This window comes from Enterobacter sp. HK169 (genome assembly GCF_001719105.1).
Classification (GTDB): domain Bacteria; phylum Pseudomonadota; class Gammaproteobacteria; order Enterobacterales; family Enterobacteriaceae; genus Enterobacter; species Enterobacter asburiae_B.
The window spans coordinates 1,482,261-1,597,603 of sequence record NZ_CP017087.1 but is presented as its reverse complement, the minus strand read 5'-3'; the positions used below and the strand labels follow the sequence as shown (position 1 = coordinate 1,597,603).

Below are 115,343 nucleotides of genomic sequence, written 5' to 3'. Positions count from 1 at the left end.
AGCTGCTGACCGGCACCCTGACCTGGGGAATGGGGCTGGTGGGGCCGGCACGCTCCGGCAAGGTGATGTCCTGGAACGGTATGGCCATCTATGGCGCGCTGGCCGCAGGCGCACCGATTGGGCTGCTGATCAATAGCCAGTTTGGATTTGCGGCGCTGGCTGCCACCACCATGGTTTTACCCCTGCTGGCGTGGGCGTTTAACGGCTCGGTGCGTAAGGTGCCCGCGCACAAAGGCGAGCGTCCTTCCCTGTGGAGCGTGGTCGGCCAAATCTGGCAGCCGGGTCTTGGCCTGGCGCTGCAGGGCGTGGGTTTTGCGGTGATTGGTACCTTCGTCTCGCTCTATTTTATGAGCCGCGGCTGGGCGATGGCCGGTTTTACGCTCACCGCGTTTGGCGGCGCGTTTGTGCTGATGCGCGTGCTTTTCGGCTGGATGCCGGATCGCTTTGGCGGCGTGAAGGTGGCGGTGGCGTCGCTGGTGATTGAAACCATCGGTCTGCTGCTGCTGTGGAATGCACCCGTTGCATCCGTTGCGCTGCTTGGCGCGGCGTTGACCGGCTGCGGCTGTTCACTGATCTTCCCGGCGCTGGGCGTTGAAGTGGTGAAGCGCGTGGCCCCGCAGGTGCGCGGTACGGCGCTGGGCGGCTATGCGGCCTTTCAGGATATCTCATACGGGGTAACCGGGCCGCTGGCCGGGGTGTTAGCCACCTCGTTCGGTTATCCGTCCGTCTTTCTGGCCGGTGCGGTTTCCGCAGTGGTGGGGATCGTGGTGACGCTGGTGGCGTTTCGCAGATCGTAGTTTTTGCCCGGTGGCGCTTCGCTTACCGGGCCTACAACCGCACTAGCCGTAGGCCGGGTAAGGCGAAGCCGCCACCCGGCAGTGTTAAGCAACCAGCCAGAAAATCGCCAGCGCAATCAGTAGCGCAATAAACATCAACCCCGGACGCGCAGAGAGCGTTCTGAACGTCTCGACGACTGGCGCAAACAGCGGGCTGTAGATCGGCTGAATGTTTCTCACCTCCGGCACGCCGCCCTCGCGCTCGGCGCGGCGAACGAAGATTTGATTGAGCAGATCCTGCACCTGCGCGGTGGTCAGAACCGTTTGCGGCGTGGCCTGCCAGTTTTGCTGGGCGTAATCCCGAATGACTTCAAACTCGTGCGGCTCAAGCGGCTGCTTCAGTGCCGCCTGGACGGTATGCAGGGTAGGGGCATTCTGTGTGCTGAGCGTCTGGCGCGCCTGGAGCCAGGTCACCAGATGCGTAAACTGTTTGGCCGGGATCAGCTCACCCGCTTTCACGCCGGACAGCTCCAGCATGGATTGCCAGATAAGCTTCGTCGGTTCGCCGGTGGCCGCAGCCAGCTTCGTCACCATCTGCTTGAGCGTGTTGTGCTCGGCAGGCAGCAGCGGACGCTCGGTCGCCGGGCGCACCTGAGGCTGCGGAATAGACAGCTCGTTGTTCTGCAGCAGGGTCAGCACGGTTTTGAGCTGGTCGGGCGTCAGCTGGCCCAGCGCGGTCTGACCATACTGCTGGCGAATAAAATCGCTCACCGCCTGGCGGTTATTGCCCTGACCCAGCAGCTCGGTCAGCTGAGCAACAATCTGGCGCGTGGTGTGGTTCTGCTGCGCGGTATTAATACGCTGGTTCAGGTTTTGCTCGGCCGCAGGGAAATGGCGCGACTGCAGCGGTGCGTCGTTCCTCACGCCTAAATCATGCTTTACCCCGGCCCAGACTTCCGCGTTTTGCTGTGAAGTCAGCGCAATCAGGCGCGTGATCAGTCGCTCCAGCACGGTGCGCTGTTGCGTGGATAGCGGTTGTTCACCGGCAACGTTTGGCGTGACGGGGCCTTCACCCGGAGGGCGTGGCGGCGTACCTGAAATGGGCTGCATCGTCAAAAATCCTTAAAGTCAAAACTCAGCGTAAACCCGGCATACATATATGCCTGGCGGCCAGATTATGGCACACTTGGCAGGTTTTCTTCCTCTCAAACAGGTACTCAGACGTGAAAATCCTCGTTGATGAAAATATGCCTTACGCCCGTGAGCTGTTTAGCCGCCTGGGTAACGTTAAGGCTGTCCCTGGTCGCCCGATCCCGGTCAACGAACTGGATGACGCAGACGCGCTGATGGTGCGCTCGGTGACCAAAGTAAATGAGGCGTTGCTCGCTGGTAAAGCGATTAAGTTTGTCGGAACCGCAACGGCAGGGACCGATCATGTGGATGATAAATGGCTGAAGCAGGCCGGAATCGGTTTTTCCGCCGCGCCGGGCTGTAACGCCATTGCCGTTGTGGAATACGTTTTCTCCTCCCTGCTGATGCTGGCCGAGCGCGACGGGTTTGCGCTGAATGACCGCACCGTGGGGATTGTCGGCGTGGGTAACGTCGGCGGGCGCCTGCAAAAGCGCCTTGAAGCGTTAGGGATCCGCACGCTGCTGTGCGATCCGCCGCGTAAAGATAACGGCGATGACGGGGATTTCCGCTCGCTGGATGAGCTGGTTGAACAGTGTGACGTGCTGACGTTCCACACGCCGCTGTTTAAAGAGGGGCCGTATAAGTCGCTGCATCTTGCTGACGAGGCGCTGATCCGTCGTCTGAAGGCTGGCACTATTCTGATAAATGCCTGCCGTGGTCCGGTGGTAGATAACGCCGCGCTGCTGACATGCCTGAACGAAGGACAAGACCTCAGCGTGGTGCTGGACGTCTGGGAGCCGGAGCCGGATCTCAACGTTGAGCTGCTTAACAAGGTGGACGTGGGCACGGCGCATATCGCCGGTTATACCCTCGAGGGGAAAGCGCGCGGCACGACGCAGGTCTTCGAAGCCTACAGCGCTTTTATCGGCCATCCGCAGCAGGTGGCGCTGGATACCTTACTCTCCGCGCCTGAATTTGGCCGCATTACCCTGCACGGTCCGCTCGATCAGGCAACGCTGAAAAGGCTGGTGCATTTGGTGTATGATGTGCGCCGCGATGATGCGCTGCTGCGTAAAGTGGCGGGGATCCCGGGTGAATTTGATAAGCTGCGCAAGAACTACGTTGAGCGCCGCGAGTGGTCTTCCCTGTATGTAATATGCGACGACGCCCCGGCGGCGACGCTGCTGCATAAGCTGGGGTTTAACGCCGTTCATCACCCGGCGCATTAATGTCTTCTTAATGCTCCCTGTCGGATACTCCGGCAGGGACGCTTTTTTATTTCTGGAGTAAACCACCATGTCTGAAGGCTGGAACATTGCCATTTTAGGTGCCACGGGTGCCGTGGGCGAAGCCCTGCTCGAAACCCTTGCTGAGCGTCAGTTCCCGGTGGGCGATATCTATGCGCTGGCCCGTACCGACAGCGCAGGTGAGCATCTGCGTTTTAACGGTAAATCCGTCATGGTTCAGGACGCGACCGCGTTCGACTGGACGCAGGCGCAGCTGGCGTTTTTCGCAGCGGGCGCTGAAGCGACGGCTGCTTACGTTGAAGAGGCGACCAACGCTGGTTGCCTGGTGATTGACCTGAGCGGTCTGTTCTCAATGGAGCCGGATGTGCCGCTGGTGGTGCCGGACGTGAACCCGTTTGTGCTGGCTGACTACCGCAACCGTAACGTCATTGCGGTCCCGAACAGCCTCACCAGCCAGCTGCTGACCGCCCTGAAACCGCTGATCGATGACGGTGGCCTGTCGCGCATTACCGTCACCAGCCTACTGTCCGCGTCCGCGAACGGCAAAAAGGCCGTTGACGCCCTGGCCGGGCAGAGCGCGAAGCTGCTGAACGGTATCCCGATTGACGAAGATGATTTCTTTGGCCGCCAGCTGGCGTTCAACATGCTGCCGCTGCTGCCGGACCGCGAGGGCTCCGTGCGCGAAGAGCGCCGTATCGTCGATGAAGTGCGTAAAATTCTGCAGGACGATGGCCTGATGATTTCCGCGAACGTCGTGCAGTCTCCGGTCTTCTACGGCCACGCGCAGATGGTCGGCTTTGAAGCCCTCCGTCCGCTGGCGGCAGAAGAGGCGCGCGACGCGTTTGGCCGCGGTGAAGACATCGTGCTCTCTGAAGAGAGCGAGTTTCCGACGCAGGTTGGCGATGCCACCGGCAGCGCGCATCTTTCCGTTGGCTGCGTGCGTAACGATTACGGCATGCCGGAGCAGGTTCAGTTCTGGTCCGTTGCCGATAACGTTCGCTTCGGCGGCGCGCTGATGGCGGTCAAAATCGCTGAAAAGCTGGTGCAGGAGTACCTGTACTGATGTCAGGCGAGGAACAAAAGCCGGTCCATAGAATTGCTCTCGGAATTGAGTACGATGGCAGTAAATATTATGGCTGGCAACGTCAGAATGAGGTGCGCAGCGTCCAGGAGAAGCTGGAGAAAGCGCTCTCTCAGGTGGCAAACGAGCCGATTAACGTCCTGTGCGCGGGACGTACGGACGCGGGAGTTCACGGCACGGGCCAGGTGGTGCACTTTGAAACCACCGCCGTGCGTAAGGATGCCGCCTGGACGCTGGGTGTAAATGCGAATTTGCCTGGTGACATTGCGGTGCGTTGGGTAAAAGCTGTGCCGGATGATTTTCACGCGCGCTTCAGCGCAACGGCGCGTCGCTACCGTTATGTCATCTACAACCAGCGCCTGCGTCCGGCGGTGTTAAGCCAGGGCGTCACGCATTTTTATGAACCGCTTGATGCAGAACGTATGCATCGCGCGGCGCAGTGTCTGATTGGTGAAAATGACTTTACGTCGTTTCGTGCGGTGCAGTGTCAGTCCCGCACGCCGTGGCGCAACGTCATGCACATAAACGTCAGCCGTTTTGGCGCGTATGTGGTGGTGGATATCAAAGCCAATGCCTTTGTACATCATATGGTTCGGAATATTGTAGGCAGCCTGATGGAAGTGGGTGCCGGACACCAGCCGGAGAGCTGGATTGCAGACCTGCTGGCAGCGAAGGACAGAACGCTTGCGGCAGCCACGGCGAAAGCGGAAGGATTGTATCTGGTCTCAGTAGACTATCCGGATCGATTTGACCTGCCGAAACCGCCAATGGGCCCGCTGTTTTTAGCGGACTAAACAAAGGTGCAATTAGGGCTTAGACAATATGGACGTAATACGTTTTCTGATTGATTTCATTCTGCATATTGATGTTCACCTGGCAGAGCTGGTCGCGCAGTATGGCGTCTGGGTTTACGCCATTCTGTTCCTCATTCTGTTTTGTGAAACCGGTCTGGTCGTTACCCCATTCCTGCCAGGGGATTCACTGCTGTTCGTTGCCGGGGCGCTATCGGCGTTACCCACTAACGATCTGAATGTGCATCTTATGGTTGTGCTGATGGTGATTGCCGCCATTGTCGGTGATGCGGTCAACTATACGATTGGACGGGTGTTCGGTGAGCGGCTTTTCAGCAATCCTGATTCGAAAATTTTCCGTCGCAGCTATTTAGACAAAACCCATGCGTTTTATGAACGCCATGGCGGGAAAACCATTATCCTTGCGCGTTTTGTGCCTATTGTGCGCACATTTGCACCGTTTGTGGCGGGAATGGGGCATATGTCCTATCGTCATTTTGCGGCATACAACGTGGTTGGCGCGCTGCTGTGGGTACTGCTGTTTACCTACGCAGGCTATCTGTTTGGCGATCTTCCGGTGGTGCAGGAAAACCTTAAGTTACTGATTGTAGCGATTATTGTGCTTTCCGTACTGCCTGGCGTTATCGAAATCATTCGTCACAAACGTGCGGCGGCAAAACAAGCGAAGTAAATGCACGCTGGCGGTTCGACCACTTTTTTATCCAAAGTTTCGGGCTGTTATGTTTTAATGTGCAACATTCATGGTCTGTTGGAGGCAAAAATGGCATTATTCGCCTCTTATAGCAAAACTGGCATACGACCAGGTTCAGGCAGAAAGGTTATCAATGAGCTGGATTGAACGAATTAAAAGCAACATTACCCCAACGCGCAAAGCGAGCATTCCTGAAGGGGTATGGACGAAGTGTGATAGCTGCGGTCAGGTTCTGTATCGCGCAGAGCTGGAGCGCAACCTTGAGGTGTGTCCGAAGTGTGACCACCATATGCGTATGTCGGCGCGCAACCGCCTGCATAGCCTGCTGGACGAAGGCTCTCTGGTAGAGCTGGGTAGCGAACTTGAGCCAAAAGACGTGCTGAAGTTCCGCGATTCCAAAAAATATAAAGATCGTCTGGCCTCTGCACAGAAAGAGACCGGCGAGAAAGACGCGCTGATCGTCATGAAAGGCACCCTGCATGAGATGCCGGTTGTCGCCGCTGCCTTTGAGTTCTCCTTTATGGGCGGCTCAATGGGCTCCGTGGTCGGTGCGCGCTTCGTGCGTGCCGTTGAGCAGGCGCTGGAAGACAACTGTCCGCTGATCTGCTTCTCTGCCTCCGGCGGCGCGCGTATGCAGGAAGCGCTGATGTCGCTGATGCAGATGGCGAAAACCTCTGCTGCGCTGGCGAAAATGCAGGAGCGCGGTCTTCCGTACATCTCCGTGCTGACCGACCCAACCATGGGCGGCGTCTCCGCGAGCTTCGCGATGCTGGGCGACCTGAACATCGCTGAGCCAAAAGCGCTGATCGGCTTTGCGGGTCCTCGCGTTATCGAGCAGACCGTTCGTGAAAAGCTGCCGCCTGGCTTCCAGCGCAGTGAGTTCCTCATTGAGAAAGGCGCTATCGATATGATCGTCCGCCGTCCGGAAATGCGCCTGAAGCTGGCGAGCATTCTGGCGAAGCTGATGAATCTGCCAGCGCCGAACCCGGATGAGCCGCGCGAAGGCGTGGTGGTACCGGATCAGGAACCCGAGGCCTGATAACTGAAAAGGGCAGGGCCGGTTGGCGCTGCCCTTTTGCTTTCTAATCTGTTAATGACAACCGGGCATTATGGAAAATAAAAGCATTCCCCAAGCCACGTCGCCCCTGGCCGCGTGGCTTTCTTATCTGGAAAACCTGCACAGTAAAACCATCGATATGGGGCTTGAGCGCGTAAGCCAGGTCGCCGCGCGTCTTGATGTGCTCAAACCGGCACCTTTTGTGTTCACCGTCGCGGGCACCAACGGTAAAGGCACAACCTGCCGCACGCTGGAATCTGTCCTGATGGCTGCGGGTTACAGGGTAGGCGTTTACAGCTCTCCACACCTGGTCCGCTACACCGAGCGGGTTCGCGTGCAGAACAGCGAGCTGCCGGAATCGGCGCATACGGCGTCGTTCGCGGAAATTGAAGCCGCACGCGGTGAGATCTCATTAACCTATTTTGAATACGGCACCCTGTCGGCGCTGTGGCTGTTCAAACAGGCGCAGCTGGATGTCGTGATCCTTGAGGTTGGCCTCGGCGGACGTCTTGATGCGACCAATATGGTGGATGCGGACGTGGCGGTGGTCACCAGCATCGCGCTGGACCATATCGACTGGCTGGGACCGGATCGTGAAAGCATTGGCCGCGAGAAGGCCGGTATTTTCCGGGCGAGTAAACCCGCCGTGGTCGGCGAGCCGGACATGCCGCACACCATTGCTGACGTGGCAAACGAGAAGGGCGCGCGTCTGCTGCGCCGCGGCGTTGACTGGCAGTATGAGGTTCAGGATAACGGCTGGCGCTTCAGCGATGCCCATGGAGCGCTGGACAACCTGCCGCTGCCGCAGGTGCCGCAGCCGAACGCGGCCACCGCGCTGGCGGCACTGCGCGCCAGCGGATTAGCGGTCAGCGAGCAGGCAATTCGCGACGGCATTCAGAGCGCAATTCTGCCCGGGCGCTTCCAGATTGTCAGCGAGTCACCGCGCCTGATTCTGGACGTGGCGCATAACCCGCATGCGGCGGCGTATCTCGCGGGACGTCTCAAATCGTTACCAAAAACCGGGCGCGTGCTGGCGGTTATCGGTATGCTTCATGATAAAGATATCGGCGGGACGCTGGCCTGCATGGAGACTGTGGTCGATAGCTGGTATTGTGCTCCTCTGGAGGGGCCGCGCGGCGCGACGGCTGAGCAGTTGATGGAACATCTCGGCAAAGGCGCAATCTATAGTAGCGTGGCGCAGGCCTGGCATGCCGCGATGGCGGATGCTAAACCAGAAGATACCGTGCTGGTGTGTGGTTCATTCCACACGGTGGCACATGTCATGGAAGTGATGGACGCGGGGAGAACCGGTGGCGAGTAAGTTTCAGAACCGTTTAACAGGAACCATTGTGCTGGTCGCGCTCGGGGTGATTATTCTCCCGGGTCTGCTCGACGGGCAGAAAAAGCATTATCAGGACGAGTTTGCCGCTATTCCGCTGGTGCCGAAACCGGGTGACCGTGATGAGCCGGATATGCTGCCAGCGGCGACGCAGGCGCTGCCTGCTCAGCCGCCGGAAGGCGCGGCGGAAGAGGTGCGCGCAGGCGATGCCGCCGCCCCGTCGCTCGATCCGTCTCGTCTGGCGGCAGCGAGCAGCAGCGATATCGATCCGGTGCCGGTTGAGCAGCCTAAACCCGTTGAAAAAACGAAGCCGGTTGAGAAGCCGCAGCCGAAACCGCAGCGGGATAAAGCCGCAGAGCAGCTGGCTGCCGCATCAGAAACCCCACCGCCGGCAAAACAAGACGCGGCACCGACCGGAAAAGCGTATGTTGTGCAGCTCGGCGCGCTGAAAAACGCCGACAAAGTTAACGAGGTCGTGAGCAAACTGCGCAGTGCGGGATATCGTGTTTACACTTCACCTTCCACGCCGGTGCAGGGTAAAATTACCCGCATCCTCGTGGGGCCAGAAGCGTCCAAAGATAAGCTTAAGGGTTCGCTGGGCGAGCTGAAGCAGATCTCCGGCCTGAGCGGTGTGGTGATGGGCTACAGCGCGAACTGATAAGATCTTACCCAACCTCGGAGTGGTTTGCTCCCTCTCCCTTGAGGGAGAGGGCCGGGGTGAGGGGGAGCAGACGTCCACAGAGACGTCAAATGGACCGTGGCGTTGAACATTTTTTCAGCGCCTTTTTTATTTACGCGCGGGAAGGAAATCCCTACGCAAACGTTTTCTTTTTCTGTTAGAATTCGCCCCGAACTGGATGACAGGGCGTTAAATCGTGGGACACATATGGTCTGGATTGATTACGCCATCATTGCGGTGATTGGTTTTTCCTGTCTGGTTAGCCTGATCCGTGGCTTTGTTCGTGAAGCGTTATCGCTGGTAACCTGGGGTTGTGCTTTCTTTGTTGCCAGTCATTACTACACTTACCTGTCTGTCTGGTTCACGGGCTTTGAAGATGAACTGGTCCGAAACGGAATTGCCATCGCGGTGCTGTTTATCGCAACGCTGATTGTCGGCGCTATCGTGAATTACGTGATAGGTCAGCTGGTCGAGAAAACCGGTCTGTCAGGAACGGACAGGGTGCTCGGGATCTGTTTCGGGGCGTTACGAGGCGTGCTGATTGTGGCCGCGATCCTGTTCTTCCTGGATACCTTCACCGGGTTCTCCAAAAGCGAAGACTGGCAGAAATCGCAGCTCATTCCAGAGTTCAGCTTCATCATCAGATGGTTCTTTGACTATCTGCAAAGCTCGTCGAGTTTTTTGCCCAGGGCATAAACCCTGAGATGTGGCTTAACGAGGAAAAGACGAATGTGCGGTATTGTCGGTATCGCCGGTTTCATGCCGGTAAACCAGTCGATTTATGACGCGTTAACGGTGCTTCAGCACCGTGGGCAGGATGCTGCGGGTATCATCACCATTGATGCAAACAACTGCTTCCGTTTACGCAAGGCGAATGGCCTGGTAAACGATGTGTTTGAAGCCCGCCATATGCAGCGTCTGCAAGGTAATATGGGGATCGGTCACGTTCGTTATCCTACTGCTGGCAGTTCCAGCGCCTCCGAGGCACAGCCTTTCTACGTCAACTCACCGTATGGCATCACCCTTGCTCATAACGGCAACCTGACCAACGCGCATGAGCTGCGTAAAAAGCTGTTCGAAGAGAAACGTCGCCACATTAACACCACCTCTGATTCTGAAATCCTGCTCAATGTGTTCGCCAGCGAGCTGGATAACTTCCGTCACTACCCGCTGGAAGCAGACAACATCTTTGCTGCCATTGCCGCGACAAACCGCCAGATCCGCGGCGCGTACGCCTGCGTGGCGATGATCATTGGTCACGGCATGGTTGCCTTCCGCGATCCAAACGGCATTCGTCCCCTGGTGCTCGGCAAGCGCGACCTTGGCGATGGCCGTACCGAATATATGGTTGCCTCTGAGAGCGTGGCGCTGGATACCCTGGGCTTTGAGTTCCTGCGTGACGTTGCGCCGGGCGAAGCGGTCTATATCACCGAGAAGGGCCAGCTGTTTACCCGCCAGTGTGCCGATAACCCAGTCAGCAACCCGTGCCTGTTTGAATACGTTTACTTTGCCCGCCCGGATTCCTTCATCGACAAGATTTCCGTCTACAGCGCGCGCGTCAACATGGGCACCAAGCTGGGCGAGAAGATTGCCCGCGAGTGGGACGATCTCGACATCGACGTGGTTATTCCTATCCCGGAAACCTCCTGCGATATCGCGCTGGAGATCGCCCGCATCCTGGACAAGCCATACCGTCAGGGCTTCGTGAAGAACCGCTACGTTGGCCGCACCTTTATCATGCCGGGCCAGCACCTGCGCCGTAAGTCCGTGCGCCGCAAGCTGAACGCCAACCGCGCGGAATTCCGCGACAAGAACGTTCTGCTGGTGGATGACTCCATCGTTCGCGGCACCACCTCTGAGCAGATTATCGAGATGGCGCGCGAAGCGGGTGCGAAGAAAGTTTACCTGGCCTCTGCAGCGCCGGAGATTCGCTTCCCGAACGTGTACGGCATCGATATGCCAACCGCCAACGAGCTGATCGCTCACGGCCGTGAAGTGGATGAAATTCGCCAGATCATCGGTGCCGACGGCCTGATTTTCCAGGATCTAAACGATCTCATCGACGCGGTGCGCGCCGAGAACCCGGAAATTCAGCAGTTTGAATGCTCCGTGTTCAACGGTATTTACGTGACCAAAGACGTTGACCAGCAGTACCTCGACTATCTTGATTCTCTGCGCAACGACGATGCGAAAGCCGTGCAGATGCAGAACGATCTTGAAAGCTTAGAGATGCACAACGAAGGTTGATGGTCCGGCAGGTGAGGGCGAACGCCCTCACTTGCAACTCCCCGCAAAATCCTGCACAGTCTGCCCTGAAATCAGTAAGGGCGAAAATCATGAAACGACTCATTGTTGGGCTTAGCGGCGCCAGCGGCGCTATTTACGGCGTACGTCTGTTACAGGTTCTGCGTAACGTGGCGGAAGTCGAGACCCATCTGGTGATGAGCCAGGCGGCGCGGCAAACCCTCTCTCTGGAAACCGATCTCTCCCTGCGCGATGTTCAGGCACTGGCGGACGTGGTTCACGATGCCCGTGATATCGCCGCCAGCATCTCCTCAGGCTCGTTTAAAACGGCCGGCATGGTTATCCTGCCCTGTTCAATTAAAACGCTCTCCGGCATTGTGAACAGCTATACCGACACCCTGGTGACGCGCGCGGCGGATGTGGTGCTGAAGGAGCGTCGTCCTCTGGTGCTCTGCGTGCGGGAAACGCCGCTGCATCTCGGCCATCTGCGTTTAATGACCCAGGCCGCCGAGCTTGGGGCCATCATCATGCCGCCGGTTCCGGCGTTTTATCATCGCCCGACCTCGCTGGACGACGTGATTAATCAGACCGTTAACCGCGTGCTGGATCAGTTTGACATCGACCTGCCTGAAGATCTCTTCACCCGCTGGCAAGGGGCCTGATTCTGTGCACAAACAGAGTGCATGAAAAGAGACGTTGCCCTGTTTCAGGGCAATTATGCAACGGCGATCATATCCTCGACATTTAATTCGTTTTTTCCCTTTTTCTCTTTCCGGTTCGTTCGGCAGACCTGCTATCTTTCACCATTAAGGCAATATCGCAACGTTTTATTAACATATTTAACGTCGAAGTTTTGACCAGACGGCAATGTGGCATAAGACCTGCAAGATGAAGCCTGCAACACAACACACAACACAATACATAATAAAATCACGGTACTTGAGGGTAAATGTATGAAGAAGACGGTTCTGGCTCTGTCTTTGCTCGTGGGGTTAAGTGCGGCAGCAGGTAGCTACGCAGCGCTTCCACAGACGGTTCGTATCGGTACAGACGCAACCTATGCGCCATTCTCTTCCAAGGATGCGAAAGGCGATTTCGTGGGGTTTGATATCGATCTGGGAAATGAAATGTGCAAACGCATTGCGGTGAAATGCACATGGGTGGGCAGCGACTTTGACGCGTTAATCCCGTCGCTGAAAGCCAAGAAAATCGACGCCATTATCTCTTCTCTTTCCATCACCGAAAAACGCCAGCAGGAGATTGCCTTCTCTGACAAGCTCTACGCCGCGGATTCCCGCCTGATTGCGCCAAAAGGCTCCCCGATTAAGCCCACCATCGACTCGCTGAAAGGCAAGCATGTTGGCGTGCTTCAGGGTTCGACGCAGGAAGGTTATGCCAATGCGACCTGGCGTGAGAAGGGCGTAGACGTGGTGGCTTACCAGAACCAGGATCTGATTTACTCTGACCTGGCCGCAGGCCGTCTGGATGCGGCATTCCAGGATGAAGTCGCCGCGAGCGAAGGCTTCCTGAAACAGCCTGCGGGTAAAGACTATGCGTTTGCGGGCCCGTCGGTCAAAGACAAAAAATACTTTGGTGACGGCACCGGTATTGGCCTGCGTAAGGATGATACCGAGCTGAAAGCCGCCTTCGACAAAGCCTTTGCAGAGCTGCGTAAAGACGGTACTTACGACAAACTGGCGAAGAAATACTTCGACTTCAACGTATACGGTGAATAATGCCTGACGCTAACGCACCGCAAAGGTGCGTTGCGGGAGCGGTTGACCCAATGCGGTGCATTTGTTGCACCGTATTGGATCGCTTTGTGCATACTTACGCATTTATAATGCAAAAGTTCCCGCCTGAAGGGCATTAGTCTTTGCCTGACAGAGGGGATTAATGGCACATTAGCACCACCCCGTCGTCGTAAAAATCCCGTATGAAGACAGTTTGTTGAGGACAAATATGAAAAAACTCGTGTTGTCACTATCTCTGGTGCTGGCCTTTTCCAGCGCCACCGCGGCATTCGCAGCCATTCCGCAGAAAATTCGGATTGGTACCGATCCAACCTATGCGCCGTTCGAATCGAAGAATTCAAAGGGTGAACTGGTCGGTTTTGACATCGATCTGGCCAATGAGCTGTGCAAACGCATCAAAGCACAGTGTACCTACGTTGAGAACCCGCTGGATGCGCTGATCCCGTCCCTGAAAGCGAAAAAAATCGACGTGATTATGTCCTCGCTCTCCATCACCGAAAAACGCCAGCAGGAGATTGCCTTCACCGACAAACTCTACGCGGCCGATTCTCGTCTGGTGGTGGCTAAAGCTTCTGACATTCAGCCAACGCTGGAGTCCCTGAAAGGCAAACGCGTCGGCGTGCTGCAGGGCACCACGCAGGAAACCTACGGCAACGAACACTGGGCGCCGAAGGGGATTGAAATCGTCTCCTATCAGGGCCAGGAAAATATCTACGCTGACCTGACGGCAGGCCGAATTGATGCGGCATTCCAGGATGAAGTCGCGGCAAGCGAAGGCTTCCTGAAAACGCCGGTGGGTAAAGATTACAAGTTTGGCGGCCCGTCCATTAAGGACGTGAAGTTGTTTGGTGTGGGCACCGGCATGGGCCTGCGCAAAGAAGACAATGAGCTGCGTGAGGCGCTGAACAAAGCGTTTGCTGAAATGCGCGCTGACGGCACCTACGACAAGCTGGCGAAAAAGTACTTTGATTTTAATGTTTACGGCGGCTAATCGCCCCGTCAAATAACGTGCGGCCCCTCCCTCGCTGGGAGGGGAAAAGACACGGTTCCACCACTCACGATACGACAGGGCTCGCGGTATGCTGTACGGATTTTCTGGCGTTATTTTACAGGGCGCGCTTGTCACCCTTGAGCTGGCTATCAGCTCCGTGGTGCTGGCGGTGCTGATAGGTCTGGCGGGCGCAGGGGCGAAGCTTTCGGCTAACAAACCGCTGGCGCTTATTTTTGAAGGCTACACCACGCTTATTCGCGGCGTTCCCGATCTGGTGCTGATGCTGCTGATCTTTTACGGTCTGCAGATTGCGTTGAACAGCGTGACGGACGCGATGGGCATGGGACAAATTGATATCGACCCGATGGTGGCCGGTATTATTACCCTCGGTTTTATCTACGGTGCCTACTTCACCGAAACCTTCCGCGGTGCTTACATGGCTGTGCCGAAAGGCCACATTGAGGCGGCAACCGCATTTGGTTTTACCTCTTCACAAACGTTTCGTCGGATTATGTTCCCGGCCATGATGCGCTATGCGCTGCCGGGTATCGGCAACAACTGGCAGGTTATCCTCAAAGCGACAGCGCTGGTCTCGCTGCTCGGTCTGGAAGACGTCGTGAAAGCGACTCAGCTGGCGGGCAAGAGCACCTGGGAGCCGTTCTACTTTGCGGTGGTCTGCGGCGTGATTTATCTGGTCTTTACGACCGCCTCCAATGGTGTGCTGCTTCTGCTCGAGCGTCGCTACTCCGTGGGTGTGAAGAGGGCTGACCTGTGATTGAGATTATTCAGGAATACTGGAAATCGCTGCTGTGGACGGATGGCTACCGCTTTACCGGCGTGGCGATTACGCTCTGGCTGCTGATCTCCTCCGTGGTGATGGGCGGCATTCTGGCGGTGTTTCTTGCCATTGGCCGCGTGTCGAACAATAAATTTATCCAGTTCCCGATCTGGCTGTTTACCTACGTGTTTCGCGGTACGCCGCTGTACGTGCAGCTGCTGGTGTTCTATTCGGGGATGTATACGCTTGAGATCGTAAAAGGCACTGAGATGCTGAATGCGTTCTTCCGCAGCGGTCTGAACTGTACGGTGCTGGCGTTGACGCTCAACACCTGCGCCTACACCACCGAGATTTTCGCCGGGGCAATTCGCTCTGTCCCTTACGGTGAGATTGAAGCGGCGCGCGCGTACGGCTTTTCCTCAGTGAAACTTTATCGCTGCATTATTCTGCCGTCGGCACTGCGTATCGCGTTACCGGCGTACAGTAACGAAGTGATTTTGATGCTGCACTCCACCGCGCTCGCCTTTACCGCGACGGTGCCGGATCTGCTCAAAATCGCGCGCGATATTAACTCCGCGACCTATCAGCCGTTTACCGCGTTTGGCATTGCGGCGGTGCTCTATTTAATTATCTCTTATGTTCTGATTAGCCTGTTCCGTAGGGCTGAAAAACGCTGGTTGCAGCATATAAAACCTTCTTCGACGCACTGAGAAAGATGATGGCTGAGAACAAATTAAACGTTATTGATTTGCACAAACGCTACGGCGAACATGAAGTGCTGAAAGGGGTGTCGCTGCAGGCGAATGCGGGCGACGTGATCAGTATTATCGGCTCATCCGGCTCGGGTAAAAGTACCTTCCTGCGCTGCATTAACTTCCTCGAAAAACCGAGCGAAGGCTCGATTGTGGTGAGCGGGCAGAATATTAACCTGGTCCGTGATAAAGACGGCCAGCTGAAGGTCGCGGATAAGCACCAGCTGCGCCTGCTGCGTACGCGCCTGACGATGGTGTTCCAGCACTTCAACCTCTGGAGCCACATGACGGTGCTGGAGAACGTGATGGAAGCACCGATTCAGGTGCTGGGCCTGAGCAAGCAGGAAGCCCGCGAGCGCGCGGTGAAATACCTGGCGAAAGTGGGTATCGACGAGCGCCAGCAGATGAAATACCCGGTGCATCTCTCCGGCGGTCAGCAGCAGCGCGTCTCCATCGCGCGCGCGCTGGCGATGGAACCGGAGGTGCTGCTGTTCGACGAACCGACCTCCGCGCTGGACCCGGAACTCGTTGGCGAAGTGCTGCGCATCATGCAGAAGCTGGCCGAAGAGGGCAAAACGATGGTGGTGGTGACGCACGAGATGGGCTTCGCCCGTAACGTCTCGAACCACGTTATCTTCCTGCATCAGGGGAAAATTGAAGAGCAGGGCCACCCGGACGAGGTGCTGGCGAACCCGCAAAGCCCGCGCCTGCAGCAGTTCCTGAAAGGGTCGTTGAAGTAGGTTTTGCCTTTCCCCCTCTCCCTGTGGGAGAGGGGCGGGGTGAGGGCATCAGACCGCAGTGCAGCCCAATCGCCCGGTGGCGCTTCGCTTACCGGGCCTACGGACTGGGTGTTCTCCCTCTCCCTGTGGGAGAGGGTTGGGGTGAGGGCATCAGCCCGCAGTGCAGCCAATCGCCCGGTGGCGCTTCGCTTACCGGGCCTACTAATTCCGATGCCGGCCGGCATACTCCAGCCGATACACCCAGTCGTCATAGCGCACGCCGTCAATTTCATACGCCTTTTCCAGCACCTGCGTACGCACAAACCCTGCTTTCTCCAGCACGCGCACCGAACCGCCGTTGTCCGCCAGCACATATGCGTTAATCGCTTTCACGCTGGTCTGGTTAAACGCGTAATCACACACCGCGCGCAGCGCCTCGCTGGCAATCCCTTTTCCCTGCGCGGCAGGCACAACCGTGTAGCCGATATCGGCCTCTTCACGATTCTCAGGGCTGATTTGCAGGCCGATATCGCCAAGCGGCGTATCATCATCCCGCAAGCGAATAACAAACACATGGGCAGCAGTGAGCCGAGCGGCAAACGTGCGTCGGGTCTCTTTTTCCGGCGCGATGGCGGCCATGTAGCGCATGATGCTGCGATCTTCACGCAGCGAACGGAAGAAGGCCCAGTCAGTGGGTTCGAAAGGAGTGAGGTGAAGCCGGGGAGTGGTGATCGTTGCCATTGTTACGCCATATCTTCGGAACATGGCCTGTCACTGTAACATATTCACCGCACCACATCCCCCAGCGCCTCTTCTAATTCATACCAGCGGAACGCAAACCCGGCCGCTTCCAGCCGTTTTGGCAGCGCCCGCTGCCCGCCTAATACCAGCACAGACGCTTCACCCATCATCAGGCGAATGACCGTGGCAGGCACGCGCAATATCGCCGGGCGGTGCAGGGCATGCCCCAGCGCGTGGGCAAACTGTTCGTTACGCACCGGATACGGCGCAACCATGTTAAACGGCCCGCGCAGATCGTTATCCAGCAGCCAGAGAATACCGTTGACCATATCGTCGATATGGATCCACGCAAGGTACTGACGACCATTGCCGATGGGGCCGCCGAGCCCGAGCCGGAAAGGGGGTAGCATCTTCGCCAGAATGCCGCCTTTCGGCGCAAGCACGACGCCGGTCCGCAGCAGGCAGACGCGGGTACGATCGCTCTGCGCCGCACAGGCGATACGCTCCCACTGGGCGCAGAGCTTATGGGTAAACTCGTTATGCGGCGGCTCTTCCTCGGTCACCACCACCTCGCCGAGATCGCCGTAATAGCCCACGGCTGAACCCGAAATCAGCACCGAAGGCGGCGTGTGGCTATTGCGGATCAGCTCGACCAGCTTTTCGGTAATGTTCCACCGGCTGCTGCATAACAGCTGTTTTTGCTCTTCCGTCCAGCGCTTATCGGCGATGGGTTCACCCGCGAGATTAATGACGGCGTCGAAGCCGTCCAGATTTTGCTGCTCGGCCAGATTTTTCCAGATATCGATACCCGCCCCGAGCACCTGGCGCGCTTTCTCCGGGCTGCGCGTGACCACGGTGATGTCGTGATGCAAGGCCTGCAGACGCGCAATGAGGTGACGACCAATAAGGCCCGTGCCGCCGGTCAGCAAAATCTTCATACAACCTCCAGGGTTACGCCTGGCGTCGCCAGCTTAGCGTCATGGAGACGGAATCGGCGTAGCGCAGGGCGTGAAGTTTATCGATCTCAACTTCAGCATAAGTGACCCAGTGATGTTCGCGTGCGATATCGAGCACATCCTGAGTTAATTTTTCCAGCAGAGAGAAGCGGTTATTCTCCACGTACTGAATGATGTTTTTGGTTATTGTGCGGTAGTTCAGCGCGTCGTTGATGTCTTCGCTGGCCCGCGCTTTGTCTGCGGGATAGTGAATTACCACGTTAATGACAATATCCTGACGGTTGGCGATCTCTTCCTCTTTGATACCGATGAAGGTACGCAAGCGTAAATTTTTTATACGAATAATAGCGTCTGGCTGTGACATTGCAGGTCTTCTCCGTGTCAGTATTTCACGCTCATCATACATGAGAGGCTCGCGGGCACCCAGCCTCATAGCGGGTTAAATCTGCTGGATTTTTTGCATCGCCCGCTCGGTGGCCGGGCGGGTCCGAATGCGCTCAAACCAGTTATTCACCGCCGGGTAAGCGGCCAGGTCAATTCGGTGTTTTTCATGCGTATTCACCCAAGGCCAGCAGGCGATATCGGCAATACTGTAATGATCGCCCCCGAGCCACGGCGTTTTCTTCAGCCGACGGTTCAGTACGTCATACAGCCGTTGAGTCTCAACCTGATAGCGTTCGATCGCGTAGGGAATGGGCTGCGGGGCGTAAGCGGTAAAATGATGATTTTGCCCCAGCATGGGCCCCAGCCCGCTCGCCTGCCAGAAGAGCCATTGCAGGGTATGGTGACGCTCGCGCAGTTCGCCGCTCAGCAGTTTGCCGGTTTTCTCCGCCAGGTAGAGCAAAATTTCACCGGATTCAAACAGGCTCAGCGGCCTGCCCCCGTCCGCCGGCTGGTTATCAATAATGGCCGGGATTTTATTATTCGGCGAGATAGCCAGAAAGAGAGGGCTGAACTGTTCGCCTTTGCTGATATCCACGCGAATGATCCTGTAATCCAGCTCGGCTTCTTCAAGAAAGAGGGTGATCTTATGGCCGTTTGGGGTAGGGGCGTAATAAAGGTCGATCATTCTCAACTCCTGTCCATGCGAATAGTGGTGCCATGACAAATGAGTATAGGTGGTTGTTGTAAATCGTGAGTTTTCATCAAGTGACAGCGAGGCAAAGAGATTATATGTTGAGTAAAAACCCGATCAGCCGATGAGGATGTTATGAACCAGCCCGTAATCACGTTGTGGTCCGATGCGAATTTCTTTTCTCCCTATGTTATGAGCGTATACGTTGCGCTGGCCGAAAAAGGACTCACTTTTACGCTGAAGACCGTTGATCTCGACGGCGGTGAGCATCTCAAGCCACAGTGGCAGGGTTACGACCTGACCCGACGCGTGCCGGTGCTGGAGATCGACGGTTTTGCCCTGAGCGAATCGTCGGCGATTGATGAATATCTGGAAGATCGGTTCGCGCCGCCTGAGTGGGAGCGCATTTATCCTCACGACCTGCAAAAACGCGCGCGGGCGCGGCAGATCCAGGCGTGGCTGCGTAGCGATCTGGTGCCAATTCGCGTGGAACGCTCAACGGACGTCGTGTTTGCCGGGGTCAAAAAGCCAGCGCTCAGCGCAGAAGGCCGTGAAAGCGCGCAAAAACTGATTGAAACCGCCACCTCGCTCCTCGCACACGGCAACCCGAACCTGTTCGGCGAGTGGTGCATCGCCGACGCCGATCTGGCGTTGATGCTAAACCGCCTGATCCTCAACGGCGATGAGGTGCCGCAGCTGCTGGTGGATTATGCCGCGTTTCAGTGGCAACGCGCCTCCGTGCAGCGCTATGTGGCACTATCTGCCAGGCGCGCGGGCTGATAAGCCCTGACGCTTCAGGTATGATGGGGGCAGTCTGTTTTCCCGAGGAGTGACTGATGAAACTGATGTTTGCGTCGGATATCCATGGATCGCTGCCCGCTACCGAGCGTGTTCTTTCCCTGTTTGCACAAAGCGGCGCGCAGTGGCTGATTATTCTGGGGGATGTCCTCAACCACGGCCCGCGCAACGCGCTGCCGGAGGGCTACGCCCCGGCGCAGGTCGCGGAAAAGCTCAACCCGTACGCCTCGCGCATCATTGCCGTTCGCGGCAACTGCGACAGCGAGGTGGACCAGATGCTGCTGCATTTTCCCCTTACCGCGCCATGGCAACAGGTGCTGCTGGAACAAAGCCGCCTGTTCCTGACGCACGGGCATCTTTTTAGCCCGGATAATCTCCCGGCGCTCGCGGCTGGCGATGTCCTGGTTTACGGTCATACTCATATTCCGGTTGCTGAAAAACGCGGTGAGATTTATCACTTCAATCCGGGTTCGGTCAGCATACCGAAAGGCGGTTATCCTGCGAGCTATGGCATGCTGGATGGAAATACCCTGAGCGTTATCGCACTTAATGATCAGCAAGTTATTGCGCAGGTAGCGATTAATCCGTAAGTTACACCTCAACTGCAAACGCGCCGAAAGAGCGCTTAGAAGAGAAGGTTTCCCGATGGTGGAGCAGAGTCATTTGGCAAGTACAGAGTGGGTTGACATTGTCAGCGAAGAGAATGAAGTGATCGCGCAGGCCAGCCGCGAACAAATGCGTGCGGAGCGTCTGCGCCACCGCGCAACATACATCGTTGTGCACGACGGTATGGGCAAAATTCTGGTCCAGCGCCGCACGGACACCAAAGATTTTCTCCCGGGTATGCTGGATGCCACCGCTGGCGGTGTTGTTCAGGCAGATGAAGTGCTGCTGGATTCCGCACGTCGCGAAGCAGAAGAAGAGTTAGGCATCGCCGGTGTGCCGTTTGCCGAGCACGGTCAGTTCTATTTCGAAGACGAAAACTGCCGCGTCTGGGGCGGGCTGTTTAGCTGCGTCTCCCACGGCCCGTTCGCACTGCAGGAAGAAGAGGTGAGTGAAGTCAGCTGGATGACGCCGGAAGAGGTCACCGCGCGCTGCGACGAGTTCACGCCGGATTCGTTAAAAGCGCTGGCGCTGTGGATGACCCGCAACGCCAAAAACGAATCGACCAAATCAGAGAAAGAGGAAGAAGCTGAGTAAGCGTCAGCAACTCTCTCTCAGACACAGACTGGACGCGATGGGCTTTTGATCGCGCCAGTCCCCGTCATTCAGACGCTCCAGTAGCGCTTTCCCGGCTTCAATTCCAATCTTACGATGCGGCACCGCCATCGTCGTCAGCGGCGGCTGACAGACGCGGCTCACGTCGCTATCGCCAAAGCCTACCACCGCCAGATCGTCCGGCACCTTGATTCGCCTGCGCTGGCACTCGTACAGCGCGCCGCAGGCCAGCTCGTCAGAGACGCATACCAGCGCATCCAGCTCCGGCCACGCCAGCAGGAATTCTGGCAGCTGTGCCGCGCCGGTCGAGAAGCTCGGCGGCATCGCCGCGTTAATAACCCGGTTCGGCGACATATGGTGGCGAAGCATGGCTTTGTACCAGCCCTGCAAATGCTGCTGGAAAATCCACTGCTCCTGGTTGGCGCACAGCAGGCCAATATTTTGATAGCCGCGCTTAATCACCATTTCCGTGAGTTCATACATGGCCGCTACGTTATCAATCCCGATATTCATATCAATCGGGTCGGCGCGCATGGCCCCCATCTCCATCACCGGAATGGAGGCGTTTTTCAGCCAGTGGCGAACGGTGTCGGTATGTTCAACGCTGAGCAGGATTGCGGCGGCAATATTCGATGCCAGCAGCGTCTCCAGCAATTTCTCCTCCTGCTCCAGGCGATGCTGGGATTCAGCCAGCATGATCTGATACCCGGCAGGCTGTAGCACCTGCTGTAGTCCGGCGAACATCTCCGAGCATCCGGCTTCGGAGAGGTTAGGCACCACCATGGCTATCGTCCATGACGACGCCGAGGCCAGCGCGCTGGCGGCAAGATTAGGCATATAACCCAGCTCCTGCACGGCAGCTTCAATTTTTTCACGTAGTTTATCGGAAACCTGTTCGGGCGTGCGGAGTGCACGGGACACGGTCATCGTGCCCACACCGGCAAGCTGTGCGACATCGGCGAGTGTCACTTTACCGGTACTGCGCCGTTTTCGGGTTAGAGACATACACCTTCCTGCTGACCAGACGCGTTCTTCATTTCCTTCGCTTCACGTGACAGGCAGTATACGCCTTAAATCCCTTTTTTTGCTGTGATTTAGCACCGTGATCGCAATTTGATAGCGCTATCACATTTCTGCATGTTAACGGTTGGTAGCGCTATCTTTGTGATCGCGATCGCAGTCATCCAGCGATGTGTTGAATAAAGTTTGCTCATCTTTAGCGTGTAGTGGGAGTGAAAAGTGCTCAAAAAATGGATATATGATACAACCATCACGCTGCAGGACAGCGTGGAAAACTGGCCGCAGGCGCTGGAGCTGTGCGCGAAGCCGCTTCTGGATTTGCAGGTGATTGAGCCTGAATACGTCACGGCCATCATCCAGCAGCACCACACGTTAGGACCCTATTATGTGCTGGCACCAGGGCTGGCGATGCCGCACGCGCGGCCGGAGGAAGGCGCCAAAGGACTGGGGTTGTCTTTATTAAAACTAAAACAGGGCGTCTCGTTTGGTGCCGGTGAGTTTGACCCTGTCGATGTGATTATTATGCTCGCGGCACCGGATAAACATAGCCATATCGAAATGATATCCGCACTCGCAGAATTATTTTCCAGCGACGAGGATATGGAGAAACTGCATCAGGCGAATACCCTGGAGGAAATTAAAACGATTATTGACCGCTTCTGATTTAATTTTTTAATCCGATTATTCACAACATTACGCGACAGCGTGATGGGGCGTGCTCTACTCAAAATAAGGGGACAACAATGAAAATCATGGCTATTTGCGGCTCCGGCCTGGGCAGCAGTTTTATGGTCGAAATGAATATTAAAAAGGTGCTTAAAAAGCTGGAGGTTGAGGCTGAGGTTGAACATTCCGATCTCTCCTCGGCCACGCCGGGCGCGGCCGATCTGTTCGTGATGGCAAAAGACATTGCGGCCAGCGCCAGCGTGCCGGAAAGCCAGCTGGTGGTGATTAACAACATCATCGACATCAACGAACTTGAAGCGCAGCTGCGCGCCTGGTTCGAAAGACAATAACCCTGATAAGGCGAGGTGGATATGTTTATCCTTGAAACGCTGAATTTCGTTGTTGATATTTTAAAAGTCCCTTCGGTGCTGGTCGGTTTAATTGCGCTAATTGGTCTGGTTGCGCAGAAAAAAGCGTTTTCGGACGTGGTGAAAGGGACGATTAAAACCATTCTCGGCTTTATTGTGCTGGGCGGCGGCGCCACGGTGCTGGTGGGGTCATTAAATCCTTTGGGCGGTATGTTTGAGCACGCCTTTACGATTCAGGGCATTATTCCAAACAATGAAGCGATTGTGTCAATTGCGCTGGAAAAATACGGTGCAGCGACCGCGCTTATTATGGCCTTCGGCATGGTGGCGAATATTATCGTCGCGCGCTTTACCCGCCTGAAGTACATCTTCCTGACCGGGCACCACACGTTTTATATGGCGTGCATGATTGGCGTGATCCTGACGGTAGCGGGCTTTGAGGGCGTGGGGCTGGTCTTTACCGGCTCGCTGATCCTCGGCCTGATCATGGCCTTCTTCCCGGCGATTGCCCAGCGCTACATGAAGCGCATTACCGGCAACGATGAGATTGCATTCGGCCACTTTGGCACGCTGGGCTACGTGCTGTCCGGCTGGATTGGCAGCAAGGTCGGCAAAGGCTCTCGCTCAACCGAAGAGATGAACCTGCCGAAGAACCTGAGCTTCCTGCGCGACAGCTCGATCTCCATCTCTCTGACCATGATGATTATCTACCTGATCATGGCGGTGAGCGCCGGACGTGAGTATGTCGAGGCCACCTTCAGCGGCGGTCAGAACTATCTGGTCTACGCCATCATCATGGCGATCACCTTCGCGGCGGGCGTGTTCATCATCCTGCAGGGCGTGCGCCTGATTCTGGCGGAAATCGTTCCGGCCTTTACCGGCTTCTCGGAGAAACTGGTGCCGAACGCGCGTCCTGCGCTGGACTGCCCGGTGGTGTATCCCTATGCGCCGAACGCGGTGCTGATTGGCTTCCTGTTCAGCTTCCTCGGCGGGATTGTAGGGTTGTTCATCTGCGGTCAGTTTAGCTGGGTGCTGATCCTCCCGGGCGTCGTGCCGCACTTCTTCACCGGCGCAACGGCGGGCGTGTTCGGTAACGCCACCGGCGGACGCCGCGGGGCAATGATTGGCGCCTTTGCTAACGGCCTGCTGATCACCTTCCTGCCGGTCCTGCTGCTGCCGGTGCTGGGCGCTATTGGCTTTGCCAACACCACCTTCTCGGATGCCGACTTCGGCGCGGTCGGAATTGTCCTCGGCAACCTGGCGCGCTTCCTGTCGCCGCTTGCCATCACCGGACTGGTTGTGGCGTTGTTCGCGCTGCTGGTGGCGTACAACGTCTTCGCGAAAAACAAACCTGCGGGCGGTAACGCGCAGGAAAACACCGGAGCCAAATCATGAATGAGAAAGAGATAACCGAACTCGCGAGTCAGATCCGTCTTGAGACGCTGAAATCCCTGACGCAGCTGGGCTTTGGACACTATGGCGGCAGTATGTCGGTGGTTGAAACCCTGGCCGTGCTGTACGGTGCGGTGATGAAAATCGACCCGGCGGATCCGGACTGGCCGGAGCGAGACTATTTTGTCCTGTCGAAAGGCCATGCGGGCCCGGCGCTCTACAGCACGCTGGCGATCAAGGGCTACTTCCCGGTGGAAGAGCTGAGCACCCTGAACCAGAACGGCACGCGCCTGCCAAGCCACCCGGACCGTCTGAAAACGCGCGGCGTGGACGCCACCACCGGTTCGCTGGGGCAGGGGATCTCCATCGCTGGCGGTATGGCGCTCTCACACAGGCTGGCGGGGCGCCCGAATCGGGTCTTCTGCATTGTCGGTGACGGCGAGCTGAACGAGGGGCAGTGCTGGGAAGCCTTCCAGTTTATCGCTCATCATCGCCTTAACAACCTGACGGTGTTCGTGGACTGGAACAAACAGCAGCTCGACGGCGAGCTGGACGAAATCATCAGCGCGTTTGACCTGGAGGGGAAATTCCGCGCCTTTGGCTTTGACGTGGCGACGGTGAAGGGTGACGACATCCCGGGACTGCTGGCGGTGACGTCGCGGGTCCCGGCTGCCGACGCGCGTCCGATAGTCGTCATCCTCGACAGCATCAAAGGGCAGGGGGTGCCGTACCTGGAACAGCTCAGCAACTCGCACCACCTGCGGTTGACCGCGGAGAGCAAAGCGGCCCTCAACGAGACGATTCGCCAACTGGAGGCTTCACATGATTAAGGTTGCACCGGCAGGAGAGAAAGACGCCGTTGAGATGCGTAAGGTCTACGCGGGCTTTGTGGCAAAGCAGATTGAGGCGGGAAGCGAGATTATCGCCCTGGAAGCGGATCTGATGAGCTCGATGGCGATGGACGGCGTGGCGCGTGATTATCCGCAGCACGTGATTAACTGCGGCATTATGGAGGCCAACGTCATCAGCACCGCGGCGGGGCTGTCGCTTACCGGGCGTATACCGTTCGTTCATACCTTCACCGCGTTTGCCAGCCGTCGCTGCTTCGACCAGCTGTTTATGTCCCTGGACTATCAGCGCAACAACGTGAAGGTGATTGCCTCGGATGCGGGCGTGACGGCCTGCCACAACGGCGGAACGCATATGTCGTTTGAGGATATGGGCATCGTACGCGGTCTGGCGCATTCGGTGGTGCTGGAGGTGACCGACGCGGTGATGTTTGAGGACGTGCTGCGCCAGCTTATCGACCTCGAAGGCTTCTACTGGGTACGCACCATCCGTAAGCAGGCGCCGAGCGTGTATGCGCCGGGGTCAACCTTCACCATTGGTAAAGGCAACGTGCTGCGCGAAGGAACCGATATAACCCTGATTGCCAACGGCATCATGGTGGCGGAAGCGCTGGAAGCGGCGCGCCAGCTTGAGCAGGAGGGGGTCAGCGCGGCGGTCATCGACATGTTTACCCTGAAGCCCATCGACCGGATGCTGGTGAAAAACTACGCCGAGAAAACCGGTCGCATCGTCACCTGTGAAAACCACAGTATTCACAACGGCCTGGGATCGGCGGTGGCGGAGGTGCTGGTGGAAACCTGCCCGGTACCGATGCGGCGGGTGGGCGTCAAGGAGCGTTACGGCCAGGTGGGGACACAGGATTTCCTGCAGAAGGAGTATGGCCTGACGGCACATGACATTGTATCGGCGGCGCGAGAGCTGCTGTAAATAAAAAAGGCGACCCGTTAAGTGGTCGCCTTTTTGTTGCCCGGTAAGCGCTGGCGCCACCGGGCTTTTTAACATTACTGCTGCTGCGAAGACTGGATCGCGGTCAGCGCGATGGTGTAGACGATATCGTCAACCAGCGCGCCACGAGACAGGTCGTTCACAGGTTTGCGCATGCCCTGCAGCATTGGCCCGATGGAGATCAGGTCTGCTGAACGCTGCACCGCTTTATAGGTGGTGTTACCGGTGTTCAGATCCGGGAAGATGAACACGGTAGCGCGACCTGCAACCGGCGAGTTCGGCGCTTTGGATTTCGCAACGTCGGCCATCACGGCGGCGTCGTACTGCAGCGGGCCGTCGATCATCAGGTCAGGACGTTTTTCCTGCGCCAGACGGGTCGCTTCACGTACTTTCTCTACGTCGCTACCAGCACCAGAGGTACCGGTGGAGTAGGAGAGCATTGCTACGCGCGGTTCGATACCGAAGGCAATCGCGGAGTCCGCGGACTGGATAGCGATTTCTGCCAGCTGTTCTGCGGTTGGATCCGGGTTGATCGCGCAGTCGCCGTAAACGTAAACCTGTTCAGGCAGCAGCATGAAGAACACGGAAGAAACCAGAGAGCTGCCTGGCGCGGTTTTGATCAGCTGCAGCGGTGGACGGATGGTGTTCGCCGTGGTGTGAACCGCACCGGAAACCAGACCGTCAACTTCGTCCTGCTCAAGCATCAGCGTGCCCAGCACCACGTTGTCTTCCAGCTGTTCGCGCGCAACGGCTTCGGTCATGCCCTTGCTCTTACGCAGCTCAACCAGACGAGCAACGTAGCTCTCGCGAACCACTTCAGGGTCAACGATTTCGATGCCAGCGCCCAGCTCAACGCCCTGAGACGCCGCAACGCGGGTGATCTCATCCGGGTTACCCAGCAGCACACAGGTCGCGATGCCGCGCTCTGCACAGATAGCAGCCGCTTTAACGGTACGTGGTTCGTCGCCTTCTGGCAGAACAACGCGTTTGCCCGCTTTACGCGCCAGCTCGGTCAGCTGATAACGGAATGCTGGAGGAGACAGGCGGCGGCTGCGCTCGGAGGTTGCAGTCAGGGATTCGATCCAGTCTGCGTTGATGTAGCCCGCAACGTATTCCTGAACTTTCTCGATACGCTCGTGGTCATCAACCGGCACTTCCAGGTTGAAGCTCTGCAGGCTCAGGGAGGTCTGCCAGGTGTTGGTATTCACCATGAAGACCGGCAGGCCGGTCGCAAACGCGCGTTCGCACAGCTTGCTGACGCGTGGGTCCATCTCGTAGGCACCGGTCAGCAGGATCGCACCGATTTCCACGCCGTTCATCGCGGCCAGGCAGGCGGCAACCAGTACGTCAGGACGGTCTGCGGAGGTTACCAGCAGGGAACCTGCGCGGAAGTGTTCCAGCATGTGCGGAATGCTGCGCGCACAGAAGGTCACGGACTTCACGCGGCGGGTGTTGATGTCGCCTTCGTTAACGATGGTAGCGTTCAGGTGACGCGCCATATCGATTGCACGGGTTGCAATCAGATCGAAGCTCCATGGCACCGCGCCCAGTACTGGCAGAGGGCTGGATTCCTGCAGCTTAGCCGGGTCAACTTTGATGACTTTCGCTTTGGAAGAGTCGTCGAAAATCTCGGACAGGTCAGGGCGAGTACGTCCCTGCTCATCCACCGGTGCGTTCAGCTTGTTCACGATCACGCCGGTGATGTTGGTATTTTTCGCGCCGCCGAAGCTGCTGCGCGTCAGTTCGATACGCTCGTTCAGCTGCTCTGGGGTGTCGGTGCCCTGAGACATCACGAAAACGATCTCTGCGTTCAGGGTTTTCGCGATTTCAAAGTTAAGAGACTGGGCAAACTGGTGTTTGCGCGTCGGGACCAGGCCTTCAACCAGCACCACTTCCGCGTCTTGCGCGTTAGCATGGTAGTTAGCGATGATCTCTTCCATCAGCACGTCTTTCTGGTTGCTGGACAGCAGAGACTCAACGTGGCTCATCTTCAGCGGTTCAGCCGCTGGCAGATTGGAGTTCTTGCGAACGATAGTGGTGGTCTGGTCTGGCGCATCGCCACCGGCACGTGGCTGGGCGATTGGCTTAAAGACGCTCAGACGAACGCCTTTGCGTTCCATAGCACGGATAACGCCAAGGCTGACGCTGGTCAGGCCGACGCTGGTTCCGGTAGGGATCAGCATAATAGTACGGGACACGGTTTATCCTCTTTCGTTACCGCCGCAATTGGGCGGGTTACAAAACAGCACCGCCAGCATTGCTGGCGGTGTGGAATCAGGCAGTCAGGCGGTGCGCGTCTTGCGCAATGACCAGTTCTTCGTTAGTTGGGATAACGAGAGCAGGGCGGGTGCCTTCTTTGTTGATGAAGCCAGACTTGCCGAAGCGGGCAGCCAGGTTACGCTCGTGATCAACGTCGAAGCCCAGAACGCCCAGTTTGCCCAGGGACAGTTCACGAACCATTGCCGCGTTCTCACCGATACCACCGGTGAAGATAACCGCGTCCAGACGACCGTCCATCAGCGCAGTGTAAGAGCCGATGTACTTCGCCAGACGGTGGCAGTAAACGTCCATTGCACGTTTAGCGTCTTCTTTCTCTGCGTAGTTGTCTTCAACGTAACGGCAGTCGCTGGTGACTTCGGTCAGACCCAGCAGGCCAGACTCTTTGGTCAGCATTTTGTTGATCTGGTCAACGCTCATGCCCAGGGTGTCGTGCAGGTGGAAGATGATCGCCGGGTCGATGTCACCGGAACGGGTACCCATCACCAGACCTTCCAGCGGGGTCAGACCCATGGAAGTATCAACACATTTACCGTTGCGGATAGCAGAAACAGAACCACCGTTGCCCAGGTGGCAGGTGATGATGTTCAGTTCTTCAACCGGCTTGTTCAGAACTTTTGCGGCTTCCTGAGTCACATAGAAGTGGCTGGTACCGTGCGCGCCGTAGCGACGTACGCCGTGTTCTTTGTACAGGCTGTATGGCAGGGCATAGAGGTAAGACTCTTCCGGCATGGTCTGATGGAACGCGGTGTCGAATACGGCCACGTTTTTGTCTTTCAGATTCGGGAAGGATTTCAGCGCTTCAGCGATACCGATCAGGTGAGCCGGGTTGTGCAGCGGTGCGAAGGACGCAGAGTCCTTGATGCCCTGGATCACAGATTCGTCGATCACGACGGAGCTGGTGTATTTTTCGCCGCCGTGGACGATACGGTGACCAATCGCAGTCAGCTGAGCAGACAGTTCTGGTTTTTGTGCCAGAATAGTGTTAACGATAAAGTTCAGCGCTTCACTGTGAGCGGCGCCTGCACCTAAAGCCGCTTCTTGTTTGCTGCCGTCCATCTTCCACTTGATACGTGCTTCAGGCAGATGGAAACATTCGGCCAAACCAGAGAGGTATTCGTCACCGTTGAGCGCATCGATGATGGCGAATTTCAGTGAGGAGCTACCGCAGTTCAGAACCAGTACTAACTTACTCGACATGGAAGTACCTATTATTGATACGTGGCTAAAAAAACGTCAGTGAGTCTAACAGCGTAACGCATGAGGACTCAGACATTTATGATTAACATCATGCCAAACGAACATTGTGGCATGATGGAAGAAATAACTATGATTTTATGCCATTTTGCACAATTTTCAGCCAATGGCATAATGTGCAATAATTTGACGAGTTAATGATTCTCGTCTAAGGCCCTATCAGGCTGGCACAGGATACCCGATACGGGGTAGAGATGACAAAATATTTTGAACGTTGTCATAGCTTGTTGTGGTTTTGCACGAAAATTTTAATTTTTATATGTGAAGTTGAGGTACAGCCATGTCGACACCAGAGAACCCGTCCGTAAATTTCTTTAGTCTGTTTCGTCGGGGACAGCATTACGCAAAGACGTGGCCGATGGAAAAGCGCCTTGCGCCAATGTTCATTGAGAATCGCACCATCCGCGCTACGCGCTATGCGATTCGCTTTATGCCGCCTGTCGCTGTCTTTACGCTGTGCTGGCAGATTGCGTTGGGCGGCCAGCTTGGTCCTGCAGTCGCGACGGCGCTCTTCGCCTTAAGCCTGCCGATGCAGGGCCTGTGGTGGTTAGGTAAACGGTCCATCACTCCGCTTCCCCCTTCTATTTTACACTGGTTTTATGAAGTGCGCGGAAAACTGGAGGAGGCCGGACAGGCGCTCGCCCCGGTCGAAGGCAAGCCGGACTACCAGGCGCTGGCGGACACGTTAAAGCGCGCTTTTAAGCAACTGGATAAAACATTTCTCGATGATTTGTGATTGATCATCGAAACGACGACGAAAAGAAGGCACAGTAACAATCAGTTACCGTGTCTTTTTTTTAAAGTGCAATGCGCTACAGGAGTCGAAAGATGGAAATGACCCATGCTCAACGTCTGATTTTGTCCAACCAGTACAAGATGATGACTATGCTTGATCCCGATAACGCTGCGCGCTACAGCCGCCTGCAAACCATCGTCGAACGCGGTTTTGGTTTGCAAATGCGTGAACTGGACCGCGAGTTTGGCGAGCTGAAAGAAGAAACCTGTCGCATCGTGATCGACATTATGGAGATGTATCACGCCCTGCTCGTGTCCTGGACGAATCTCAAAGATCAGCAGTCCATCGACGAGCGCCGCGTGACCTTCTTAGGCTTTGATGCCGCAACGGAAGCGCGTTATCTGAGCTATGTTCGCTTTATGGTGAATACAGAAGGGCGCTATACCCACTTTGACGCGGGCACCCACGGCTTCAACGCGCAGACCCCAATGTGGGAAAAATATCAGCGTATGCTGAGCGCGTGGCACGCCTGCCCGCGTCAGTACCATTTAAGCAGCAACGAAATTCAACAAATCATTAATGCCTGACGGAGGTGCGTGTGCAGTGTAGAGGTTTTCTGTTTGATCTGGACGGTACGCTGGTGGATTCGCTGCCGGTTGTGGAGCGTTCCTGGTGCCATTGGGCTGACAGACATGGCATCGACCATCAGGACGTGCTGAATTTTATCCATGGCAAACAGGCCATCACCTCGCTACGGCACTTCCTGGCCGGACGCTCTGAGGACGAAATTCAGGCGGAGTTCAAATACCTGGAACATATTGAAGCCACGGATACGGACGGCATCACAGCCTTACCGGGCGCGCGCGAGCTGCTTGAGCATCTGAACGAGGCGCAGATCCCATGGGCTATCGTTACCTCAGGCTCCATTCCCGTCGCCCACGCCCGTCACAAGGCGGCAGGTCTGCCGACGCCAGAAGTGTTTATCACGGCGGAGCGCGTAAAGCGCGGTAAACCGGAGCCCGACGCGTTTTTACTGGGCGCTGAACTGCTGGGCCTCGCCCCTGAAGAGTGCGTGGTGGTGGAAGACGCGGCCGCTGGCGTACTGGCCGGGCTGAACGCCGGAAGCCACGTTATCGCCGTTAACGTTCCGGCGGGATCCTCCCGGCTGGAGGAGGCAGACTTTGTGCTGGATTCCCTGACGGCGCTGGCTGTTTCGAAAGCCTCTGACGGGGTTGTAACCGTCTCGCTAAAAATGTAATCACATGATATAGCCCCACATTGCTGGGGCTTTTTTATGGCACAATTTCTCATCTCCCACTGACAAGGACATGTTGTGAACGGTGAACTGATTTGGGTCCTGAGCCTGCTTTTAATCGCCATCCTTCTTTTTGCAACGGGCAAGGTACGCATGGACGCCGTCGCCTTGTTTGTCATCGTCGCGTTTGTGCTGAGTGGAACGCTCACGCTACCGGAAGCGTTTTCCGGGTTTAGCGATCCCAACGTTATCCTGATTGCCGCCCTGTTTATTATTGGTGATGGGCTGGTGCGTACCGGCGTGGCGACCATCATGGGGTCGTGGCTGGTGAAGGTGGCGGGCAGCAGCGAAACCAAAATGCTGATCTACCTGATGGTGACCGTCGCCGGGCTGGGGGCGTTTATGAGCTCAACGGGCGTGGTCGCCATCTTTATCCCGGTGGTGCTGAGCGTCTCCATGCGGATGCAGATCTCGCCGTCGCGCCTGATGATGCCCCTGAGTTTTGCCGGTTTGATCAGCGGCATGATGACGCTGGTGGCAACGCCGCCGAACCTGGTCGTCAACAGCGAGCTTATCCGGGAAGGATTCCAGGGCTTCAGTTTTTTCAGCGTCACCCCGCTTGGGCTGGTCATTCTGGTGATGGGCGTGGTCTACATGCTGCTGACCCGGTTTGCCCTGAAAGGTGAAAAACAGGACAAAAATAAAGAAGGGTGGAAGCGACGCACCTTCCGCGATCTGATTAAGGAGTACCGCCTTACCGGGCGCGCGCGCCGTCTGGCTATTCGCCCCGGCTCGCCGATGGTGGGACAGCGTCTTGACGACCTGAAGCTGCGTGAGCGCTATGGCGCGAACGTGATCGGCGTTGAGCGCTGGCGTCGTTTTCGCCGGGTGATTGTCAACGTCAACGGGGTGTCGGAATTCCGCGCGCGGGATGTCCTGCTGATTGATATGTCGACCGCGGACGTGGATCTGCGCGAGTTTTGCAGCGAGCAGCTGCTGGAACCGATGGTGCTGCGCGGGGAGTATTTCTCCGATCAGGCACTGGATGTCGGCATGGCCGAAGTATCGCTGATCCCGGAATCGGAACTGCTGGGCAAAACCGTGCGGGAAATGGGGTTCCGAACCCGCTATGGCCTGAATGTCGTGGGGCTGAAGCGCGATGGCGTAGCGATGGAAGGGGCGGTGGTGGATGAGCCGATCCTGCTGGGCGATATCTTCCTCGTTGTTGGTAACTGGAAGCTAATTAGCCAGCTTGGGCAAAAAGGGCGCGATTTTGTGGTGCTCAACATGCCTGTCGAGGAGAGCGACGCCTCCCCGGCTCACAGCCAGGCGCCCCACGCGATTTTTTGTCTGGTGCTGATGGTGGCGCTGATGCTGACCGATGAAATTCCCAATCCGGTCGCGGCTATTATCGCCTGCCTTCTGATGGGCAAATTCCGCTGCATTGACGCCGAAAGCGCCTATAAAGCCATTCACTGGCCGAGCATTATCCTCATTGTCGGGATGATGCCTTTTGCCCTGGCGCTGCAAAAAACCGGCGGGGTGGATCTGATTGTTAAAGGCTTAATGGACGTTGGCGGCGGGTATGGGCCGTACATGATGCTGGTCTGTCTGTTCATCATGTGCGCCACCATCGGTCTGTTTATCTCCAATACCGCGACGGCGGTACTGATGGCGCCGATTGCGCTGGCGATGGCCAAATCCATGGGCGTGTCGCCGTATCCATTTGCGATGATGGTCGCAATGGCGGCCTCCGCGGCATTTATGACGCCAGTCTCTTCACCGGTGAATACGCTGGTGCTGGGGCCCGGGAATTATAAGTTCAGTGATTTCGTGAAGCTGGGCGTGCCGTTCACCGTGCTGGTAATGGTAGTGTGCGTGGTGTTGATACCGGTCCTGTTCCCGTTCTGATAATTTTGCCGGGTGGCGGCTGCGCCTTACCCGGCCTGTAACCCGCAGGCCCCGCAAACGCAGCGCTGCTGGGCAACAGATTACAAAGGTGAATCCTGGCTAATCTCATCCAGCGACAGATGGAAGCTCGGCACAAACACCTGCATAAAATAGTCCATCTCTTCGCTGCGGCGAGATTCCAGCGTTTTTTCCAGACGCGTTTTCGCCAGTAAAAATTCGTTATTCCCCGCAGACAGCTCTTCCAGACACTTCAGATAGGCGCAGAGCGCGTCGGCCTGCTTGACCAGCGACTTTTCATCTTCCGTGTACTGATGCTCATCGATGAGCGGCTCAAAAATGTCGCGCAACTCATCCGGCACCATGTCAATCAGCTTTTGCTGGGCAATCTTCTCAATGGCCTTATATTCCTGCGCAATTTGCGAGTTGAAATATTTCACCGGCGTGGGCAGGTCGCCGGTCAGCACTTCCGACGCATCGTGGTACATCGCCAGCAGGGCGATGCGCTCTGGATTGACCTGGCCGTTGAATTTGCGGTTTTTAATGGCGGCCAGCGCATGGGCAACCATGGCAACCTGCAGACTGTGCTCTGACACGTTCTCTGTGCGCACGTTGCGCATCAGCGGCCAGCGGTTGATGAGTTTCAGGCGGGAGAGGTGGGCGAAGAAATGACTCTGACTCATAGGTTACCTTTTGTCTTCATTGCGACAGGCGTTCATTGTGCGGGGAGGGGAGGGAAGATGCAAATCAGGCTACCGAAGTAGCCTGATTTTAAGATTACTGATGGTATCCGGAGAGGAAGCGCCCGAAGCGGCTGATGGCCATTTCGAGGTCATCTTCGCGCGGCAGCGTCACGATACGCACGTGATCCGGCCACGGCCAGTTAAACGCTGTCCCCTGAACCAGCAGCACTTTTTCCTGAAGCAGGAAATCCAGCACCATTTTCTGGTCGTCATGAATATTGAAGCGCTTCGCGTCAATTTTCGGGAACATATACAGCGCCCCATTCGGCTTCACGCAGGAAACGCCAGGGATATCGTTGATCAGCTCCCACGCGCGGTTGCGCTGTTCATACAGGCGACCACCGGGAACGATGAACTCGCTAATGCTCTGATAGCCGCCGAGCGCCGTCTGGATCGCGTGCTGCGCCGGAACGTTGGCACATAAACGCATCGAGGCCAGCATCTCCAGCCCTTCGATATAGCCTTTGGCGTGCTTTTTCGGGCCGTTCAGTACCATCCAGCCCTGACGGAAACCGGCCACGCGGTAGGTTTTAGACAGGCCGTTAAAGGTGACGGTCAGCAGATCCGGTGCCAGCGCAGCGATTGAGTGGTGCTGTGCCGCGTCGTACAGGATCTTGTCGTAAATTTCGTCGGCAAAGATGATCAGGTTGTGCTGGCGGGCGAGCTCGACGATCTCCATCAGCAGCTCTTTTGAGTACACTGCACCCGTCGGGTTGTTCGGGTTAATGATCACGATGCCGCGCGTGCGGGGCGTGATTTTTGCGCGAATATCATCGAGGTCCGGGAACCAGTCGGAGGACTCGTCGCACAGATAGTGCACGGCTTTCCCGCTCGACAGTGATACGGCAGCCGTCCACAGCGGATAGTCCGGCGCGGGCACCAGCATTTCGTCCCCGCTGTTCAGCAGCGCCTGCATCGCCTGCACGATCAGTTCGGAAACGCCGTTGCCGATATAGATATCTTCAACGGTCACGTCACGCATACCGCGCGCCTGGTAGTGCTGCATGATGGCTTTACGTGCGGAGTAAAGTCCTTTTGAATCGCAATAGCCTTGTGCAGTTGGAAGGTTGCGGATCACATCAACCAGAATTTCATCCGGCGCTTCAAAACCAAATGGCGCAGGGTTACCAATGTTGAGTTTCAGAACCTTGTTGCCTTCCTCTTCAAGGCGTTTTGCCTCTTTCAGAACCGGGCCGCGGATGTCATAACAGACGTTATCTAGCTTGCTGGATTTTTCGATAGGGGACATGAACCTTTAACCTTTTCGCTATTATTGCCGCTCCCTGCCGTGGAAGTCAGCACGGAATAATGTACTCCCCCCTCGCTTCGTTTTGAAGGGTGTGCAGTAGAAGATTTTGTGCCGGGAGCAAAATTTTGATAAATCTTTTTCGCTGTGCGTTAGCTTTTTTACTGTCTTAAAGTTGTGCACATGGCACGATGATAGGTTAAATGTGCTATTCATTTGTCAGAATTCTGTATATTGTGCTGGTAAAAATAAGTGGTGAACCTGACAACGGTAGCAATCACCCGGCGTGACTTTTCGTAAAACCTGAATGCTTGATACATGTTCCTGTAAAAGCATAATGTGGCTAAAAGTTACTCATGTGAAATTAATGTTAAGTGCCATTAATGAATGGTCTTAATCTAAATTAAAATTTATTTATTATTAACCTATAAAATGCAACTTTAGTTAATTTTAATAAAATTAGTTTAGAAGCTTAACATTCTTCTTTAATCCTCAATATTGCAATAAGACTTATAAATAAAGTGGATTTGGGTTAAGATGTCTTTCAGGAAAGCAGAGGACAGATGCAAGAATTTTGTATATCTGGCCCTGACTTTTCGAATTAATTGATTGTTATTGTTGGAGTTATCTCTGGCTGGAATGTGTCGCACATCTCCTGCTACGTTGACAGCGCTGCGATAAAGATGGCAGAAAAGGTGTTATACCTTTAATGTAATTTACATAAACCTGCGAACATCTAAATATCCTGAACGTTTAAGAGAATAAAAATAACGTCATGAAACGTGCTTTCTGACTGTTGATATAAAGCAGCACAATAACTATCTGTCAGGCAGTCTGCCGGGCCGGGATGCGAGGGAAAACCTTCAGAGGGAATTGCTTAACTGTTACACACAGCTTCAACCCGGGCAGCTCCGCACGAGCAACCTGAAAGTGAATAGATATGATAAATGCAAATCGTCCGATAATGAATCTCGACCTCGATCTGCTGAGAACGTTTGTTGCGGTCGCCGATCTCAACACTTTTGCAGCAGCTGCTGCCGCCGTTTGCCGAACTCAGTCCGCCGTTAGCCAGCAAATGCAGCGGCTGGAGCAACTGGTTGGTAAAGAGCTTTTTGCACGTCACGGGCGTAATAAGCTCTTAACGGAACACGGTATTCAGCTACTGGGTTATGCCAGGAAAATTCTTCGCTTTAATGATGAAGCATGTATGTCATTAATGTTTAGCAACCTTCAAGGGGTGTTAACGTTAGGCGCATCTGATGAGTCAGCGGATACTATATTGCCGTTTCTTCTCAACCGTATTAGTTCGGTTTATCCGAAGCTTGCGCTGGACGTTAGCGTAAAACGTAATGCCTTTATGGTTGAGATGTTAAATGAGCATAAAGTCGACCTTGTGGTGACGACGCATCGTCCCGGGCAGTTTGATTGCCTGACGCTGCGCACATCACCTACGCACTGGTATTGCGCAGCCGAGTACGTGCTGCAAAAAGGGGAGCCGGTTCCGCTGGTCTTGCTGGATGACCCGAGCCCGTTCCGCGATATGGTGCTCACGGCGCTGAATGAGGCCAACATTCCGTGGCGTCTGGCGTATGTGGCTTCCACGCTGCCAGCGGTTCGTGCCGCCGTGAAGGCCGGTCTGGGCGTAACGGCCCGTCCGGTAGAGATGATGAGCCCCGATCTGCGCGTCCTGGGGAAATCCGACGGTCTTCCTGCGCTGCCGGATACGGAGTATCTGCTCTGCCACAATTCGTCCAGCCATAACGAGTTGGCCAAAGTGGTGTTCGAGGCGATGGAAAACTACCATAACCCGTGGCAGTTCGAGCGCGTTACCTCCGAAGGGGGGGATGACTCCCTGATCGTCGAAGGGGATTTTGAGTGATCGATAGCTCAATATTCTGGTAACAAAATGTAAGTGTAAAAAACAGCCACTCGTGTGATTTTCACATGCAGTGGCTTTTTTTACGCAATAATACCCGCTTATGGCGCAAGGGTTTTCAGGATACTCTCTTATTTATCAATAAGCTGAATACTTTTGCTTAAAACTTGTCCGTTTTCCGTTCTAACTTCGCCCATATCCCTCTCATGTTAAAAAAACAGGAAATATGTTGCCGTTTTCCATGTTGAATTAACAAAAGCGTGTCGCAGATCAAGAAAATACTCCTATTTGGGGGGAGGAATCGTTGGCAAATCCTGTCAAAATAGGAGGGTTATTTTTTTTACTTCCGAAACGGACACGATTCAACAACATACATTTGACGGAAAGTCATGCACCCACCAGGGTTAAAGGGCACCAAATGTTAATGAGAATCGCTCGATGTAATTTAATGTGAAGAAACCTTTGTTAAAGTTGACAATAGGTTATAGAAAGGAGTAAAAAACCCCATCATTTTGCTGTCTACGTCTCATTTCTGACAGTTAGTGTAAGGTTATTTGTTCCTCCCCATGAATCGATGTGATGCCCATCTGCCAGCAAGAGCAGTGTCGTTGGTATCACTTTTGATGAGTAAGCAATGAGTATGTCAACATCCACAGAAGTCATCGCTCATCACTGGGCATTCGCAATCTTTCTTATTGTAGCCATTGGCCTGTGCTGCCTGATGTTAGTCGGCGGCTGGTTCCTGGGCGGTCGCGCCCGTGCAAGGCACAAAAACACACCTTTCGAATCAGGTATTGATTCAGTAGGTTCCGCTCGCTTACGCCTGTCTGCCAAGTTCTATCTGGTAGCCATGTTCTTCGTCATCTTCGACGTGGAAGCGCTTTACCTTTTCGCATGGTCAACGTCCATCCGCGAAAGTGGTTGGGTGGGCTTTGTCGAGGCCGCAATTTTCATTTTAGTGCTACTGGCCGGTCTGGTTTATCTGGTGCGTATTGGCGCGCTTGACTGGACGCCTGCGCGTTCACGTCGTGAACACATCAACCCGGAAAACAGTATCTCTAATCGTCAGCAGTAACAGCGAGGCAATAAGATGGATTATACGCTCACCCGCATAGATCCTAACGGTGAGAATGACCGTTACCCCCTGCAAAAACAGGAGATCGTAACCGACCCCCTGGAGCAAGAAGTCAATAAAAGCGTGTACATGGGCAAGCTCGAACATGCCATGCACGATATGGTCAACTGGGGTCGTAAGAACTCCATCTGGCCTTACAACTTTGGCCTTTCTTGCTGCTACGTTGAAATGGTGACGTCATTCACTGCGGTGCATGACGTTGCGCGTTTTGGGGCCGAGGTACTCCGTGCTTCCCCGCGTCAGGCTGACCTGATGGTGGTTGCCGGTACGTGCTTTACCAAGATGGCACCTGTTATTCAGCGTCTGTATGACCAGATGCTGGAGCCAAAATGGGTTATCTCCATGGGCGCATGTGCAAACTCTGGCGGTATGTACGACATTTATTCCGTCGTGCAGGGCGTAGATAAATTTATCCCAGTGGATGTGTACATCCCGGGTTGTCCGCCACGTCCGGAAGCCTACATGCAGGCGCTGATGCTGCTGCAGGAATCTATTGGTAAAGAACGTCGCCCACTGTCGTGGGTTGTTGGCGATCAGGGTGTGTATCGCGCGAACATGCAGTCTGAGCGCGAGCGTAAACGTGGTGAACGTATTGCCGTCACCAATCTGCGTACGCCTGACGAAATTTAATTTGCGCCTGTAGGCCTGGAGAACACCTTCGCATATCACTACTCAAATAGCGCGAAGCCAGGCTCAACAGTCACCACGGACCATTTGCAATGGTGAACAATATGACCGACTTAACCGCGCAAGAAGCCGCCTGGCAGACCCGGGATCATCTGGATGACCCAGTCATTGGCGAACTGCGCAACCGTTTTGGGCCGGATGCCTTTACTGTTCAGGCTACCCGCACCGGGGTACCCGTTGTTTGGGTGAAGCGTGAGCAATTGCTGGAAGTTGTCGATTTCCTTAAGAAATTGCCAAAACCGTACGTCATGCTGTTTGACTTACACGGCATGGATGAACGTCTGCGTACCCACCGCCAGGGTCTCCCTGCTGCGGATTTTTCCGTTTTCTACCACCTGATCTCAATAGACCGTAATACGGATATCATGCTCAAGGTGGCATTGTCTGAAAACGACATGCATCTGCCGACGATCACCAAACTTTTCCCGAACGCGAACTGGTATGAGCGTGAAACCTGGGAAATGTTCGGCATGACCTTCGACGGCCACCCGCATCTGACGCGCATCATGATGCCGCAGACCTGGACCGGCCACCCGCTGCGTAAAGACTACCCGGCACGTGCAACCGAATTCGATCCGTTTGAGCTGACCAAAGCCAAGCAGGATCTGGAAATGGAAGCGCTGACCTTCAAGCCGGAAGACTGGGGCATGAAGCGCGGTACCGACAACGAGGACTTCATGTTCCTCAACCTCGGTCCGAACCACCCGTCTGCGCACGGTGCATTCCGTATTATTCTTCAGCTTGATGGCGAAGAGATTGTCGACTGCGTGCCTGACATCGGCTACCACCACCGTGGTGCTGAGAAGATGGGCGAGCGTCAGTCCTGGCACAGCTACATTCCGTATACCGACCGTATCGAGTACCTCGGCGGCTGCGTCAACGAGATGCCATACGTGCTGGCCGTTGAGAAACTGGCGGGAATCGTTACGCCGGATCGCGTGAACGTGATTCGCGTCATGCTGTCAGAACTGTTCCGTATCAACAGCCACCTGCTGTACATCTCCACGTTCATTCAGGACGTCGGCGCGATGACCCCGGTCTTCTTCGCCTTTACCGACCGTCAGAAAATCTACGATCTGGTGGAAGCGATTACCGGTTTCCGTATGCACCCGGCCTGGTTCCGTATCGGCGGTGTGGCACACGATCTGCCGCGCGGCTGGGACCGTCTGTTGCGTGAATTCCTCGACTGGATGCCAAAACGTCTGGCGTCTTACGAGAAAGCCGCACTGCGTAACACCATCCTGAAAGGCCGTTCCCAGGGCGTTGCTGCCTACGGCGCGAAAGAAGCGCTGGAGTGGGGTACGACAGGTGCAGGTCTGCGTGCGACCGGTATTGATTTCGACGTGCGTAAAGCCCGTCCTTACTCTGGCTACGAGAACTTCGACTTTGAAGTCCCGGTGGGCGGCGGTGTTTCCGACTGCTACACCCGCGTGATGCTGAAAGTGGAAGAGCTGCGCCAGAGTCTGCGCATCCTTGAGCAGTGCCTCAACAACATGCCGGAAGGCCCGTTCAAGGCGGATCACCCGCTGACGACGCCGCCACCGAAAGAGCGCACGCTGCAGCATATCGAAACCCTGATCACCCACTTCTTGCAGGTTTCCTGGGGTCCGGTCATGCCGGCGCAAGAATCCTTCCAGATGATTGAAGCGACCAAGGGTATTAACAGTTACTACCTGACCAGTGACGGCAGCACCATGAGCTACCGTACCCGCGTGCGTACGCCGAGCTTTGCGCACCTGCAGCAGATCCCGTCCGCCATCCGCGGCAGTCTGGTCTCTGACCTGATTGTGTATCTGGGTAGTATCGATTTTGTTATGTCAGATGTGGACCGCTAATTATGCACGAGAATCAACAACCACAAACCGAGGCTTTTGAGCTGAGTGAAGCAGAACGTGCCGCGATTGAGCACGAGATGCACCACTACGAAGACCCGCGTGCGGCGTCCATTGAAGCGCTGAAAATCGTACAGAAACAGCGTGGTTGGGTGCCGGATGGGGCGATCTATGAGATCGCGAAAGTGCTGGGTATTCCGGCAAGCGACGTAGAAGGCGTAGCCACGTTCTACAGCCAGATCTTCCGTCAGCCGGTCGGCCGCCATGTGATCCGCTACTGTGACAGCGTTGTCTGCCACATCACCGGTTATCAGGGTATTCAGGCTGCGATTGAGAAAAAACTCAATATCAAGCCGGGCCAGACCACGTTCGATGGACGCTTTACTCTGCTGCCAACCTGCTGCCTGGGTAACTGCGACAAGGGGCCGACCATGATGATTGATGAGGACACTCACAGCCATCTGACGCCGGAAGCGATTCCTGACCTGCTGGAGCAGTACAAATGAAAACTGTAATTCGTACTGCTGAGACGCATCCGCTGACCTGGCGTCTGCGCGATGACAAACAGCCGGTATGGCTCGACGAATACCAGAGCAAAAACGGCTATGCCGGCGCGCGTAAAGCCCTTGGCGGCATGGCGCCGGACGACATCGTTAATGCGGTGAAAGACTCCGGCCTGAAAGGGCGCGGCGGTGCGGGCTTCTCCACCGGTCTGAAGTGGAGCCTGATGCCGAAAGACGAATCCATGAACATCCGTTACCTGCTGTGTAACGCCGATGAAATGGAGCCGGGCACCTATAAAGACCGCCTGCTGATGGAACAGCTGCCGCACCTGCTGGTGGAAGGCATGCTGATCTCCGCGTTTGCGCTGAAAGCGTACCGTGGCTACATCTTCCTGCGCGGTGAGTACATTGAAGCGGCGGAAAACCTGCGTCGCGCGATTGCCGAAGCCACCGAAGCGGGCCTGCTGGGTAAAAACATCCTGGGTACCGGCTTTGACTTTGAACTGTTCGTGCACACCGGCGCAGGGCGTTATATCTGCGGTGAAGAAACCGCGCTGATTAACTCCCTGGAAGGCCGCCGCGCGAACCCGCGTTCCAAGCCACCGTTCCCGGCAAGTTCCGGCGTATGGGGTAAACCGACCTGCGTAAACAACGTTGAAACCCTGTGTAACGTTCCGGCTATCCTCGCCAACGGCGTGGAGTGGTATCAGGGCATCTCCTCAAGCAAAGATGCCGGTACCAAGCTGATGGGCTTCTCTGGTCGCGTTAAAAATCCTGGCGTCTGGGAACTGCCGTTCGGTACCACCGCACGTGAAATTCTTGAGGACTACGCTGGCGGCATGCGCGATGGCCTGAAATTCAAAGCCTGGCAGCCGGGTGGGGCAGGGACCGACTTCCTGACCGAAGCCCATCTTGACCTGCCAATGGAATTCGAAAGCATTGGTAAAGCAGGCAGCCGTCTGGGTACGGCGCTGGCGATGGCCGTCGACCACGAGATCGGCATGGTCTCGCTGGTGCGTAACCTGGAAGAGTTCTTCGCCCGCGAGTCCTGCGGCTGGTGCACACCGTGCCGTGATGGCCTGCCGTGGAGCGTGAAGATCCTGCGTGCAATCGAACATGGTGAAGGCCAGCCTGGGGATATCGAGACGCTTGAGCAACTGTGTCGATTCTTAGGCCCGGGTAAAACCTTCTGTGCCCACGCACCGGGTGCCGTCGAACCTCTGCAGAGCGCGATCAAATATTTCCGCGACGAGTTCGAAGCAGGCATCAAGCAGCCGTTCAGCAATACCCATGCGATTAATGGGATTCAGCCGAACCTGCTTAAAGCGCGCTGGTAACGACAAGAATTTTGATTAACGCTCGGTTTCGACCGAGCCAACTGGAAGCATGCTAATGGCTACGATTCATGTAGACGGCAAAGAATACGAAGTCAACGGGGCGGACAACCTGCTGGAAGCTTGTCTGTCTCTTGGCCTCGATATTCCGTACTTTTGCTGGCATCCGGCGCTGGGCAGCGTCGGTGCTTGCCGCCAGTGTGCGGTGAAGCAATATCAAAACGCGGAAGACACGCGTGGTCGCCTGGTGATGTCCTGTATGACGCCAGCCACCGAAGGCACTTTTATTTCGATTGATGACGAAGAAGCGAAACAGTTCCGCGAAAGCGTTGTGGAATGGTTGATGACCAACCACCCGCACGACTGTCCGGTCTGTGAAGAGGGCGGTAACTGCCACCTTCAGGATATGACCGTGATGACCGGCCACAGCTTCCGTCGCTATCGCTTTACCAAGCGTACCCACCGTAACCAGGACCTGGGGCCGTTCATCTCTCACGAAATGAACCGCTGCATCGCCTGCTACCGCTGCGTGCGTTACTACAAAGATTACGCAGACGGTCAGGATCTGGGCGTGTATGGCGCGCACGATAACGTCTACTTCGGTCGTCCGGAAGACGGCGTGCTGGAAAGCGAATTCTCCGGTAACCTGGTAGAAATCTGCCCGACAGGCGTATTCACCGATAAAACCCACTCCGAGCGTTACAACCGTAAATGGGACATGCAGTTTGCGCCAAGCATCTGCCAGCAGTGTTCCCTCGGCTGTAACACCAGCCCGGGTGAGCGTTACGGCGAGCTGCGTCGTATCGAAAACCGTTACAACGGCACCGTTAACCACTACTTCCTCTGCGACCGCGGTCGTTTCGGCTATGGCTATGTGAACCTGAAAGACCGTCCGCGTCAGCCGGTTCAGCGCCGTGGCGACGACTTCATTACCCTGAACGCTGAACAGGCGATGCAGGGCGCGGCAGATATTCTGCGCCAGTCGAAGAAAGTGATCGGTATCGGCTCCCCGCGCGCCAGCATCGAAAGCAACTTCGCGCTGCGCGAGCTGGTTGGCGCGGAAAACTTCTATACCGGTATCGCCCAGGGCGAGCAGGAACGTCTGCAGCTGGTACTGAAAGTGCTGCGTGAAGGCGGTATTCATACCCCTGCGCTGCGCGAAATCGAATCTTATGATGCGGTCCTGGTGCTGGGTGAAGACCTGACGCAGACCGGCGCACGCGCGGCTCTGGCGGTTCGTCAGGCGGTGAAGGGTAAAGCACGTGAAATGGCGGCCGCGCAGAAAGTGGCTGACTGGCAGATTGCGGCGATCCTCAACATTGGCCAGCGCGCGAAGCATCCTCTGTTTGTGACGAACGTCGACAACACCCGTCTGGACGATATCGCCGCGTGGACTTACTGCGCGCCGGTTGAAGATCAGGCGCGCCTCGGCTTTGCCATTGCCCACGCGCTGGACAGCAGCTCGCCGGCCGTTGAACTGGATCGCGACCTGCAAAACAAGGTTGACGTGATTGTTCAGGCCCTGGCGGGTGCGAAAAAACCGCTGATTATTTCCGGTACCAACGCCGGTAGCGCGGAGATCATTCAGGCGGCAGCCAACGTTGCCAAAGCCCTGAAAGGCCGCGGTGCTGACGTCGGTGTGACCATGATTGCCCGTGCGGTAAACAGCATCGGTCTGGGCATGATCGGTGGCGGCTCGCTGGAAGAAGCGTTAAGCGAACTGGAGTCCGGTGCCGCTGACGCCGTTGTGGTGCTGGAAAACGACCTGCATCGCCACGCCTCTGCCGCTCGCGTTGACGCCGCGCTCTCCAAAGCGCCGCTGGTGATGGTCATTGACCATCAGCGCACCGCGATCATGGACAAAGCGCACCTGGTGCTCTCTGCGGCAAGCTTCGCAGAAAGCGACGGTACGGTTATTAACAACGAAGGCCGCGCACAGCGCTTCTTCCAGGTTTACGACCCGGCGTACTACGACAGCAACACCGTGATGCTGGAAAGCTGGCGCTGGCTGCACTCCCTGCACAGCACCGTGCAGAGCCGTGAAGTGGACTGGACGCAGCTCGACCACGTTATCGACGCGGTAGTGGAAAAACTGCCTCAGCTGGCAGGCATTAAAGATGCCGCGCCTGAAGCAAGCTTCCGCATTCGCGGCCAGAAACTGGCGCGTGAACCGCACCGTTACAGCGGCCGTACCGCGATGCGCGCCAATATCAGCGTGCACGAACCGCGCCAGCCGCAGGATAAAGACACCATGTTCGCCTTCTCTATGGAAGGGAACAACCAGCCGTCTGCGCCGCGTTCGCAAATCCCATTCGCATGGGCGCCAGGCTGGAACTCCCCGCAGGCATGGAACAAGTTCCAGGCTGAAGTGGGTGGCTCCCTGCGTCACGGCGATCCGGGCGTGCGTCTGATTGAAGCCTCCGAAACCGGTCTGGACTTCTTCACCGCCGTACCGGCGAGCTTCCAGGCGCAGGAAGGTAACTGGCGTATCGCGCCGTACTACCATCTGTTCGGTAGCGACGAGCTGTCTCAGCGTTCACCTGTCTTCCAGACCCGCATGCCGCAGCCTTACATCAAGCTTAACCCGGCGGATGCCGCGAAGCTTGGCGTAAACGCGGGCGCAAACATTGCCTTTAGCTATGACGGCCAGACAATCAGCCTGCCGCTGATTATCTCCGAAGGTCTGACAGCAGGGCAGGTGGGTCTGCCGATGGGTATGCCTGGCATCGCACCGGTTCTGGCGGGTGCGCGTCTTGATAATCTGCAGGAGGCAAAAGCATGAGTTGGTTAACGCCGGATCTTATCGACATCCTGCTGAGCATTCTGAAAGCGATCGTTATCCTGCTGGTGGTGGTCACCTGCGGCGCGTTCATGAGCTTTGGTGAACGTCGTCTGCTCGGTCTGTTCCAGAACCGTTACGGACCGAACCGCGTGGGTTGGGGTGGTTCACTCCAGCTGGTCGCGGACATGATCAAGATGTTCTTTAAAGAGGACTGGATCCCGCGCTTCTCGGACCGCGTGATCTTTACTCTGGCACCGATGATCGCCTTCACCTCGCTGCTGCTGGCGTTTGCTATCGTTCCGGTCAGCCCGACCTGGGTAGTCGCTGACCTGAACATCGGCATTCTGTTCTTCCTGATGATGGCAGGCCTCGCGGTTTACGCGGTGCTGTTCGCAGGCTGGTCCAGTAACAACAAATATTCGCTGCTGGGTGCAATGCGTGCTTCCGCGCAGACGCTGAGCTACGAAGTATTCCTGGGGCTCTCCCTGATGGGCGTGGTGGCGCAGGCCGGTTCATTTAACATGACCGACATCGTCAACAACCAGGCCGACATCTGGAACGTTATCCCGCAGTTCTTTGGGTTTATTACCTTTGCTATCGCGGGCGTGGCGGTGTGTCACCGTCACCCGTTTGACCAGCCAGAAGCCGAACAGGAACTGGCCGACGGTTACCACATCGAATATTCCGGTATGAAATTCGGTCTGTTCTTCGTGGGCGAGTACATCGGTATCGTCACCATTTCCGCGTTGATGGTAACGCTGTTCTTCGGTGGCTGGCATGGCCCGTTCTTACCGCCGTTCATCTGGTTCGCGCTGAAAACCGCGTTCTTCATGATGATGTTCATTTTGATTCGCGCAGCGTTACCGCGTCCGCGTTATGACCAGGTAATGTCCTTCGGCTGGAAAGTGTGCCTGCCGCTGACGCTCGTCAACTTGTTGGTAACGGCGGCTGTCATTCTCTGGCAGCAGCCATAAGGGGCTATAGACCATGACCTTAAAAGAATTACTGGTAGGCTTTGGTACCCAGGTACGCAGTATCTGGATGATCGGCCTGCACGCGTTTGCCAAACGCGAAACCCGGATGTACCCGGAAGAGCCGGTATATCTGCCGCCGCGCTACCGTGGCCGTATCGTGCTGACGCGCGACCCGGACGGTTCCGAGCGCTGCGTTGCCTGTAACCTGTGTGCGGTAGCGTGTCCGGTCGGCTGTATCTCTCTGCAGAAAGCAGAGACGGTAGACGGCCGCTGGTACCCTGAGTTCTTCCGCATCAACTTCTCACGCTGCATTTTCTGCGGTCTGTGTGAAGAAGCGTGCCCAACCACGGCGATTCAGCTGACTCCAGACTTCGAGCTGGGTGAGTACAAGCGTCAGGACCTGGTGTACGAGAAAGAGGATCTGCTGATTTCCGGTCCGGGCAAATACCCGGAATATAACTTCTACCGGATGGCGGGTATGGCAATCGACGGCAAAGATAAGGGCGAAGCAGAGAACGAAGCTAAGCCTATCGACGTCAAGAGCCTGTTACCGTAAGGAGAGGGCAATGGAATTCGCTTTTTATATCTGTGGCCTTATCGCCATCCTGGCTACGCTGCGAGTGATTACGCACACCAATCCGGTGCATGCGCTGCTGTACTTAATCATCTCGCTGCTGGCCATTTCCGGGGTGTTCTTCGCACTGGGCGCGCACTTCGCCGGTGCGCTGGAAATCATCGTCTACGCCGGGGCCATCATGGTGCTGTTCGTGTTCGTGGTGATGATGCTGAACCTGGGCGGCTCTGAAATTGAGCAGGAACGTCAGTGGTTAAAACCGCAGGTGTGGATTGGCCCGGCAATTTTGTCGGCCATCATGCTGGCGGTGATTGTTTACGCCATTCTGGGCGTCAACGATCAGGGCATCGACGGCACGCCGATTGGCGCTAAAGAGGTCGGTATTACCCTCTTTGGCCCATACGTTCTGGCGGTTGAACTGGCCTCAATGCTGCTGCTGGCAGGTCTGGTTGTTGCTTTCCACGTTGGCCGCGAAGAGCGTGCTGGCGAGGTGCTGAGCAACCGCACTGACGACCGCGCGAAAAGAAAAACGGAGGAGCGCGCATGATCCCCTTAACACATGGACTGATCCTCGCTGCGATTTTATTCGTTCTGGGTCTGACCGGTCTGGTTATCCGCCGCAATCTGCTGTTTATGCTGATCGGTCTGGAAATCATGATTAACGCCTCCGCGCTGGCCTTCGTGGTCGCCGGAAGCTACTGGGGCCAGACCGATGGTCAGGTGATGTACATTCTCGCCATCAGCCTCGCGGCTGCCGAAGCGAGTATTGGCCTGGCGCTGTTGCTGCAGCTCCATCGTCGCCGCCAGAACCTGAACATCGATTCAGTAAGTGAGTTGCGTGGATGAACATGCTTGCCTTAACCATTATTTTTCCGCTGATTGGCTTCGTGCTGCTGGCGTTTTCTCGCGGCCGCTGGTCTGAGAATCTGTCTGCGACCGTGGGCATTGGCTCCATCGGTCTGGCTGCGCTGGTGACGGCGTATGCGGGTATCGACTTCTTTAACAACGGGCGTCAGCCTTTCAGCGTGCCGCTGTGGACCTGGATGTCGGTCGGTGATTTCAATATCGGCTTCAACCTGGTGCTGGACGGCCTCTCGCTGACCATGCTCTCCGTGGTCACCGGCGTGGGCTTCCTGATCCACATGTTCGCCTCCTGGTATATGCGCGGTGAAGAGGGTTACTCCCGCTTCTTCGCCTACACCAACCTGTTTATCGCCAGCATGGTTGTTCTGGTGCTGGCCGATAACCTGCTGCTGATGTATCTGGGCTGGGAAGGCGTAGGTCTGTGTTCTTACCTGCTGATCGGTTTCTACTACACCGATCCGAAGAATGGCGCAGCGGCCATGAAAGCGTTCGTCGTGACCCGCGTGGGTGACGTCTTCCTCGCTTTCGCTCTGTTCATTCTTTACAACGAACTGGGCACGCTGAACTTCCGCGAAATGGTGGAACTGGCACCGGCGCACTTCGCTGCTGGCAACAACATGCTGTGGTGGGCAACGCTGATGCTGCTGGGTGGCGCCGTGGGTAAATCCGCGCAGCTGCCGTTGCAGACCTGGCTGGCCGACGCGATGGCGGGTCCAACCCCTGTCTCCGCGCTGATCCACGCCGCGACCATGGTAACCGCCGGTGTCTACCTGATTGCGCGTACCCATGGCCTGTTCCTGATGACCCCGGAAATTCTGCATCTGGTGGGTATCGTCGGTGCGGTCACGCTGGTGCTGGCAGGCTTTGCCGCGCTGGTGCAGACCGACATCAAACGTGTTCTCGCGTATTCCACCATGAGCCAGATTGGTTACATGTTCCTGGCGCTGGGCGTTCAGGCGTGGGACGCAGCCATTTTCCACCTGATGACGCACGCGTTCTTTAAAGCGCTGCTGTTCCTCTCATCCGGTTCCGTGATCCTGGCCTGCCATCACGAGCAGAATATCTTCAAGATGGGCGGACTGCGTAAGTCCATTCCGCTGGTGTATGTCTGCTTCCTGGTGGGCGGCGCGGCGCTGGCGGCACTGCCGCTGATCACCGCGGGCTTCTTCAGTAAGGACGAAATCCTTGCGGGTGCCATGGCGAATGGTCATATCAATCTGATGGTTGCGGGTCTGGTCGGTGCGTTCATGACCTCCCTGTATACCTTCCGTATGATTTTCATCGTATTCCACGGTAAAGAACAAATTCACGCTCACGCAGGGAAGGGGATCACCCACCACCTGCCGCTGATTGTGCTGCTGGTACTGTCCACCTTCGTTGGCGCGATGATTGTGCCACCGCTGCAGGGCGTACTGCCAGACACCACCGAGCTTGAGCACGGTCGCGTTCTGACGCTTGAAATCACCTCCGGTGTGGTCGCTATCGCGGGCATCCTGATCGCTGCATGGCTGTGGCTGGGCAAACGTACGCTGGTGACTGCCGTTGCCAACAGTGCGCCGGGCCGTCTGCTGGGCACCTGGTGGTACAACGCGTGGGGCTTCGACTGGCTGTACGACATGATCTTCGTTAAGCCGTTCCTGGGCATTGCGTGGCTGCTGAAGCGCGACCCACTGAACAGCCTGATGAATATCCCGGCGATCCTTTCCCGCTTTGCAGGTAAAGGCCTGCTGTACAGCGAGAACGGTTACCTGCGCTGGTATGTGGCGTCCATGAGCATCGGTGCGGTTGTCGTGCTGGCGCTGCTGATGGTGTTGCGTTGATCGTTAAGTGAATTTTATTCGAATTCGTTGAAAATCAGGCCCCTGCTGGGGGCCTTAAAAAGGAATGTAAATCGCCATGTTACTACCCTGGCTAATATTAATTCCCTTCATCGGCGGCTTCCTGTGCTGGCAGACTGAACGCTTTGGCGTGAAGATGCCGCGCTGGATCGCGCTGATCACCATGGGATTGACGCTCGCGCTTGGCCTGCAACTGTGGTTGCAGGGCGGTTACTCACTGACCCAGTCTGCGGGCATTCCGCAGTGGCAGTCTGAGTTCATCCTGCCGTGGATCCCGCGTTTCGGCATTACGATCCACCTGGCGATTGACGGTCTGTCGCTGCTGATGGTGGTGCTGACCGGTCTGCTCGGCGTTCTGGCGGTACTTTGCTCCTGGCGAGAAATCGAAAAATACCAGGGCTTCTTCCACCTGAACCTGATGTGGATCCTGGGCGGCGTGATCGGCGTGTTCCTTGCCATCGACATGTTCCTGTTCTTCTTCTTCTGGGAGATGATGCTGGTGCCGATGTACTTCCTGATCGCGCTGTGGGGCCACAAGGCGTCCGACGGTAAAACGCGTATCACGGCGGCAACCAAGTTCTTCATCTATACCCAGGCGAGTGGCCTGGTGATGTTGATTGCTATTCTGGCGCTGGTGTTTGTTCACCACAACGCGACCGGAACCTGGACCTTCAACTACGAAGATCTGCTGAAAACGCCAATGTCCCACGGCGTTGAATACCTGCTGATGCTGGGCTTCTTCATCGCGTTCGCGGTGAAAATGCCGGTCGTTCCGCTGCACGGCTGGCTGCCAGACGCGCACTCTCAGGCACCAACGGCGGGTTCCGTTGACCTGGCGGGTATCTTGCTGAAAACGGCGGCCTACGGTCTGCTGCGTTTCGCACTGCCGCTGTTCCCGAATGCCTCCGCAGAGTTCGCACCGATTGCCATGTGGCTGGGTGTGATCGGTATCTTCTACGGTGCCTGGATGGCCTTCACGCAGTACGACATCAAGCGTCTGATTGCCTACACATCCGTTTCCCACATGGGCTTCGTGCTGATTGCTATCTACACCGGCAGCCAGCTGGCGTACCAGGGCGCGGTGATCCAGATGATTGCGCACGGTCTGTCCGCAGCCGGCCTCTTCATCCTGTGCGGTCAGCTGTACGAACGTCTGCATACCCGCGACATGCGTATGATGGGGGGCCTGTGGAGCAAAATTAAATGGCTGCCAGCGCTGTCCATGTTCTTCGCGGTGGCTACCCTGGGGATGCCGGGTACCGGTAACTTCGTCGGCGAATTTATGATTCTGTTCGGCAGCTTCAAAGTGGTTCCGGTGATTACCGTGATCTCCACCTTTGGTCTGGTGTTCGCTTCCGTGTACTCGCTGGCGATGCTGCATCGCGCCTACTTCGGTAAAGCGAAGAGCGAAATTGCTGCACAAGAACTGCCGGGGATGTCGCTGCGTGAGCTGTTCATCATCCTGCTGCTGGTCGTACTGCTGGTGCTGCTGGGCTTCTTCCCGCAGCCGATTCTGGATACCTCGCATAGCGCGATGGGTAACATCCAGCAGTGGTTTGTTAATTCTGCTTCTACTACAAGGCCGTAATTCGCCATGACAATAACTCCACAACAACTGATCGCGCTGCTACCGCTGCTGATCGTCGGATTGACGGTGGTGGTTGTGATGCTCTCCATTGCGTGGCGACGCAATCACTTCCTGAATGCCACGCTGTCGGTCATCGGCCTGAACGCCGCGTTAGTCTCTCTCTGGTTTGTTGGCCAGGGTGGGGCGATGGACGTCACCCCGCTGATGCGCGTTGATGGTTACGCCATGCTGTATACCGGTCTGGTGCTGCTGGCGAGCCTGGCAACCTGTACCTTTGCGTACCCGTGGCTCGAAGGCTACAACGACAACAAAGAAGAGTTTTACCTGCTGGTTCTGATTGCCGCGCTGGGCGGCATTCTGCTGGCGAATGCGAACCACCTGGCCGCGCTGTTCCTCGGTATTGAGCTGATCTCTCTGCCGCTGTTCGGCCTGATTGGTTACGCCTTCCGTCAGAAGCGCTCCCTGGAAGCAAGCATCAAGTACACCATTCTGTCTGCTGCGGCATCCTCGTTCCTGCTGTTTGGTATTGCGCTGCTGTACGCACAGTCCGGTAACCTCTCTTTCATGGCGCTCGGCAAGAGCCTCGGTGACGGCATGCTGCATGAGCCGCTGCTGCTGGCGGGTCTGGGCATGATGATTGTTGGCCTCGGCTTCAAACTCTCTCTGGTGCCGTTCCACCTGTGGACGCCAGACGTATACCAGGGCGCCCCGGCTCCTGTATCGACCTTCCTGGCGACGGCGAGCAAGATCGCTATCTTCGGTGTGGTCATGCGTCTGTTCCTGTACGCGCCTGTGGGTGACAGCGAAGCGGTTCGCGTGGTGCTGGGCATTATCGCGTTCGTCTCCATCATCTTCGGTAACCTGATGGCGCTGAGCCAGACCAACATCAAGCGTCTGCTGGGCTACTCGTCTATCTCTCATCTGGGCTACCTGATGGTGGCGCTGATTGCGCTGCAGAGCGGTGAGATGTCGATGGAAGCCGTGGGCGTGTATCTGGCCGGTTACCTGTTCAGCAGCCTCGGCGCCTTCGGCGTGGTGAGCCTGATGTCCAGCCCGTACCGTGGCCCGGATGCCGATTCACTGTTCTCCTACCGTGGTCTGTTCTGGCACCGTCCGATCCTGTCCGCGGTAATGACCGTGATGATGCTCTCTCTGGCAGGTATCCCGATGACGCTCGGCTTTATCGGTAAGTTCTACGTGCTGGCCGTCGGTGTGCAGGCGCACCTGTGGTGGCTGACCGCGGGCGTGGTTATCGGCTCCGCGATTGGCCTCTACTACTACCTGCGTGTTGCCGTGAGCCTGTACCTGAGCGCGCCTCAGCAGCTCAACCGTGATGCCCCAACCAACTGGCAGTACAGCGCCGGTGGTATCGTAGTGCTTATCTCCGCACTGCTGGTGCTGATCTTCGGTATCTATCCGCAGCCGCTGATTGATATCGTGCAGCGAGCGATGCCGCTGATGTAAGGTGAAAGCAAAAAGGCAACGAAAGTTGCCTTTTTTAATGTTTGCGCCCTCTCCCGGTGGGAGAGGGACGGGGTGAGGGCACCAGCCCGCACGTAACGAAAAAACCCGCCTCGGCGGGTTTTTTTATGGTTTGCCCAGCGGCGCTACGCTTGCAGGGCCTACGGGTTTTGTAGGTCGGGTAAGCGTAGCGCCACCCGACTAAGCCAGCTGCTTCCGGCTAATCAACGGCCCGTCAATCTTCTTCATCGAGCGGTCCAGCACTTCCTCAATCACCGACGACAGTTCGTTCAGCTCAAACTTCGCCACATACCCGTCCGCCTTCACCTTGCGAATATGGTCTTCGTTGGCGTTGCCGGACAGGGAAGAGTGGATCACGACCGGAATGTCCTTCAATATCGGGTCGGTTTTGATTTTGCGCGTCAGCGTAAAACCGTCCATCTCCGGCATTTCGAGGTCGGTCAGCACCAGAGCGATCTTATCGGTGATGGGAACCCCTTCAGCCTGGGCCTGCGCCGCCAGCACGCCGATTTTTTCCCACGCGTCTTTGCCGGTGATATGCAGCTGTGCCGGGATCTCCATTGCCTGCAGACCTTTCTCCAGCATCGAGCGCGCCACTTTGGAGTCTTCCGCGACGATGGCGACAGCGCCCGGTTTGATATGGAATTTGGTGGTCTTCAGGTTCGTGGCGTGCAGATCGTGATTGGCCGGGGTGATGTCATACAGGATCTGCTCAACGTCCAGCACCATCGCCAGATCGTTGGTATCGGTCTTCTCGTCAAGACACGCAATGCTGGTGATGTAGCGACCGCTGACGGCGGTTTCCGCCGCATGCACCTGCTTCCAGTCCAGACGCATGATGTTCTCAACCGATTCCACGGCAAACGCCTGCACGCTGCGCGCATATTCTGTGATCAGCAGGATGTTCAGCCCGGTGGTGGGCTTACAGCCCGCCACGGCGGCCAGGTCAATCACCGGGATCACCTGATCGCGAATATTCACCATTCCCATCAGCGGTGACTTCATCCCGGCGGGTTTTGTGAACTCCGGCATCGGCACAATTTCACGCAGCTTAAAGACGTTAATGCCAAACAGCTCGGATTTATTTTCGTTCAGAGAGGTGCCAAGACGGAACAGCAACAGTTCAAAACGGTTCGACAGGGTCAGATTCGCCCTGTCATCAATATCTTTCTGGAAATTATCCATTCTACCCTCGAGAGAAATGCTGACCTTTTAATCGTTATCGGCATCCTGAGGGAAAAATGAAGGACTAAACGCTAACCTGAGCGAAATCTTCGGCCAGCTCACATTCCGGGAACAGCGCGTGACACTCTGCCAGCAGCTTTTCGCAGCCCCGCGCGTCGTAGCGCGAGCTGACGTGGGTGACGATGAGCCGCCCGACGCCCGCGTCGCGGGCAAGCTGTGCCGCCTGACGCGTGGAGCTATGGCCCCGGCTGTTGGCTTTCTCTTCCATCGCCGTTTCAAGCGTCGCTTCATGCACCATGACGTCCACGCCCTGGGCCAGCGTGAGCGCCGCCGGGCACGGGGCCGTATCGCCAAAAATCGCCAGTTTTTTGCCGGGCTGCGGTGCGGCGAGATAATCCTGGCCGTTAATGACGCGTCCGTCCTCCAGCGTGACGGTCTCTCCGTGCTTCAGACGCTGGAACAGCGGCCCGGGTTTTACGCCGTCGGCCATCAGCGCGGCGGCATCCAGCGCGCCGGGTTTGTCATGCGCCTCAATGCGGTAGCCATAGCACTCCACAGGATGATTGAGCGGTTGAGCGGTAACCCGATAATCCCCGTCATCAAAAACCAGGCCTTCGGTAATCTCAACGACCTCCAGCGGATAATCTGTCCATGACCCGCTCAGGCGCAGCGTAGTTTCGACAAATTCACGAATACCCGCTGGCCCGTAAATCGTCAGCGGGTTGGCGTTACCGGCCATCGAGCGGCTGCACAGCAGGCCGGGAAGGCCAAACAGGTGGTCGCCATGCAGATGGGTGATAAAAATTTTATCCAGCTTGCCGGGGTGGTAAGCGGTGTGTAACAGCTGATGCTGCGTCCCTTCACCGCAGTCAAACAGCCACAGCCCGCCGCGGGTGGGATGCTTAAGATCCAGCAGGATCGCCGTCACGTTTCGTGAGCGGGTTGGCACGCCAGCGGACGTACCCAGAAAAATCAGTTCCATAACGCAATCAGCCCTTTGCCGAACGGGGAGGGGTTTAGTATAACGTGATGAACCCCAGGAAGGAGACTGACATGATCCAGTGGCAAGATTTACATCATAGCGACCTCACCGTTCATTCACTTTACGCCCTGCTGAAGCTGCGCTGTGAAGTGTTTGTTGTGGAACAGACCTGCCCGTATCAGGACATCGATGGTGATGACCTTGTCGGTGAGAACCGCCATATCCTCGGCTGGCGGGATAACGAGCTGGTGGCGTATGCGAGGATTCTGAAAAGCGAAGACGTTTTTGAGCCTGTCGTCATTGGCCGCGTCATCATCAGCGGCAAGGCGCGCGGTGAAAAACTGGGCTATCAGCTGATGGAAAAAACGCTGGAGGCGTGCCGGAAACAGTGGCCGGACAAGGCGTTATACCTCGGCGCGCAGGCGCACCTTCAGTCCTTTTACGGGCACTTTGGCTTTGCGCCAGTGACGGAGGTATACGATGAAGATGGCATTCCGCACGTCGGCATGGCGCGAGAAGTGAAACAGGCGTAATGGCATCTCGTTGGCTATAGTTAGCGGACTGGTGTACTAACATGGAGAAAAATATGTCATTTCAATCCTGGGATACCCGTATCGACGACGACCTGGCCTTGCTGAGCGAAACGCTGGAAGAGGTGTTACGTTCCTCGGGCGACCCTGCCGATCAGAAATATATTGAGCTAAAAGCCCGTGCCGAGCAGGCGCTGCATGAAGTGAAAAACCGCGTCAGCCATGCGTCAGATACTTACTACTACCGTGCCAAAAAAGCGGTGTATCGTGCCGATGATTACGTGCATGAAAAACCGTGGCAGGGTATTGGGGTGGGTGCTGCCGTGGGGCTGGTACTGGGGCTGCTGTTAGCCCGTCGTTAAGCCGCTTAACCACTCCCTATACGTGGGTACTGCTATTTATGGTCAGTACCCCGTATAATACGAGGTTTTAACAGGGAGAGGTTCGCGTGAATTCGATTTTCCTCGCGCTGGAGCAACTGCGTACCCAGCTATCGCAAGCGTTACCCGCAGCACCCGGCATACGTCATTTCGACGTCTCTTTCCCGTTAAACGACGCCTTCGATCCCCTCGCCTGGCTGGGCGAGCAGCAGTGTTATCCGCAGTTTTACTGGCAGCAGCGTAACGGCGATGAAGAGCTGGCCGCGCTGGGGGCGGTCAACCAATTTTCCTCTCTGGCATTAGCCTCGCAGTTTTTGCGCGAGCAAAATGCGGCGCAAGATACTCGCGTCTGCGGCCTGAACGCCTTTAATCCCGAACAGGGGAGCCTCTTTTTACCGCGACTGCTCTGGCGACGTACCGCCGGCAACGCCACGCTGCGCCTGCAGCTCTGGAGCGACCGCTCGCTTGTGGAGGATGCCCGCGTCGCGCAGGATTTTTTACAGCGGCTCCGTCCTGCGAGATCTATCCGTCCGCTCTCCGTGCATGTTGAGCACGAAACCCATCAGCCGCAGCAGGCCGAATGGCTGAAGCTTATCCGCAGGGCGACGGAGACCATCGCGCGCGGTGATTTTGAAAAGGTTGTGCTCGCCCGGGCAACCGATCTGCAGTTCACACAGCGCGTTAACCCTGTCGCGCTGATGGCCGCCAGCCGCGCCCTCAATTTACATTGCTATCATTTCTGCATGGTATTCGACGCCCGCAACGCGTTTCTCGGCTCTACGCCCGAGCGTCTCTGGCGGCGGCGCGGCAAGCTGCTGCGCACGGAAGCGCTCGCGGGAACCGTCGCCAGCCATACCGATGATAGCCAGGCGCAGCGTCTCGGCGAGTGGCTACTGAACGATGATAAAAACCAGCGCGAAAATATGCTGGTGGTGGAAGATATCTGCCAGCGTCTTCAGCACTCTACGCAGACGCTTGAGGTACTGCCGCCCCAGGTGGTACGCCTGCGTAAGGTGCAGCATTTGCGCCGCTGTATCTGGACCGAGCTGAAACAGGCCGACGACGAGCAGTGTCTGCTCATGTTACAGCCGACCGCGGCCGTTGCCGGATTACCCCGACAGCCCGCGCGCGAGTTCATCCAGAAGGTTGAACCCTTTAACCGCGAGTGGTATGCCGGTTCGGCCGGGTACTTATCCCCCGAACAGAGTGAGTTCTGCGTGGCGCTGCGCTCCGCGCGCGTTCAGGAGGACTCCCTGCGGCTCTACGCCGGTGCCGGTATTGTCAGCGGGTCTGACCCGGAGCAGGAGTGGCAGGAGATTGAAAATAAAGCCGCCGGATTGCGCTCTCTGCTCCTAAGGGATTAATACAGATTCGCGCAATCCCGATTCATATCAAAATTCCAATTTTTTCTATTATTTATACTGTGTCGCATTCTTGATACCGGACAATCTCATGTCAGTAAGTTCTTTTAACCGACGCTGGGCGGCGGTGATCCTTGAAGCCCTGACGCGCCATGGCGTCAGGCACGTGTGTATTGCACCGGGTTCTCGCTCAACGCCGCTGACGCTGGCGGGCGCAGAAAACCGGGCGTTGATTCACCACACCCACTTTGATGAACGCGGCCTCGGCCATCTGGCGCTGGGTCTGGCGAAAGTCAGCAAAGAACCTGTGGCGGTGATCGTCACCTCCGGTACCGCCGTGGCGAACCTCTATCCGGCCCTGATTGAAGCCGGGTTAACGGGTGAAAGACTGATCTTACTGACGGCCGATCGTCCCCCTGAGCTTATCGACTGCGGCGCCAATCAGGCCATTCGCCAGCCGGGGCTCTTTTCTTCGCATCCTTCGCAGACGATTTCGTTACCGCGTCCCACCCAGGATATTCCGGCAAGCTGGCTGGTCTCCACTGTCGATCACGCCATGGAGACGTTGCGCAGCGGGGCGCTGCATATCAACTGCCCGTTTGCCGAGCCGCTCTACGGCGAGCTGGACGACACCGGTCTTGACTGGCAGCAGTCCCTCGGCGACTGGTGGCAGAGTGAAAAACCGTGGCTGCGCGAGCAGACGCATCTTGAGAGCGCGAAACAGCGCGACTGGTTCTTCTGGCGGCAGAAGCGCGGCGTGGTGATTGCCGGGCGCATGAGCGCCGCCGAAGGCAAGCTGGTCGCCGAATGGGCGCAAACCCTCGGCTGGCCGCTGATTGGCGACGTGCTTTCCCAGACCGGTCAGCCGCTGCCGTGCGCCGACCTCTGGCTGGGTAATGCGAAAGCGGTCACCGAACTGGCGCAGGCGCAGATTGTGGTCCAGCTTGGATCGAGTTTGACCGGCAAACGGTTACTGCAGTGGCAGGCCACCTGCACGCCGGAAGAGTACTGGCTGGTGGATTCGCTGGAAGGGCGGCTGGACCCGGCGCACCACCGCGGTCGTCGTCTGGTCAGCAGTATCGACGCCTGGCTGACGCTTCATCCGGCTGAGAAACGCAAGCCCTGGGCGGTGGCTATACCGGACCTTTCGCACCAGGCGTGGGAACTGACCAAAGCGCACTGCGAAGCGTTTAGCGAAGCCGGGCTGGCGCACCGCATTCGCCAGTACCTGCCTGAACAGGGGCAGCTGTTTGTCGGCAACAGCCTCGTCGTGCGGCTGATTGACGCTTTCTCGAAGCTGCCCGCGGGCTACCCGGTGTACAGCAACCGCGGTGCCAGCGGCATCGACGGGCTGATCTCCACGGCGGCGGGCGTGCAGCGCGCCAGCGCGAAATCGACGCTGGCGATCGTGGGCGATCTCTCCGCGCTCTACGATCTTAACGCGCTGGCGCTGCTGCGTCAGGCGTCTGCCCCGTTTGTGCTGATTGTGGTCAACAACAACGGCGGGCAGATTTTCTCCCTCTTGCCAACGCCTCAGAGCGAGCGCGAGCGCTTCTATCTGATGCCGCAGAACGTGCAGTTCGAACACGCCGCGGCGATGTTTAGCCTGAAATACCATCGCCCGGAAAGCTGGGAACAGCTGGACGCGGCGTTAAGCAGCGCCTGGAAACAGCCGGGCGCGACGCTGATTGAGCTGGTGGTGAACGAGGCTGACGGTGCGCAGGCCCTGCAAAGCCTGCTGGCGCAGGTGAGCCAGCTGTGATCCTCTCTGGCATGCAGCAGGATGGCAAACCGGACTATCCCTGGCTGGTCTTTTTGCACGGTTTTTCCGGCGACTGCCGCGAGTGGCAGAGGGTCGGTACAGGGCTCAGCGATTATCCCCGGCTGTATCTGGATCTGCCGGGGCACGGCGGATCCCGGAATCTGGGCGTGGCGGGGTTTGAAGATATAAGCACGTTACTCATCCGAACTCTTCTTAGTTACAACATACTTAAATTCTGGCTCGTCGGGTACTCCCTCGGCGGCCGCATTGCGATGTTCCATGCCTGCCAGCAGCCGAAGGGGCTGCTCGGGGTGATTGTTGAAGGTGGACATCCGGGCCTGCAGGATGCCGATGCGCGAAATGCGCGGCTGGCGTCCGACCGCCGCTGGGCATCGCGTTTTCGCACCGAACCGCTGGATAAGGTGTTCGCTGACTGGTACCAACAGCCCGTGTTCGCCTCCCTCACGGACGCCCAGCGCGAGGCGCTGATTACACTGCGCAGCCAGAACAACGGCGCGACGCTGGCGATGATGCTTGAGACGACCTCGCTGGCCGTGCAGCCGGATTTGCGTGCCGCGCTTAGCGCACGCGATTTCTCTTTTGACTATCTCTATGGCGAACGGGATGAGAAATTCGCGGCCCTTGCCGCGGAAGTGAACGCCGTTCGCCATGCCATTCCAGACGCCGGACACAACGCCCACCGGGAAAACCCCGATGCGGTTATCGCGAGTCTGGCTCAGATACTGCGTTATCGAATAAAGGACACTCTATGATCTACCCTGATGAAAACATGCTTTACGCCCCGGTTGAATGGCAGGACTGCTCCGAAGGCTACACCGACATTCGCTACCACAAATCTACCGACGGCATTGCCAAAATCACCATCAACCGCCCGCAGGTGCGTAACGCCTTCCGTCCGCTGACCGTGAAAGAGATGATTCAGGCCCTGGCGGATGCGCGCTACGACGATAACATCGGCGTGATTGTCCTGACCGGCGAAGGCGATAAAGCGTTCTGCTCCGGCGGCGATCAGAAAGTGCGCGGCGACTACGGCGGATACCAGGACGATGCGGGTACCCACCACCTGAACGTCCTCGATTTCCAGCGTCAGATCCGCACCTGTCCGAAACCGGTAGTGGCGATGGTAGCGGGCTACTCCATCGGTGGCGGTCACGTGCTGCACATGATGTGCGATCTGACCATTGCCGCTGAGAACGCCATCTTCGGCCAGACCGGTCCGAAAGTGGGATCCTTCGACGGCGGCTGGGGCGCCTCGTACATGGCGCGCATCGTCGGGCAGAAAAAAGCCCGTGAAATCTGGTTCCTGTGCCGTCAGTACAACGCTCAGGAAGCGCTGGATATGGGCCTGGTGAATACCGTGGTTCCGATTGCCGATCTCGAAAAAGAGACCGTTCGCTGGTGCCGCGAAATGCTGCAAAACAGCCCGATGGCGCTGCGCTGCCTCAAAGCCGCTCTCAACGCCGACTGTGACGGTCAGGCGGGTCTGCAGGAGCTGGCTGGCAACGCCACTATGCTGTTCTACATGACCGAAGAGGGTCAGGAAGGGCGCAACGCGTTTAACGAAAAACGCCAGCCGGACTTCAGCAAATACAAACGGAACCCGTAATGCGTCGCGCGCAGGTTTACCGCTGGCAGATACCGATGGACGCGGGCGTGGTGCTGCGTGAACGGCGGTTAAAAACCCGTGACGGTTTCTTCGTGCATCTGCAGCAGGACGAGCGGGAAGGCTGGGGCGAAATTTCACCTCTGCCGGGCTTTAGCCTGGAGTCGCTGGATGACGCGCAGTCAGCATTGCTGGCGTGGGTGGACGCGTGGCGTGAGGGCGCGGATCCGGCGTTGCCGGAGGTGCCTTCCGCGGCTTTTGGCATCAGCTGCGCGCTGGCGGAGCTGGACGGCAGCCTGCCTGAAGAGGCTAACTACCGCGCGGCACCGCTCTGTACGGGCGACCCTGACGAGCTGTTCGCGCTGCTCTCCGCCATGCCGGGCGAGAAAGTGGCGAAAATTAAAGTCGGTCTTTACGAAGCGGTGCGCGACGGCATGGTCGCCAACCTGCTGCTGGAGGCGATCCCCGACCTTCATCTGCGTCTTGACGCTAACCGCGCCTGGACGCCGCTCAAGGCGCAGCAGTTTGCAAAGTACGTCAACCCGGCGTACCGCAGCCGCATTGCCTTCCTCGAAGAACCGTGCAAAACCCGCGACGATTCGCGCGCGTTCGCCCGCGAAACGGGGATTGCCATCGCCTGGGATGAAAGCCTGCGCGAGGACGATTTTGAATTTGTCGCCGAGCCCGGCGTCAGCGCGGTGGTGATTAAACCAACGCTGACCGGCAGCCTGGCGAAGGTGCGCGAGCAGGTCGCGGCGGCGCACGCGCTGGGGCTGACGGCGGTCATCAGCTCGTCGATTGAGTCCAGCCTTGGGCTGACCCAGCTGGCGCGCATTGCCGCCTGGCTAACGCCGGATACGATCCCTGGCCTCGACACGCTGAACCTGATGCAGGCTCAGCTTATCCGCAGGTGGCCGGACAGCGCGCTGCCGTGCCTCAACGTCGCGGCGCTGGAGCCGTTGTTATGAGTTTTAACGACTGGCCGTGGCGGCACTGGCGCGCGCAGTTTGCTGATAAACCGGCCCTCAGGCTGAACGACGAGGTGCTCAGCTGGCAGCAGCTGTGCGCCCGCGTCGACCGCCTTGCGGCAGAGTTTCACCTGCAGGGTGTGGAGGAGGGCAACGGCGTGCTGCTGCTGGCCCATAATCATCCGCAAACCCTGCTGGCGTGGCTGGCGCTGCTCCAGTGCGGGGCGCGCATTCTTCCCGTCAATCCGCAGCTGCCTCGCCCGCTGCTGGACGTGTTGCTCCCGCAGATGACGCTGCGCTTTGCGCTGTCGCTGGACGGTACCTGTGACGGTCTTCCTGCCCTGAGCATGCGCGAGCGCGCCGGGGAATATCGCGTTGCGTGGCAGCCGGCGCGGCTGGCGTCCATGACGCTGACCTCCGGCTCTACCGGGCTGCCGAAAGCAGCGGTGCATACCTGCGACGCCCATCTCGCCAGCGCGCGCGGCGTGCTGGCGCTGATGCCCTACGGCGAAGACGACGACTGGCTGCTTTCGCTGCCGCTGTTTCACGTTTCCGGCCAGGGGATTTTATGGCGCTGGCTGCAGGCCGGCGCGCGGTTAACCGTGCGAGAGAAACAGCCGCTGACGCAGGCTTTGCGCGGCTGTACGCACGCTTCGCTGGTACCGACCCAGCTCTGGCGCCTGCTTAATACCCGTCAGCCTGTCGCACTGAAAGCGGTGCTGCTGGGCGGTGCCGCCATCCCTGTGGAATTGACGCAGCAGGCGCGCGAGCAGGGGATTCGCACCTTTTGCGGCTACGGCCTGACCGAGTTTGCTTCTACCGTCTGCGCGAAAGCGGCGGACGGCGAGCCGGACGTAGGCTATGCGCTGCCGGGCAGAGAGGTGCAGGTGGTTAACGGTGAAGTCTGGATCCGGGCAGAGAGTATGGCCTCAGGCTACTGGCGGGACGGCGAATTGGTTCCGCTGACCAACGCGCAGGGATGGTTCGCTACCCGCGATCGCGGGGAATGGCATGACGGCCGCCTGACGATCCTGGGCCGCATGGACAACCTCTTTTTTAGCGGCGGAGAAGGGATCCAGCCGGAGAGCCTTGAGCGCGTTATTGCCCGCCATCCGCAGATTAACCAGGTATTTATCGTCCCGCTGGACGACGCCGAGTTTGGACAGCGTCCGGTGGCGGTGGTGGAGTGCGAGCCGGGAACGGATATCACCTGTTTACCTGACTGGGTCAGGGATAAGGTAGCGCGTTTTGAACAACCCGTCCGCTGGCTGCTGTTGCCGACCGAACTCAAAAATGGCGGCATTAAAGTCTCGCGCCGCGCGTTGCAGCAGTGGGTGAACGCTTCGCTGAAGGGATAATAGCCGTTTCAAATAATTACAATCTACTGACCTGCCGCACGCAGAGTGCTTGATCCCCGGGAGACTCCGGTTAAAATCTCGCGGTTTTGGGACTTCTTTATAATAATTGTGTGGGATCACGACAATGAAAAAAGTGGCATTCGTGGGCTTCGGCCTGATGGTTGTATCTGCGGCGGCTAACGCCATCAGCATTAACGGCTCGGCGGGTCAGGATTATACCCACCTGGGCTTTGGCATGGGTACCGAGACTTCCGGTCTGGCGATGACCGGCGGCTGGACGCATAACGATGACGACGGCGACGCGGCGAGCCTCGGCCTGGGTCTGAACGTTCCTCTTGGCCCGTTCCTGGCCACCGTCGGCGGTAAAGGTATCTACACCAACCCAAATGACGGTGACGAAGGGTACGCGGCGGCAGTGGGCGGTGGCCTGCAGTGGAAAATTGGCGACAGCTTCGGCCTGTTTGGTGAGTACTACTATTCGCCGGACTCCCTCTCAAGCGGTATCGAAAGCTATGAAGAGGCCAACGCCGGCGCGCGCTGGACCATCATGCGTCCGATTACCATCGAAGCGGGCTATCGCTATCTGAACCTGGCCGGCAAAGACGGCAACCGCGACAACGCGCTGGCCGACGGCCCGTACGTGGGCGTCAGCGCAGGCTTCTAATCACTCCGGCGCGGCGTTCTGTCGCGCCAGTTTCTCTCTTCTCCACCCCGCGTTTGCGCTATAGTGTTTTGACCAAATAAGCGGGAGAACATAATGATTAACGTGGAGATGTTATCCACCGGCGACGAAGTGCTGCATGGACAAATTATTGATACCAATGCTGCCTGGCTTGCCGATCTTTTCTTTGAGCAAGGATTACCGTTAACGCGCCGCAATACGGTGGGCGACAATCTTGAGTCGCTGGTCGCTATTCTGCGCGAGCGCAGCAAACACTGCGACGTGCTGATTGTGAATGGCGGACTCGGCCCCACCGGTGACGATCTCAGCGCGCTGGCCGCCGCGACTGCAAAAGGCGAAGGGCTGGTGCTGCACGAGGCGTGGCTTTCGCAGATGGAGCGCTTTTTCTCCGAACGTGGTCGCGTCATGGCCCCCAGCAACCGCAAACAGGCTGAAATTCCCGCCAGCGCCGAGCTGGTCGATAACCCGGTGGGTACCGCGTGCGGGTTTGCCATGCAGCTGAACAGCTGCCTGATGTTCTTCACGCCGGGCGTGCCCTCAGAATTTAAAGTGATGGTCGAGCAGCAGATCCTGCCGCGCCTTCGCGATCGTTTTACCCTGCCTGAACCGCCGCTGTGCCTGCGTCTGACCACCTTTGGCCGCTCGGAAAGCGATCTGGCCCAGAGCCTTGACCCTCTCCCGCTGCCGCCGGGCGTCTCCATGGGCTACCGCTCCTCCATGCCGATCATTGAGCTTAAGCTGACAGGTCCGGCCGAACAGAAAGAGGCGATGCTGGCCCTGTGGCCCGAGGTGCAGCGCGTGGCGGGCGAAAGCCTGATCTTTGAAGGGACGGAAGGGCTACCCGCGCAGATTGCGACGCATCTGCAGTCGCGTCAGCTGAGTGTGACCTTAAGCGAGCAGTTCACCGGTGGCCTGCTGGCGCTGCAGCTGTCGCGCGTCAACGCGCCGCTGCTGGCCAGCGAAGTGGTGCCGTTCCAGCAGGAGACCCTGGCGCAAACCGCCCGCTGGGCTTCCGAGAGAAGGGTGAAGCATTTTGCCGGTCTGGCGCTGTTTGTCGGGGGGCTGGACGAGGAACACCTTAACTTCGCGCTGGCGACGCCGGAAGGGACCTTGGCCCTGCGGGTAAAAATGAACATCACCCGCCACAGCCTGGCGGTGCGTCAGGAGGTTTGCGCCATGATGGCGCTGAACATGCTGCGCCGCTGGCTGAATGGCAAAGAGGTTGCCAGCGAGCACGGCTGGATCAACGTTGTCGAGTCGCTGTTCGTGGAGTAAAACCATGGACGGGGCGTTTCGCCCCGGCCATGTTCAGCCCAGCGCCTTCGCCAGCAGGGTGACTGGATGTTCGCAGCGCTTGCTGGTGGACATCTCAATCTGCCACTTGCAGGTTTCGCAGTCCGTTACCACGATATCCGCGCCGCTCTCTTCAATCTGGCGGAACAGCGGGGCGCCAATCGCCTGCGACGTTTCATAGTTTTCACGCTTAAAGCCGTAGGTTCCCGCAATCCCGCAGCAGCGCGAATCCAGCACCGTCAGCTCCAGGCCCGGAATTAACCGCAGCAGCTCAAGCGTATAGAGCGACCAGCCCATTTTCTCCATATGACACGGCGTGTGATACACCACTTTCAGGGGCAATTTCCCCAGCGGCAACGTCTGCCCGCTATCGAGCTTGCGCCACAGGAAACGTGTCGCCAGCTCGATGTGCTCGCGCAGGCCGGTATTATCCACGTCCAGCAGATGCGGGTACTCATCGCGCAGGGTGAAGGTACAGGTGGACGAGGTCGCCAGCACCGGAATACCTTTATCGACAATCGCTTCGCGCAGTGACGTGACATTGCTCTGAGCCTGCCTGCGCGCTTTATCGGTAAACCCGTTGGCGATCAGCGGTACGCCGCAGCACTTCTCTTTGTTCAGCAGCTGAACGCCCGTTCCCATGGCGTTAAGCACCTTCAGCAGATCTTTGCCCAGCTGCGGGTGGTTGTAGTTCACATAGCAGCCGTGGAAAAAAGCCACCTGGTCGGCGTACTGCGCCTGCTCCGCCGCGACGGATTTGTACCAGCGGCGGAAGGTGCCGTGAGAATATTTCGGCAGGCTGCGGTGATGGTCTATCTTCAGCGTGGCATCCAGCAGCTGACGCACCGGTTTGAGGGAGGTCGCGGCATTCACGATGGGGGCAAAGGGCGTCGAGACGCTGCCCATCAGATCGGTATGGCTCAGAATAGCGTCACGCAGCGTCGGCTTTTGCGTGCTGTAGCGCGCCCGGGCGCGCTGGATGATATCGCCGATTTTAACATCCGACGGGCAGGCGACTTCGCAGCGTTTGCAGTTGATGCAGTATTTCAGCGCCTCGTCGTACAGCTTGCCGTCCTTCAGGCGCAGACGCTCGCCGTCCGGTCCGGCCTGCTTTGGTCCGGGATAGCGTGGGTTCACGCCGCTCACCGGGCAGACGGTGGTACACACCGTGCATTTAATGCAGCTTTCAAAACGGGTATCGTTCATTGTTCAGCCTCCGTGCGCTGGCTAATCTGCTCTGCCACATACAGCGCCGTGACGGCGCAGACCCCGCCACCGCATCCCTGGGCAATCGGATCGTACCCGCCCAGCAGCGAGCCGATGGCAAAAAGATTACTGACGGGCTTACCGGAAAGTTGCGGATGTAGCTGGTTATCGACAATCACGCCGAACTGCTGCCAGGGCTGCGGCGAGAAGAAATCACTTTGATACCAGTCCGCGCGGGAGGCTCGCTGGCGAACATCGAGCCCCATAATGGCTTCCCGGATGCCCTCCCGGCTGCTCAGCAGCCCGTTGCTGAAGAAGCTGCCGCTTGCCAGCACCGTAAAGCGCGCGCGAAGCGGAATATCGTCGTGGTTGCGCGTCCAGATTTCGCTCACCGCGCCGTCGGTCAGGGTGATTTTTTTCACCTCATCACCCGCCATCCACACGCCGCCCTGCGCGACAAACTGGCGCTGGAGCTGGGTATGCAGGCGAATGCCGGGGACGGAAGGGGGCAGGGTTGGCAGCAGGCCGAGCGAGCAGGGCAGACGATCCGAGAGCCAGCGCCAGAGCCGGTTGTCGCGTAAACCAAAGCAGGCGGGCATCAGCAGGGCGTCACAGCTGTCGCTGAGCGGTCTGAGTGCGTCATACAGCAGCGGCCATTTGTCCTCGTTATCCAGAAAACGGGCGATATTCACCGCGCGAAATTCGCTCGGGTTGTCGCGCAGGACATCAAGCTCAGGCAGCTCTATCTCTGCCGTTTCGGCATTGACGCCCTGGCGACAGAGCGACGCTGCCGCGAGATGGGGCTGAAAATCCAGAAAGCCGCTAATGCCCACGACCCGCACGCGCGCGGCGTTGAAGGGAGCAACGGGCACTTCTTCCGGGCTGAGCCAGGCAGAGCGCAGGGTGCCGAGCGGCGTGACGCGCTGGTGATTGAACCGGGCGCTTCCCTTCAGACGCGCGCCGCAGTCCGCCAGCAGCGCTTCGGTTTCCAGCGCAAAGCGGTCAATATGCTGGGCGCCAATCAGGTGATACGGGTGCTCCGGCGGCAGCTTATCGCGGTACGCGTCGTCCACCAGATCCAGCGAGCCCGACGAGAAGTGCAGGGCGCTCTGGCCCCGGGTGATAATGGCGCAGCGCAGCCCCTGCTTCGTGAGCTTGATGCCGCAGAGCAGGCCTGCCAGCCCGCCGCCGACGATTACGGTATCAAATTTCATCGCGTTGCTCCTTCTCAAGACCGCAAAGCCCCTGGTAGACCCAGCGGGTAAATTCGCTTTCGCGCAGGGCATCGCCCCAGGCGACAGGCTGAATGCCTTTCCAGCGCTCGTTTAAAAACGCGCTGAGCTGATCGAGCGACTGGGTGGCGGTAGTGGTGTGAAAACGCTGCAGCAGCCCGGCGGCACGACAGGCGCACAGCTCGCCCTGACAGGTACCCATTCCCACGCGGGTGCGGCGACGAAGATCGAGCAGGCTTGTGACCGTCAGGCTCTCCACCGCATACTGCACCTCACCGGCGGTGACGGCTTCGCACTCGCATACCAGGCTGCGGCTCAGGCGTCCTTCACCGAGCCACTGCGGCGTTCTGTCGCCGTGGCGGTAAATCGCGGATCCGCGCAGCGGCGCGGGCAGGGAGATAATTTTTTGCAGCGTTTTTTCGGTTGACTGACGCGAGCCGGGCAGTGGCTGCTCTGCCGTCACGCACCGTTCGGTATTGCCCAGCTTGCGGCAGACGGCATCGGTCGCCCACTCGGCCATCAGGCGGTAGGTCATCAGCTTGCCGCCGGTGATGGTGATAAACCCGTCCATGCCGTCGCGCTCGGCGTGATCGAGCAGCACGATGCCCCGGCTGACGTTACGTCCGCTCGGGTCGTTGTCGCTGGCAACCAGCGGACGCACGCCCGCGTAGGCGCGCAGAATACGCGTCTGCGCCATCACCGGGGCCAGTTTTTCCCCTTCGCGCAGCAGGACGTCGACCTCTTCAGCGGTCACGCGGTTGTAGTCAATCTCGCTGTAGTCGACGTGGGTTGAGGTGGTACCGATTAACGAAATGGTGTCGCCCGGGACGAGGATATCGGCATCAGACGGTTTGCGGCAGCGGTTGATCACGTGGTTATTGATGCGGTGGTCGAGGATCAGCAGCGAGCCTTTTGCCGGGAACATGCGCACCGACAGGTCCGCGTATTCCGCGATGCGCTGCCCCCAGATCCCCGCCGAGTTGACCACCACGGCGGCATACAGCTCGCTGTGTTCGTTGTACTGCGTATCAAGGATCCGCACGCCGCAGATGCGATGACCTTCACGGATAAGCCCGGTCACTTCGTGCCCGTTCAGGATTTGCGCGCCATGCTCGCGGGCGTCCAGCATATTGGCGGCGGTCAGGCGGAAGGGGTCAACGGTGCCGTCAGGCACTTTTACCGCGCCGATAAGCGCCGGGTTAACCGACGGTTCCAGCCGCCGCGCCAGCGCCGGGTCCATGGCCTCAGCCTGAATGCCCGCCGCAGTGCAGGCGGTAATAAAGGTGTCCTGAAAGGCGAGGTCATCTTCGGGAAGAGTAATAAAGAGGCCGTCGGTCGGCTCAATGCAGTGGCGGGCGATACGCTTGAGGATCTGGTTTTCAGCAATACATTCGCGTGCGGATTCACCGTCGGTAACCGCATACCGCGCGCCGCTGTGCAGCAAACCATGGTTACGCCCGGTTGCGCCCGTGGCGATATCGTGGCGCTCCAGCAGCGTGACGCTTAAGCCGCGAAGGGCGCAGTCGCGTGCGATCCCGGCGCCGGTTGCGCCACCGCCAATGATTATCACATCGCTGTAGCGAGGATCGTGAATGGTCATTGTTTACCCTCTATGTTCGTTTTTTTATCATTTAGCCATACCAATAGTGTGGTTTGTTTGATTTCGAACATAAACGCGCGAAATTCGAAAGTGGAACGTGATTTCATGCGCTTTTTTGCGCATTCTGTCATATTTCTGTAACAATCTGTGCGTTGATTCACAGTAACAATCACCGTGATTTCTTAACATCCCCGCCTCTGGAATTCAGGTGCGAGCCACCTGCCCATTCAATTCAAGGCCACGGAGGCTGTTATGCTCAGTATCTTCAAACCTGCGCCGCACAGGGCGCGTCTGCCAGAGGCAGAAATTGATCCGCTATACCGCCGTCTGCGCTGGCAAATTTTCCTGGGGATCTTCTTCGGGTACGCGGCGTACTACCTTGTACGTAAAAACTTCGCGCTCGCCATGCCGTATCTGGTGGAGCAGGGCTTCTCCCGCGGCGATCTGGGGTTCGCGCTGTCGGGGATCTCAATCGCCTACGGTTTTTCCAAATTCATCATGGGGTCGGTATCGGATCGCTCGAATCCGCGCGTGTTCCTGCCCGCCGGCCTGATCCTGGCGGCTGCGGTCATGCTGTTCATGGGCTTTGTGCCGTGGGCAACCTCCAGCATCGCCGTCATGTTCGTGCTGCTGTTCCTCTGCGGCTGGTTCCAGGGGATGGGGTGGCCGCCGTGCGGACGTACCATGGTGCACTGGTGGTCGCAGAAGGAACGCGGCGGTATCGTGTCGGTGTGGAACTGTGCGCATAACGTCGGTGGCGGTATTCCGCCGCTGCTGTTCCTGCTGGGGATGGCCTGGTTCAACGACTGGCACGCTGCGCTCTATATGCCTGCCTTTGGCGCCATCGTCGTGGCGATTATCGCCTTCGCGCTGATGCGCGATACGCCGCAATCCTGCGGCCTGCCGCCGATTGAAGAGTACAAAAACGACTATCCGGATGATTACAGCAAGGAGCACGAAGAGGAGCTGACCGCAAAACAGATCTTCATGAAGTACGTCCTGCCGAACAAGCTGCTGTGGTACATCGCGGTGGCGAACGTGTTCGTTTACCTGTTGCGCTACGGCATTCTGGACTGGTCCCCGACCTACCTGAAAGAGGTGAAGCACTTCGCGCTGGATAAGTCCTCCTGGGCCTATTTCCTGTATGAATATGCCGGGATCCCGGGCACGCTGCTTTGCGGCTGGATGTCGGACAAGGTGTTTAAAGGCAACCGCGGCGCGACGGGCGTGTTCTTTATGACCCTGGTCACCATCGCGACCGTCGTTTACTGGCTCAACCCGCCGGGCAACCCATCAGTAGACATGGCCTGCATGATCGTCATCGGCTTCCTGATTTACGGTCCGGTGATGCTGATCGGTCTGCACGCGCTGGAGCTGGCACCGAAAAAAGCGGCAGGCACGGCGGCAGGCTTTACCGGTCTGTTCGGTTACCTGGGCGGTTCGGTCGCGGCGAGCGCCATCGTGGGCTACACCGTTGACTTCTTCGGCTGGGACGGCGGCTTTATGGTGATGATCGGCGGCAGCGTGCTGGCGGTATTGCTGCTCATTGTGGTCATGATCGGTGAGAAACGTCACCACGCGGAAGTGCTGGCGCGTCGTCAATAAGGAGCATTGCGATGAAATTATCTTACGTAACAACCGGCCTGCTGCTGGCAGGCCTGATGACAGGCTCCGCGCTGGCGGCGGATAAAATCGTTATTGCCCACCGCGGCGCCAGCGGCTATCTGCCGGAGCATACGCTTCCGGCGAAGGCGATGGCCTATGCCCAGGGCGCGGATTATCTGGAGCAGGATCTGGTGATGACCAAGGACGACCAGCTGGTCGTCCTGCATGACCACTATCTGGACCGCGTGACGGACGTGGCGGAGCGTTTCCCGGACCGCGCGCGCAAAGATGGTCGCTACTACGCCATTGATTTCACGCTGGCGGAGATCCGTTCCCTGAAGTTTACCGAAGGCTTTGAGATTGAAAACGGCAAGAAGGTGCAGGTCTATCCGGGACGTTTCCCGATGGGCAAATCTGACTTCCGGATCCATACCTTCCAGGAAGAGATTGAGTTTGTTCAGGGGCTGAACCACTCAACCGGTAAAAATATCGGCATCTACCCGGAGATCAAAGCGCCGTGGTTCCACCATCAGGAAGGCAAAGATATTGCCGCGAAGACGCTGGAGGTGCTGAAACAGTACGGCTACACCAGCAAGAAGGACAAAGTTTACCTGCAGTGTTTTGACGCCGCCGAGCTGAAGCGCATCAAAACCGAGCTGGAGCCGAAGATGGGGATGAACCTCAATCTGGTGCAGCTGATTGCCTATACCGACTGGAATGAAACCCAGGAGAAGCAGCCGGACGGCAAGTGGGTGAACTACAGCTACGACTGGATGTTTAAGCCGGGCGCGATGAAGCAGATTGCGCAGTACGCCGACGGCATCGGGCCGGATTACCACATGCTGGTGGCGGAAGGCTCAGCGCCGGGCCACGTGAAGCTGACGGCGATGGTGAAAGAGGCGCACGCCAGCAGGATGCAGGTGCATCCGTATACCGTGCGTGCAGACCAGCTGCCGCCGTATGCCACGGACGTGAATCAGCTTTATGAGGTGTTGTATAACCAGGCGGGCGTGGACGGACTGTTTACGGATTTCCCGGATAAAGCGGTCGAATTCATTCACCGGAAGTAGGTTTGGCAGGTCGGGTAAGGCGAAGCCGCCACCCGACAATCAGGCTCTGCGGCCTGATACCCTCACCCTAACCCTCTCCCACCGGGAGAGGGGATAAGGACAACATCACATCTCGATCTCTATATCGCCTTTTGCCCGGCAGCAGCAGGGCAAAATTTCCCCTTCGTTGATAAAGGCCAGTGGCTCGGTCAGCCAGTCCACCTGGCCGGCGACCAGACGGCAGCGGCAGGAGCCGCAGTAGCCGGAACGACACTGGTACTCTACTTCTACCTGATGCGCCTCAAGCGCCACCAGCAGAGAAGGGTGCTCCTCCCGACACAGTACCTCAGTGCCGGAAAGACGTAGCGTGACGCGTGACATCAGAGCTGGAAGTTGCTCAGGTCGTCGGTGTTGACTTCAGAATCAATCTGACCGACCAGATAAGAGCTGACTTCCACTTCCTGCGGCGCAACCTGCACGTTATCGGACACCAGCCAGGTGTTGATCCACGGGATTGGGTTAGAGCGCGTCTGGAACGGCAGGTCAAGACCGACAGCCTGCATGCGGATGTTGGTGATGTACTCAACGTACTGGCACAGGATGTCTTTGTTCAGGCCAATCATGGAGCCGTCACGGAACAGGTAGTCTGCCCACTCTTTCTCCTGCTGAGCCGCCAGCACGAACAGGTCGTAGCACTCCTGCTTGCACTCTTCGGCGATTTCCGCCATCTCCGGATCGTCCGTCCCGCTGCGCAGCAGGTTCAGCATGTGCTGGGTACCGGTCAGGTGCAGGGCTTCATCGCGGGCGATCAGACGAATGATTTTGGCGTTGCCTTCCATCAGCTTGCGCTCTGCAAAGGCGAAGGAGCATGCGAAGCTCACGTAGAAGCGGATCGCTTCCAGCGCGTTAACGCTCATCAGGCACAGGTACAGCTGTTTTTTCAGCGCGCGCAGGTTCACGGTGATGGTTTTACCGTTCACGTTGTGCGTACCTTCGCCCAGCAGATGCCAGTAGCTGGTCATCTCGATCAGCTCGTCGTAGTAGTGGGCAATGCCTTCCGCGCGCTTCTGGATCTGCTCGTTGGTGACGATATCGTCAAACACCACAGCCGGATCGTTCACGATGTTGCGGATGATGTGGGTGTAAGAGCGGGAGTGGATCGTCTCGGAGAACGCCCAGGTTTCCACCCAGGTTTCCAGCTCAGGAATGGAGATCAGCGGCAGCAGCGCCACGTTCGGGCTACGACCCTGAATGGAGTCCAGCAGCGTCTGGTACTTCAGGTTGCTGATGAAGATATGTTTTTCGTGATCCGGCAGCGACTGGTAGTCAATACGGTCGCGGGAGACGTCCACTTCTTCCGGGCGCCAGAAGAAGGAGAGTTGCTTTTCAATCAGCTTTTCGAAGATGTCATATTTTTGCTGATCGTAGCGTGCCACGTTGACCGGCTGGCCGAAGAACATCGGCTCTTTGAGCTGGTCGTTTTTCGTCTGTGAAAAGGTGGTATATGCCATGAGTGTGTCCTGTCTTACGAAATAAAGGCGGGGATATCCCCGCCCTTCATTAGATCTTACATGCGCCGCTTTCGCAGCCATCGTCCTGAATTGACGGTACCATGTCGTCCTGCGCGTCTTCCGCACCGTCACGGGTGTTGTGATAGTACAGCGTTTTCACGCCAAATTTGTAGGCGGTGAGCAGGTCTTTCAGCAGCTGCTGCATCGGTACCTTGCCGGACGGGAAGCGCGTCGGGTCATAGTTGGTATTGGCAGAGATCGACTGGTCGATAAACTTCTGCATGATACCCACCAGCTGCAGGTAGCCGTCGTTGTTCGGCATTTCCCACAGCAGCTCGTAGTTGTTGCCCAGCGTTTCGTAATCCGGTACCACCTGACGCAGCACGCCGTCTTTCGACGCTTTGATGCTGACGTGGCCGCGCGGCGGTTCAATACCGTTGGTGGCGTTAGAGATCTGCGAAGAGGTCTCGGACGGCATCAGGGCAGAGAGCGTAGAGTTACGCAGGCCATGGGTCTTGATGGACTCGCGCAGGCCTTCCCAGTCGAGATGCAGCGGTTCGCTGACGATCGCATCCAGGTCTTTCTTGTAGGTATCGATTGGCAGAATGCCTTTCGCGTAGGTGGTTTCGTTGAACCACGGGCACGCGCCTTGCTCTTTCGCCAGCTCGTTAGAGGCTTTCATCAGGTAGTACTGAATCGCTTCGAACGTCTGGTGCGTCAGGTTGTTAGCGCTGCCGTCGGAGTAACGCTTGCCGTTTTTCGCCAGCCAGTAGGCGAAGTTGATCACGCCGATACCCAGGGTACGGCGGCCCATTGCACCGCGTTTAGCGGCCGGGATTGGGTAATCCTGGTAGTCCAGCAGAGCGTCGAGCGCGCGAACCGCCAGCACCGCCAGCTCTTCCAGCTCGTCCAGGCTCTTAATTGCGCCCAGGTTGAACGCGGAAAGCGTACACAGCGCGATTTCACCGTTTTCGTCGTTCACGTCTTCCAGCGGTTTGGTCGGCAGGGCGATCTCCAGGCACAGGTTAGACTGGCGCACTGGCGCAACTACTGGATCAAACGGGCTGTGGGTGTTGCAGTGGTCCACGTTCTGGATGTAGATACGGCCGGTAGAGGCACGTTCCTGCATCATCAGGGAGAACAGGTCTACCGCCTTCACGCGCTGCTTGCGGATGCTGTCGTCTTTTTCGTATTTGGTGTACAGACGCTCGAACTCGTCCTGATCGGCAAAGAACGCGTCATACAGGCCCGGAACGTCGGAGGGGCTGAACAGGGTGATGTCTTCACCTTTCAGCAGACGGGTGTACATCAGCTTGTTGATCTGCACGCCGTAGTCCATATGACGCACGCGGTTGCCTTCCACGCCGCGGTTGTTTTTCAGAACCAGCAGGCTTTCCACTTCCAGGTGCCACATCGGGTAGAACAGGGTCGCAGCACCGCCGCGCACGCCGCCCTGAGAGCAGGATTTTACTGCCGTCTGGAAGTGTTTATAGAACGGGATACAGCCGGTGTGGAACGCTTCACCGCCGCGAATCGGGCTGCCCAGCGCACGGATGCGACCGGCGTTGATGCCGATACCGGCACGCTGGGAGACGTATTTCACGATGGCGCTGGAGGTGGCGTTGATGGAATCCAAGCTGTCACCACACTCGATCAGTACGCAGGAGCTGAACTGACGGGTTGGGGTACGCACGCCAGACATGATTGGCGTCGGCAGAGAAATCTTGAACGTGGATACCGCATCGTAGAAATGCTTCACGTATTCCAGACGGGTGTCACGCGGGTAGTTAGAGAACAGGCAGGCGGCCACCAGAATATAGAGGAACTGGGCGCTTTCGTAGATCTCACCGGTTACACGGTTCTGAACCAGGTATTTGCCTTCGAGCTGCTTCACCGCCGCGTAGGAGAAGTTCATGTCGCGCCAGTGATCGATAAACCCGTTCATCTGCTCGAACTCTTCTTCCGTATAGTCTTCCAGCAGATGCGTGTCGTATTTGCCCAGCTCAACCATTTTCACTACGTGATCGTAAAGCTTCGGCGGCTCAAACTGGCCGTAGGCTTTTTTACGCAGGTGGAAAATCGCCAGACGTGCAGCGAGGTACTGATAATCCGGTGCTTCGCGGGAGATGAGGTCTGCCGCTGCTTTAATGATTGTTTCGTGGATATCAGACGTTTTGATGCCGTCGTAGAACTGAATGTGGGAACGCAGTTCAACCTGGGAGATAGATACGTTGTTCAGTCCTTCTGCTGCCCAGTCGAGAACTCGATGGATTTTGTCCAGATTGATACGCTCGGTAGTACCGTCGCGCTTTGTCACCAGCAGACTCTGATTCATGTGGGTTTTACCTGTCCGTGAAATAAAAAATATCCCCCGTTTATCCACAGATCCGCCTTGTGACTAACTCTGTGGATAAATACTACATGTAGGGGGTTTGCGATAAGAAAAACGCTATATGGTGAGTATTCTAGTATCGAATCTTTTCAGCACAAGGGTTGATTTTGGCGTTAAATTGAGGTTGTGAAAGGGTAAAAAAGGCTAAGTCCTCGTACCGTAAGGCCTGGAAGACATGTCAATAATTAAGAAAAAAAATTCAAAATTTGATCGAGTGCTGATTTCTTCAACGGGAGGTCAGAATTGCGCAACATGATGTCGCGCAATCTTTATAAGAATAACGAATGACGTTAGTCGTTTTTGGCGGTGGTATGCAACATATAGTTAACATCTACGCCCGGTGCAAGCTTGAATTTATCGGTCAACGGATTGTAGTGCAGGCCGGTGATGTGCTGCTCTTTGAGCCACGTCTGGTCAACCCAGCCTAACAGTTCCGCAGGCTTGATGAATTTCTTCACGTCGTGCGTCCCTTTCGGCACCATGCGCAGCACATACTCCGCGCCGACAACGGCCATCAGCCAGGCTTTACCGTTACGGTTGATGGTTGAGAAGAAGACCTGGCCGCCCGGTTTCACCAGTTTTGCACAGGCGTGCACCACCGACTGCGGATCGGGAACGTGCTCCAGCATCTCCATGCAGGTCACCACATCGTACTGATGAGCGTGTTTTGCCGCGTGCTCTTCCACGGTTTCCTGCACGTATTCCACCTGTATGCCGGACTCCAGCGCGTGAAGGCGGGCAACCTGCAGCGGTTCAAAGCCCATATCCAGGCCCGTAACATTCGCCCCTTCGCGCGCCATGCTCTCAGCCAGGATGCCGCCGCCGCAGCCGACGTCGAGCACTTTCTTACCGAACAGACCGCCGGAACGCTCCGCGATATAGCCCAGACGCAGCGGGTTAATGCGATGCAGCGGTTTGAACTCACCTTCGAGATCCCACCAGCGGGACGCCACCGCTTCAAATTTGGCAATCTCTTCGTGGTCAACGTTGTGAGCCACCGGGGATTTTTCGGCATTCATGGGCGCTTTTACTCCTTATTTAGCAAGACAAAGGAGTATATCAGGCAATCCCCGTGAATAAAGCGTATAGGTTTACCTCAATCACCTCGGCTGTGTTATAATTTGCGACCTTTGAATCCGGGATACAGTAGAGGGATAGCGGTTAGATGAGCGACCTTGCGAGAGAAATTACACCGGTTAACATCGAGGAAGAGCTGAAGAGCTCCTATCTGGACTATGCGATGTCGGTCATTGTTGGCCGTGCGCTGCCGGACGTCCGCGATGGCCTTAAGCCGGTACACCGTCGCGTACTATACGCCATGAACGTATTGGGCAATGACTGGAATAAAGCCTATAAAAAATCTGCCCGCGTCGTCGGTGACGTCATCGGTAAATATCACCCGCATGGTGATACCGCCGTTTATGACACCATCGTTCGTATGGCGCAGCCATTCTCCTTGCGTTACATGCTGGTAGATGGTCAGGGTAACTTTGGTTCAGTCGACGGCGACTCCGCTGCGGCGATGCGTTATACGGAAATCCGTATGTCGAAAATCGCTCATGAGCTGATGGCCGACCTGGAAAAAGAGACCGTTGATTTCGTCGATAACTACGACGGCACCGAGCGCATCCCTGATGTGATGCCAACCAAGATCCCGAACCTGTTGGTTAACGGTTCGTCCGGTATCGCGGTCGGTATGGCAACCAACATTCCGCCGCACAATATCACCGAGGTGATCAACGGCTGCCTGGCCTATATCGACGATGAAGACATCAGCATTGAAGGGCTGATGGAACACATCCCGGGTCCGGACTTCCCGACGGCGGCGATCATCAACGGTCGTCGCGGTATTGAAGAAGCGTACCGCACCGGCCGTGGCAAGATTTACATCCGTGCCCGCGCCGAAGTGGAAGCGGACGCTAAAACCGGCCGTGAAACCATCATTGTTCACGAGATCCCGTATCAGGTGAACAAAGCGCGTCTGATTGAAAAAATCGCCGAGCTGGTAAAAGAAAAACGCGTTGAAGGCATCAGCGCGCTGCGTGACGAGTCTGACAAAGACGGTATGCGCATTGTGATTGAGATCAAACGCGACGCGGTGGGTGAGGTTGTGCTGAACAACCTGTACTCCCAGACTCAGCTTCAGGTCTCCTTCGGTATCAACATGGTTGCGCTGCACCATGGTCAGCCGAAGATCATGAACCTGAAAGAGATCCTGAGCGCGTTCGTGCGTCACCGCCGTGAAGTGGTGACCCGTCGTACCATCTTCGAACTGCGCAAAGCGCGCGACCGTGCGCACATCCTTGAAGCGCTGGCGGTTGCGCTGGCCAACATCGACCCGATCATTGAACTGATCCGGCGTGCGCCGACCCCGGCGGAAGCGAAAGCCGCCCTGATTTCCCGTCCGTGGGATCTGGGTAACGTCGCCGCGATGCTGGAACGTGCGGGCGATGACGCAGCGCGTCCTGAGTGGCTGGAACCTGAGTTCGGCGTGCGTGACGGTCAGTATTACCTGACTGAACAGCAGGCTCAGGCGATTCTGGATCTGCGCCTGCAGAAACTGACCGGCCTTGAGCATGAGAAACTGCTCGACGAATACAAAGAGCTGCTGGAACAGATTGCTGAACTGCTGCATATCCTGGGCAGCGCAGAGCGTCTGATGGAAGTGATTCGTGAAGAGCTGGAACTGGTCCGCGATCAGTTCGGCGATGCGCGCCGCACCGAAATCACCGCTAACAGCTCTGATATCAACATTGAAGATCTGATCAACCGCGAAGATGTGGTGGTCACCCTGTCTCACCAGGGCTATGTGAAGTATCAGCCGCTGACCGACTACGAAGCACAGCGTCGTGGCGGTAAAGGCAAATCTGCGGCACGCATTAAAGAAGAAGACTTTATTGACCGCCTGCTGGTGGCGAACACCCATGACACGATCCTCTGCTTCTCCAGCCGCGGTCGTCTGTACTGGATGAAAGTCTATCAGCTGCCGGAAGCGAGCCGTGGCGCGCGTGGCCGTCCAATCGTTAACCTGCTGCCGCTGGAAGCGAACGAACGTATCACCGCCATCCTGCCGGTACGCGAGTACGAAGAGGGCGTGAACGTCTTTATGGCGACCGCCAGCGGTACCGTGAAGAAAACCGCGCTGACCGAGTTCAGCCGCCCACGTTCCGCCGGGATCATCGCGGTGAACCTGAACGAAGGCGACGAGCTGATCGGTGTGGATCTGACCTCCGGTTCTGATGAGGTGATGCTGTTCTCTGCGGCCGGTAAAGTGGTGCGCTTTAAAGAGAACGCCGTTCGTGCAATGGGTCGTACCGCTACGGGCGTTCGTGGTATCAAACTGGCTGGCGAAGACAGCGTTGTTTCTCTGATTATTCCGCGCGGTGAAGGGGCTATCCTGACCGTGACGCAGAATGGTTACGGTAAACGTACGGCGGAAGGGGAATACCCAACCAAGTCTCGCGGCACGCAGGGCGTAATCTCTATCAAAGTGACCGAGCGCAACGGTTCCGTTGTGGGCGCGGTGCAGGTAGACGATGCCGATCAGATCATGATGATCACCGATGCCGGTACGCTGGTGCGTACCCGCGTCTCTGAGATCAGCGTGGTGGGGCGTAACACCCAGGGCGTGATCCTCATCCGTACAGCGGAAGATGAAAACGTGGTGGGTCTGCAGCGCGTTGCTGAGCCGGTGGATGACGAAGAGCTCGATTCCATCGACGGTAGCGTTGCGGAAGGCGATGATGATATCGCGCCGGAAACCGACACTGACGATGATGTAGCGGATGACGCTGACGAGTAATGTCTCCTGATGCAAAAAAGGGCCGGATTCCGGCCCTTTTCTTTTGCACAAGCAGATAAGTCAACGTTGCGACCTGGCGCGTTTACCGCTACCTTAACCACATTCTTTTGACCCCGACGGCGGAGCCTCGCCCCCTTGAAATACCTCGTCTCCTTTCGTACTACGCTGAAAGTTTCTCGCTATCTGTTTCGGGCGCTGGCGCTCTTGCTTTGGCTGCTGGTGGCCTTGTTCTCGGTGTTTTACATCGTTAACGCGCTACACCAGAAAGAAGCGGAGATCCGCCAGGAGTTTAACTTAAGCTCCGACCAGGCCCAGCGCTACATTCAGCGAACGTCTGACGTGATGAAGGAGCTGAAGTATATTGCCGAAAATCGTCTGACGGCGGAAAACGGCATCCTTGCGCTTCGCGGGCGTAACGACAAAACCGAAGTCCCGGACTTCCAGCCGCTGTTCCCGGATTCCGATTGCTCCACCATGAGCAATACCTGGCGCGGGTCGCTGGAATCCCTTGCCTGGTTTATGCGCTACTGGCGCGACAATTTCTCCGCCGCCTATGACCTGAACCGCGTATTCCTGATTGGCAGTGAAAATCTCTGCATGGCTGACTTTGGCCTGCGCGACGTGCCCGTTGAGCGTGACGATGCGCTGAAAAGCCTGCATGAACGTATTGTGAAATACCGCAATGCGCCGCAGGACGAGCGCGGGAATAACATCTTCTGGGTTAGCCAGGGCCCGCGACCGGGCGTGGGCTATTTCTACGCCCTGACGCCGGTGTATCTGGGCAATCGCCTGCAGGCGCTGCTGGGGATTGAGCAGACCATTCGTATGGAAAACTTTTTCACTCCGGGCAGCCTGCCTATGGGGGTGACCATTCTGGATGAAAACGGTCATCAGCTGATCTCACTCGCCGGGCCGGATAACCGGTTAAACGTTGAACCGCACTGGATGCAGGAGCGGTCGTGGTTTGGCTATACCTCGGGCTTCCGCGAGCTGGTGCTGAAGAAGAGCCTGCCGCCTTCGTCACTGAGTATTGTCTATTCGCTGCCGGTGGATATGGTGCTTGAGCGGATACGTATTCTCATCATGAATGCGATTCTGCTGAACCTGATCGCGGGCGGGGCGCTGTTTACCCTGGCGCGCATGTATGAGCGGAAAATCTTTATTCCGGCCGAAAGCGACGCCCAGCGGCTGGAGGAACACGAGCAGTTTAACCGTAAGATTGTCGCGTCGGCGCCGGTGGGGATCTGCATTCTGCGTACCCAGGACGGAACCAACATCCTAAGTAACGAGCTGGCGCATAACTACCTTAACATGCTGACGCACGAGGACCGCCAGAGGCTGACGCAAATTATCTGCGGTCAGCAGGTTAACTTTGTCGATGTGCTCACCAGCACGCACACCAACCTGCAGATCAGCTTTGTGCATTCCCGCTATCGCAATGAAAACGTGGCGATTTGCGTGCTGGTGGATGTCTCCGCGCGCGTGAAGATGGAAGAGTCGCTGCAGGAGATGGCGCAGGCCGCGGAGCAGGCCAGCCAGTCGAAATCCATGTTCCTTGCCACCGTCAGCCACGAGCTGCGAACGCCGCTGTACGGGATCATCGGTAACCTCGACCTGCTGCAGACCAAAGAGCTGCCGAAAGGGGTCGACAGGCTGGTGACGGCAATGAACAACTCCTCCAGCCTGCTGCTGAAAATCATCAGCGATATTCTCGACTTCTCTAAAATTGAGTCTGAGCAGCTGAAAATCGAACCGCGGGAGTTCTCGCCGCGCGAGGTGATGAACCACATCAGCGCCAACTATCTGCCGCTGGTGGTGCGTAAACAGCTGGGGCTCTACTGCTTTATTGAACCTGAGGTGCCGCTGACGCTGCACGGCGATCCGATGCGCCTGCAGCAGGTCATTTCTAACCTGCTCAGCAACGCCATCAAATTCACCGACGTTGGCTGTATCGTGTTGCACGTCTGCCGGGCGGGGGATTACCTGAGCATTCGCGTGCGCGACACGGGCGTCGGCATCCCGGCGAAGGAAGTGGTCCGCCTGTTCGACCCGTTCTTCCAGGTCGGGACCGGCGTGCAGCGTAACTTCCAGGGCACCGGACTGGGGCTGGCGATTTGTGAGAAGCTCGTCAGCATGATGGACGGCGATATCTCTGTGGATACCGAGCCCGGCATGGGCAGCCAGTTCACCATCCGTATTCCGCTCTATTCGGCGCAGTATCCGGCAAAAGCGACGGTGGACGGTCTGAGCGACAAGCGCTGCTGGCTGGCGGTGCATAACGCCTCGCTGAATGACTACCTGACGGCGCTGCTTGCCCGCAGTGGAGTCAGGGTGTGTCTCTATGAAGGTCAAACGCCGGATGTGGACGATGTGCTGATCGCCGACGAGTTGCCGGAGCAGCCGTGGCAGGGGAGAGGGTCGGTGCTCTTCTGCCGTCGCCACATCGGCATTCCTGTCGAGCGTGCGCCCGGGGAATGGGTACACAGTGTTGCAACGCCGCACGAGCTCTTGAGCCTGCTGGCGCGCATCTACAAAGTGGAGCTGGAAGAGCGCGACGGCGCGGGCGGATTGCCGTCACCGGAGTCTCTGGCGTCGGTGAATGACGATATGATGATTCTGGTGGTGGATGACCATCCGATTAACCGTCGCCTGCTGGCTGACCAGCTTGGATCGCTGGGCTACCAGTGCAAAACTGCCAATGACGGCGTGGATGCGCTGAATGTGCTGAGTAAAAATCATATTGATATCGTGCTTAGCGACGTCAACATGCCAAACATGGACGGCTACCGTCTGACGCAGCGCATCCGTCAGCTTGGCCTGACGTTGCCGGTTGTGGGCGTAACGGCGAACGCGCTGGCGGAAGAGAAACAGCGTTGTCTGGAGTCAGGCATGGACAGCTGTCTGTCGAAACCGGTGACGCTGGACGTGCTGAAGCAGACGTTGTCGATTTACGCGGATCGCGTGAGAAAAACCAGAATATAAAAAAGGCCCGCAAGGGCCTTTTCGTTTTTTCACCCCCTCCCCGTGGGAGAGGGGGTGAGGGCATCAGGCCACACACCCGTCCGGGATCAATCCTTGTCCGTTGCGCTCAGCGTAACGGAGGAGAGATAGTTCAGCAGAGCAATATCGTTGTCCACGCCCAGCTTCATCATCGCTGATTTCTTCTGGCTGCTGATGGTTTTAATGCTGCGGTTCAGCTTCTTGGCAATCTCGGTTACCAGGAAACCTTCTGCGAACAGGCGCAGAACTTCACTCTCTTTCGGGGACAGGCGTTTGTCACCGTAGCCACCCGCGCTGATTTTTTCCAGCAGACGAGAGACGCTCTCAGGCGTGAACTTCTTGCCTTTCTGCAGCGCAGCGAGCGCTTTTGGCAGATCGGTCGGGGCGCCCTGTTTCAGCACAATCCCTTCGATGTCCAGATCCAACACCGCGCTCAGGATCGCCGGGTTGTTGTTCATGGTCAGAACAATGATCGAGATATCCGGGAAGTGACGCTTAATGTATTTGATGAGCGTGATCCCATCACCGTATTTGTCTCCAGGCATGGAGAGATCGGTAATGAGCACGTGCGCATCAAGCTTTGGGAGGTTATTGATCAGTGCTGTAGAGTCTTCAAATTCACCGACTACATTCACCCACTCGATCTGTTCAAGTGATTTGCGAATACCGAACAGTACAATCGGATGGTCATCGGCAATAATTACGTTCATATTGTTCATGTATAAGGCTACCTTGCTACAGCAAGCTTTTGACGTAGGCGTCAATGTCGCTGATGTATTTTTCAATGCCAGAGGCATCTTTCTCACGAATTAGATGTTCCAGCGTTTCACATAACTGCTTGCCGGGAACCAGATTAAGCATGGCAAACACCCCTTTAAGCCGGTGTGCTGTCTGTGCCAGCGCTGCAAAATCATTCGCAGCGGACTCAGTATACAACCGCTTAACATCATCTGGTACTGTATCAACAAAGAGTGAATAGTATCCGCTGGCGTGAAGCTCGGCATTTTCATTGCCGCCTAACGGTGACTCCGTTATCTCTTCCTGCGCCAGCTGCTCTTCTATTAGTTGTAGTACAGCTTCCTGCATCGCATTGCTTATATTAAAGTTGACGCGCAGCTGGCCAGGGCCGATTTTCCGCACGCCTGACTCATCATCGCTTAAAAGCAAGCCGGAGGCAGTAAGATTAGACGGATTATCAGTTAAAAACAGATCAAATTCTTGACTTGCAAGTCTTTCATCCGGCGTGATGCAGGCCGCTCCCCAGTTTTCTAACTGACGAACGACAATATTGCGGATCTCGTTCGAGGTCACGTCGACCATCACCACGACATCATCCAGCAGACGTTCCTCATCTTCTTCCTGCGGATTGGCCGCCATTTTCACGTGCAGAGAATAGCGGGTGCCGAGGGATTCACGAGCTTTGATATTCAGGTGGCCGCCGAGCTTACGCGCCAGCTGATCGCACAGCCAGAAGGTCAGGGCATTGGCCTTGCCGTAGCGATCGCTCTGCGTGTCATTCAGGAACGGGAAGTGCAGATTATCAATTTCGCTCGTTGTGACGCCTTCCCCGGTGTCCAGGATGCGGAACGTCAGACGGTCTTCTGCCGACTCCTCGGTGCTGACTTCAAGGGTGATTTTGCCGATCTGCGTGGTGGTCACGGCATACTGAATAATCATCAGCAGAATGCGGCGCAGCGCTTCGCGATCGCCGTGGCGTTCGTCATTCGCAGGGAGATTGTTATTGATCAGCAGCTGCAGCCCTTTGCGCTTGATGACGGGCAGCACTTCAGGCACCACTTCATCGATCAGATCCTGAATGGAGAAGAGGGCTGGCGTTCCCTTCCAGAAATCATTCTCCAGCATGTTCGCCAGCTGGATCTCATCAACCATTCTGACCAGCGAATCGGCCTGGCAGGCAAGCTGGTGGCTTTCAGAGGTGTTTAACGCCGCCGCCTGGGTCGCCAGAGTTTTTAACGGCTGCTTGAAGGCATCGCCAATGTTCTGCATAAATGCGGCGCGCCCCTGCTGGTTTTTCTCATACAGCCTTTGTGCCTGCTTGAGCTTTTTATTGACCAGCACTTCGCGATCCTGGTCGCGAATAATGAAGATTTGCGTGCGGGGAGCCACCTGGCTGCGGAACTGACGGATCTCGTACAGTTCATTGTTGATGGTTGCCTGAATCACCCCCTGGTGTTGATCCGCCATGGTGGTGATGTTCTGCAGGTTAAGGTGCGGCAGCAGATGGTCGGCAATTTTATTGCTCATCACCGTACGATTCGCTTCCTGGTCGTGAACCAGGACCCCAAGCGGCAGCACGGAAACAATCTCTTCATTCAGTGCACGCAATACGCGCAGCTCATTGCTGGTGCCAGCCGGAACCGCAGAGGCGTCGCTCTGACGACCCGTCTGGAAACGGAAGGTGCTGTAGCCAAACAGGGCCAGCGCCAGCAGACCGATATTCAGCAGCAGAGGCAGCAGGATATTTTGCAGGGTGTCGAGCAACAGCGTGCCAAACGGTACCTGCCACACCAGGCGCATACCGGTCGAGTTCAGCGATGAGGCAATTTCGATTTTCGAGCCGTTAAAGGAGATCGATACGCTCTCTGCGGCCTCTTTGTCGGACGCCGCACGCATGTTCTGGGTGCTGCTGTCTGGCTCCAGGCGGAAGCTGTCGAGCGGCATGTCCGGCGGGATCAAATCATTAATCGGTAAATCGAAGGCCACTACCGTCGCCAGATGTCCGGGCTGGTTGAACGTGGTACGCAGGGTAAAATAATGGCCGTTTTGCCAGGCCAGACGACGCAGGGAAGAGAAACTCTCACGTTCATCAAGGGCGTTCGCCTGCTGCAGCATCTCTGCCCGGCGGGAATCGACGATGCTGCCCACGGTTGTCTCTTTAAAGCCGGACGAGAGATCTTTTAACGGCAGCGTTGAGATCAGGATCATGCTGTTATCCTGACCGTTCAGATAATACATCGACCACGGTACCGTTTCGGCACCCCAGAGGGTATCCAGATAGGTCGAAATACGCTGCGTCATCTCAAGCGTCGCGCTGTCGTGAGAACCGAAAATAAGAGCCTCGGTCTTACGCTGCGGTTTTTCGAGATAATAGACATCCTGCTTAAGCCGCGTCTCCTGAAGTCCATCCCCGGATGAGGAGGTCGGGGCAGCCGCGATATTGTCGTAAATCTGCCAGGTGGCGTAGCGCCAGGTGTCTATGCGCTTGTGCACGGCATGAGTGATATCAACGACCTGATAGCTCTTATCCTTCAGCCAGGCGTTAACCGCGCTTTGTACCATCACCCCCATGGTGACTAACAGCACAACGAGCAAAAGAAGAAAGAAACGGGTGATGCTCCCGGGGAGGAGGGAGAATTTGCTCGGGGCGGTAGTTTCAGTCTGACTCATTGATATCTTTAACCCGTTATGGTCGTGCTCTGTGGCGATAGGGCAGTATAAAGGGTAATAACTGAATTTCCAGCGCGACTGTCCGGGAAGAGGCGACTTTTTCTCCGGGCAATATCGGCGGCGGGGAGTGCAGAAAACATGTACAAACTCGCCATGCGCGTACAAATAATCGACCCACGCCGTCAATAAATAGCACGAATTAACAAGAAATTAAGTTTTGTACCAATTTATGGACTTCGAAGAATACCCGACGATAATTTAGTTAATAGTCGTTACAATTACGGTGCGGTAGCACAAAAAAAGAGAAGTTACGTAAAGAAAGGTAAAAAAAAACCGAATGCGAAGCATCCGGTTCAATTAGGGATAAACAGACATTCAAAACTGAATGACGGTAATAAATAAAGTTAATGATGATAGCGAGAGTTATTTTAGAGATTAGCTGCGATCTTGTTTTGTCATTCAGTGCTGTAACGGATTTTATTGTAACTTACTGATGTTTATGGGGTGATTTTTTCGTTTGATTATAAGTGCTAATTTTATAAGCTATTTGTGCTTTGTAAAAGTTCCTTGATATTTACATTTTGAAACATGTTGATAGATAAATGAAACATCTTCAAAGTTTTCGTATCATATTCGCATTGGATTATTCTGTAATTTTGAGGAGAATGAAATTGCCGACTGGTTAATGAGGGTTAACCAGTAAGCAGTGGCAATTATAAGGCATATAACAGAGGGTTAATAAAATGAAAGTTAAAGTACTGTCCCTCCTGGTACCAGCACTCCTGGTGGCAGGCGCAGCAAATGCGGCCGAAATTTATAACAAAGATGGCAACAAATTAGATCTGTACGGCAAAGTCGATGGTCTGCACTATTTCTCTGACGACAAGGGTGCCGACGGCGACCAGACCTACATGCGTCTTGGCTTCAAAGGCGAAACTCAGGTTAACGATCAGCTGACCGGTTACGGCCAGTGGGAATACCAGATCCAGGGCAACACCTCCGAAAGCGAAAACGATGCCTGGACGCGTGTGGCGTTCGCGGGTCTGAAATTCGGTGACGCGGGTTCTTTCGATTACGGTCGTAACTACGGCGTAATCTACGACGTAACCTCCTGGACTGACGTTCTGCCAGAATTTGGCGGCGATACCTACGGCGCAGACAACTTCCTGCAGTCCCGTGCTAACGGCGTAGCGACCTACCGTAACCAGGACTTCTTCGGTCTGGTGGATGGTCTGAACTTTGCCCTGCAGTATCAGGGTAAAAACGGCAGCGTAAGCGGTGAAAACGTAGGTGGCCGTAGCCTGCTGAAACAGAACGGCGACGGCTACGGTGCATCCGTGACCTATAACCTGGGCGAAGGTTTCAGCGTGGGCGGCGCAATGTCCTCCTCCAAACGTACCGCCGATCAGAACGGCGCAAGCGTTTACGGTCATGGCGATAACGCAGAAGTCTATTCTGGTGGCCTGAAATACGATGCCAACAATATCTATCTGGCAGCGCAGTACTCCCAGACCTACAACGCAACCCGTTTCGGTACCTCTAACGGCAGCAGCCCGACTACCGCTTACGGCTTCGCTAACAAAGCGCAGAACTTCGAAGTGGTTGCTCAGTACCAGTTCGACTTCGGCCTGCGTCCATCCGTGGCTTACCTGCAGTCTAAAGGAAAAGACATCGAAGGTTACGGCGATCAGGATCTGCTGAAATATGTTGATGTTGGTGCGACTTACTACTTCAACAAAAACATGTCTACCTACGTGGATTACAAAATCAACCTGGTTGATGAAAATGAATTCACCCGTCAGGCGGGTATCGGTACTGACGATATCGTCGCGCTGGGCCTGGTTTACCAGTTCTAATCGCTTCACCGTGTGACGTAAGGGGCCTGATGGCCCCTTTTTTGTGCTTCCCGGATTCTCACAACTCACCCGTTTTGGTGTACTCTTGCCGCCCTGGCATGAGGATAATAATGAATGGACATGACTTTTTTACGCGCCAGCTTTCTGGCTATGCTTTTTTTCCTGACCGCGTGTAACGATCCCACACCCGTGGCGAAAACCGACGCACCCGCCGCGACGGTGCTCGAAGGCAAAACGATGGGCACCTTCTGGCGCGTCAGCGTGATGAACCTCGATAAAACGCGCACAGATGAACTTCGCGGCAAAATCCAGTCTCAGCTGGATGCCGACGATCAGCTGCTCTCAACCTATAAAAATGATTCGGCGCTGATGCGCTTTAATCTCTCCACCAGTACCTCCCTGTGGCCGGTGAGCGAAGCGATGGCCGATATCGTGACCGAATCCATACGCGTGGGTTACAAAACCAACGGGGCGATGGATGTGACCGTCGGACCTCTGGTGAACCTCTGGGGATTTGGCCCTAACAAACAGCCGGTGACCACGCCTGAACAGGCGGCCATTGATGACGCCCGCGCCCGGACAGGGCTGCAGCATCTGACGGTGATCAATCAGTACGGGCAACAGTACCTGCAAAAAGATATCCCCGATCTGTTTGTCGATCTGTCGACGGTTGGGGAAGGCTATGCGGCGGATCATCTTGCTGCGCTGATGGCCCAGGAAGGCATTTCCCGTTATCTGGTCTCCGTGGGCGGCGCGTTAGTCAGCCGGGGGATGAACGCCAGCGATAAGCCGTGGCGCGTAGCGATTCAAAAACCGACCGATCGGCAAAATGCCGTGCAGGCGATAGTGGATATCAACGGTCACGGCATCAGTACTTCCGGAAGCTACCGTAACTATTACGAGCTTGACGGGAAGCGTATTTCGCATGTTATCGATCCGCAGACCGGCCGTCCCATCACGCATAATCTGGTCTCGGTGACGGTCATTGCCCCCACCGCGCTGGAAGCGGATGCCTGGGATACCGGATTAATGGTTCTCGGCCCGGAAAAAGCCAAAGAGGTGGTTCGCCAGGAAGGACTGGCCGTTTATATGATCACCAAAGAGGGCGACGGGTTCAAAACCTGGAGCTCGCCGCAGTTCAAGAGTTTCCTGGTGCACGACAAAAATTAAAAAGCAAGGTTACGGGTTTTTTATCACTGGCGCTCAGGCACGCTCTATGTATGCTTACATGAGGAGCCGATAATGAGAAACCCGACCTTTATTACCGATGAGGATCGCTGGCAGGCCGTGCTGGCCCGCGATCCGCGCGCTGACGAGCGGTTTGTCTTCGCCGTACAGACTACGGGAATTTTCTGCCGCCCGTCATGCCGTGCCCGCCACGCGCTGCGTAAAAACGTCCGCTTTTATCCCGATGCCCACCATGCCGTACAGGCAGGATTTCGCCCGTGCAAGCGCTGCATGCCGGACAAACGCGATCCGCAGGAGCAGAAGCTGGCAAAAGTGGAACACGCCTGCCGTCTTCTGGAGCAGGATCCCATGCTAACCCTTGAAGGGCTGGCGCAGCAGGTGGCCATGAGCCCTTTCCATTTCCACCGTCTGTTTAAGTCCGTGACCGGCATGACGCCAAAAGCCTGGCAGCAGGCGGCGCGAGGCCAGCGCCTGCGCACCGCGCTTGCACAGGGAGACAAAATTACCGACGCCGTGCTGGCAGCGGGGTTTCCCGACAGCAGCAGCTATTATCGTAAAGCCAACGATGCGCTGGGCATGACGGCGAAGCAGTACCGCAAAGGGGATGTGGCGGTGCGTTATGCCATCAGCGACTGTTCGTTAGGACGCTGTCTGGTGGCAGAAAGCGAGCGGGGGATCTGCGCGATCCTGCTGGGTGACAGCGATGAAGAATTAACCGAAGAGCTTGCCGCGCAATTTCCAAAAGCAGCACATGCGCCGCTGGAAGAGGATTTCGCGCAGCGGGTCCAGCAGGTGATTGCCAGTATTGATAACCGCGACGTACCGCTTGCGCTGCCGCTGGATATTCGCGGAACCGCGTTCCAGCAGCGCGTCTGGCAGGCCCTTCGCAACATTCCCTGCGGCGAAACGGCAAGTTACCAGCAGGTGGCGCAGGCGATTGGCCAGCCCAGTGCGGTACGCGCCGTTGCCGGCGCCTGTGCGGCAAACACGCTGGCGATTGTGATCCCCTGTCATCGCGTGGTTCGTAACGACGGCGCGCTGTCGGGTTACCGTTGGGGGACGGCGCGAAAAGCGCTATTACTGAAACGTGAGGCGAAACGCCAGGAGGGATAATGCTCGATCTTTTTGCGGATGCTGAACCCTGGCAGGAGCCGCTTGCGCCGGGGGCGGTGATCCTGCGCCGCTTTGCGCTCTCCCGTGCGGCGGCGCTGCTGGCCGGTATCGACGAGGTGACGGCGGTTTCGCCGTTTCGCCATATGGTGACGCCGGGCGGCTACACCATGTCGGTAGCCATGGCCAACTGCGGGGAACTGGGCTGGGCGACGAACGAGCGGGGCTATCTGTATGCCCCGAACGATCCCGCTACCGGCCAGCCGTGGCCCCCGATGCCCGCGGTTTTTCAGGCTCTCTGCCACGAGGCCGCCGTAGCAGCGCAGTATCCTGACTTCCGGCCGGATGCCTGCCTGATCAACCGCTACGCCGTTGGCGCGAAGCTCTCGCTGCATCAGGACAAGGATGAACCCGATCTGCGCGCGCCTATCGTCTCGGTATCGTTAGGTTTGCCTGCCGTCTTCCAGTTTGGGGGATTACGCCGCAACGACCCGCTCAAGCGCATCATGCTGGAACATGGCGATGTGGTGGTGTGGGGCAGGGAGTCGCGGCTGTATTATCACGGCATTCAGCCGCTGAAACCCGGGGTTCACCCGCTCACGGGCGAGTACCGTTATAACCTGACCTTCCGTCAGGCGGGGCACGGTAAACTAAAATAAGAATTATTCTTGATGTACACGCAGGGCAGTTTACACTGCTGGCTGATTTTTATTGTCCGGATTGCCTGCATGCAACTACTTCTCCTCGTCTGGCGTCAGTATCGCTGGCCCTTCATTGCAGTAATGGCGTTAAGCCTCGCCAGCGCCGCGCTGGGTATTGGCCTGATCGCGTTTATTAACGTGCGGTTGATTGAAATGGTCGATACCTCGCTCTCCGTTCTGCCGGAGTTTCTCGGCCTGCTGCTCCTGTTGATGGCGGTTACGCTCGGTTCCCAGCTGGCGCTGACCGCGCTCGGGCACCATTTCGTTTTCCGTTTGCGCAGTGAGTTTATCAAGCGGATCCTGGACACCCAGGTTGAGCGCGTTGAGCAGCTCGGCAGCGCATCCCTGCTGGCGGGGCTGACCAGCGACGTGCGCGCCATCACCATCGCGTTCGTTCGGCTGCCGGAGCTGGTGCAGGGGATCGTTCTGACCTTTGGATCGGCTGCCTATCTCGCCTGGCTCTCCAGCAAAATGCTGGCGGTGACCGCCCTGTGGATTGCCATTACCATCTGGGGCGGCTTTATGCTGGTGTCGCGCGTCTATAAACACATGGCGGTGCTGCGCGAAACCGAAGATAAACTTTATAACGATTACCAGACGGTGCTGGAAGGGCGCAAAGAGCTCACCCTGAACCGCGAGCGCGCCGAGCATATTTTTAATCATCTCTATATCCCGGACGCGCGCGAATACCGTCATCATATTATTCGCGCCGACACCTTCCACCTGAGCGCTGTGAACTGGTCAAACATTATGATGCTGGGTGCCATTGGCCTGGTATTCTGGATGGCGAACGGCCTGGGCTGGGCGGACACCAACGTCGCGGCAACTTACTCGCTGACGCTGCTGTTTTTACGCACGCCGCTGCTCTCGGCGGTCGGTGCGTTGCCCACCCTGCTGAGTGCGCAGGTGGCCTTTAATAAGCTCAAAAAATTCGATCTCGCGCCGTTTAAAGCCGAATTCCCGCGCCCGCAGGCCTTCCCTAACTGGCAGACGCTGGAGCTGCGTAACGTCACGTTTCGCTATCAGGACAGCGCCTTCTCCGTGGGGCCGGTCAACCTGACGATCCGCCGCGGTGAACTGCTGTTCCTCATTGGCGGCAACGGCAGCGGTAAATCTACGCTGGCGATGTTGCTGACTGGACTCTATCAGCCGCAGTCTGGCGAAATTTTGCTGGACGGCAGGGCGCTGAGCGCGGAGAAGCCCGAGGATTACCGCAAGCTTTTCTCGGCGGTGTTTACCGACGTCTGGCTGTTCGATCGGCTCCTGGGGCCGGAAGGGCAACAGGCCAATCCTGCGCTGGTGGAAAAATGGCTGGCGCAGCTGCAGATGTCGCACAAGCTGGAGTTACAGGACGGGAAGATCCTCAACCTGAAGCTTTCCAAAGGGCAGAAAAAGCGCGTGGCGCTGCTGCTGGCGCTGGCGGAAGAGCGTGACATTATCCTGCTGGACGAGTGGGCGGCCGATCAGGACCCGCATTTCCGCCGCGAGTTTTATCAGGTGCTGTTGCCGCTGATGCAGGAGATGGGCAAAACCATTTTCGCCATCAGCCACGACGATCACTACTTCATTCATGCTGACCGCCTGCTGGAGATGCGTGACGGCAAGCTGAGCGAGCTGACCGGTGAAGAGCGCGTTGCGGCCTCGCGTGACGCGGTAGCGCGCACGGCCTGATGCCCTTACCCTGGCCCTCTCCCACTGGGAGAGGGGATAAATCGTGGCCGCGATGCCGCTTTTTTCTCCATCCCGTCCCGTTGTTTATTCTTATTTACATATCCCCGCGCTATGCTTAACCCCAACTCATTTAATGGATTTATGATTGATGTCGGTATTAAAGAAAAACAGCGCCAGACAGCGTGACCAGGAGCGCGCGCGACTCATCTGGCTTCTCACGACTGATAAAGCGGTCACTTCTACGCTTTTAGGCAAACTCACCCTGGCTGAGCAATATGATGTCGGCACCCTGGCCGACGATATTGCTGAGGTAGGTGCGCTGGTTGCTCATTTACCCCCGCCGGATCTGGCGGATACCCTTGAAGCGCTGCCCTCGGAAGAACGCCACGCCCTGTGGCGTCTGGTGCAGGATCACGAGCGCGGGCAGGTGCTGCTTGAGGCCTCCGAAAACGTCTGGGACGACCTGATCGACGAGATGAGCGATCGGGATATTCTCGACGCTCTGCAAACCCTGGATATCGACGAGCAGATTTACCTCGTTCAGCACCTGCCGCGAAACCTGACCGGTCGCCTGCTGGCGTCGCTGCCTGCGGAGGAGCGGGCGCGCGTGCGTCAGGTGATGCACTACGAGAAAAACAGCGTCGGCGCGATCATGGAGTTCGGCGTTATCACGGTGCGCCCGGACGTGACGCTCGGTACCGTGCAGCGCTATCTGCGTCGCCTGGGTAAAATGCCGGACAACACCGATAAACTGTTTGTCACCTCCCGGGATAAAACCCTGCTTGGCGAGCTGGAGCTGAAAACCATCCTGCTCAACAGCACCCAGCGGAAGGTGAGCGAGGTGATGGAAAACGAGCCGATGGTCTTCTCCCCGGAAGACGACGCAGAGAAAGCGGCGCGTACCTTCGAGCGTGACGACCTGGTGAGTGCCGCCGTCGTGGATTCCGTCGGCAAACTGATGGGGCGTCTGACCATCGATGAGATCGTTGATGTGGTCTACGAAGAAACCGACAACGACCTGCGCGCGCTCGGCGGGATCAGCGCCGAAGATGACGTCCATGCCTCCGTCGGCAAGGCGGTGAAAACGCGCTGGGCGTGGCTGGCCATTAACCTGTGTACCGCGTTTATCGCCTCCCGCGTGATCGACGGTTTTGAACACACCATTTCGCAGCTGGTGGCGCTGGCCTCGCTGATGCCGATTGTGGCCGGAATTGGCGGCAACACCGGAAACCAGACCATCACCATGATCGTCCGCGCGCTGGCGCTGGAAAATATTCAGCCCGGTAACTTCGCCTTTCTGATCTTCAGGGAGATGGGCGTGGCGCTGATCAACGGCCTGGTGTGGGGCGGGATTATGGGCGGCATCACCTGGTGGCTGTACGACGATATGGCCCTGGGTGGGGTGATGATGCTGGCGATGGTGCTGAACCTGCTGGTGGCATCAATGATGGGGGTCATTATCCCGCTGACGATGACCAAACTGGGGCGCGACCCCGCGGTGGGGTCGAGCGTGATGATCACCGCCATCACTGATACCGGCGGTTTCTTTATTTTTCTTGGGCTGGCGACGATTTTTCTGCTTTAAGTCGACGCTTAATGCGGGCGGGGAGGAGTGCCATGACGATAATCCCGCCCAGCACGCCAATCGCCAGATTGCCGGTTGATACCGTGGCGGCAACGGTGACCAGCATGACGACCGTTTCTGCTATCGGGGCCGTTTTCACCGTGGCTGGCTGAAGGCTGTGCCAGCTGAAGGTTTTGACGGCGACAATCGCCATAATACCCGCCAGCACCGCCATCGGGATGTTGTCCATCACATCGCTGAGCGCCGTCACCAGGATCAGCAGCACAATGCCCGCCGCAAAGGTTGAAATGCGGCTTCGACCTTTCCCCATCTCCACGTTGACGATGGTTTGTCCGATCATCGCGCAGCCTGCAATCCCGCCATAAAATCCGGCCAGAATATTGCCGACGCCTAGTCCAATGCTTTCGCGGCGTTTACCTGACGGTGTCGCGGTCAGCTCATCCACCAGCTTTGCCGTCAGCAGGGATTCCAGCAGGCCGACAAAGGCGATGCTCAGCGCGCACGGCCAGATAATGCTCAGCGTCTGCACATTGAGCGGGACCAGCAGCTCGGTAAGACCCGGCAAACCTCCGCTCATGGAGCCTTCATCGCCCACGGTTGGCAGGATTTGACCGGTTGAAACGGTGAACAAGGTAAGCACAACAATCGCAATCAGCGGGGAAGGGATGCTTTTGATATAGCGCGGCACCCACAGCACGATCAGCAGCGTCAGGACGAACAGGCCCACAATCAGCGGGCTTCGGCTCCAGAAATGCGGCACCTGAGCGAAGAAGATCAAAATGCCCAGGGCGTTAACAAATCCGGTCATGACCGACTGAGGTATAAAGCGCATCAGCCTTGCCATGCCCAGCACGCCAAACAGAATCTGAATCACGCCCGCCATCAGCACGGCGGGAAGAATGTACTGTACGCCGTGCTGATGCACCATCGGGCCAATGACCAGCGCCACGGAACCGGCCGCTGCCGTGACCATCGCCGGACGGCCCCCGAGTACAGACAGGGCAAGACACAGCACCACGGAGGCGATCAGGCTGACCTTCGGGTCAACGCCCGCCACCACCGAAAATGAGATAACCTCGGGGATCAGCGCCAGGGCGGTAATCACGCCTGCCAGCGTTTCACGCGTCAGCTGCTTAGGGGAACGCAGCACGTTGGCTACGCGGTCTTCGGGGGATACGGCAGAATGGGGTAAGGACATAACAGTTCGCTGGTTAGGGCAGGCTTCCGTGCGCGCGATCGCAAAACGCAACATACTAGCCAGTAAAACCGCGCTTTACCAGACGCATCGATAATTCCTCACAAACAATCCATCATTAAATTTCACAATTACAATAATTTCGTAACCTTTAAACAATATTTAAAAGTTGTTACCGTGCCCCCGCAGCTTTTTTCACCTGCAATTTCCACGCATCAAGCACTTTTACACTAAGGCATAAATTATGAAAAAAATGACTGCCATGCTCTTTTCTCTGGCCGTGGGGCTTAACACCGTCTCCATGGCGGCGAAAGCTGACGCACCAAAAGAGCAGGAAACGGACGTCCTTTTAATTGGTGGCGGTATCATGAGCGCCACGCTGGGAACCTATCTGCAAGAACTGCAGCCGGACTGGTCTATGACCATGGTCGAGCGCCTTGATGGCGTGGCGCAGGAGAGTTCGAACGGATGGAATAACGCCGGTACCGGACATTCGGCACTCATGGAACTGAACTATACGCCGCAGAAAAAGGACGGTTCCATTAGTATCGAGAAGGCGGTCGAGATCAACGAAGCATTCCAGGTTTCTCGCCAGTTCTGGTCTCATCAGGTCAACAGCGGCGTGATGCACGACCCGCACTCCTTCATCAACACCGTGCCGCACATGAGCTTTGTGTGGGGTGAGCAGAACGTTAACTTCCTGCGCGCGCGCTACGCCGCTCTGCAGCAGAGCACGCTGTTCCGCGGGATGAAATACTCTGAAGACCACGCTCAGATTAAAGAGTGGGCTCCGCTGGTCATGGAAGGTCGTGACCCGAACCAGAAAGTGGCGGCGACCCGTACCGAAATTGGTACCGACGTTAACTACGGCGAAATTACCCGTCAGCTGGTGACGTCTCTGAAGAAAAAAGAGAACTTCAACCTGCAGCTCAGCACCGAAGTGCGCGGCTTCAAGCGCAACGCGGATAACAGCTGGAGCGTGACCGTCGCCGATCTGAAAAACAACGAAGCCGAGCACGTCATCAAGGCGAAATTTGTCTTTATCGGTGCGGGCGGCGCGGCGCTGAAGCTGCTGCAGGAGTCCGGTATTCCGGAAGCGGACGACTACGCGGGCTTCCCGGTGGGCGGCCAGTTCCTGGTGTCCGATAACCCGGAAGTGGTGAATCGTCATCTGGCAAAAGTGTACGGCCAGGCTTCCGTTGGCGCACCGCCGATGTCTGTTCCGCATATCGACACCCGTATGCTTGACGGCAAACGCGTGGTGCTGTTTGGGCCGTTCGCGACCTTCTCCACCAAGTTCCTGAAAAATGGCTCCCTGTGGGATCTGCTCAGCGCCACGACCACCTCTAACGTCAAGCCGATGATGGATGTGGGTCTGGATAACTTCGACCTGGTGAAATACCTGATTAGCCAGGTGATGCTCTCTGACGACGACCGTTTCGAGGCGCTGAAAGAGTACTATCCGCAGGCGAAGAAAGAAGACTGGCGTCTGTGGCAGGCGGGTCAGCGCGTACAGATCATCAAGCGCGATCCGAAAGAGGGCGGCGTGCTGCGTCTGGGTACCGAAGTGGTAAGCGATAAGGATGGCACCATCGCCGCGCTGCTGGGTGCGTCGCCGGGCGCGTCTACCGCTGCGCCAATCATGCTGCACCTGATGGAAAAAGTGTTTAAAGATAAAGTCGCCAGCCCGGAATGGCAGGCGAAGCTGAAAACCATTATTCCATCCTACGGCACGAAGCTGAACGGCAACGTGAACGCGACGGAGCAGGAGCTGGAATACACCAGCCGCGTTCTGCAGCTGCAGTACATCAAGCCACAGGCTGCGGATGCTGCGCCAAAAGCGGAGCTGAAGCCTCAGCCGGAAAACAAACCGGTTGCGGATATCGCGCTGTAAGATAAAAGCAAAACGGTAACATCCGTTACCGTTTTTAGTGTTTTCTCCCTCTCCCAGTGGGAGAGGGGCGGGGTGAGGGCACCAGAGCGCACCCTTTCCGGGTCGGGTAAGGCGAAGCCGCCACCCGACTTAATTTCAACGTACTACGGCTTGTCCGATGTTCTCATCAGCCTTCCAGATGCGATACTTCACTTCCACGTTTTCAGGCGTATAGACCACGATCGGCAGCTTGCTGTTGTAGCGCAACAGACTGTTGTCGCCCAGATATGCCGTTACAAATTTCTTCTCTTTCTTGCCGTCCGGGCAGGCCATCATGGTGGAGACCGGAGAGGTCACTTTGTCAAAGACGTAATAGTCGTAACCCCAGCCTTCCAGGGTTTTGCTTTCCAGCTGACCGCCCAGACGGTGCTGGTTGCAGTCCACTTCCAGCGTCTTGCCAATTAATAGTTCCACTTTAAAGTTCGCTTCATCCTGCTGAACCGGCAGCTGAATCACCTGACGCTTCATCCCTTTGTCCGCCTGCGGGTACGGAGCCACTTTTTCCAGCGGCTGCTGTTTTGGGGTTTCGCTGGCGAAAGCGCTGCTGCTGACGCACGCGGCGGCGATGAGGGCGATGGCAAATTTAGGTGCGTTTTTCATTGTCATTCCTTTATGTCAAAACGATCCTGCGCAGGTTAACATAACAACGATGAATGATTGGTGTTATTTACTTACATTTTCACTATGGGTAGCGTTATGCGCTTTTAATTTACCTGTTTAGTGGTTGTTTATGCTGGTGTGGAGTCAGGTGCCAGTTCGTGTTATTTTAGACCCTATATATTGTTATTCATCTGTAAAAGGGAAGAGAGATGGTTCGTGCAAAACTGAAAACGCCTGAAGGCCGCAAGTTCCTCCTGGCGCTGCTGGTCGTATTTATGATTGCCGCCGCGTGCGTGGGGCGGGCAACCATTGTTGGCGTTATCGAACAGTACAATATTCCCCTCTCAGCCTGGACAACCAGCATGTATGTCCTGCAGTCGGCGATGATCTTCGTCTACAGCCTCGTGTTCACCGTTCTGCTGGCCATCCCGCTGGGCATTTTCTTCCTGGGCGGACGTGAGAAGCATTAAGCGTCGACCTGCGATAACTAAGCCATCCTGCCGGATGGCTTTTTTTATGGTCTCATCCCACTCTCCTCAGGTTTTTTTAATCCGCGATATCCTATCCTGTAAGCATTCAGGCAACTGTTTTTAAAGCAGGAGCGGTAGATGCGTTCCAGATTTCCAGTGCTCAGCCAGATCCCCAAAGGCGTCTGGGTTGTGGGAGGCGTCAGTATGTTGATGGATATCTCGTCAGAGAGTATTCACAGCCTGCTGCCACTTTTTATGATGACCACCCTCGGTACGAGCGTGCTGTTTATCGGCCTGATTGAAGGGCTGGCGGAGGCCACTGCGCTTTTTATTAAGGTCTTTTCGGGGGCGATAAGCGACTACCTGGGTCAACGTAAGGGGCTGGCCCTGTTAGGGTATGGCCTGGGGGCGTTAAGCAAACCCCTTTTCGCATTAGCGTCATCTTCCGGGATGGTTTTAGCCGCACGTCTGATAGACCGTACGGGGAAGGGGATACGGGGCGCCCCGCGGGATGCACTGGTTGCAGACGTCACGCCGCCGGAAATGCGTGGTGCGGCATATGGTCTGCGTCAGTCAATGGATACCACAGGCGCATTTCTTGGCCCATTACTGGCCGTAAGCTTAATGCTGTTGCTGGACAACGACTTTCGCACTGTTTTCTGGATAGCCCTTATCCCCGGTCTGCTTTCAGTTGCCTTGCTCTATTTTGGCCTTCAGGAGCCGAAAACTCCCCTCGAACATAAACGCACAAACCCCATTAAACGAGAGAATTTAAGGCGGCTGGGTAAAGCGTGCTGGTGGGTGATTGGCCTTGGTGCAGTGTTCACGCTTGCCCGGTTTAGCGAGGCTTTTCTCGTCCTTCGTGCGCAGCAGTCGGGCGTTCCTCTGGCCCTTATTCCGCTGGTGATGGTGGTCATGAACGTACTCTATTCCCTTTCCGCTTACCCTTTTGGCAAACTTTCTGATGGCATGAGCCACACCCGGCTTCTGCAGTGGGGGCTAATGGTGCTGATTGGTGCAGATATTGTTCTGGCGCTGAGCAGCCACTGGATGGGGGTCATTTTAGGCGTCGCGCTTTGGGGAATACATATGGGTATGACCCAGGGACTACTGGCGGCAATGATCGCTAAAACCGCACCGCCCGATCTGCGCGGTACGGCTTTCGGTATTTTTAGTCTGGTCAGCGGCGTAGGATTGTTAATCGCCAGCGTGGGAGCCGGCGCGATATGGGAAACGTTTGGCGCGGAATATACGTTTTATGCCGGAGCGGTGATTTGTCTGGCTACGCTAGTGTATCTGCGCAAAACGCCGGACGAGGCGAAATAAAAAACCAGCCATCAGGCTGGTTTTCAGTGTGTTTTTGGTCGGCACGAGAGGATTTGAACCTCCGACCCCCGACACCCCATGACGGTGCGCTACCAGGCTGCGCTACGTGCCGACGCATAAAAAGAATACTACTCGATTCCGTTTTGAATGCAAGGGAATCTGTCGCTAACTGGTTTATTATTAATCAGTTAGCGATGAAGCGCTTCTCATCCGTCAGAACCTGAAGCAGCAGGCTCAGCTGCGGTTTCTGGTCTTTCAACCGTTCACCCTGCAGATTGTACGTCTGATAATTCCCGTTGCTGTTCAGCACCAGCGTCAGCTTCGGCGTGGTGACTACCAGCGTATTATTCCCCGCCGCCGTCACCCAGCTGTGGCGGCGCGCGGCGCTGAAGAGATCCTGCCCCTGCGAATACTCGTTTGCTGGCGTGCTTACGTGCAGCAGGCGTTGCATCAGGGTGGTCATCACATCTTTATGCTCGGTGAGCATATTGATGCGCTGCGCCGGGGTGCCAGGCCAGTGGATCACCAGCGGAACCTGCAGATTCGGGCGAGACCAGCTCATACTCTTCGTCTCGTCACCTAGCGGGATGCCATGGCCCGCGGTCACGATCACCACGGTGTTGTCCAGCTTGCCCGACTCGCGAAGCGCATCAAGCACGCGGCCTATCTGCGCATCAACATCGCCAGCTGCGCGGCCATAGCGGCGCGCAAAGTCACTTTTATTGCTGTTGGCAAGCGTTGTACCGTTAAAGGCAACCCATGAGAACCAGCGGTTATCTTCCTGGGCGTAGCGCTGCAGCCAGTTTATCCACTGGCTGGCGGTCTGCGCATCGGACTGATTTTGCGCCGTCGGCAGTGAGAAATCTGACAGCAGCGCCTGACGGTAAAGCGGGCTGTTAAAGCCATCGGAGGAGAACAACCCTAGCTGATAGCCTTGCTGATTCAGCCCGGTGATCAGCGCCGCAGGCGTGCGGGTAGACAGTACGCCGTCCATATAGCCGGCTGAAATGCCATAGAAGAGGCCAAAGATGCCCGCATCGGTTGTGTTACCGGAGCTCATATGCTGAGTAAACGAGACGTTCTGACTCGCGAAAGCGGCCAGCGCCGGCATCTGCTTCTCGAAGCGGGAATAGTTCAGGCCATCGACGGTGATCAGCAGGACGTTTTGCCCGCGCCCCATATCGCGGTAGTTCAGGTCGCTGAGAGGATACTGAACGCTGACGGCTTCCGGATTACCCTGCTCGATAAGACGGCGCTGGTACTCTTGCGCATCAAGCAGACCGTGTTTCTCGAGGAAGCGACGGGCCGTCATCGGGTACGAGAGCGGCAGGTTAGCGCGCTGCATGGTAATAGGGCGATAGAAGTTCGCATCCGCCCAGATATACATGATGTGCGAACTGATAAAGGAGACGAAAAAGAGCGCGGCGACGGGCTTCGCATAATGGCGTCGCCGGGTCAGACTGCGGAGCTTTTGCCAGCTCCAGGTGGCGAACAGCATCTCAATCAGCAGGATCACCGGGACGCTGATAAACATCAGCTGCCAGTCACGGGCCGTTTCGTTCTGGTCGGGGTTAATCACCAGTTCCCAGACGATGGGGTTGAGGTGCAGGTGGAAGCGGGTGAACACTTCACTGTCGATAAGCAGCAGCGTCATCCCCACCGTCGCAAGGATGGCGGACAAGAACCGCATCAGACGCTGCGACATGACGATAAACGTCAGGGGGAACAGGATCAGCAGATAGGTGGCGAAAACCAAAAAGCTAAAGTGACCGACAACGCTTATCCAGGAGTAGATACGCCCGGTTAGCGTTGTTGGCCAGTCTGCGACAAACAGATAACGGCAGCCAATGACCGTCGCCAGCAGAATGTTGAACAGGGCAAACCAGTGCCCCCAGCTGACCATCTGGGAGACTTTTTCACGGTAGCGCTGACGATTCGTCACCATAAACTGTTGTTCGTATCCCTTAATGGGCCGGGTCGTTGCTGACGGACGACTGTAAAGCCTGGGCGAACGATTTTGCGATCGCCTGACGCTGAGCCGGAGCAACGCTGGTGTTAATCAGGTTGGTGACCATATTTCCCAAAACCATCAGGGAGAGATCGGTCGGCGTTTTATGTTTTTCCAGTACGTTGACCAGCTCACTGAGCAGTTGTTCAACGTGTTCATCACTGTAGCGGGAATGTTGTGGCATAAATCAAAATCAGTTTGTTGATGAAAGGGCAACATATTACCGTAGCAACAGCTTTTTTTCCCCTTTTTTATCTGTTGTTGCACACATGTCCTGGTGGTGGTTGAATACCGCCCGGTCTAAAAGGAGAGTTTATCATGAGTCTGGAAATCAACCAGATTGCCTTGCACCAGCTTATCAAGCGTGATGAGCAAACCCTTGAAGTGGTGCTGCGCGATTCGTTACTGGAACCCACGGCGACCGTGGTGGAGATGATGGCAGAGCTGCATCGCGTCTACAGTGCCAAAAATAAAGCCTATGGCCTGTTCAGCGAAGAGAGTGAACTGGCCGATAGCCTGCGCCTGCAGCGTCAGGGCGAAGAGGATTTCCTGGCGTTTAGCCGCGCCGCAACAGGGCGTCTGCGCGACGAGCTGGCGAAATATCCGTTCGCCGACGGCGGGATCGTGCTGTTCTGCCACTATCGCTACCTGGCGGTCGAGTATCTGCTGGTTACCGTGCTGAATAACTTAAGCAGCATGCGCGTGAACGAGCAGCTGGATATCAGCTCAACGCATTATCTGGATATCAACCATGCGGATATCGTGGCGCGTATTGATTTGACCGAATGGGAAACCAACCCGGAGTCGACCCGCTACCTGACTTTCCTGAAAGGGCGCGTGGGCCGCAAAGTGGCGGATTTCTTTATGGATTTCCTCGGTGCCAGCGAAGGTCTTAACGCCAAAGCGCAGAACAAAGGGCTGCTGCAGGCGGTTGACGACTTCACGGCTGAAGCGCAGCTCGATAAATCTGAGCGCCAGACCGTGCGCCAGCAGGTTTACAGCTACTGCAACGAACAGCTGCAGGCAGGGGAGGAGATCGAGCTGGAGTCCCTGTCAAAAGAGCTGGCGGGCGTCAGCGAAGTCAGCTTCCAGGAATTCACCGCGGAAAAAGGCTATGAGCTTGAAGAGAGCTTCCCGGCGGATCGCAGTACGCTGCGTCAGTTAACCAAGTTTGCCGGCAGCGGCGGTGGGTTAACCATCAACTTTGACGCGATGTTGCTGGGTGAACGCATCTTCTGGGATCCGGCCACCGATACGCTGACCATTAAAGGTACGCCGCCGAACCTGCGCGATCAGCTTCAGCGCCGCACCTCGGGCGGGAAATAACAGCCATAAAAAAACCCCGCAGAAGCGGGGTTTTTTTTCGACGTGTTTGCGATTACGCGCGAACGAAGTCGATGTGAGACAGTTTTGGCTTGAACGGGTGACGCTGAACAGCCTGAACTTTCACTTTTTCTTCTTTACCGCCAACAACGATGGTCAGAACTTCGCTGTAGAATTCAGCTTTGGTCTGCAGGTTCCACAGTTTGTCGTGATCCAGTTCGATTGCAACTGGAGCAGCTTCGCCACCGTAAACGATAGCCGGGAACTTGTTAGCGTTACGCAGGCGGCGGCTCGCACCCTTACCCTGCACGTTACGTACTTCTGCTTCGATAGTGAACATTGATTTCTCTCTGTATTTAAAACCCTGCTACAGGCGACCCAGCAGCAGGTGAGTGTTCTGCCTCACGGATGTGAAGCGGGCGGCATTTTATACTCAAATGCCCCTCACATCAATGAAAAGTCCCGCTAACCGCGCAATTCGTTGGCGCGACGGAAGCGACCTTCATAGTCAAAGAGCTTCTCGCGCACCTGCCAGAACTGGCCTTTCTTACGGGCGACGACAAAATCCGGATGGCGCAATAACACCTGCTGGCGCACGATATCGGCCACGGTTATCCAGCGCAGGGGCACGCCCGGCGTGCGGGTATGCGGGCGGATAAACAGCTGCTCGAAGGCCATTCGCTGGGCAGGCGTCTGAACCCGGAAACGCTCGCTGACGTCCGCCCCGTCTTCGTCGTAATAGGTGATTTTCAGCCACTCGCCTTTTTCATCGGCGCCGGGCTGCAGCGCCATGCCGGAACAGCGCAGCACCAGGGCATCTTTCAGCTTTAGCGCCGCTTTCAGCATGTCGTCCGGGTCAACCAGCACCGTGTCGCATTCCCGGCAGCGGCGGGCGGCAATGTCGTTTTCGGCGTTGCACTGCGGGCAGTTTTTGAACCGGAAGCGGAAATCGCACTGCTCGCGATGCCCGTCATCATCTTCAAACCAGCCCTGACAGCGGCGGCCAAAGTGTTCGATCAGCGTACCGTCGGCGGTGGTTTTTCCCCAGAAGGTGTTGGCAAACCCGCAGGCAGGGCAAAAGACCTGCACGGGCACGTTGTCGCTTTTCCCTTTTGGCGCGCCGACCTCAGGCGTATAGAGATCGTGCGGGTTACCGGCATAATCCAGAATCAGGCAGTCGGTTTTTCCCGGGGCCAGGCGCAGGCCGCGGCCAACAATTTGTTGATACAGACTGACCGATTCGGTCGGGCGCAAAATGGCGATCAGGTCGACGTGCGGGGCGTCAAAGCCGGTGGTCAATACCGACACGTTTACCAGATAGCGGAACTGCTGGGCTTTAAAGGCGTCAATCAGGCCGTCGCGCTCCGGGCCGGGGGTCTCGCCGGTGATTAACGCCGCGTCGCCGGCGGGCAGTAACCCGGTGATCTCTCGCGCGTGCTCAACCGTGGCGGCAAAGATCATTACCCCTTTGCGCGTCGCGGCGAACTCCTCAATCTGGCTGATGATATGCGGCGTAATACGCTTTTGCTTTTTCAGCTCCTGGTTGAGATCCGCTTCGCTGAATAAGCCGTTGCTCTGCGCCTGTAGACGGCTGAAATCGTACTGCACCACCGGCATATCCAGCCGTTCAGGCGGCGTCAGGTAGCCGTGTTTAATCATGTAGCGCAGCGGAAGTTCGTAGATGCAGTCGCTAAACAGGGCCTTCTCATCGCCGCGCACCATGCCGTGATAATGGTAGCGATAGATCCAGCCTTTCCCCAGGCGAAACGGGGTCGCCGTCAGGCCCAGCAGGCGCAGGTGAGGGTTCACCGCTTTCAGGTGAGCCAGGATTTGCTGATACTGGCTGTCGTCGTCATCGCTGATGCGGTGACACTCGTCAACAATCAGCAGCGAAAATTCGCTGCGAAATAGCTCCAGATTGCGCGCCACCGACTGCACGCTGCCGAAGACCACTTTGCCGTGGCTCTCTTTGCGCTTTAGCCCGGCGGCGAAAATATCGGCTTCCAGCCCAAGCGCACAATACTTGGCATGGTTTTGCGCGACGAGCTCTTTGACGTGCGCCAGCACCAGCACGCGACCACGGGCCAGACGCGCCAGTTCGGCGATGACCAGGCTTTTGCCTGCGCCGGTCGGGAGCACAATCGCCGCCGGCTCGCGATGTTTACGGAACCAGGCGAGGGTGGCGTCAACGGCTTCCTGCTGATAGGGACGAAGTGTAAAAGTCATAGGGTCTCGGTTTCGTTATTCCGCACATATACCCGTCATACTTCAAGTTGCCTGTGCGTTGGCTGCACTCGTTCACCCCGGTCACTTACTTATGTAAGCTCCCGGGGATTCACTCCTTTGCCGCCTTCATGCAACCCGAATTATTTAGGGTATAGATAGTATGCCACGAAACTTTTTCCCTTGAGTGGCGCAACCAGACCATTATACTGAACCGTTCCAGACTGCTTCTTTTTTCGGACCTGTTGTCCGACTTCCAGCACCATTAAGGCTAAAAAGATTTCATGCGACTTGATAAGTTTATCGCTCAGCAACTCGGCGTAAGCCGCGCTATTGCCGGGCGCGAAATTCGCGCCAGCCGCGTTACCGTGGATGGCGACATTGTGAGAGACAGCGCGTTCAAACTGCAACCTGACCATCAGGTTGAGTATGACGGCAATCCGCTGACCCAGCAGCACGGTCCGCGCTACTTCATGCTCAATAAGCCGGAAGGCTACGTCTGCTCAACGGACGATCCCGATCACCCGACGGTGCTCTATTTCCTCGACGAACCGGTGGCGCACAAGCTGCACGCCGCAGGCCGCCTCGACATCGACACCACGGGTCTGGTGCTGATGACCGACGACGGGCAGTGGTCGCATCGCATTACTTCCCCGCGTCACCACTGCGAGAAAACCTATCTGGTCACGCTGGAGTCGCCGGTGTCGGATGACACGGCAGAGCAATTCACGAAAGGCGTTCAGCTGCATAATGAAAAAGATCTGACCAAACCCGCCGTGCTTGAGGTGATCACGCCGACGGAGGTCCGTCTGACCATCAGCGAAGGGCGCTACCATCAGGTGAAACGTATGTTTGCCGCGGTGGGGAACCACGTTGTTGGCCTGCATCGTGAGCGGATTGGTGCGATCGAACTCGATCCCGACCTGGCGCCAGGCGAATATCGCCCGTTAACGGAAGAAGAGATCGCCAGCGTCGGTCTGCCTTCGCACTAATTTCAGGAGAGCTCTGTGACCACCAGGCCACACTCGTCGTTCAAAATCGTCTTCATTCTTGGCCTGCTGGCCATGCTGATGCCGCTGTCTATTGATATGTACCTGCCCGCGCTGCCGGTCATTTCCGCGCAGTTTGGCGTTCCGGCGGGCAGCGCGCAGATGACGCTCAGCACCTATATTCTCGGCTTTGCCCTCGGCCAGCTGTTTTATGGCCCGATGGCGGACAGCCTTGGACGCAAGCCCGTTATTCTGGGCGGGACGCTGGTATTTGCGGCCGCAGCGGTTGCCTGTGCGCTGGCGCAGACCATCGATCATCTGATTATCATGCGCTTCTTCCACGGTCTGGCGGCGGCTGCGGCAAGCGTGGTGATTAACGCCCTGATGCGCGATATCTACCCGAAGGAAGAGTTCTCCCGCATGATGTCGTTCGTGATGCTGGTGACGACGATTGCGCCGCTGGTGGCCCCGATGGCCGGTGGCGCGGTGCTGGTGTGGTTTAGCTGGCATGTGATTTTCTGGATCCTGGCCCTGGCCGCGCTGCTGGCCTCGGCGATGATCTTCTTCTTTATTGATGAAACGCTTCCCGTCGAGCGCCGTCAGAAATTCCACATCCGAACCACAATCGGCAACTTTGCCTCGCTGTTTCGCCACAAGCGCGTGCTCAGCTATATGCTGGCAAGCGGGTTCAGCTTCGCCGGGATGTTCTCCTTCCTGAGCGCCGGGCCGTTTGTCTACATTGAGCTGAACCACGTTTCGCCGCAGCACTTCGGCTACTATTTCGCGCTTAACATCGTCTTCCTGTTCATCATGACCATCATCAACAGCCGTTTTGTCCGGCGGGTGGGGGCGCTGAACATGTTCCGCGCCGGGCTGTGGATCCAGTTTGTGATGGCTATCTGGCTGGTGGTGAGCGCGTTTCTGGGCGTGGGCTTCTGGGCGCTGGTGGTCGGCGTGGCGGCCTTTGTCGGCTGCGTGTCGATGGTGTCATCTAATGCGATGGCGGTGATCCTGGATGAGTTTCCGCATATGGCGGGCACCGCCTCTTCCCTGGCGGGGACGTTCCGCTTCGGCATCGGCGCTATCGTTGGGGCGTTGCTTTCAATGGCTACCTTTACGACGGCATGGCCCATGCTGTGGGCGATGGCTTTTTGCGCAACCAGCTCGATACTCTTCTATCTTTACGCCAGTCGACCGCGAAAAGCGGCCCACTAAAATACAGAGAAGGCCCGATAGGGCCTTTTTTGTTGATGCATATCAACCAAACCCCCGTTCGTTTATTCCGTGTTTGTTTATTTTATGTAAAATCTATTTATGTAAAAAGTCACATCATTGTATTCAAAAAGGTTGAGTTAGATCGCAGAAACGGGTACATATAGCGCCGACGCGAGCCTGGATATCGATAAAAAAGCGCTGAATAGTGCAGGCTGGCGATGATGTGTTACTATAAATGTAAATAAATTGTGAAGTAAATTTTGCTTCCGGGGAACGAACGTGAATACATTACAACTCTCCATTGTCCATCGCTTGCCCCAGAGCTATCGCTGGTCGGCGGGTTTTGCAGGTTCGAAAGTTGAACCGATTCCGCAAAGCGTCGCGGGCTGTGAAAACTGCCTGGTGGCACTCAAGCTGCTGAGCCCGAGCGACGAAAATGCATGGCGGGTGATGGAGCGTCTCAGTCAGGCCCTGACGGATATCGAAGTGGACAGCTCCGTGCTGGAGTGTGAAGGTGAGCCGTGCCTGTTCGTGAAGAGCCAGGACGAGTTTGCCGCCACCTGCCGTCTGAAGAATTTTGGCGTTGCCATCGCGGAGCCTTTCTCCGGCCAGTACCCGTTCTGACCGCTAGTCTGCCGACAACAGCTGGCGCGTGTAGCGCTGCGTTGGCGCGCTAAATACGCGCTGGCACTCTCCCTGCTCGACCACTTCTCCCTGTCGCAACACAATCACCTGATGGCATAGCGCCCGCACCACCTGTAGATCGTGGCTGATAAAGATATAGGCCAGCCGGTGTTTTTCCTGAAGCCCTTTCAGCAGCGCCAGGATCTGCGCCTGAACGGTTCTGTCCAGCGACGACGTTGGTTCATCCAGAATAATCAGCTCCGGCTTCAGGATCAGCGCGCGGGCAATGGCGATACGCTGGCGCTGCCCGCCGGAGAATTCAGCCGGATAGCGGTGGCGCGTCCCGGCATCTAAGCCCACTTCGGCCATCACCCGCTTAACTTCCTGCTCGCGCTGCTGAGCGCTCAGGCTGGGCTGATGCACGCGCAGACCCTCTTCGATAATCTGTAACACGCTGAGCCGCGGGTTAAGCGAGGAGTTGGGATCCTGAAACACCACCTGCATGCGGGGCCGCACGGGCAGCATCTGACGGCGGTTCCAGCGGTGCAGCGGCATATCGTCAAAGAGGATCTCGCCCTGGGAGGCAATTAAGCGCAGCAGCGCCAGACCGGTGGTGCTTTTGCCCGAACCGGATTCGCCCACCAGCCCGAGGGATTCTCCCGGGCGCAGCGAGAAGCGGATGTTTTTCAGCACCGGATTCTGGTCGACGATGCGCCGCAGAATACCTTTGCGGATCGGGAACGAGACGGACAAATCCTCAACGCGCAGCAGCGGTGTGCTGTCCGCCTTGAGGGGAACCGGGTCTCCGGAGGGTTCGCTGTCGAGCAAACGCTGCGTATAGGGGTGCTGCGGCGCGCTCAGCAGCGTGGACGCGCTATTCTGTTCAACGCATCGTCCGTTTTGCATCACCGCGACGCTGTCGGCCAGCTTTCTCACAATGCTCAGGTTGTGCGTGATAAACAGCAGGCTCATGTTCAGCTCGTCACGCAGTTCCCGCAGCAGCGTCAATATTTGCGCCTGTACCGTCACGTCCAGCGCCGTTGTAGGCTCGTCGGCAATCAACAGCTCGGGTCGCGTGAGCAGGGCCATAGCGATCATCACGCGCTGGCGTTCGCCGCCGGAGAGCTGATGCGGAAAATCATTCAGCCGTTTGGCCGCGTTGCGTATTCCTGTTCGTTCCAGACAATCCAGAATTTCTCCCCGCGCGGCCTCTTTGCGCATCCCCCGGTGCAGGGAGAGCACTTCATAGAGCTGTTTCTCCAGGCTGTGCAGCGGATTGAGGGAAACCATCGGCTCCTGGAAGATCATCGCGATTTTGTTGCCGCGAATACCGCGCAGGGTATGTTCGTCGGCATGCAGCAGCGAGCTGCCGTGAAACAGAATATCCCCTTGCGGGTAGCTCACAGGCGGAGAAGGCAGCAGCCGCAGGATAGAGAGTGCCGAAACGCTCTTGCCTGAACCCGACTCGCCCACCAGGGCCAGCGTTTCACCGGGCTGGATCTGCAGCGACAGGTCGGTGACCACGGTGCGCGTCTCGTCCTGCTTAGAAAAAGCAATCGACAGGTTATCAATACTGAGAAGAGGCTGGGTCATTTTATACCGCCTTGTTCGGATCGAAGGCATCGCGCACGGCTTCGCCAATAAAAATCAGCAGCGACAGCAGCACGGCCACGGAAAGAAAGGCGGCGATGCCTAACCACGGCGCCTGCAGGTTGTTCTTACCCTGCAGCAGCAGTTCGCCGAGCGACGGGGAACCCAGCGGTAGCCCGAAACCAAGAAAATCCAGCGAGGTGAGGGTGGTGATGGAGCTGCACAGAATAAACGGCAGGAAGGTGAGCGTTGCCACGACCGCGTTGGGCAGCATGTGGCGGAAGATGATCCCCCGGTCGCTCACGCCAAGCGCCTGCGCGGCGCGAATGTAGTCGAAATTGCGGGTGCGCAGGAACTCCGCGCGCACCACGCCCACCAGCGCCATCCAGCCGAACAGGACGGTGATGCCTAACAGCCACCAGAAGCCGGGCTGCACCACGCTGGAAAGCAGGATGATCAGAAACAGCGTTGGCATGCCTGACCAGACTTCAATAACCCGCTGGCCCCACAGGTCGATTTTCCCGCCGTAGTAGCCCTGAACGGCGCCCGCCACGACGCCCATTACGCTTGAGAAGATCGTCAGCATCAGCCCAAAGAGAAGAGAAATTCGCGTGCCATACAGGATGCGCGCCAGCACGTCCCCGCCGTTAGCATCCGTTCCCAGCCAGTTTTGCGCGGAGGGCGGGGAAGGGAAGGGCGTCGTGGTGGCGAAGTTAATGCTGTTTGCGCCAAAGCGTACCGGCGCCCAGAGCGCCCAGCCGTGCTGCTCAATCTGCTGGCGAAGCCACGGATCCTGATACTCCGCCGGTGTCGCAAACGGGCCGCCAAAGTCGCTTTCGCTGTAACTGGCGATAACCGGCACGTACCAGCGGTCGTTAAAATGCACCAGCAATGGCTTGTCGTTGGCGATCAGCTCCGAACACATGCTTAAGGCAAACAGCACGGCAAAAATCCACAGCGACCAGTAGCCGCGGCGGTTGTGGCGAAAGCGGGCCCAGCGGGCCTGGTTGACGGGGCTTAAACGCGGCATCAGCGGCCCTCAAAATCAATTCGGGGATCGACCAGCGTATAGCTGATATCACTGATGATATTCAGCAGCAGGCCAATCAGGGTGAAAATATAAAGTGTGCCAAACATCACCGGATAATCGCGCGACACGGTAGCCTCATAGCCCAGCAGCCCCAGGCCGTTGAGCGAGAACATCACCTCTATCAGCAGCGAGCCGGTAAAAAACATGCCGATGAACGTGGCCGGAAATCCGGCGATCACCAGCAGCATGGCGTTGCGGAACACGTGTTTCCACATGATCTGCTTCTCGCTCACGCCCTTGGCGCGGGCCGTGACAACGTACTGCTTACGAATTTCATCGAGAAAGGCGTTTTTGGTCAACATGGTCAGGGCCGCAAACCCGCCGATGACCGTGGCCAGCACCGGCAGCGTGATATGCCAGAGATAGTCAGTGATTTTCTGATACCACGGCAGGGAGCTGAAATCGGCGGAGACCAGCCCCCGCAGCGGGAAGAAGTCGAAATAGCTTCCCCCGGCAAAAAAGACAATCAGCAGGACGGCAAACAGAAACGCCGGTATGGCGTAGCCGATGATGATGAACGTGCTGCTCCAGATATCAAACCGGCTGCCGTTATACACCGCTTTGCGGATCCCGAGCGGTATAGAGACCAGATAGATAATCAGCGTTCCCCACAGCCCCAGCGTTATCGAAACCGGCAGGCTTTGCTTGATCAACGTTAACACTGACGCACTGCGAAACAGGCTGTCGCCAAAATCAAAGCGGATGTAATCCCAGAGCATCTTGAAATAGCGCTCGTGAATCGGTTTGTCAAAGCCGTAGCGGTGGGTGATCTCGGCGATCACCTCCGGATCCAGCCCGCGTCCGCCGCGATAATGGCTCTCGCTGATATTCCCTACGCCGGTTCGCGCATGGCTCGCGCCCATCCCTTCACCGCCGCCGCCGGGCATGCCGCCGCTGTTGCCAAATTCAATGGCGGCAATCGCCTGATCGACCGGGCCGCCGGGGGCGATTTGCACGATAAAAAAGTTAATCGTGATGATGGCCCACAGGGTGGGGATGACCAGCAGGAGACGACGGAGAAGATAGGCACCCATGATGATTCCTTATCGCCGCTCAGCGGGAAGTCTGGCGGCTTTGTTAACGTCATACCACCAGGTATCAAAGCCCAGGGAGTAGACAGGGCGCACGGCAGGCACGGAGAACTTGTCCCAGCGCGCCAGGCGATCTTCGCCCATATACCACATCGGCAGCATGTAGTAGTTCCAGGTCAGGACCCTGTCGAGGGCGCGCCCGAGCGGCAGGAGCTTTTCTTTATCCCCCTGCGCCGCCACTATTTTCGCAATCAGCGCGTCAATCGCTGGGCTTTTTACACCTGGCGCATTGTATGAGGAGTCAATGTAGCTGGAGGCCCAGGAGATTTGCAGGTCGGAGCTGGGCCACGGCTGCGCGGGCCACAGGCGCTGCATCATGTCGTAATCACGGCTGCGCATGCGGCTGGTGATCTGCGCGTTATCAACCTGGCGAATGTTCATGGTCACGCCCAGTCGCTCAAGGTTGTGCTTAAACGGCAGTACCCACTGATCGTTGCCCCCGGACGAGAGCAGCAGCTCAAAGCTGAGAGGCTTACCCGTTTTGGCATCGACACGCTTTTGATTTTTCAGGTGCCAGCCCGCGTCATCCAGCAGTTTACTGGCTTTCAGCAGGTTGTCGCGGTCGTAACCGTCACCGTTCGACGCGGGCGGCTGAAACACGGTGGTGAACACCTGCGGCGGCAGCTCCGCTTTCAGCGGCGCCAGCAGTGCCAGCTCGTCGGCTTTCGGGTAATCGCGCGCGGCGTATTCGGTGTTCTGAAAATAGCTGTTCGCACGGCTGTAAGCCCCGTAAAACAGCGCTTTGTTCATCCACTCAAAATCAAAGGCCAGGGAAATGGCTTCGCGCACCCGGCGGTCATTAAATACCGGACGCTGAATATTAAACGCCAGCCAGCGGGTGTCCTGGGCAGACTCATTTTTGTGCTCGTCTTTGACGATATAGCCTTTGGCGAAATTTTTGCCGATATAGCGGGTCGCCCAGTTTTTGGCGCTGCTCTCGACGCGTAAATCGAAAGCACCGGCTTTGAACGCTTCAAACGCCACGTTATCGTCGAGGTAGTAATCATAGCGAAGGGTGTCGAAATTCCAGCGCCCGCGGTTTACCGGCAGGTCTGCCGCCCAGTAGTCTTTCACGCGAGAGTAAACGACATATTGCCCCATGCGCCAGTCGGTGATGCGGTATGGGCCGCCTGCCAGCGGCGGCGTGGAAAGCGGGTCGCTTAGCTTATGGTTTTTCCAGAACGATTCAGGCATCACCGGCAGCGAGAACAGGCTGAGCATATTCTCTTTGTTCGGTTCGCTCAGCTCGATGCGCACGGTGAGCGGCGCAATGGCTCTGACGGAAGCCCCTTTATACACGATGCGGAACTGGGGGACGCCTTCGGTCATGAATTTATGGAAGGTGAACGCGACGTCGCTGGCCTTCACCGGCGTGCCGTCGTGAAAACGCGCTCGCGGATTCAGCGAAATTTCCGCCCAGGCGAAGTTATCGGCGTAACGCACGTTCTCGGCAATCAGCGGATAATAGCTGCCGGGCTCATCATCCGACGTGACGAAGAGCGTATCGTAAAGCGATTCCGTTCGCGCGGCCGCCACGCCGCGCAGGGCGAAGCGGTTGAAGTTGTCGAATGTTCCCGTGGCGGAAAGCGTGACCTTTCCGCCCTTCGGCGCGGCAGGGTTAACGTAATCGAAGTGCGTAAAATTGACCGCATATTTCGGCTCGCCAATCACCGCGAAGGCAATATTTTCTTTGATGGCCTGCGCCTGGCTGGACAGGCTCGTTAGTGCCAACATCAGCAACATGAAGCGCATAAGCATCTCGCGGCGGCTCCCTCTTTTACAGACCGGCTCGGTTAAGCTGAATAATAAGTGACGTCACGGGCAATGTGAAATTAATCACCCTCGGGCGAAATATCAGGCCGCCATTCGCGGAACTGCGCCAGCGGCATCGGGCGGCTAATCCAGTATCCCTGCAGGAAATTAACGCCGTGTTCGCGCAGCCAGGCGGCCTGTTCCGGCGTTTCCACCCCTTCGGCGACGGTCGACATATTCAGTCGTCTTGCCAGCGTCAGGACGGCGTCCAGCACCGGCGACGTCACGGTCTCGGTGCCAATCGCATTAACAAAACCGCGGTCTATCTTGAGGTAGTCCATGGTGAAATGCTCAAGATAAATCAGCGCGCTGTGGCCGGTGCCAAAATCATCAATGGCTATCTCAAACCCTTCGTTGTGTAGCCATTCGAAGAGGCTGTTGGCTTCCCGATGATTGAGCATGTCGCGCTCGGTAATTTCCAGCACGATCTGGAAGTAATCCTGCGGCAGTAGCGCTTTGAAGGTGCGCATATCGTCTTTGAAGCTTTCCGCATGCAGATGCCCCGGCGCAATGTTGATGCCCACCTTTGCTCCCGGAGGTAACAGCGTTTGTAACACGGGCGCATCGTGAATGATAAGGTCAAAGAGATGCAGCGTCAGCGGGACAATCAGCTTCTGCGCTTCGGCAAAATTGATAAACGCGTCCGGCGGAATTTCCCCCATCGTCGGGTGTTTCCAGCGCATCAGCACTTCAAGCCCGGTCATCTGGAGCGATTTAGCATCGACGACGGGCTGATAAACCACGTAAAACTGACCGCGCTTAATGGCGCTTAAAATCTCTTTACCCGGGTTGAGGCGAATGCTGAGGATATAGTAGTTGAGCGATCCGGCACAAATGCCGCACACCAGCCCGAAGAACAGGGCGTAGAGAATTTCATCGCTGGTCCATGCGTCAGCATACAGGTTGATGGTCAGGGGAACGTCTTTCAGCGTCGCGGTTCGGGCGGGCGTTTCATGTAGATCATGCGCAAGGACCAGCGTGCTGGAGCGCGTTGACAGCGCATGGTCGCCAATAATGATGGCAATACCGGCAAATTCGTCCTGGCGCGCGGTGTAGAGCAGGTAAGGCGTCAGATTGAGATTCACCGAGGTAAACACGCCGCCGTCCTTCACTAGCGGGTTACGGTACCAGATGGCAATCGCGGGCTTGTTGGGCAACATCGGGGTGCCGGGAAGTAACGCCATATCAATCTGTTTGTCGATGTGCAGCTCGGGGATCAGCTCCTCCATGGGGACATTCATCGGCCCCGTGGCAGAAGAGCAGAACGCCATTTTGTCTCTGACCAGCAGGAATGCGCGAACGTTAACGCTAAAGGCAGCGCGCGAGGTAAGTTCCTGATTGACGTCGTGGCAGTTGTTTAACGTGAGCGGCTGGAGCACATCGATAGAATTTTTTAACTCATCGAAGTAGCTCTCCATATAGATGCTCACATCGTGGATCAGGGTGTCGAATTTGACTTCCCGCTTGTGGTAGCTCCAGAAAAATTGCAACGAACCCAGGAGCAGGGCGGCGATCAGGCCTGTGATGATGCTGAGGATCAGTATTTTGCGATTGCTGGAGAAATAGCGGGTGAACATAGACGTCGTGATTCCTGAAATGCCGCTGGATGTATTCAGTGTAACGGGCAAAAAAAAACACTGCCGAAGCAGTGCTTTTTTTCATCATATCGTCAGCCAAGGGATAACCAACGATACAATAGTCATATTAACTGCGGGTCAGTACGCGGCGTGCTTCGTTGTAGCGCTTCTTCCAGTACGGTTCATTCATGCTGGAAATGGTCACACCGCTGCTGGTGGAGGCATGTACAAACTGGTCATTACCAATGTAGATGCCAACATGTCGA

At 56.8% G+C, this 115,343-nt stretch carries 102 protein-coding genes and 1 tRNA gene (2 of these 103 cut by a window edge); 69 read left to right on the top strand and 34 right to left on the bottom strand.

Annotation, left to right across the window (positions count from 1 at the left end; translation table 11 throughout):
* A protein-coding gene (locus EnteroDNA1_RS07575; RefSeq protein ID WP_069303126.1) for an MFS transporter crosses the window boundary here: on the top strand, positions 1-797 show its 3' portion. The gene continues 382 nt to the left of window position 1, outside the view; only the last 797 of its 1,179 coding nucleotides appear in the window; its start codon lies off the left edge, out of view; its stop codon occupies positions 795-797.
* Between the two features lie 84 nt (positions 798-881).
* Here EnteroDNA1_RS07575 and flk read toward each other — a convergent pair whose 3' ends face one another.
* On the bottom strand, positions 882-1,886 hold the full coding sequence (flk, locus tag EnteroDNA1_RS07570; RefSeq protein ID WP_029740201.1) for a flagella biosynthesis regulator Flk: 1,005 nt from the start codon (positions 1,884-1,886) through the stop codon (positions 882-884).
* Positions 1,887-1,999: 113 nt separating this feature from the next.
* On the opposite strand from flk, the gene pdxB reads away from it, so the two are divergent.
* From pdxB to hisP, 15 genes are all read left to right on the top strand, one after another.
* A complete protein-coding gene (gene pdxB / locus EnteroDNA1_RS07565; protein WP_069303125.1) occupies positions 2,000-3,136 on the top strand; it encodes a 4-phosphoerythronate dehydrogenase PdxB in 1,137 nt (378 codons plus the stop codon).
* 67 nt (positions 3,137-3,203) lie between these two features.
* Positions 3,204-4,217 carry an aspartate-semialdehyde dehydrogenase gene (locus EnteroDNA1_RS07560; protein WP_047060627.1) on the top strand — a complete coding sequence of 338 codons (1,014 nt, stop codon included), beginning with the start codon at positions 3,204-3,206 and terminating at the stop codon, positions 4,215-4,217.
* Positions 4,217-5,029: a tRNA pseudouridine(38-40) synthase TruA gene (gene truA / locus EnteroDNA1_RS07555; protein ID WP_069303124.1), complete on the top strand. Its 813-nt coding sequence runs from the start codon at positions 4,217-4,219 to the stop codon at positions 5,027-5,029. Before EnteroDNA1_RS07560 ends, truA begins: the two co-directional genes overlap by 1 nt.
* Positions 5,030-5,057: 28 nt before the next feature.
* On the top strand, positions 5,058-5,717 hold the full coding sequence (locus EnteroDNA1_RS07550) for a DedA family protein (protein WP_039263236.1): 660 nt from the start codon (positions 5,058-5,060) through the stop codon (positions 5,715-5,717).
* 154 nt (positions 5,718-5,871) lie between these two features.
* Complete coding sequence (gene accD, locus EnteroDNA1_RS07545; protein ID WP_003861408.1) at positions 5,872-6,777, top strand: acetyl-CoA carboxylase, carboxyltransferase subunit beta; 906 nt, start codon at positions 5,872-5,874, stop codon at positions 6,775-6,777.
* 70 nt (positions 6,778-6,847) lie between these two features.
* A complete protein-coding gene (gene folC / locus EnteroDNA1_RS07540; protein ID WP_069303123.1) occupies positions 6,848-8,116 on the top strand; it encodes a bifunctional tetrahydrofolate synthase/dihydrofolate synthase in 1,269 nt (422 codons plus the stop codon).
* The gene (gene dedD / locus EnteroDNA1_RS07535; protein WP_069303122.1) at positions 8,106-8,792 is read left to right on the top strand and encodes a cell division protein DedD; all 687 of its coding nucleotides are present in this window, start codon (positions 8,106-8,108) and stop codon (positions 8,790-8,792) included. The genes folC and dedD overlap by 11 nt, the downstream gene beginning before the upstream one ends.
* Positions 8,793-9,020: 228 nt before the next feature.
* Complete coding sequence (gene cvpA, locus EnteroDNA1_RS07530) at positions 9,021-9,509, top strand: colicin V production protein (RefSeq protein WP_000262116.1); 489 nt, start codon at positions 9,021-9,023, stop codon at positions 9,507-9,509.
* Between the two features lie 33 nt (positions 9,510-9,542).
* Complete coding sequence (gene purF / locus EnteroDNA1_RS07525; protein WP_024908947.1) at positions 9,543-11,060, top strand: amidophosphoribosyltransferase; 1,518 nt, start codon at positions 9,543-9,545, stop codon at positions 11,058-11,060.
* Between the two features lie 89 nt (positions 11,061-11,149).
* Positions 11,150-11,719: a UbiX family flavin prenyltransferase gene (locus EnteroDNA1_RS07520; protein WP_029740194.1), complete on the top strand. Its 570-nt coding sequence runs from the start codon at positions 11,150-11,152 to the stop codon at positions 11,717-11,719.
* A 291-nt stretch (positions 11,720-12,010) separates the two neighbouring features.
* A complete protein-coding gene (gene argT, locus EnteroDNA1_RS07515) occupies positions 12,011-12,793 on the top strand; it encodes a lysine/arginine/ornithine ABC transporter substrate-binding protein ArgT (RefSeq protein WP_023312560.1) in 783 nt (260 codons plus the stop codon).
* A 226-nt stretch (positions 12,794-13,019) separates the two neighbouring features.
* Positions 13,020-13,802 (top strand): histidine ABC transporter substrate-binding protein HisJ, encoded by a 783-nt coding sequence (gene hisJ, locus EnteroDNA1_RS07510; RefSeq protein WP_023336423.1) that lies wholly within the window; start codon positions 13,020-13,022, stop codon positions 13,800-13,802.
* An 88-nt stretch (positions 13,803-13,890) separates the two neighbouring features.
* Positions 13,891-14,577 carry a histidine ABC transporter permease HisQ gene (locus tag EnteroDNA1_RS07505; protein ID WP_023336422.1) on the top strand — a complete coding sequence of 229 codons (687 nt, stop codon included), beginning with the start codon at positions 13,891-13,893 and terminating at the stop codon, positions 14,575-14,577.
* On the top strand, positions 14,574-15,290 hold the full coding sequence (locus tag EnteroDNA1_RS07500; protein WP_069303121.1) for an ABC transporter permease: 717 nt from the start codon (positions 14,574-14,576) through the stop codon (positions 15,288-15,290). The genes EnteroDNA1_RS07505 and EnteroDNA1_RS07500 overlap by 4 nt, the downstream gene beginning before the upstream one ends.
* An 8-nt stretch (positions 15,291-15,298) precedes the next feature.
* On the top strand, positions 15,299-16,072 hold the full coding sequence (hisP, locus tag EnteroDNA1_RS07495) for a histidine ABC transporter ATP-binding protein HisP (protein WP_023312558.1): 774 nt from the start codon (positions 15,299-15,301) through the stop codon (positions 16,070-16,072).
* 201 nt (positions 16,073-16,273) lie between these two features.
* Here the strand turns inward: hisP and EnteroDNA1_RS07490 are convergent, their stop codons facing one another.
* From EnteroDNA1_RS07490 to yfcG, 4 genes are all read right to left on the bottom strand, one after another.
* Complete coding sequence (locus EnteroDNA1_RS07490; protein ID WP_064672893.1) at positions 16,274-16,792, bottom strand: GNAT family N-acetyltransferase; 519 nt, start codon at positions 16,790-16,792, stop codon at positions 16,274-16,276.
* A gap of 44 nt (positions 16,793-16,836) precedes the next feature.
* Positions 16,837-17,730 (bottom strand): TIGR01777 family oxidoreductase, encoded by an 894-nt coding sequence (locus EnteroDNA1_RS07485; protein ID WP_033146089.1) that lies wholly within the window; start codon positions 17,728-17,730, stop codon positions 16,837-16,839.
* A gap of 13 nt (positions 17,731-17,743) precedes the next feature.
* Positions 17,744-18,112, bottom strand: coding sequence for a dihydroneopterin triphosphate 2'-epimerase (gene folX, locus EnteroDNA1_RS07480; protein WP_023312555.1), 369 nt, complete (start codon positions 18,110-18,112; stop codon positions 17,744-17,746).
* A 75-nt stretch (positions 18,113-18,187) separates the two neighbouring features.
* Positions 18,188-18,817, bottom strand: a complete 630-nt coding sequence (yfcG, locus tag EnteroDNA1_RS07475) for a GSH-dependent disulfide bond oxidoreductase (RefSeq protein WP_023312554.1) — start codon at positions 18,815-18,817, stop codon at positions 18,188-18,190.
* A 141-nt stretch (positions 18,818-18,958) separates the two neighbouring features.
* Between yfcG and yfcF the strand changes: the two genes are divergently transcribed.
* The 3 genes from yfcF to yfcD are packed head-to-tail and all read left to right on the top strand — an operon-like array spanning position 18,959 to position 20,821.
* A complete protein-coding gene (gene yfcF / locus EnteroDNA1_RS07470; protein WP_023312553.1) occupies positions 18,959-19,603 on the top strand; it encodes a glutathione transferase in 645 nt (214 codons plus the stop codon).
* A 56-nt stretch (positions 19,604-19,659) separates the two neighbouring features.
* A complete protein-coding gene (yfcE, locus tag EnteroDNA1_RS07465; RefSeq protein ID WP_032659187.1) occupies positions 19,660-20,211 on the top strand; it encodes a phosphodiesterase in 552 nt (183 codons plus the stop codon).
* A gap of 55 nt (positions 20,212-20,266) precedes the next feature.
* Positions 20,267-20,821 carry an NUDIX hydrolase YfcD gene (yfcD, locus tag EnteroDNA1_RS07460; RefSeq protein ID WP_064672891.1) on the top strand — a complete coding sequence of 185 codons (555 nt, stop codon included), beginning with the start codon at positions 20,267-20,269 and terminating at the stop codon, positions 20,819-20,821.
* A 3-nt stretch (positions 20,822-20,824) separates the two neighbouring features.
* Here yfcD and EnteroDNA1_RS07455 read toward each other — a convergent pair whose 3' ends face one another.
* On the bottom strand, positions 20,825-21,844 hold the full coding sequence (locus EnteroDNA1_RS07455; RefSeq protein WP_029741925.1) for a LacI family DNA-binding transcriptional regulator: 1,020 nt from the start codon (positions 21,842-21,844) through the stop codon (positions 20,825-20,827).
* 234 nt (positions 21,845-22,078) lie between these two features.
* Here EnteroDNA1_RS07455 and EnteroDNA1_RS07450 point away from each other — a divergent pair, with 234 nt between their 5' ends.
* The 5 genes from EnteroDNA1_RS07450 to EnteroDNA1_RS07430 all read left to right on the top strand — a co-directional run bounded on the left by EnteroDNA1_RS07450 (position 22,079) and on the right by EnteroDNA1_RS07430 (position 26,061).
* Complete coding sequence (locus EnteroDNA1_RS07450) at positions 22,079-22,522, top strand: PTS sugar transporter subunit IIA (RefSeq protein WP_047060619.1); 444 nt, start codon at positions 22,079-22,081, stop codon at positions 22,520-22,522.
* 80 nt (positions 22,523-22,602) lie between these two features.
* Entirely contained in the window at positions 22,603-22,875 is a 273-nt protein-coding gene (locus EnteroDNA1_RS07445) for a PTS sugar transporter subunit IIB (RefSeq protein WP_063450399.1), read from the top strand.
* A 21-nt stretch (positions 22,876-22,896) separates the two neighbouring features.
* Positions 22,897-24,288, top strand: coding sequence for a PTS ascorbate transporter subunit IIC (locus EnteroDNA1_RS07440; RefSeq protein WP_023312548.1), 1,392 nt, complete (start codon positions 22,897-22,899; stop codon positions 24,286-24,288).
* Complete coding sequence (locus EnteroDNA1_RS07435) at positions 24,285-25,115, top strand: transketolase (RefSeq protein ID WP_069303120.1); 831 nt, start codon at positions 24,285-24,287, stop codon at positions 25,113-25,115. Before EnteroDNA1_RS07440 ends, EnteroDNA1_RS07435 begins: the two co-directional genes overlap by 4 nt.
* Positions 25,108-26,061, top strand: coding sequence for a transketolase family protein (locus EnteroDNA1_RS07430; RefSeq protein ID WP_069303119.1), 954 nt, complete (start codon positions 25,108-25,110; stop codon positions 26,059-26,061). Before EnteroDNA1_RS07435 ends, EnteroDNA1_RS07430 begins: the two co-directional genes overlap by 8 nt.
* Before the next feature lie 74 nt (positions 26,062-26,135).
* Here the strand turns inward: EnteroDNA1_RS07430 and pta are convergent, their stop codons facing one another.
* Positions 26,136-28,277, bottom strand: coding sequence for a phosphate acetyltransferase (gene pta, locus EnteroDNA1_RS07425; RefSeq protein ID WP_023312545.1), 2,142 nt, complete (start codon positions 28,275-28,277; stop codon positions 26,136-26,138).
* A 76-nt stretch (positions 28,278-28,353) separates the two neighbouring features.
* A complete protein-coding gene (gene ackA / locus EnteroDNA1_RS07420; RefSeq protein WP_033146081.1) occupies positions 28,354-29,556 on the bottom strand; it encodes an acetate kinase in 1,203 nt (400 codons plus the stop codon).
* 337 nt (positions 29,557-29,893) lie between these two features.
* Between ackA and yfbV the strand changes: the two genes are divergently transcribed.
* The 4 genes from yfbV (at position 29,894) to EnteroDNA1_RS07400 (ending at position 33,515) form a co-directional block, all read left to right on the top strand.
* Positions 29,894-30,349, top strand: a complete 456-nt coding sequence (gene yfbV, locus EnteroDNA1_RS07415; RefSeq protein ID WP_023312543.1) for a terminus macrodomain insulation protein YfbV — start codon at positions 29,894-29,896, stop codon at positions 30,347-30,349.
* A 92-nt stretch (positions 30,350-30,441) separates the two neighbouring features.
* Complete coding sequence (locus EnteroDNA1_RS07410) at positions 30,442-30,936, top strand: YfbU family protein (protein ID WP_069303118.1); 495 nt, start codon at positions 30,442-30,444, stop codon at positions 30,934-30,936.
* A gap of 11 nt (positions 30,937-30,947) precedes the next feature.
* Positions 30,948-31,607 (top strand): sugar phosphatase, encoded by a 660-nt coding sequence (locus EnteroDNA1_RS07405; RefSeq protein WP_033146080.1) that lies wholly within the window; start codon positions 30,948-30,950, stop codon positions 31,605-31,607.
* Positions 31,608-31,682: 75 nt separating this feature from the next.
* Positions 31,683-33,515, top strand: a complete 1,833-nt coding sequence (locus tag EnteroDNA1_RS07400) for an SLC13 family permease (RefSeq protein WP_033146079.1) — start codon at positions 31,683-31,685, stop codon at positions 33,513-33,515.
* A gap of 80 nt (positions 33,516-33,595) precedes the next feature.
* Here the strand turns inward: EnteroDNA1_RS07400 and yfbR are convergent, their stop codons facing one another.
* Positions 33,596-34,195 (bottom strand): 5'-deoxynucleotidase, encoded by a 600-nt coding sequence (gene yfbR / locus EnteroDNA1_RS07395; RefSeq protein WP_023312539.1) that lies wholly within the window; start codon positions 34,193-34,195, stop codon positions 33,596-33,598.
* A gap of 94 nt (positions 34,196-34,289) precedes the next feature.
* Positions 34,290-35,504: an alanine transaminase AlaA gene (gene alaA, locus EnteroDNA1_RS07390; protein ID WP_008500204.1), complete on the bottom strand. Its 1,215-nt coding sequence runs from the start codon at positions 35,502-35,504 to the stop codon at positions 34,290-34,292.
* A gap of 937 nt (positions 35,505-36,441) precedes the next feature.
* Between alaA and lrhA the strand changes: the two genes are divergently transcribed.
* The 14 genes from lrhA (at position 36,442) to nuoN (ending at position 52,952) form a co-directional block, all read left to right on the top strand.
* Positions 36,442-37,380 (top strand): transcriptional regulator LrhA, encoded by a 939-nt coding sequence (gene lrhA, locus EnteroDNA1_RS07385; RefSeq protein ID WP_029741933.1) that lies wholly within the window; start codon positions 36,442-36,444, stop codon positions 37,378-37,380.
* Between the two features lie 631 nt (positions 37,381-38,011).
* Entirely contained in the window at positions 38,012-38,452 is a 441-nt protein-coding gene (gene nuoA, locus EnteroDNA1_RS07380) for an NADH-quinone oxidoreductase subunit NuoA (RefSeq protein ID WP_014171000.1), read from the top strand.
* Positions 38,453-38,467: 15 nt separating this feature from the next.
* Positions 38,468-39,142 (top strand): NADH-quinone oxidoreductase subunit NuoB, encoded by a 675-nt coding sequence (nuoB, locus tag EnteroDNA1_RS07375; protein WP_003861482.1) that lies wholly within the window; start codon positions 38,468-38,470, stop codon positions 39,140-39,142.
* Between the two features lie 89 nt (positions 39,143-39,231).
* The gene (gene nuoC / locus EnteroDNA1_RS07370) at positions 39,232-41,034 is read left to right on the top strand and encodes an NADH-quinone oxidoreductase subunit C/D (RefSeq protein WP_023312537.1); all 1,803 of its coding nucleotides are present in this window, start codon (positions 39,232-39,234) and stop codon (positions 41,032-41,034) included.
* Between the two features lie 2 nt (positions 41,035-41,036).
* On the top strand, positions 41,037-41,537 hold the full coding sequence (nuoE, locus tag EnteroDNA1_RS07365) for an NADH-quinone oxidoreductase subunit NuoE (protein WP_006176513.1): 501 nt from the start codon (positions 41,037-41,039) through the stop codon (positions 41,535-41,537).
* Positions 41,534-42,871, top strand: coding sequence for an NADH-quinone oxidoreductase subunit NuoF (nuoF, locus tag EnteroDNA1_RS07360; protein ID WP_069303117.1), 1,338 nt, complete (start codon positions 41,534-41,536; stop codon positions 42,869-42,871). The genes nuoE and nuoF overlap by 4 nt, the downstream gene beginning before the upstream one ends.
* Positions 42,872-42,926: 55 nt before the next feature.
* The gene (nuoG, locus tag EnteroDNA1_RS07355; RefSeq protein WP_069303116.1) at positions 42,927-45,650 is read left to right on the top strand and encodes an NADH-quinone oxidoreductase subunit NuoG; all 2,724 of its coding nucleotides are present in this window, start codon (positions 42,927-42,929) and stop codon (positions 45,648-45,650) included.
* A complete protein-coding gene (nuoH, locus tag EnteroDNA1_RS07350; protein ID WP_008500211.1) occupies positions 45,647-46,624 on the top strand; it encodes an NADH-quinone oxidoreductase subunit NuoH in 978 nt (325 codons plus the stop codon). The genes nuoG and nuoH overlap by 4 nt, the downstream gene beginning before the upstream one ends.
* Before the next feature lie 13 nt (positions 46,625-46,637).
* Positions 46,638-47,180, top strand: coding sequence for an NADH-quinone oxidoreductase subunit NuoI (nuoI, locus tag EnteroDNA1_RS07345; protein ID WP_003861491.1), 543 nt, complete (start codon positions 46,638-46,640; stop codon positions 47,178-47,180).
* 10 nt (positions 47,181-47,190) lie between these two features.
* Positions 47,191-47,745, top strand: coding sequence for an NADH-quinone oxidoreductase subunit J (gene nuoJ / locus EnteroDNA1_RS07340; RefSeq protein WP_023312534.1), 555 nt, complete (start codon positions 47,191-47,193; stop codon positions 47,743-47,745).
* On the top strand, positions 47,742-48,044 hold the full coding sequence (gene nuoK, locus EnteroDNA1_RS07335) for an NADH-quinone oxidoreductase subunit NuoK (protein WP_003861496.1): 303 nt from the start codon (positions 47,742-47,744) through the stop codon (positions 48,042-48,044). Before nuoJ ends, nuoK begins: the two co-directional genes overlap by 4 nt.
* Complete coding sequence (nuoL, locus tag EnteroDNA1_RS07330; RefSeq protein ID WP_014884634.1) at positions 48,041-49,882, top strand: NADH-quinone oxidoreductase subunit L; 1,842 nt, start codon at positions 48,041-48,043, stop codon at positions 49,880-49,882. The genes nuoK and nuoL overlap by 4 nt, the downstream gene beginning before the upstream one ends.
* Positions 49,883-49,958: 76 nt before the next feature.
* Positions 49,959-51,488: an NADH-quinone oxidoreductase subunit M gene (gene nuoM, locus EnteroDNA1_RS07325; RefSeq protein WP_023312532.1), complete on the top strand. Its 1,530-nt coding sequence runs from the start codon at positions 49,959-49,961 to the stop codon at positions 51,486-51,488.
* 6 nt (positions 51,489-51,494) lie between these two features.
* Positions 51,495-52,952: an NADH-quinone oxidoreductase subunit NuoN gene (gene nuoN, locus EnteroDNA1_RS07320; protein WP_029740937.1), complete on the top strand. Its 1,458-nt coding sequence runs from the start codon at positions 51,495-51,497 to the stop codon at positions 52,950-52,952.
* Between the two features lie 198 nt (positions 52,953-53,150).
* On the opposite strand, the gene EnteroDNA1_RS07315 is transcribed toward nuoN, so the two are convergent.
* Together EnteroDNA1_RS07315 and rbn are read right to left on the bottom strand one after the other, a co-directional pair.
* Positions 53,151-54,155 (bottom strand): chemotaxis protein, encoded by a 1,005-nt coding sequence (locus tag EnteroDNA1_RS07315; protein WP_033146077.1) that lies wholly within the window; start codon positions 54,153-54,155, stop codon positions 53,151-53,153.
* Positions 54,156-54,219: 64 nt separating this feature from the next.
* Positions 54,220-55,137: a ribonuclease BN gene (rbn, locus tag EnteroDNA1_RS07310; protein ID WP_069303115.1), complete on the bottom strand. Its 918-nt coding sequence runs from the start codon at positions 55,135-55,137 to the stop codon at positions 54,220-54,222.
* Between the two features lie 71 nt (positions 55,138-55,208).
* Here rbn and EnteroDNA1_RS07305 point away from each other — a divergent pair, with 71 nt between their 5' ends.
* The 10 genes from EnteroDNA1_RS07305 (at position 55,209) to EnteroDNA1_RS07260 (ending at position 65,077) form a co-directional block, all read left to right on the top strand.
* On the top strand, positions 55,209-55,670 hold the full coding sequence (locus EnteroDNA1_RS07305) for a GNAT family N-acetyltransferase (RefSeq protein WP_069303114.1): 462 nt from the start codon (positions 55,209-55,211) through the stop codon (positions 55,668-55,670).
* 53 nt (positions 55,671-55,723) lie between these two features.
* The gene (elaB, locus tag EnteroDNA1_RS07300; RefSeq protein ID WP_008500219.1) at positions 55,724-56,029 is read left to right on the top strand and encodes a stress response protein ElaB; all 306 of its coding nucleotides are present in this window, start codon (positions 55,724-55,726) and stop codon (positions 56,027-56,029) included.
* Positions 56,030-56,115: 86 nt separating this feature from the next.
* Positions 56,116-57,411 carry an isochorismate synthase MenF gene (gene menF, locus EnteroDNA1_RS07295; RefSeq protein ID WP_069303113.1) on the top strand — a complete coding sequence of 432 codons (1,296 nt, stop codon included), beginning with the start codon at positions 56,116-56,118 and terminating at the stop codon, positions 57,409-57,411.
* Between the two features lie 88 nt (positions 57,412-57,499).
* On the top strand, positions 57,500-59,170 hold the full coding sequence (gene menD, locus EnteroDNA1_RS07290) for a 2-succinyl-5-enolpyruvyl-6-hydroxy-3-cyclohexene-1-carboxylic-acid synthase (RefSeq protein ID WP_069303112.1): 1,671 nt from the start codon (positions 57,500-57,502) through the stop codon (positions 59,168-59,170).
* Positions 59,167-59,943: a 2-succinyl-6-hydroxy-2,4-cyclohexadiene-1-carboxylate synthase gene (gene menH, locus EnteroDNA1_RS07285; protein ID WP_069303111.1), complete on the top strand. Its 777-nt coding sequence runs from the start codon at positions 59,167-59,169 to the stop codon at positions 59,941-59,943. The genes menD and menH overlap by 4 nt, the downstream gene beginning before the upstream one ends.
* Positions 59,940-60,797 carry a 1,4-dihydroxy-2-naphthoyl-CoA synthase gene (gene menB / locus EnteroDNA1_RS07280; RefSeq protein WP_023312524.1) on the top strand — a complete coding sequence of 286 codons (858 nt, stop codon included), beginning with the start codon at positions 59,940-59,942 and terminating at the stop codon, positions 60,795-60,797. The genes menH and menB overlap by 4 nt, the downstream gene beginning before the upstream one ends.
* A complete protein-coding gene (menC, locus tag EnteroDNA1_RS07275) occupies positions 60,797-61,762 on the top strand; it encodes an o-succinylbenzoate synthase (RefSeq protein ID WP_069303110.1) in 966 nt (321 codons plus the stop codon). The genes menB and menC overlap by 1 nt, the downstream gene beginning before the upstream one ends.
* Entirely contained in the window at positions 61,759-63,120 is a 1,362-nt protein-coding gene (menE, locus tag EnteroDNA1_RS07270) for an o-succinylbenzoate--CoA ligase (protein WP_069303109.1), read from the top strand. Before menC ends, menE begins: the two co-directional genes overlap by 4 nt.
* Positions 63,121-63,244: 124 nt before the next feature.
* Positions 63,245-63,784 carry a YfaZ family outer membrane protein gene (locus tag EnteroDNA1_RS07265; protein WP_045354282.1) on the top strand — a complete coding sequence of 180 codons (540 nt, stop codon included), beginning with the start codon at positions 63,245-63,247 and terminating at the stop codon, positions 63,782-63,784.
* Positions 63,785-63,877: 93 nt separating this feature from the next.
* Positions 63,878-65,077 carry a nicotinamide mononucleotide deamidase-related protein YfaY gene (locus EnteroDNA1_RS07260; RefSeq protein WP_069303108.1) on the top strand — a complete coding sequence of 400 codons (1,200 nt, stop codon included), beginning with the start codon at positions 63,878-63,880 and terminating at the stop codon, positions 65,075-65,077.
* 33 nt (positions 65,078-65,110) lie between these two features.
* Here the strand turns inward: EnteroDNA1_RS07260 and glpC are convergent, their stop codons facing one another.
* Genes glpC through glpA form a run of 3 tightly spaced genes read right to left on the bottom strand, consistent with a single transcriptional unit; the run spans position 65,111 to position 69,133 of the window.
* Complete coding sequence (gene glpC / locus EnteroDNA1_RS07255) at positions 65,111-66,301, bottom strand: anaerobic glycerol-3-phosphate dehydrogenase subunit GlpC (protein ID WP_069303107.1); 1,191 nt, start codon at positions 66,299-66,301, stop codon at positions 65,111-65,113.
* Positions 66,298-67,515, bottom strand: a complete 1,218-nt coding sequence (gene glpB / locus EnteroDNA1_RS07250) for a glycerol-3-phosphate dehydrogenase subunit GlpB (protein WP_069303106.1) — start codon at positions 67,513-67,515, stop codon at positions 66,298-66,300. Before glpB ends, glpC begins: the two co-directional genes overlap by 4 nt.
* On the bottom strand, positions 67,505-69,133 hold the full coding sequence (gene glpA, locus EnteroDNA1_RS07245; protein ID WP_069303105.1) for an anaerobic glycerol-3-phosphate dehydrogenase subunit A: 1,629 nt from the start codon (positions 69,131-69,133) through the stop codon (positions 67,505-67,507). Before glpA ends, glpB begins: the two co-directional genes overlap by 11 nt.
* A gap of 252 nt (positions 69,134-69,385) precedes the next feature.
* Here glpA and glpT point away from each other — a divergent pair, with 252 nt between their 5' ends.
* Together glpT and glpQ are read left to right on the top strand one after the other, a co-directional pair.
* A complete protein-coding gene (glpT, locus tag EnteroDNA1_RS07240; RefSeq protein WP_045888627.1) occupies positions 69,386-70,738 on the top strand; it encodes a glycerol-3-phosphate transporter in 1,353 nt (450 codons plus the stop codon).
* Positions 70,739-70,749: 11 nt separating this feature from the next.
* A complete protein-coding gene (glpQ, locus tag EnteroDNA1_RS07235) occupies positions 70,750-71,808 on the top strand; it encodes a glycerophosphodiester phosphodiesterase (RefSeq protein WP_069303104.1) in 1,059 nt (352 codons plus the stop codon).
* Positions 71,809-71,913: 105 nt separating this feature from the next.
* Here glpQ and yfaE read toward each other — a convergent pair whose 3' ends face one another.
* From yfaE to ubiG, 4 genes are all read right to left on the bottom strand, one after another.
* Positions 71,914-72,168 carry a class I ribonucleotide reductase maintenance protein YfaE gene (gene yfaE, locus EnteroDNA1_RS07230; RefSeq protein WP_023294104.1) on the bottom strand — a complete coding sequence of 85 codons (255 nt, stop codon included), beginning with the start codon at positions 72,166-72,168 and terminating at the stop codon, positions 71,914-71,916.
* Complete coding sequence (gene nrdB / locus EnteroDNA1_RS07225; RefSeq protein WP_023312514.1) at positions 72,168-73,298, bottom strand: class Ia ribonucleoside-diphosphate reductase subunit beta; 1,131 nt, start codon at positions 73,296-73,298, stop codon at positions 72,168-72,170. The genes yfaE and nrdB overlap by 1 nt, the downstream gene beginning before the upstream one ends.
* A 49-nt stretch (positions 73,299-73,347) precedes the next feature.
* On the bottom strand, positions 73,348-75,633 hold the full coding sequence (gene nrdA, locus EnteroDNA1_RS07220) for a class 1a ribonucleoside-diphosphate reductase subunit alpha (protein WP_069303103.1): 2,286 nt from the start codon (positions 75,631-75,633) through the stop codon (positions 73,348-73,350).
* 347 nt (positions 75,634-75,980) lie between these two features.
* The gene (gene ubiG, locus EnteroDNA1_RS07215; protein WP_029740919.1) at positions 75,981-76,709 is read right to left on the bottom strand and encodes a bifunctional 2-polyprenyl-6-hydroxyphenol methylase/3-demethylubiquinol 3-O-methyltransferase UbiG; all 729 of its coding nucleotides are present in this window, start codon (positions 76,707-76,709) and stop codon (positions 75,981-75,983) included.
* A 146-nt stretch (positions 76,710-76,855) separates the two neighbouring features.
* Here ubiG and gyrA point away from each other — a divergent pair, with 146 nt between their 5' ends.
* Together gyrA and rcsC are read left to right on the top strand one after the other, a co-directional pair.
* Entirely contained in the window at positions 76,856-79,492 is a 2,637-nt protein-coding gene (gene gyrA, locus EnteroDNA1_RS07210) for a DNA topoisomerase (ATP-hydrolyzing) subunit A (RefSeq protein ID WP_048980023.1), read from the top strand.
* Between the two features lie 135 nt (positions 79,493-79,627).
* Positions 79,628-82,474 carry a two-component system sensor histidine kinase RcsC gene (gene rcsC, locus EnteroDNA1_RS07205; protein WP_069303102.1) on the top strand — a complete coding sequence of 949 codons (2,847 nt, stop codon included), beginning with the start codon at positions 79,628-79,630 and terminating at the stop codon, positions 82,472-82,474.
* A gap of 86 nt (positions 82,475-82,560) precedes the next feature.
* On the opposite strand, the gene rcsB is transcribed toward rcsC, so the two are convergent.
* Complete coding sequence (gene rcsB, locus EnteroDNA1_RS07200; RefSeq protein ID WP_003859405.1) at positions 82,561-83,211, bottom strand: response regulator transcription factor RcsB; 651 nt, start codon at positions 83,209-83,211, stop codon at positions 82,561-82,563.
* Positions 83,212-83,227: 16 nt separating this feature from the next.
* A complete protein-coding gene (gene rcsD, locus EnteroDNA1_RS07195) occupies positions 83,228-85,900 on the bottom strand; it encodes a phosphotransferase RcsD (protein ID WP_069303101.1) in 2,673 nt (890 codons plus the stop codon).
* Between the two features lie 743 nt (positions 85,901-86,643).
* On the opposite strand from rcsD, the gene EnteroDNA1_RS07190 reads away from it, so the two are divergent.
* From EnteroDNA1_RS07190 to mgtE, 6 genes are all read left to right on the top strand, one after another.
* Positions 86,644-87,756: a porin OmpC gene (locus EnteroDNA1_RS07190; protein ID WP_047060579.1), complete on the top strand. Its 1,113-nt coding sequence runs from the start codon at positions 86,644-86,646 to the stop codon at positions 87,754-87,756.
* A 114-nt stretch (positions 87,757-87,870) separates the two neighbouring features.
* The gene (gene apbE, locus EnteroDNA1_RS07185) at positions 87,871-88,926 is read left to right on the top strand and encodes an FAD:protein FMN transferase ApbE (RefSeq protein WP_047060576.1); all 1,056 of its coding nucleotides are present in this window, start codon (positions 87,871-87,873) and stop codon (positions 88,924-88,926) included.
* A 72-nt stretch (positions 88,927-88,998) separates the two neighbouring features.
* Entirely contained in the window at positions 88,999-90,057 is a 1,059-nt protein-coding gene (gene ada / locus EnteroDNA1_RS07180; RefSeq protein ID WP_069303100.1) for a bifunctional DNA-binding transcriptional regulator/O6-methylguanine-DNA methyltransferase Ada, read from the top strand.
* Positions 90,057-90,713: a DNA oxidative demethylase AlkB gene (gene alkB, locus EnteroDNA1_RS07175; RefSeq protein ID WP_033146054.1), complete on the top strand. Its 657-nt coding sequence runs from the start codon at positions 90,057-90,059 to the stop codon at positions 90,711-90,713. Before ada ends, alkB begins: the two co-directional genes overlap by 1 nt.
* A gap of 69 nt (positions 90,714-90,782) precedes the next feature.
* Entirely contained in the window at positions 90,783-92,426 is a 1,644-nt protein-coding gene (locus EnteroDNA1_RS07170; RefSeq protein ID WP_064672962.1) for a multidrug ABC transporter permease/ATP-binding protein, read from the top strand.
* Positions 92,427-92,574: 148 nt separating this feature from the next.
* Positions 92,575-94,011: a magnesium transporter gene (mgtE, locus tag EnteroDNA1_RS07165; protein ID WP_069303099.1), complete on the top strand. Its 1,437-nt coding sequence runs from the start codon at positions 92,575-92,577 to the stop codon at positions 94,009-94,011.
* On the opposite strand, the gene EnteroDNA1_RS07160 is transcribed toward mgtE, so the two are convergent.
* The gene (locus tag EnteroDNA1_RS07160; RefSeq protein WP_069303098.1) at positions 93,974-95,263 is read right to left on the bottom strand and encodes a SulP family inorganic anion transporter; all 1,290 of its coding nucleotides are present in this window, start codon (positions 95,261-95,263) and stop codon (positions 93,974-93,976) included. The two genes, mgtE and EnteroDNA1_RS07160, sit on opposite strands and share 38 nt — an antisense overlap.
* Before the next feature lie 187 nt (positions 95,264-95,450).
* Between EnteroDNA1_RS07160 and mqo the strand changes: the two genes are divergently transcribed.
* On the top strand, positions 95,451-97,100 hold the full coding sequence (gene mqo, locus EnteroDNA1_RS07155; RefSeq protein WP_069303097.1) for a malate dehydrogenase (quinone): 1,650 nt from the start codon (positions 95,451-95,453) through the stop codon (positions 97,098-97,100).
* A 135-nt stretch (positions 97,101-97,235) separates the two neighbouring features.
* On the opposite strand, the gene eco is transcribed toward mqo, so the two are convergent.
* A complete protein-coding gene (eco, locus tag EnteroDNA1_RS07150) occupies positions 97,236-97,739 on the bottom strand; it encodes a serine protease inhibitor ecotin (RefSeq protein WP_033146052.1) in 504 nt (167 codons plus the stop codon).
* 209 nt (positions 97,740-97,948) lie between these two features.
* On the opposite strand from eco, the gene EnteroDNA1_RS07145 reads away from it, so the two are divergent.
* Complete coding sequence (locus EnteroDNA1_RS07145; protein WP_008500962.1) at positions 97,949-98,209, top strand: DUF2534 family protein; 261 nt, start codon at positions 97,949-97,951, stop codon at positions 98,207-98,209.
* 138 nt (positions 98,210-98,347) lie between these two features.
* The gene (locus tag EnteroDNA1_RS07140; RefSeq protein WP_069303096.1) at positions 98,348-99,535 is read left to right on the top strand and encodes an MFS transporter; all 1,188 of its coding nucleotides are present in this window, start codon (positions 98,348-98,350) and stop codon (positions 99,533-99,535) included.
* A 35-nt stretch (positions 99,536-99,570) separates the two neighbouring features.
* Here EnteroDNA1_RS07140 and EnteroDNA1_RS07135 read toward each other — a convergent pair.
* From EnteroDNA1_RS07135 to EnteroDNA1_RS07125, 3 genes are all read right to left on the bottom strand, one after another.
* Positions 99,571-99,647: transfer RNA gene (locus tag EnteroDNA1_RS07135), tRNA-Pro, on the bottom strand.
* 72 nt (positions 99,648-99,719) lie between these two features.
* Positions 99,720-101,480 (bottom strand): LPS biosynthesis-modulating metalloenzyme YejM, encoded by a 1,761-nt coding sequence (yejM, locus tag EnteroDNA1_RS07130; RefSeq protein WP_047060568.1) that lies wholly within the window; start codon positions 101,478-101,480, stop codon positions 99,720-99,722.
* Between the two features lie 19 nt (positions 101,481-101,499).
* Positions 101,500-101,727: a YejL family protein gene (locus EnteroDNA1_RS07125; RefSeq protein ID WP_008500958.1), complete on the bottom strand. Its 228-nt coding sequence runs from the start codon at positions 101,725-101,727 to the stop codon at positions 101,500-101,502.
* 134 nt (positions 101,728-101,861) lie between these two features.
* Here EnteroDNA1_RS07125 and yejK point away from each other — a divergent pair, with 134 nt between their 5' ends.
* Complete coding sequence (gene yejK / locus EnteroDNA1_RS07120) at positions 101,862-102,869, top strand: nucleoid-associated protein YejK (protein WP_008500957.1); 1,008 nt, start codon at positions 101,862-101,864, stop codon at positions 102,867-102,869.
* Between the two features lie 52 nt (positions 102,870-102,921).
* Here the strand turns inward: yejK and rplY are convergent, their stop codons facing one another.
* Positions 102,922-103,206, bottom strand: a complete 285-nt coding sequence (rplY, locus tag EnteroDNA1_RS07115; RefSeq protein ID WP_029740955.1) for a 50S ribosomal protein L25 — start codon at positions 103,204-103,206, stop codon at positions 102,922-102,924.
* 125 nt (positions 103,207-103,331) lie between these two features.
* A complete protein-coding gene (locus EnteroDNA1_RS07110; protein ID WP_069303095.1) occupies positions 103,332-105,092 on the bottom strand; it encodes a DEAD/DEAH box helicase in 1,761 nt (586 codons plus the stop codon).
* 281 nt (positions 105,093-105,373) lie between these two features.
* On the opposite strand from EnteroDNA1_RS07110, the gene rsuA reads away from it, so the two are divergent.
* The 3 genes from rsuA to EnteroDNA1_RS07095 all read left to right on the top strand — a co-directional run bounded on the left by rsuA (position 105,374) and on the right by EnteroDNA1_RS07095 (position 107,917).
* Positions 105,374-106,081: a 16S rRNA pseudouridine(516) synthase RsuA gene (gene rsuA / locus EnteroDNA1_RS07105; RefSeq protein ID WP_023312495.1), complete on the top strand. Its 708-nt coding sequence runs from the start codon at positions 105,374-105,376 to the stop codon at positions 106,079-106,081.
* A 15-nt stretch (positions 106,082-106,096) separates the two neighbouring features.
* Positions 106,097-107,293, top strand: coding sequence for a Bcr/CflA family multidrug efflux MFS transporter (locus tag EnteroDNA1_RS07100; RefSeq protein ID WP_008500953.1), 1,197 nt, complete (start codon positions 106,097-106,099; stop codon positions 107,291-107,293).
* A 279-nt stretch (positions 107,294-107,572) separates the two neighbouring features.
* Positions 107,573-107,917, top strand: a complete 345-nt coding sequence (locus EnteroDNA1_RS07095; protein WP_028013883.1) for a YejG family protein — start codon at positions 107,573-107,575, stop codon at positions 107,915-107,917.
* A 3-nt stretch (positions 107,918-107,920) separates the two neighbouring features.
* Here EnteroDNA1_RS07095 and yejF read toward each other — a convergent pair whose 3' ends face one another.
* From yejF to mepS, 6 genes are all read right to left on the bottom strand, one after another.
* The gene (yejF, locus tag EnteroDNA1_RS07090; protein ID WP_069303094.1) at positions 107,921-109,510 is read right to left on the bottom strand and encodes a microcin C ABC transporter ATP-binding protein YejF; all 1,590 of its coding nucleotides are present in this window, start codon (positions 109,508-109,510) and stop codon (positions 107,921-107,923) included.
* Position 109,511: 1 nt separating this feature from the next.
* Complete coding sequence (locus EnteroDNA1_RS07085) at positions 109,512-110,537, bottom strand: ABC transporter permease (RefSeq protein WP_033146047.1); 1,026 nt, start codon at positions 110,535-110,537, stop codon at positions 109,512-109,514.
* Positions 110,537-111,631 carry a microcin C ABC transporter permease YejB gene (locus tag EnteroDNA1_RS07080; protein WP_069303093.1) on the bottom strand — a complete coding sequence of 365 codons (1,095 nt, stop codon included), beginning with the start codon at positions 111,629-111,631 and terminating at the stop codon, positions 110,537-110,539. The genes EnteroDNA1_RS07085 and EnteroDNA1_RS07080 overlap by 1 nt, the downstream gene beginning before the upstream one ends.
* A gap of 9 nt (positions 111,632-111,640) precedes the next feature.
* Positions 111,641-113,446, bottom strand: a complete 1,806-nt coding sequence (locus EnteroDNA1_RS07075) for an extracellular solute-binding protein (RefSeq protein ID WP_039263176.1) — start codon at positions 113,444-113,446, stop codon at positions 111,641-111,643.
* Between the two features lie 74 nt (positions 113,447-113,520).
* The gene (locus EnteroDNA1_RS07070; RefSeq protein ID WP_039263175.1) at positions 113,521-115,077 is read right to left on the bottom strand and encodes a cyclic di-GMP phosphodiesterase; all 1,557 of its coding nucleotides are present in this window, start codon (positions 115,075-115,077) and stop codon (positions 113,521-113,523) included.
* 127 nt (positions 115,078-115,204) lie between these two features.
* A protein-coding gene (gene mepS, locus EnteroDNA1_RS07065; protein WP_008500946.1) for a bifunctional murein DD-endopeptidase/murein LD-carboxypeptidase crosses the window boundary here: on the bottom strand, positions 115,205-115,343 show its 3' end. The gene runs 431 nt beyond the window's last position; 139 of the gene's 570 nt are visible here — the last part of the coding sequence; the start codon falls outside the window, past its right edge; it ends in the stop codon at positions 115,205-115,207.

Coding starts and splice junctions, on each gene's coding strand:
- flk (WP_029740201.1), bottom strand. CDS start 1,886: ATGCAGCCCATTTCAGGTACGCCGCCACGCCCTCCGGGTGAAGGCCCC.
- EnteroDNA1_RS07560 (WP_047060627.1), top strand. CDS start 3,204: ATGTCTGAAGGCTGGAACATTGCCATTTTAGGTGCCACGGGTGCCGTG.
- truA (WP_069303124.1), top strand. CDS start 4,217: ATGTCAGGCGAGGAACAAAAGCCGGTCCATAGAATTGCTCTCGGAATT.
- EnteroDNA1_RS07550 (WP_039263236.1), top strand. CDS start 5,058: ATGGACGTAATACGTTTTCTGATTGATTTCATTCTGCATATTGATGTT.
- accD (WP_003861408.1), top strand. CDS start 5,872: ATGAGCTGGATTGAACGAATTAAAAGCAACATTACCCCAACGCGCAAA.
- folC (WP_069303123.1), top strand. CDS start 6,848: ATGGAAAATAAAAGCATTCCCCAAGCCACGTCGCCCCTGGCCGCGTGG.
- cvpA (WP_000262116.1), top strand. CDS start 9,021: ATGGTCTGGATTGATTACGCCATCATTGCGGTGATTGGTTTTTCCTGT.
- purF (WP_024908947.1), top strand. CDS start 9,543: ATGTGCGGTATTGTCGGTATCGCCGGTTTCATGCCGGTAAACCAGTCG.
- EnteroDNA1_RS07520 (WP_029740194.1), top strand. CDS start 11,150: ATGAAACGACTCATTGTTGGGCTTAGCGGCGCCAGCGGCGCTATTTAC.
- argT (WP_023312560.1), top strand. CDS start 12,011: ATGAAGAAGACGGTTCTGGCTCTGTCTTTGCTCGTGGGGTTAAGTGCG.
- hisJ (WP_023336423.1), top strand. CDS start 13,020: ATGAAAAAACTCGTGTTGTCACTATCTCTGGTGCTGGCCTTTTCCAGC.
- EnteroDNA1_RS07505 (WP_023336422.1), top strand. CDS start 13,891: ATGCTGTACGGATTTTCTGGCGTTATTTTACAGGGCGCGCTTGTCACC.
- hisP (WP_023312558.1), top strand. CDS start 15,299: ATGGCTGAGAACAAATTAAACGTTATTGATTTGCACAAACGCTACGGC.
- EnteroDNA1_RS07490 (WP_064672893.1), bottom strand. CDS start 16,792: ATGGCAACGATCACCACTCCCCGGCTTCACCTCACTCCTTTCGAACCC.
- EnteroDNA1_RS07485 (WP_033146089.1), bottom strand. CDS start 17,730: ATGAAGATTTTGCTGACCGGCGGCACGGGCCTTATTGGTCGTCACCTC.
- folX (WP_023312555.1), bottom strand. CDS start 18,112: ATGTCACAGCCAGACGCTATTATTCGTATAAAAAATTTACGCTTGCGT.
- yfcG (WP_023312554.1), bottom strand. CDS start 18,817: ATGATCGACCTTTATTACGCCCCTACCCCAAACGGCCATAAGATCACC.
- yfcF (WP_023312553.1), top strand. CDS start 18,959: ATGAACCAGCCCGTAATCACGTTGTGGTCCGATGCGAATTTCTTTTCT.
- yfcE (WP_032659187.1), top strand. CDS start 19,660: ATGAAACTGATGTTTGCGTCGGATATCCATGGATCGCTGCCCGCTACC.
- yfcD (WP_064672891.1), top strand. CDS start 20,267: ATGGTGGAGCAGAGTCATTTGGCAAGTACAGAGTGGGTTGACATTGTC.
- EnteroDNA1_RS07455 (WP_029741925.1), bottom strand. CDS start 21,844: ATGTCTCTAACCCGAAAACGGCGCAGTACCGGTAAAGTGACACTCGCC.
- EnteroDNA1_RS07445 (WP_063450399.1), top strand. CDS start 22,603: ATGAAAATCATGGCTATTTGCGGCTCCGGCCTGGGCAGCAGTTTTATG.
- EnteroDNA1_RS07440 (WP_023312548.1), top strand. CDS start 22,897: ATGTTTATCCTTGAAACGCTGAATTTCGTTGTTGATATTTTAAAAGTC.
- EnteroDNA1_RS07435 (WP_069303120.1), top strand. CDS start 24,285: ATGAATGAGAAAGAGATAACCGAACTCGCGAGTCAGATCCGTCTTGAG.
- EnteroDNA1_RS07430 (WP_069303119.1), top strand. CDS start 25,108: ATGATTAAGGTTGCACCGGCAGGAGAGAAAGACGCCGTTGAGATGCGT.
- ackA (WP_033146081.1), bottom strand. CDS start 29,556: ATGTCGAGTAAGTTAGTACTGGTTCTGAACTGCGGTAGCTCCTCACTG.
- yfbV (WP_023312543.1), top strand. CDS start 29,894: ATGTCGACACCAGAGAACCCGTCCGTAAATTTCTTTAGTCTGTTTCGT.
- EnteroDNA1_RS07410 (WP_069303118.1), top strand. CDS start 30,442: ATGGAAATGACCCATGCTCAACGTCTGATTTTGTCCAACCAGTACAAG.
- yfbR (WP_023312539.1), bottom strand. CDS start 34,195: ATGAGTCAGAGTCATTTCTTCGCCCACCTCTCCCGCCTGAAACTCATC.
- alaA (WP_008500204.1), bottom strand. CDS start 35,504: ATGTCCCCTATCGAAAAATCCAGCAAGCTAGATAACGTCTGTTATGAC.
- lrhA (WP_029741933.1), top strand. CDS start 36,442: ATGATAAATGCAAATCGTCCGATAATGAATCTCGACCTCGATCTGCTG.
- nuoA (WP_014171000.1), top strand. CDS start 38,012: ATGAGTATGTCAACATCCACAGAAGTCATCGCTCATCACTGGGCATTC.
- nuoB (WP_003861482.1), top strand. CDS start 38,468: ATGGATTATACGCTCACCCGCATAGATCCTAACGGTGAGAATGACCGT.
- nuoC (WP_023312537.1), top strand. CDS start 39,232: ATGGTGAACAATATGACCGACTTAACCGCGCAAGAAGCCGCCTGGCAG.
- nuoE (WP_006176513.1), top strand. CDS start 41,037: ATGCACGAGAATCAACAACCACAAACCGAGGCTTTTGAGCTGAGTGAA.
- nuoF (WP_069303117.1), top strand. CDS start 41,534: ATGAAAACTGTAATTCGTACTGCTGAGACGCATCCGCTGACCTGGCGT.
- nuoG (WP_069303116.1), top strand. CDS start 42,927: ATGGCTACGATTCATGTAGACGGCAAAGAATACGAAGTCAACGGGGCG.
- nuoH (WP_008500211.1), top strand. CDS start 45,647: ATGAGTTGGTTAACGCCGGATCTTATCGACATCCTGCTGAGCATTCTG.
- nuoI (WP_003861491.1), top strand. CDS start 46,638: ATGACCTTAAAAGAATTACTGGTAGGCTTTGGTACCCAGGTACGCAGT.
- nuoJ (WP_023312534.1), top strand. CDS start 47,191: ATGGAATTCGCTTTTTATATCTGTGGCCTTATCGCCATCCTGGCTACG.
- nuoK (WP_003861496.1), top strand. CDS start 47,742: ATGATCCCCTTAACACATGGACTGATCCTCGCTGCGATTTTATTCGTT.
- nuoL (WP_014884634.1), top strand. CDS start 48,041: ATGAACATGCTTGCCTTAACCATTATTTTTCCGCTGATTGGCTTCGTG.
- nuoM (WP_023312532.1), top strand. CDS start 49,959: ATGTTACTACCCTGGCTAATATTAATTCCCTTCATCGGCGGCTTCCTG.
- nuoN (WP_029740937.1), top strand. CDS start 51,495: ATGACAATAACTCCACAACAACTGATCGCGCTGCTACCGCTGCTGATC.
- EnteroDNA1_RS07315 (WP_033146077.1), bottom strand. CDS start 54,155: ATGGATAATTTCCAGAAAGATATTGATGACAGGGCGAATCTGACCCTG.
- rbn (WP_069303115.1), bottom strand. CDS start 55,137: ATGGAACTGATTTTTCTGGGTACGTCCGCTGGCGTGCCAACCCGCTCA.
- EnteroDNA1_RS07305 (WP_069303114.1), top strand. CDS start 55,209: ATGATCCAGTGGCAAGATTTACATCATAGCGACCTCACCGTTCATTCA.
- elaB (WP_008500219.1), top strand. CDS start 55,724: ATGTCATTTCAATCCTGGGATACCCGTATCGACGACGACCTGGCCTTG.
- menD (WP_069303112.1), top strand. CDS start 57,500: ATGTCAGTAAGTTCTTTTAACCGACGCTGGGCGGCGGTGATCCTTGAA.
- menB (WP_023312524.1), top strand. CDS start 59,940: ATGATCTACCCTGATGAAAACATGCTTTACGCCCCGGTTGAATGGCAG.
- menC (WP_069303110.1), top strand. CDS start 60,797: ATGCGTCGCGCGCAGGTTTACCGCTGGCAGATACCGATGGACGCGGGC.
- menE (WP_069303109.1), top strand. CDS start 61,759: ATGAGTTTTAACGACTGGCCGTGGCGGCACTGGCGCGCGCAGTTTGCT.
- EnteroDNA1_RS07265 (WP_045354282.1), top strand. CDS start 63,245: ATGAAAAAAGTGGCATTCGTGGGCTTCGGCCTGATGGTTGTATCTGCG.
- EnteroDNA1_RS07260 (WP_069303108.1), top strand. CDS start 63,878: ATGATTAACGTGGAGATGTTATCCACCGGCGACGAAGTGCTGCATGGA.
- glpC (WP_069303107.1), bottom strand. CDS start 66,301: ATGAACGATACCCGTTTTGAAAGCTGCATTAAATGCACGGTGTGTACC.
- glpB (WP_069303106.1), bottom strand. CDS start 67,515: ATGAAATTTGATACCGTAATCGTCGGCGGCGGGCTGGCAGGCCTGCTC.
- glpA (WP_069303105.1), bottom strand. CDS start 69,133: ATGACCATTCACGATCCTCGCTACAGCGATGTGATAATCATTGGCGGT.
- glpT (WP_045888627.1), top strand. CDS start 69,386: ATGCTCAGTATCTTCAAACCTGCGCCGCACAGGGCGCGTCTGCCAGAG.
- glpQ (WP_069303104.1), top strand. CDS start 70,750: ATGAAATTATCTTACGTAACAACCGGCCTGCTGCTGGCAGGCCTGATG.
- yfaE (WP_023294104.1), bottom strand. CDS start 72,168: ATGTCACGCGTCACGCTACGTCTTTCCGGCACTGAGGTACTGTGTCGG.
- nrdB (WP_023312514.1), bottom strand. CDS start 73,298: ATGGCATATACCACCTTTTCACAGACGAAAAACGACCAGCTCAAAGAG.
- nrdA (WP_069303103.1), bottom strand. CDS start 75,633: ATGAATCAGAGTCTGCTGGTGACAAAGCGCGACGGTACTACCGAGCGT.
- ubiG (WP_029740919.1), bottom strand. CDS start 76,709: ATGAATGCCGAAAAATCCCCGGTGGCTCACAACGTTGACCACGAAGAG.
- gyrA (WP_048980023.1), top strand. CDS start 76,856: ATGAGCGACCTTGCGAGAGAAATTACACCGGTTAACATCGAGGAAGAG.
- rcsB (WP_003859405.1), bottom strand. CDS start 83,211: ATGAACAATATGAACGTAATTATTGCCGATGACCATCCGATTGTACTG.
- rcsD (WP_069303101.1), bottom strand. CDS start 85,900: ATGAGTCAGACTGAAACTACCGCCCCGAGCAAATTCTCCCTCCTCCCC.
- EnteroDNA1_RS07190 (WP_047060579.1), top strand. CDS start 86,644: ATGAAAGTTAAAGTACTGTCCCTCCTGGTACCAGCACTCCTGGTGGCA.
- apbE (WP_047060576.1), top strand. CDS start 87,871: ATGGACATGACTTTTTTACGCGCCAGCTTTCTGGCTATGCTTTTTTTC.
- ada (WP_069303100.1), top strand. CDS start 88,999: ATGAGAAACCCGACCTTTATTACCGATGAGGATCGCTGGCAGGCCGTG.
- alkB (WP_033146054.1), top strand. CDS start 90,057: ATGCTCGATCTTTTTGCGGATGCTGAACCCTGGCAGGAGCCGCTTGCG.
- EnteroDNA1_RS07170 (WP_064672962.1), top strand. CDS start 90,783: ATGCAACTACTTCTCCTCGTCTGGCGTCAGTATCGCTGGCCCTTCATT.
- mgtE (WP_069303099.1), top strand. CDS start 92,575: ATGTCGGTATTAAAGAAAAACAGCGCCAGACAGCGTGACCAGGAGCGC.
- EnteroDNA1_RS07160 (WP_069303098.1), bottom strand. CDS start 95,263: ATGTTGCGTTTTGCGATCGCGCGCACGGAAGCCTGCCCTAACCAGCGA.
- mqo (WP_069303097.1), top strand. CDS start 95,451: ATGAAAAAAATGACTGCCATGCTCTTTTCTCTGGCCGTGGGGCTTAAC.
- eco (WP_033146052.1), bottom strand. CDS start 97,739: ATGAAAAACGCACCTAAATTTGCCATCGCCCTCATCGCCGCCGCGTGC.
- EnteroDNA1_RS07145 (WP_008500962.1), top strand. CDS start 97,949: ATGGTTCGTGCAAAACTGAAAACGCCTGAAGGCCGCAAGTTCCTCCTG.
- EnteroDNA1_RS07140 (WP_069303096.1), top strand. CDS start 98,348: ATGCGTTCCAGATTTCCAGTGCTCAGCCAGATCCCCAAAGGCGTCTGG.
- yejM (WP_047060568.1), bottom strand. CDS start 101,480: ATGGTGACGAATCGTCAGCGCTACCGTGAAAAAGTCTCCCAGATGGTC.
- EnteroDNA1_RS07125 (WP_008500958.1), bottom strand. CDS start 101,727: ATGCCACAACATTCCCGCTACAGTGATGAACACGTTGAACAACTGCTC.
- yejK (WP_008500957.1), top strand. CDS start 101,862: ATGAGTCTGGAAATCAACCAGATTGCCTTGCACCAGCTTATCAAGCGT.
- rplY (WP_029740955.1), bottom strand. CDS start 103,206: ATGTTCACTATCGAAGCAGAAGTACGTAACGTGCAGGGTAAGGGTGCG.
- EnteroDNA1_RS07110 (WP_069303095.1), bottom strand. CDS start 105,092: ATGACTTTTACACTTCGTCCCTATCAGCAGGAAGCCGTTGACGCCACC.
- rsuA (WP_023312495.1), top strand. CDS start 105,374: ATGCGACTTGATAAGTTTATCGCTCAGCAACTCGGCGTAAGCCGCGCT.
- yejF (WP_069303094.1), bottom strand. CDS start 109,510: ATGACCCAGCCTCTTCTCAGTATTGATAACCTGTCGATTGCTTTTTCT.
- EnteroDNA1_RS07085 (WP_033146047.1), bottom strand. CDS start 110,537: ATGCCGCGTTTAAGCCCCGTCAACCAGGCCCGCTGGGCCCGCTTTCGC.
- EnteroDNA1_RS07080 (WP_069303093.1), bottom strand. CDS start 111,631: ATGGGTGCCTATCTTCTCCGTCGTCTCCTGCTGGTCATCCCCACCCTG.
- EnteroDNA1_RS07075 (WP_039263176.1), bottom strand. CDS start 113,446: ATGCTTATGCGCTTCATGTTGCTGATGTTGGCACTAACGAGCCTGTCC.
- EnteroDNA1_RS07070 (WP_039263175.1), bottom strand. CDS start 115,077: ATGTTCACCCGCTATTTCTCCAGCAATCGCAAAATACTGATCCTCAGC.